The organism is Hydrogenophaga sp. SL48 (assembly GCF_021729865.1).
In the GTDB taxonomy this organism is placed as follows: Bacteria; Pseudomonadota; Gammaproteobacteria; order Burkholderiales; family Burkholderiaceae_C; genus Hydrogenophaga.
Genome location: NZ_CP063400.1, coordinates 730,413 through 842,599 on the forward strand (window position 1 = coordinate 730,413; position 112,187 = coordinate 842,599).

A 112,187-nucleotide genomic window follows, 5' to 3' on the forward strand; every position below is an offset into this window, starting at 1 on the left:
AAAAGCACATCACCCGCTGCAGTGACGATTCGACTCACGCCTACGGTCAACAGTGCTGCTTCCGTGCTCAGTTGGTTCGCCAGCAGACCCAGCAGCACCAATTCGCGTATGCCGATGCCTGCCGGCGCCCCGGGGACCACCAGACCCATCAGCCAGGCAATGACAAAGCAACTGGCCAGTGTTCCCCATGCGCCGATCCGGTCAACCGACACGGCGTTGGCCACACCGGCGAACACCAGTCCTGCCACGCAAAGGAACAACAGGTGCAGAAGGAAGGCCTGCATCAGTGGCGTGCCCCAGACCCGGCGAATCACCCATGCGAAAACCATCAGCAGAAGGGCAACGCCGGCAACAGCCGCGTCTTGCAGGCGCTCCAGCCTGAAATAGGCAGGCGCAACGAGCAGGAGAAAGGGTGATGCGGTCGTGCACATGAGCCCCAGCTCCCACACCGTGGACTTGATGAGCGTCCAGGAAGGGACGCCTTCGGCCATGCCCAGGCCCTGTCTTCCCGCCAGATGAAAGATGTTGCCCGGCAGGTACTTGCCGATCTGCGACAGACCATAAATGCGGATGGCAGATGAGGCCGGCATTCGAGTGCCAAGGTGCGCGAGGATCTTCTGCCACGCCATTGCCAGCAACCAGCCAGAGAGGCCATAGATCATGGCCAGACCGGCGATGGACAGATACTGCAGTTTGCTGAAATGGACCGCCTGCAGGGTATCGTGCTGGGCGTAGAGGCGTTGCACCACCAAGGCGAGCCCGGCGATGGCCAAAACACTGCCGGCCCGATGGAGGAACGTTTTGATGCTGGCCTTCATGGCGTTTCACGCTGCGTTGTGCTCGCCACAATGCGCATCCAATGGAACACGTCTCAGGTTTTCTTTCTCATGCAGGCGTAGTAGGACAGTCCGAACGGCCGCGATGTTCTTGGCGACGTCCCTCCGATTTCCCACATAAAGATAGACAGGAGCAGGCGACTCAGCATGCCCTTGCCTGGCACCGGCTGCTTGTTTTCGTCAGCAGGTGGGCGTAATCGATTCTTCAACACCCAGGCCACGCGCGCTGCAATGGCCAGGGGGAACAGTGTTGTGTTGAAGTGGCTGTCAGCCAACAACTCGAATTCCTCGGGGATGATGCTTCTGAAAGTCTTCTGTGTGTAGCGCCGATGATGGCCCAGTGCCACATCGTGCTGGGTGAAGAACCACTGATGCGCCGGCACTGTCGCCAGAAACAACCCGCCAGGCTTCAGGTTCTGGGCGATCCATTGAAGCGCTCCGCGGTCGTCTTCAATGTGCTCGATGACGTCGAAGGCACAGATGATGTCGTAGGTACGGGCCAGCGGGCAAGGAATACCCTGGTCGATCACCTCTCGCACGTCCCGGCGTTCCCGAAGGGCTGCCAACCCCTTTTCGTCGATCTCCAGCACATCAACGGTGCCAAACTTTCGAAGCGCCGGCACGTTCTGCCCCACACCGGCGCCGATTTCGAGGATATCGGGCGCAGGGCTCTTTGGCGTCATGAAAAACCCCAGAAGGCGTTCGACCAGCGCGCTGCGGCCAGCATGCAGCCAACCACTCGATTCGGTGATGTACCTGTTGTAGGCGTTTTCTTTCATGCTGACAGCGGCTTGTAGGGTGAGCGCAGGGGGTGTCGTGTCTGAGTCATGACGGTCCCACTTCCTTTGATGGTTCCGGACGTTTAGCGTCACCGCTGGAGCGAGCGGCAATGAAGGTGTTGAACTGCTTGGGCTGGTTGAACTTGATGAAGAACTCAGCGATGACACCCAGCGAAATCATCTGGAGCGAGACCAATGTGGTCAAGACACCAAAGGTCAGCAGTGGCCGGCCACCGATGGTTCCGAGCCCCAGAAGCCAGACCACAAACAGGTAGCCCAGCACACTGAAACCCATCAACCCGATCAACAGGCCGAGTCCACCAAAAAGGTGCCCGGGTTTGTGCAGCCACCGGGTGATGGCCAGGACCGTCAGCAGGTCGACCATGCCTCTCGCGTAGCGCTCCCATCCGTAATTCGACACCCCGTGCAGCCGGGGGTGGTGCTCCACCGGCAGTTCCCCAATCTTGAATCCGAGGTCGTGGGCGAGCACAGGTATGTATCGGTGAAGTTCGCCGTAGAGCACGATGCTGTCAATCACTTCCCGCCGGTAGCATTTGAACCCGCAGTTGAAGTCGTGCAGATCGATACCGGTCAATCGGGCCGTCACGCCGTTGAACAGTCGGGACGGTGCCGTTTTTGACAGCGGGTCGTTGCGGATTCTTTTCCACCCGGAAACGAGGTCGTAACCTTCGTCGATCTTCTCAATGAACCTCGGAATTTCCTTTGGATCATCCTGAAGATCTGCGTCCATGGTGACGATCAGATCACCCGCGCACTCCTTGAAACCCGCGGACAAGGCGGTGGCTTTGCCGAAATTGCGCCTCAGCCGGATGCCCTTGACGTCGCCTTCTGGTTGCGCTGACAGTCGCTGGATCACGGGCCAGGTACCGTCCATACTGCCATCGTCGACCAGGATGATTTCATGTGCGGCGACATGCGCCATGTCTGAGAATGTGGCCCGAATCAGCGTGACGAGCTGTTCAATCGAAGACTCTTCGTTGCGAGCCGGGATGACGATGCTGACGATCATGGTTTCCCTGTGGGCGTGGTCGAGTGGTTGGCCAACCTGATGCTGTGCAGTGCCATACCGAGTTTTCGCATGTCCTTGCCCAGGCCCAGATCGTGTGGAACCGCCGGGTTGAGGGGTTTGAAGCCCAGTCGGATGGCGTCCTTGGACGCCGCATTGTCCACGGTGAGCAGCAGGCGCTGCGGTTCCGGGCTGTCGAACTTCCAGTCTTGAAGGTGCTGTCCATCCACATAGACCTCAACCTGCTGTTGCGCATGTCCCGGTGCCAGAAAGGAATGCGCTTCCACGCTGACGTCCATCGCAGAACTCACTCCCGCTGGCACGGGTATGCGCAATTCGGCGTAAGGGCCGTCTGTCCATATCCATTGCGTCCATGCGGGGTCCTGGCTCCAACCGAACCGGGTTTCGATGCCTTGTGAAGAAAACGCTCCCGTTCCGATGTCGGTATCAAGCCGAGGAGCTCCCGACGGAAGCGGTCGACGAAAGTCGACCGTTGCAAAAGCGGAACTGGAATTCTCCGTCACAGCGTTCAGCGTCACACGCACCGTGCCCCAGCGGGTCATTTTTCCACTGAGCAGGTCAAACGCCTTGTGTCTCAGGTCGGTCGGGTGAAGCTCGATAAATGGATCCTCCGACTGGCCGACAGAGCCTTGCAGCGCATGGCGGTTGCCAATGTTCGCCGTCATGGTGGCTGGTATCGACGAGATCACCCGTATGGGAGGGATTCGTTTTTCTGTGTCGTGCAGAAACACGGTGAACGTCATGCCGATATGACCGTCTTTGTCTTTCGCTGTGCCATGCTCAAATCCCTCGGTCAGGAACAGGCTTGCTTCCTCTCCTTCCGATAGGAGGTTGAATTTGGGGCTGTAAACAGGGATGAACGGAAGCAGGGACTCTTCAAGCGGAAAGAGAATGCCTGGAAATGTGGTGAGGAAGGGTGTCGGGTTTTCGACGTTGACGCCATTGGGCGGAAAGCTTCGATGCTGAATCGCAATCGTCAACGCGATGGCGATCACCGCTGCCGAGGACCGGGCGCCCCTTCTCCATCGCGGCTTGGCAGACTCCGGTGGCCGCTGATCGACCGGGAGCAGGGCCAACACGATCAGGGGCAATGCCTGCATGAGGTAACGTGATCCATAGGTTTGGCCGCCACCAAAGCCATTGCTCGGAAAAGCGAGGGCGTTGAGCAGGAGATAGCCAGCGAGTCCAGCACATACCATCCATGAGAGCCGATTCCTTTTGGCCACCGCCGTGAACAGGAAGACAAGCGCCACCGGGAAATAAGGTATCAGGCCGGTTTGACGACCCAGCGCGAAGTCCCTCAGCTTCTGAGGTAACAGAGCCATGTTCTGCTGCAACGCCAACTGCAGATTTGCCGGTTCGAAAATGTGGGCTTGCTTCAGGGGTAGCGGGGGGATCCATCCCGCCTCGAAAGGGAATGGACCTCTCTGCAAGCCATATCGCACGCCTTGATAGGCCAGCATGTGGGCGTCTTGACTCAGGTTGATCGCCGTCGGCAGCAGCCAGCCGACAGACACCCCGAGGGCTGCCAGCACCATCTTCCGGAAGCTCAGAGATGGCATGGCCAAGAACAGAAGTGGCAAGATCACAGCAAAGGTCGGCTTCTCGTACAGCGCCATCCCCAGCAGGCCGCCGGCGGCCAGCAACGCGGTGCGTGTATGGCCTGTCAGGAGCAGGTAGCCTCCACCAAAGAGCAGGGCAGAGATCAGGATGTCGGGATGAATCACCATGGCCCAGGCCATGAAGGGGCCCAGGAGAAACAGCGCGGCCGTCATCCCGTGCGCCTGCCAGGCGCCGTACACCGGCGTGGCGATGCGGAAGGTGAGGCTGGCCATCAGGGCGATGGCCAGCAGGTTGAACAGGATGAACCCCGATGTTCCAAACACGCCGTAGAACGGCGCGGTCAGCAAGGCATAGAGCACCGGCTTTGCGTAGAAGAAATCACCGGAGGGGCTTTGCTTGAGAAATGTTCCCTTTGGCCCCCCCGCTGCCGGGAAACGGGCGTTGAACCGATCCAGATCGATCTTCTCGAACTTCAGGTCGCGGTCATGCCACACGCTCATGGCCGCCAGCAGATGGGAGGATTGATCGCTGAACGGCGTCCAATCGCGGTCCTGAACCTTGCCGTTGAGCGCTGAAAACAGAACAGCAGACGCTATCAGCAACCAGAGGACCTGCCAGGCACGCTCCAGTCCTGTGCGTCGTTCAAGCTGGATCGACGTTGATGACACGGACGGAGTCCAGCATGGAGCGCAATGTCTCTCGCAGGGGGTGGGCTTGCAATCCACCCACGCATTCAAGCAGCCGCCCCGGATCGCCACACAGACGGTGCACTTCATTGGGACGCACAAAGGCCGGGTTCACCCGGACCTGGATCCGGTGTCCGGTCAAGGCTTCCAGTGTGTCCAGCACGGTCTGCAGTGTGTGTGTCTGTCCGGTGCAGACGTTGTAGACCCGACCGGAAACCCCTTTGTCCAGGAGACCAAGGTAGGCGTCGCAGACCATGCGGACATCGTTGAACTCGCGCTCGACGTGCAGATTGCCCAGCTCGATCACTGGCGCCTTGCGCGCAAAGTGGTCGACCAGCTTCGGGATCAGAAAGTCGGCGCTCTGGTCTGGTCCGGTGTAGTTGAACGGCCGGGCGATGACCACATGCAACCGGTCGGTGAAGGTCTGGGCCATGTGTTCCATGGCGAGCTTGCTGGCGGCGTAGTGGTTGACCGGTGCCGCTGGCTGTGTTTCCCGGATCGGGGAGTGTTCGGCGTTCCCGTACACATTGGCACTGCTCGCCAGGAGCACTCGCACCGGTCTGTCCTGTCGGGCTTGCGTCGCCAAGCCGTCCAGCAGCACGGTCGTTCCCACCGTGTTGACCGCATAGAACGCGGTGTTGTCTGCGTGCCCCACGAACGCGATACCGGCCAGGTGCACGACCGCTTCAATGGGGCCGCAGCTGGTCAGAGCCTCTTTGACTGCCTTGGCGTCGGTCAGGTCCGCCCGAAGTTCGACCACGGTGTGGCCGAGCGCTGTTGCCCGGGCGGCAAAATGCCTTCCAGTGAACCCCAAGGCCCCAGTGAGCAGGATTCTCAAAACGAGAACCCCGCCTGATTGCGCCGCATGTCCGCCTCGACCATCATCTGGCACAGCTGCTCCAGCGTGGTTTGGGGTTCCCAGCCCAGCTGGGTTTTGGCTTTGGCCGGGTTGCCAATCAGCAGCTCCACTTCAGCCGGGCGGTAGAACTTCGGGTTCACGCGCATGACGGTCTTGCCGGTGGCGACGTCCACCGCGGTTTCGCCCTCGGCTTCGCCTTTGAATGCCACCTCGATGCCGGCTCCCTTGAAGGCCATGGCGACGAAGTCGCGCACGGTTTCCGTGCGGTTGGTGGCCAGCACGAAGGTGTCGGGCTGGTCGGCCTGCAGCATGCGCCACATGCCTTCAACGTATTCCTTGGCAAAGCCCCAGTCGCGTTTGGCATCGAGGTTCCCGAGCTCCAGCACGTCGAGTTTGCCCAGTTTGATCTTGGCGACGCTGTCGGTGATCTTGCGGGTCACGAACTCACGACCCCGCAACGGGCTTTCGTGGTTGAACAGGATGCCGCTGCTGCCGAAGATGTCGTAGCTCTCGCGGTAGTTGACCGTCATCCAGTGGGCATAGAGCTTGGCCACGCCGTAGGGGCTGCGCGGATAGAAGGGTGTGTCTTCCACCTGGGGGATGGCCTGCACCTTGCCGAACATCTCCGAGGTGCTGGCCTGGTAGAAGCGGATCTTGCGATTGATCAGGCGGATGGCTTCCAGCAGGTTGACGGCACCGATGCCCGTGATCTGGGCGGTGGTCGTGGGCTGGTCGAAGCTCACGCCGACAAAGCTCTGCGCGGCGAGGTTGTAGATCTCATCGGGTTGCACCTTCTGCACCAGCGCGATGCTGGTGCCGAGGTCGGTGAGGTCGTACTCGACCAGGTGCAGGTTCGGGTGGTTCTGGACGCCCAGTTCTTCGATGCGCCAGAAGTTGACCGAACTGGTGCGGCGGTAGGTGCCGTACACGGTGTATCCCTTGTCCAGCAGCAGTTCTGCAAGGTAGGCGCCGTCTTGTCCGGTGATGCCGGTGATGATTGCGGTTTTCAAGCTGTTCTCCGAATGACTTTGAATGAATGCGAGTGCGTTTGCCGCCAGCGGGGCGGTGCGTCAGGCCAGCGTGGACAGGCGCTCCAGCTCGGCACGGTACGACGCGACCAACCGTGGAGAGCAGAAGAACTCAAGGATGTGCCGCCGCGCCGCCTCGGTGCGCTGGCGCACTTCGTCGGGCCTGTCGAGGACGAGCCGGATATTGTCGGCGAGCGAAGCCACGTCGGGATCGGCCCAGACGAATCCCCGGGGGTAGGGGAAGTGGTCTTCGGCCAGTTCCACCAGGTCGTAGCGAATGGGGAAGGCGGTTTCGGGGCGGATGAAGCTGCTCAACCCACCGAAGGAAATCGTGATCACCGGAACGCCGGCGCCCATGGCCTCCACCACGGTCAGTCCCAGGCCCTCTGACCGGTGGGGTGACACGTAGGCGGTGGCGGTCCCGATCAGTTCGTGCAGCTCGGCATCGGAGAGCAGGTGGTCGATGATGCGGATGCGTGAATCGTTCTGTGCAGCCTCGTAGAGCCGCTTGACATCGGGGATGCTGTGGTCCGGGTAGGTGATTTTGAAGGTGAGCGTCACGTCGTCGTGACCGGCGTTGACCGGGCAAGCCTTCCAGAACGCATCCAGCAGCGCACCCGGGTTCTTTCGCTCCAAGATGCTGTTGGCATCAAAGCAGTAGACGAAATTGCGGGTGGCAGAACGATGGACGGTGTCGGGCTGGATGTCGTTCAGGTAGGCCAGGTAGGGCGGAAGCAGGGTGACGCGCTTGGCCGTGGACCTCTTGAGCGTTTCTTCGATGAACGGTGTGGGTGCCCAGAACTCGTTGAAGTACTTCATCGACACTTGCCACTCGGGACGCAGGGTGGGCAGCTCCCAGTACCAGACAGCGATGTTGTAGGCGTCCTTGAAAAGAGCCTCACCGCCGTGCTCCAGCATCATGGGCAAGGTATCGCCGTTCATGTGTATGACGTTGATCCTCGCGCCCTCGATGAACGCGGGCAAATCCAGCTGATCGCCCAGGCTGGTCTGCCTTGGAAACTCCAGCTGCCGGGCGATTGCTCCGACCCGCGGCGCACCGGCCAGGCGAAGACCTTCCAGATAGCCCCGCGCGCTGACGCCCAGGCCAGAGATCTTGTCCAGAGGACCGACCACGTTGATGCCATCATCGACGCGCATGCCTTCAGGAATCGCCAGCGTGGTCGTGGGCGGGACGGTCACACGCTGTTGCCGCGAGAGGCGGATGCGGTGGTGGAGCACGAGGCCAGCGGGTTTGCCCAGGTGCAGGAAGTGCGTCATGGGCCGGTCCAGCCAGGGCTGAAGTTCCGGGTTCGACGACAGGTAGCGCAGCGGATCAAAAGCGGTTGGCGACCCGAGCCCCAGATCCTCTCCGAGCGCAGCGTAGTGGTAGAGCGCACATACTTCGCCGAGGCCATCAGGGCCAAACTGGGCACGGTAGGTCAGTGGATTGAAATGGGCGTTGGGCCAGCGACCCTCCCGATCTCCATGTTCCACATAGTGCATCAGAGGGTCTGCACCGCAGGAGGCGATGTCGGGGTTGGCGCTCAGGTAGTGCTGTGGGTCGAAGAGGCCCAGCAAAAGCAATGTCAGCGCCTGCTTCGCCGTTCCGTGCGATTCCGGATGGGCGACCATGATGGTGTGCCAGTCCAAGCCCATCCTCGCTGCTTCCTGACGAGCATGATCCTCCAGCCGGTCAAGCAACTGGCTGTATGACGACTGATCGTATGGGTCGGCGTGCGCCGCAGGGGGGTCAGTGCGGGGAAGCGTCATGTTCTGGAGTGCTGTCGTTGTGCTGTTCCGCACAGATGGCGCGCAAGTGCAGACCACAGTACGGGTCCCTGTCCACGACACGCTGCCAGCGGGCCAGAAACTCTTGTCGTTCGGTGCTTTTGTCGTGCTTGCGTTTGAAGCTGGAGTTGTGGAAGTGATAGAGCGCGGCGTGCGGTGTGAAAACCACCCGGTACCCGGCCTTCACGCAGCGCAGGCAGAAGTCGATGTCGTTGTAGTCGACACGGAAGACCTCGTCGAAGCCCCCCATCTGGTCGAAGAAATCCTTGCGGTAGGCCATCACAGCGCCGGTGACTGCACCCCAGTTGCGATCGACGGAGGCGTAGCCGCCGTATTCCAGCTCGCGGGAGGGGCTGTTCATGAAAACATGTCCAGCCGACCCGTTGAGGCCGGTCGAGATGCCGGCGTGCTGGATCGTGTCGTTGGGGAACAGCAGCTTGCCCCCCACAACGCCCACGTCAGGACGAACCGCATGGCTGACCAGCGCTTCGATCCAGTCGCCGGCGATCACCTCGAGATCGTCGTTGAGCAGCAGGGCCACGCCAGACGAGACGAGCGAGGTCGCGAAGTTGGATTTTTCGGCGAACGAGAACTCACCATTCTTGGTGAATGTCCGGGTGGTGTGACCGTGCGCAGCGAGCAGGTCGCGCAGCTCGTCAGGCACATGGCCGTCGTCCACCACGATGATCCGGTAGCCCTTGAAGGTCGATTTGGCGATGATGGAGCGAACAAAGTTGGTGGCCAGCACCAGGTGTCCCCGGCCAGGCACCGTACGTTCCTGCATGGCCGTGAGAATGAGCAGCGTGACCTCCAACCCCTCAGGGATGGGCCACTTGACCTGGAGGCTGCCCGGATTCGGGTGGGCGACGACCTCCACATCGGGGCTTTCCTGGGCCAGGTGAGCCTGCAGGACATGGCGGGCAGGTTCGAGCCCTTCGGGGGAGAAGAAGCCCCCCACCGGGATGTCGATTTCGCGCTCGCGGACGTACAACACGTCTTCAATGTGCCCGATACCCCGTGCCACAGATGTGACAGCCAGCGCCAGCGCGTATTCGTCGGCCTCTCGTGACCCTGTGTGGGCGACAGGCAGGTTCAGCAGCAAGGCCTTGCGCACGGCGAGAAACCGTCCGACCAGATTGACGGAGTGCTGGTGTTCGGGGGACCAGTCGGGTTTGAAGAACGGCGAGGTGACCGATCCGTCCTTCATCAGGGCGGCTTCGTCGGTGTAGATCAGATCCAGTTCGGGATCGTCTGTCAGGGAATGGCTGATGCGCTTGACCAGATCGTCATCGACCACATCCCCTTGCGCGAGCAGGCCCAGAAAAAGACTGGTGGCCAGACCGGAGGCTCGCAGGATGTTCTGAACCTCGTTGGCATCGGCGCCAGGGGTGACACGGCGGATGCGCCAGTCAATGTCCAGCCACTCGGCGATGTGAGTTTGCATGGCCTCGCTGCCACACAGGAGAATTTCCCAAGTGGGGTCGGTCTGCCTCAGGACGGACTGCACACTGCGGCCCAAGGCCTCTGCGTCGTCCTGGTCAACGGTGATGACGAAACACACCGACGCGGCGCTGCGTCGCATTTGGCCCAGGGTCGTGACCGGTTCCAGTGCTTCGCTCTCCGACGCTGATCGTTGCTGGGACAGGTACTTGTCGAGCTCCAGCGGGCGCGCAAGTTGACCCAGCGCTGCATTGGCCAACGCCGCGCGCGGGCCGATTGGACCCGTGCGCGTGTGCAAACCCTTCGGGACTTCGATGGGCGTTGGATGGGCAGTTTCCTCACCAGTCGGTTCCTCTGACCCGACTGTCTCCGCAGGGTGATCCGTACCTGTGCCACGAGCCAGTCTCACCAGACGTTGGTGGACATGAGGCTGGTGGGTCGAGAGCCAGGCCCCTGCGTGCCGGCGCAGGGAGGGGAATGGTTTGAGCAGCGCGGTGCCGGCTGCCACAGCACCCGCCGCCAAGGGACGCGCCACACGGTACTTCAGGAGGCCGGTCAGCCCGGATTGCTCCACATGGGTCAACCGGTTGACCACGTTGGACATGCTGGCGGCGGTGGCGCCATGCCATTTTTCGGCTTGCTGCTGTAGAGCTTCGAGCGACTTCGTCCGGGCTTCCAGATGGAGCGCCAGTGCCTGAACCTGATGGGTCAGTACCTCCAGGCGCTGCAGGTCGACCTCCATGCGACGCATGTCGGTCTCGGCGCGACTGGCTTGGCGCATCGACTGTCTGGCCAAGTCAGCGGCGCTCGCCACGGCCCGCGAAGCGCTGCCGGCTTGGTCGACCAGCGACCGGGTTTGCTCCCTGACCGAGGCATCGTGCCGTGTGGCGAGTTCGTCGAGCGAAAGCCCGTAGTTGCGGGAAAAAGCGCCATCAAAGCTGGTGAGGATGGCGGCGGCTGCTGTTTTCTGGGCCACGACCGCGTAGTCCGGACTGGCTCCAACCAGCACATCGTGCAGGCCCGGAGCAGGGTTGTGAACCAGTGCTGCAGCCTCCTGAAGGCGAACGACCTTCGTTCGCTCGAAACCACAGTGCTCGGGCAAGAAAACCAGCAACTGGTGCGGTATGGGTTTCTGGTGTGTCGGATCCAGATAAAAATGGTTGGTACCGACAGCAATGTTTTCGGGGTTGGGTGTCTCAAGGATCAGCAACCCTCCAGGTCGGAGCACGCGCAAGCTTTCTTCGACCAGCCTCCTGACCGCATCGAACGGGATGTGCTCCACCAGATGGAAGGCAGATACCATGGCCTGGCTGTTGTCGGGCAAGCCGGCAAGGTACGCAAGGGCATCACCTTGCTGCACCGCAAGACCCAGCGCTTCGCATCGGGACAGCATGCCGGCATCGAGGTCAACGCCAAAAGGCCTCAACCCTTGATCTTGAACCAGTTGCAGCCACTCACCACGACCACAGCCCAGATCGACCGCTTCCGCGCCGGGGAATTCAGACGCAAGCGGTGCCACAAAAGGCAGGTACGCCTTGAGTCGCTCGTAGATCAGTTCCCTCGATCCCCGGTAGCGGTCTTCAAAGGCCACGTAGAACCGGTCGGTCATGTTCGGTATTCCACCTGCGGCGGCAGCCAGCAGGTACCCACAAAGTTGGACTTGTCCATGTTCATCACGTTGAACACCAGTGCCAGGTCTTTCCACTGGTAGTTCTTGCCGATGTGGTTGTCGGCAATGTGGAGTGACGTGGAAATCGAATAGGTGCCGGGCCCCAGATTGGCCGGGAACCGGAAGGTATAGGTGCCTTTCAGCCCGCCGGGCACGCTCTTGAGCTTCTGATCCAGGTGGTGGGTGTTGGTGCCGAACATGGGTTGCCCCAGCCGGTCCTTGATCATGTAGCCAAGCACCAGTTCGGGCAATTCGCTTTTGGTCTCGATGGCTATGCGCAGACCCACCGGCTGACCCACGTTGACCAGCTCGATCACCTCGTTCTTGTCGTTGAGCAAGTGAACCCCGGTGACCACCGCCTCGCCCGTGCCCGACACGGTCTGGACCCGGCCACCTTCACCGATGTGCTGGCGCACCGTCTGGTTCTCGCGTTCGGCGATCATGGCGTTGTAATAGTCCATCACCGCTTCAGGTTCGCCTTCCATCACCAGTTCGCCCGCGCTCAGCAGGATGGCCCGGTCGCAGATGGTCTGGATGGCGCCCTTGTCGTGGCTGACGATGAGCAGCGTGGTGCCTTCTTCGCGGAACTGCTTGATGCGGTCGAAGCTCTTGTGAACGAAGTAGGTGTCCCCCACCGACAGGGCTTCGTCCACGATCAGGATGTCGGGCCGTTGGGCGGTGGCCACGCTGAAGGCCAGTCTCATCTGCATACCGCTGCTGTAGACCCGGACCGGTTGGTCCATGTAGTCGCCGATTTCGGCAAACGCCTCGATCTCCGGCAGCAGTCGCGTGATGTCTTCGGCGCTGTAGCCGAGCAGTTGGCCCGCCATGTAGGCGTTCTGGCGGCCAGTGAAGTCGGGGTGGAAACCCATGCCCAGCTCCAGCATGGCCGCGACACGGCCCGTCATGTGGACGCTGCCGGTGGTGGGCTGGGTGGTGCCCGTGATCATCTTCAGCAGGGTGCTCTTGCCCGCCCCGTTGACGCCGATGATACCCACGGCTTCACCAGGGCTCACGGTGAACGTAACGCCCTTGAGCACCCATTTCTGCTTGAAACGGGGTTTGCTGAACGGGACCAGCCATTCCGCCAGCCGCGACCAGCGGGTGGGGTATTGCTTGTAGGCCTTGCCCAGATTCGTGATGGTGATGGTTCCCATGCCAGTCCTGATCAGAGTTCGTCGACCATCTCACCGATGTTCCGGTAGAAGAGGCGCAGGCCCGTCGCGCTGAGAATCACCGTCAGCACCGCCACAGGCCACAGGCTGTACCAGTCCGGCCAGTGGCCCATCACCACCACATCCTGAAAGGCCTTGACCAGCCTGGCCATGGGGTTGTAGTTCATCAGGTGCTGCACCGCTTCCGGCAGGATGTTTGCGGGGTACACGATGGGCGTGAACCAGAACCAGAACGACAGAAAGATGCCGAAGAACTGGCCCACGTCGCGGAAGAACACATTCAGCACACCCAGGTTGAGGCCGATCGCGATCGCCAATGCCGTCAGCAGCAGCAACAGGGGGCCCAGGGCGATGAACACCCAACCTGGAAAACTCCCGGACAGCACAAGAAACAGCACAAAGAGGCCGAACACGATGGTGAAGTTCAGCAAGGCGTTGCTGACCACGGTCACGGGGAGGCACAGGCGGGGGAAGCTGATCTTCTTCAGCAGGTTGGCGTGCTCCAGGAACATGCCGGTCGCCCGTGTCGAGATTTCCGCAAACAGGCCCCAGATCAGGATGCCGGTGCACAGGTAGATGCTGAACGCATAGGTGCCGTCCACCCCTGGCAGCCTGGACTTCATGAGCTGCGAAAAGATCACGGTGTAGACCACGATCATCGACAGGGGGTTGATGATGTTCCAGGCCGCACCCAGCAAGGAGTTGCGGTACTTGGTCTGAAATTCCCGCTTGACGTTGCCCAGGATGAAGCCGCGGTAGGCCCACAAGGCTCGAATGGCTCCCATCAGACCCGTCCGTAGGTGTCAGACAGTCGAACGATGTCGTCTTCGCCCAGGTAGTCGCCGCATTGCACTTCAATCAGCACCAGCTCGTCGTGGCCCGTGTTGGTCAGGCGGTGTTTCTCCTGCAGGGGAATGTGGCGGTATTCCCCGGGGCGCGTGGGGTACTCGACATCGCCAATCTGGACAACGCCCCGTCCGCGCACAACCACCCAGTGCTCGGCGCGCTGGTGGTGGTACTGGAGGCTCAGGCTTTGCCCCGGGTTGACGGTGATTCGCTTGACCTTGTAGCCGTCTTCCTCTTTCAGGGTCGCGTAGGTGCCCCAGGGGCGGTGCACGGCGGGAGGAAGCAGCGTGCTCTGGTGTTGCGGGCTGTTGATGTGGCGTTCTTTCAGGGCGTCCACCACGCGCTTGACGCTCTGGGCCTCCTGTTTGCTCGTGATCAGCAGGGCGTCTGGTGTGTCGACCACCACCAGGTCCTTGACGCCCACGGTAGCGACCACCTTGTGGCAGTGGCTGTCGACGTGGACGTGGGTGCCTGTCGTGTTCACAGCCACCCAGTCGGTGTTGTCAGCGGCGCCCAGCGTGTTGCCGCTGGCGTCGGGTGTGTGGGCCTGGGCGACGGCGGGCCAGGCACCGACATCGCTCCAGCCAAAGCGCGCGGGAACCAGCACCACATTGGTGGCTCGTTCCATGACCGCGTAGTCGATGCTGATGTCAGGCTGTTTGCCGAAAGTGTGCGCGTCGAAACGGGTGACCATCGGCGCGGCGGTCTGTTCAGGGAGCGGCAACGGTTTGGTGCTCGACTGCGCCATGGTCTGCTGAGCCGCACTCAGCACATCGGGCGCATGTTGAGCCATGGCCGCCAGCAGCGTGCCTGCTGTGAAGCAGAACATGCCACTGTTCCAGTAGAAGCGGCCCGTGGCCAGGTATTCCTGGGCTGTGAACAGATCGGGCTTCTCGACAAATTTCAGCACGGGTTGAACATCGCGTCCGACTTTGGGCACCTCGATGTACCCGAACCCGGTTTCGGGACCGGTGGGGTGGATGCCGAACACCACCAGCTGGCCTTTTTGGGCCTGGCGGATGGCCTCGATGGCGTTGGCAACGAAGCTCTCGGTGTCCGGGATGAGGTGATCAGCGGGCAACACCAGCATGACCGCGTCGTCCCCGTCTGAAGCCTGGCAGGCCAGCGCCGCCAAGGCAATGGCGGGCGCTGTGTTGCGGCCCTTGGGCTCGAGCAGGTACCGCGCCTTGGGCGGGTCCACCATTTCGGACATCAGGCCCTGTGTGAGGAACAGGTGGTCCTGGTTCGTGACGATCAGCAAGTCGTCGGTCCCACAGGCCTGGCCGCGTGTGATGGCCTGTTCCAGCAGGGCGCTGCCCCCCAGTTTCATGAAGGGTTTGGGGTAGGCCTGACGCGAGGCGGGCCACAGGCGTGTGCCCGCTCCGCCCGACAGAACAACGGAGATGAGTTTCATGGAGCGTGTCAGGCGAAGACCTCGGCCTGCTTGAAGGCGGCGCCGGCCTGGTCTTTCGCAGAGAGTAGGGGGGGCGTGGCGGTGTGCCAGTCGATGCCCAGATCGGCATCGTTCCAGACAATGCAGCGCTCGTGCGCCGGTGCGTAGTAGTCGGTGGTCTTGTAGAGGAACTCGGCGGTATCGCTGAGAACCACAAATCCGTGGGCGAAGCCCGCTGGCACCCAGAGTTGGTGTTTGTTGTCGGCGCTGAGCAGCGCGCCTACCCAGCGACCGAAGGTGGGTGAAGAGCGGCGGATGTCCACGGCCACGTCAAATACCTCTCCTTGCGCCACACGGACCAGCTTGCCCTGCGCCTGCTGGACCTGGTAGTGCAGCCCGCGCAGCACACCCTTGCTCGATTTGGAGTGGTTGTCCTGCACAAACTTCACTGCATGGCCGACAGCCTCTTCAAACCTTGCCTGATTGAAGCTCTCGTAGAAAAAGCCACGGTCGTCGCCGAATACCTTGGGCTCGAACAGGATGACTTCGGGGATGGCCAGGGGGGTTGCTTTCATGGCGTTCAGCGCAGGTCGTCTTTGATGATTTGTTGCAGGTACTGCCCGTAGCCGTTCTTGGCGAGCGGCTTGATCAGCCTTTGCACCTGTTCGATGTCGATCCAGCGGCTGCGGTAGGCAATCTCTTCCGGGCAGGCCACCTTGAGTCCCTGGCGTTTCTCCAGGGTGGCGATGAACTGCCCGGCTTCGAGCAGGCTGTCATGGGTGCCGGTGTCGAGCCAGGCGTAGCCTCGCCCCATCACTTCGACATGCAGTTGATTGGCGTCGAGGTAGAGACGGTTCAGGTCGGTGATCTCCAGCTCGCCGCGTGGCGAAGGCTGGAGGTTCTTGGCCATGTCCACGACCTGGTTGTCGTAGAAATACAGGCCGGTGACCGCGTAGTTGCTCTTGGGTTGTGCAGGCTTCTCTTCCAGGCTGAGCACCTTGCCCGAAGGGTCGAACTCGGCCACACCGTAGCGGTGCGGGTCGTTCACGTGATAGGCAAACACCGTGGCGCCATCGGGGCGCTTGGTGGCGTTGCCGAGCAGGGCTGCGAAGTCGTGGCCATAGAAGATGTTGTCGCCCAGCACCAGCGAAGAGGGGCTGTTGCCCAGGAAGTCTTCACCGATGATGAAGGCCTGTGCAAGACCGTCCGGGCTGGGTTGCACGGCGTATTGCAGGTTCAGGCCCCACTGGCTGCCGTCGCCCAGCAACTCGGTGAAGCGCGGGGTGTCCTGCGGCGTGGAAATGATCAGGATGTCGCGGATGCCCGCGAGCATCAGCGTGCTCAGCGGGTAGTAGATCATCGGCTTGTCGTACACCGGCATGAGTTGCTTGCTCACGGCCTGGGTGACGGGGTACAGACGGGTGCCCGAGCCGCCGGCGAGGATGATGCCTTTTCTGTGCATGGCGTTCATAGGATCTGTTGCAGGATGTGGTCGAGGCCTTGTTGCCAGTGCGGCAGTTGAAGGCCAAAGGTGTCGCGGAACCGGGTGGTGTCCAGACGGGAGTTCATTGGGCGCGCCGACGCGGTGGGGTAGGCGGCGGTCGGGATGGCGTGAATGTCCTCGACGGTCAGTTTGAGCGGCTTGCCCGCCCGTTGGGCCTGCCCGATCACGAAGCGGGCGTAATCGCACCAGCTGGTTTCGCCGCCGGCGGTCATGTGGTACATGCCGAAGGGGAATGCCTCAGCACCGCCGTTTTGAAGCCGTTTCACCAGATGGGCTGTCAGATCGGCGATGAGCGCGGCCGAGGTGGGGGCTCCGATCTGGTCATTGACCACCTTGAGTTCAGTGCGCTCGGTCGCCAGGCGCAACATGTTCTTGGCGAAGTTGGAACCATGGACCCCCACGACCCAGCTGGTGCGCAGGACCAGATGGCGCGGCGTGCTTTGCATCAGCGCCAGTTCCCCGTCACGTTTGCTGCGGCCGTAGGCGCCCAGCGGCTGGGTGGGGTCTTGCTCGTTGTAGGGAGTGGCCTTGCGACCGTCGAACACGTAGTCGGTGGAATAGTGGATCACGCTGGCACCCAGCGCGGCCGCTTCTTCCCCGATCACGCCGGGCGCCACCGCATTGACCGCGTGGGCCAGCGTGTCGTCCTGCTCGGCTCGGTCCACTGCTGTGTAGGCCGCCGGGTTGACGATGAGGTCCGGGCGCAGACGCCGGATCAGTGCTCGCAAGGCTTGCGCGTCGGCCAGATCACAGTCACCCGAATCCACCGCATGCACCTGCCCCAATGGGGCCAGGGCGCGTTGCAACTCAAAACCGACCTGCCCGTTTTTGCCGGTCAGGAGGATGTTCATGCAGTGGCCCCGTACTGCTGACCGATCCAGTGGCGATAGTCGCCGCTCTGCACATGGGCGACCCAGTCAGGGTGGTCCAGGTACCACTGCACCGTTTTGCGGATGCCGCTTTCGAAGGTTTCGGCGGGCTTCCAGCCGAGTTCACGGTGGATCTTGCTGGCGTCGATGGCGTAGCGGCGGTCGTGACCCGGACGGTCTTTCACGTAGGTGATCTGGCTGGTGTAGGGCAGGCCGTCAGCACGCGGGCGCATTTCACCGAGCAGGGCGCACACCGTCTTCACGATTTCGATGTTGGGTTTTTCGTTCCAGCCGCCGACGTTGTAGGTTTCGCCCACCCGGCCGGCCTCCAGCACGCGACGGATCGCGCTGCAGTGGTCCTTGACATAGAGCCAGTCACGCACCTGCATGCCGTCCCCATAGACCGGCAGCGGCTTGCCCGCCAAGGCGTTGACGATCATCAGCGGGATCAGCTTTTCGGGGAAGTGGTAGGGCCCGTAGTTGTTCGAGCAATTGGTGGTGAGCACCGGCATGCCGTAGGTGTGGTGGTAGGCACGCACCAGGTGGTCGCTGGCCGCCTTCGTGGCCGAGTAGGGGCTGTTGGGCGTGTAAGGCGTGGTTTCGGTGAATGGCGCGTCCTGCGACCCCAGGGTGCCGTAGACCTCGTCGGTCGACACGTGCAAGAACCGGAATCCGTCCTTCTCGGCCCCATCCAGCGAACCCCAGTGGGCGCGCACGGCTTCGAGCAGGTGGAACGTGCCAACCACATTGGTCTGAATAAAGTCCTCGGGGCCGTGGATCGATCGATCCACATGGCTCTCGGCCGCGAAATTCACCACCGCGCGCGGGCGGTGCTCGGCCAGCAGGCGATCCAGCAGTGCGCGGTCGCCAATGTCGCCTTGGACAAAAATGTGCTGGGGATTGCCCTGCAGGCTGGCGAGGTTTTCGGGGTTGCCGGCGTAGGTGAGCTTGTCCAGGTTCACCACCGCCTCCTCGGATTGCGCCACCCAGTCCAGCACAAAATTTGCGCCAATAAAGCCTGCGGCACCCGTGACCAGAATCATTTTCGCTCCTGCGTTGTGTCTTGCGTTTGCTGATTGAGCCGCCACCTCCATTCCAGGTTGGCAAGCGGTGAGGGGTCAGATCTATTGACCTGTGGTTGTGGAGCGCGCTGAAGGCAAACGACCCAGGTGTTTGAAGAAGTAGCGTGCCATGCTGGCGGCATGCCAACTCATGTACCGTGGGTTGTGCCGGCTGGCCCGTTGGGCTTCGTGCACCACGGTGACCCCGGGGTCGCACACCACTTTCCAGCCTGATTTCCACAAGCGGGCGCAGATGTCCACATCCTCGTAATAAAGATGGAATTTAGCATCAAAGCCTCCCACATCCCGAAAAGCCTCAGAGCGAAACAGCAGGAACATGCCCGCGACCCACTCCACCGGCTGGGGCGAGAGGGCCTTGCCGGGCTGCAGGTGGTATCGGCCGTCGTCTCCGCCCAGCAGCTTGCGCCCCAGGTTCCAGGGGGTCGGGAAGCGCCGTGCATTGTCTTCCGGGTGGCCCGCAGGAGAAAGTACCAAAGGCGCCACCAGGCCCACGCGCGGATCCTGCATGGCGGCCAGCAAGCCGGGGAACGGGTTGGACAACAGGCGTATGTCGGGATTGGCCACGCAGAAGAAGGGCGATTCGCATCCTTCGAACGCCTGGTTGTGGTTGCCGGCGAAGCCCATGGGCGACGGATTTTGGAGGTGGCGGACCGGCAGATGGGTCGGCATGACCAGCCCGGAGTCGGGGAGGTTCTCGGTCACCACCAGCTCGGCAACCTCGTGTGTCCGTTCCAGATCGCGCAGGAAGTGATTGGCCAGCGCCGCCTGGCCATGGCTCACCAGAGACAGAAGCATGCTCACAGCCTCCTCAGCACGCGGTAGAGCAGGCGTTGCAGCGGCGGCACGGGCAGGTCGAGGTGCGATGCCATCCACAAGGTGAACCGTTGGCGCGCCGTCAGCTCGGGTCGGAAGCGTTCCAGAAACGCCGCCGCCTGTCGCGCATTCAGGCGAAAAATATCGCCATGCCGGTCGTCGAACAGGCGGTGGATGATGCTCTTGAACACCACAGGTTGGTCTTGGGCCTTGGCGCCAATGGCATTGCTGGCGTGCTGGCGGTAGTCGATCAGCGGGATGTCCAGGTAGGTGCGGCAGCCCAGGGAACTGGCAACGAGCGACAACCACCAGTCGTGCATGATGGCCTCGGGCGGCACCGGAAGACCCTTGACCAGCAGGGCTCGGTTCATCAGGCTGGTGCAGCCGGTGAGTGTGTTGCTCAGCAGTTGTGCTGCAAAGCCGCTGCGCTGGGTCTGCAGGCCCTGGTAGCGCGCCATGGACGGTGCGATCTCGCGACCATCTTCGGCAATCACGCGCAGATCGCTGTGGACCAGCGCCGGTTGGCCCGGGTGTGCCTGTTCCAGGCGCCGGATCTCGGCCACGGCGGTGGCGAGTTTGTCGCTGTGCCACAGATCATCCTGGTCCGACAGCGCCACGTAGCAGGGCCGGTTCGCCCACGGTGCGGGCACCTCGAACGCCAGCGCTGCGTGCATCAAGCGCGAAAAATTGCCGCTCGCCCCGAGGTTCCCCATCGCGTCCTCGATCAGGTGCACATGGTCCGGCCAGCGCTGCTGGTGTGCCCGCAACACATCGGCCGACGCGTCGGTGGAGCCATCGTCGCGGCACATCAGAAAGACCTGAACGCCAGTCTGGTTCAGCACGGACTCGATCTGTTGCGCGAGAAAGCGGGCCCCGTTGTAGACCGGCAGCAGGACCAGCACGATGCAGGTGTCATGCGGCAGGCCGTGGGAGGGCGTTGGTGAATCCACAGGGGTGCTCATCATGTTTTGGAGGTAAGGGATCGGCCGGCTCAGATGCGATTCATTGCCAGCCCGAGCCACAACGAGGCGCGTCCGGACAGCGTCTGGCGCCACAGCCCGCTGCGTCGGCCCGCCTGGATCCGACCGATGGGGCCCGGTTGCCGGCGCATCACCTGGAAGTTGCGCAGCAGGCGCAGCGCTTCGGGTGTCAGCGCTGGCGCCAGGTCGTTCATCGCGGCTTCGGTCTGGTCGCCCCAGGTCCGGTATTGGCCTCGAAACAGCTTGCCGATCCGCTGAATCTTGTCCCAGGAGCGCCCTTGCGATCCGATCAGGTTGTCGGCGTGTTGCCGGTACAGCAGGCAGGGTTCGGGATCGAAGCTCATCAACCCGCCGCATCCGGTCACAGCCTGGTAGGCACACCAGTCGTGCAAGACCGCGTGCTCTGGCCTGATGAGGCGCAGGAGATGCAGCAGTGCGGTGTTGAACACCATGGTGTTTCCGCTGGCCACGTTCTGAAGCAAGGCGTTGCCAAAGCCCAGGCGGCGCATCGGTTGTCGGCTGATGCCCGTCGGCTGGAGGTGCTCATTCACCAGTCGGGTTCGCGCCGCATACAACGCGGCCTGGCCGGGCGCGGGTTGGAGCGCATGCAGGGTTGCCACGGCGCGGGACAGCTTGTCGGCCATCCAGACGTCGTCCTGGTCGCTGAAGGCGAACAGGTCGTCATCGCTGGCTGGCTGCACCGTGTTCAGCAGGTGAAAGAAGTTCGCGGTGGAGTGGCGCCTGGGACCCTGGATCACCCTGATCGAATGCTCGGGGTGTTGCGCCGCGAAGGCCTCACACAGGACCACGGTGTCGTCTCTGGACCCGTCGTCGCTGATGGTCAGGCTCCAGTCCGGGTGCGTCTGGTTCGCGATGGACGCCAGTTGCTCGCCGATGTAGCGCGCGCCCTGGTAGCTGGCCAGCAACACATGGACCCGGGGCGTGGGTCCCGCTGGCGTCGGCGCTCGCTGGGTCATTCGGCAGCGCGGCGCACGCCCAGCACTTCGTTCAGGATGGCCGTGAAACGTTGACCGAAGGTGGCGGTGGCGCACTGCTGTTGAAAGACCGCGTGGCCATTGGCGGCGATCTTGTGGCGCAAGGCCTCGTCGTTCTTCAAGCGCAGGATGGCGTCGGCCAGCGCCTGCGGGTCGGCCGGGTTCACGAGCAGCACGCTCTCTTCGTGCTGGAGCAGCTCCTGCACCGGAGCGTTGCGGCTGGTGATCAGCGGCTTGCCCACACCGATGGCCTCGACCACCTTGTTGGTCAACACCAGTTGGGCGCGGGCGTTGTCGCCAAAGATGCCCAGGCAGACATCGGCGCGGGCCATCAGCTCGGCCAGCTTCGCGTAGGGCACAGGCGCGAGGAACTTGACGTGGGGAAGACCGAGCTCGCGGGCCAGCTGCATGTCTTCGTCGTAGGTGAGCCCTTTGCCGACGATCTGGAACGTCACCCCGTGCGGCTCCAGCAGCTTGGCGGCTTTCAGGATGTGGCGCACACCGTGGAAAGGGATGTACTCGCCGTGGAAATGCACGAGAAACTCGCCGTCTGCGGGCCGCGTCGGGCCGGGCTTGATGACGCTGTCGTCCACCGCCAGAAAGAGGCGCCGGAATTTGCTGGTTTCGGTGTGGATCGTGCGGCCGAAGTGCGCGATCACGTGGTGGCTGTCGAGGATGGAGAGCTTGGACACCTTGTACGACAGCCAGTCGCTCAGGCCGTAGATGCGCGCCTTGAGCGAACCCGGTGTGGCTTTTTCACGGTCGAACACCATGGTGTCGTAAGTCGTGATGTACATGTCGAACAGGATGGGCTTCCAGGTCAGCAGGCGCACCAGCGGGGCCAGCAACTGGCCATAGAAACCAACCACCACCGCGTCGCAGCGGGGCGCGTTCAGCAAGGTCTTGAGCAGCAAACCGGGATAGTGCTTGAAGGCCTTGTCGGGAGGCAGGCATTCCACCACCTCAAAACCGTTTTGGCGCAAGGCATTGAGCACGATGCGGGTGCGCGAATAGGCGGCCTCCCGTCCGGCGACGTACAGAATCTTCATGAATCGCTGCGATCAATAACGGACATGGGCCTTCAGCATCAGGCTGGACGTGTTCTTGACGTCCTGGAGCTGGGTGCCATAGGTGGCTGTGAACTGCAGGTTCTTGGCCACGCTCAAGGCGGCCTGCAGACCCAGCTGGGTGCGTTCGATCTTGGCCAGCGGGAAGATCTCGCGCTGAACCACACCGGGCGAGCCGGATTCCTGCATGGACACCGTCACCGTGTCCCGAGACAGGCTGGACACGTGGTGCAGGCTGCCGCCGAACTGCAGTTGTTTCTGGCCACCCAGCGCGATGGGGTCGGCCTGCACATCCACGCCCACCCCGGTGAGCCACTCGTTGACCCGGTTGGAGCTGAACATCACGTCGGTGGTGTACAGCGTGGAGGTGAGTGTTGGGTCCAGCGTGTGCGACTGACTGGTCAGTGACATCCACGGGGTCACGTTGAACATGCCACTGCGCATCGGGTAGCGCAGCTTGTTCTCGAACGACCAGGTGTTGCCCTTGTTGTTGTTTTCCAGCGTGCGCTGGACCATCTCGTCCTGGGCGTTGCCGCTGAAATTCAGATCCAGGTGGGACAGCTGGCTGCTCAGCAGCCACCCAGACACCGGTTTGTTCCAGTACAGCGAAACCGCGTCGGAGGTGAATTGTTTGGAATTGCGCAGCGCGGAGGTGGACAGGTACCTGGCTTGGTCCTGCTGGAACACGGCGACGCCGAAGCGGCTGCTGTTGGCGTTGTGGTCGGAGCCAACGTTCATGTCCAGGGCGAGGCCGCTGGGCGCCGATGCAGTCCCTTGCCGGGTGTGCGCGAAAGGCTGGAACACCTTGCTGTTGCGGGGGGTGAAGCTGAAGGCTTGCTGGCTTTGCATGCCCAGCGGCAGCAGCCGGAAGCCGGGCTTGAGTGCTTTCTGCTCGGCCATGCCCAGCACCAGTGTGCCGTTGTCGATGTCCTGGTTGATGCGCCCGGCGGCGTCAGCGCCCGCACTGACGCTGTTGGCCCAGTCCCAGCCCCGGGTGAGGTAGTGCTGGTAGACGCGGGTGATGATCTCCTGGCCCCGATTGCCGAAGTGGGTGGCATCGTGGTACAGCGTGTCCACACCCGACCTGGATGCGTTGGCGGTGGTCACATTGGTGAAACCGAACTTGGCGGGATCGGCGAACACGCGCTCGAAGGCGGTGTACATGTCCACCGCGATGATGTTCGGGTTGCTGTTGGCGATGCCGGCCAGCATGTTGTTCCATGCCCGCACCTGCCCGCTCGTGCCATCCGACACGCCGGGGCCGCGACTCCAGTCGTGCAGCTGGGTCACGAACAGTCGGCGGTTGTCGTTGGCCGCACCGGCCTGCACCAGGCGGTTGACGCCGGCCTGATAGCCGGCCGCAGCCCTCTGCAGGTTGTCCGGGCTGCCGGTTCGTCCAATGTCGTTGTGCCCCAGGTAGACCACCGTCAGATCACCGTCGGCGATGGGTTTGTTGCTTGCCAGCGCCCGGTTGATTTGCTGATCGAACGCGCGCTGTTCACCCGGTGATGCACGTGCGCCACCGAGGGCAAAGATGTCGGATTTGGTCACCGTTCCCCGCGCCTGAAGCTGCGTGGCCCAGTTGTTGGTGCCGATGGATCCGGTGAACCTGGGGTCGGAGTAGCTGTCACCGAACACCCGCATGGTCTTCACATGAACCTCACCCAGCGCACTGCCGCCGCTGCTGCTGTAGGGGTTGGCCACGCTGGGGGTCGATCCTCCCGAGCTGGCGCAGCCGGTGATCAGCGCGCTGACGGCCAGGCCGATCAATGAGAGTGACGGGGTTGGTTTCATGGCTTTCCTCGACTCGGGAGATGGGTAAACGATCAGTCGCTGCCGAACAGGTCGCGCGTATAGACCTTGTCCTGCACGTCGGCCAGGGTGGGCGTCAGGCGGTTGGTGATGATGACGTCGGACTCTTTCTTGAACGCATCCAGGTCGTTCACCACGGGCGAATGGAAAAACTCCGCTTCATTCAGGGCCGGCTCGTAAATGATGACCCGAACGCCCTTGGCCTTGATGCGCTTCATGATCCCCTGGATGCTGGACGAGCGGAAGTTGTCCGAGCCCGCCTTCATGATCAGGCGGTACACGCCCACGGTCTTCGGGTTCTTGCGCAGGATGCTGTCGGCGATGAAGTCCTTGCGCGTGGTGTTGGACTGCACGATGGCCTGGATCAGGTTCTGCGGCACTTCCCGGTAGTTGGCCAGCATCTGCTTGGTGTCTTTGGGCAGGCAGTAGCCGCCGTAACCGAAAGAGGGGTTGTTGTAGTGCGAGCCGATGCGCGGGTCCAGGCCCACGCCCTGGATGATCTGGCGCGAGTCGAGGTTGTGCGCCGCCGCGTAGGTGTCCAGTTCGTTGAAGTAGGCCACCCGCATGGCCAGGTAGGTGTTGGAAAACAGCTTGACCGCTTCGGCTTCGGTGGAGTCCACGAACAGCACCTCGATGTCCTGCTTGCGTGCGCCTTCCTTCAGCAAACCGGCAAACACCTCGGCGCGTTCGGAGCGTTCGCCCACGATGATGCGTGAGGGGTAGAGGTTGTCGTGCAAGGCCTTGCCCTCGCGCAGGAATTCGGGCGAAAACAACAGGTTCTGGCAACCGGTCTGTGCCTTGATCTTGGCGGTGTAGCCCACCGGCACGGTGGACTTGATCACCATCACCGCGTCCGGGTTGATGCGCATGACGTCGTGGATCACCGCTTCCACCGACCGGGTGTTGAAGTAGTTGGTCTCGGCGTCGTAGTCGGTGGGCGTCGCGATGATGACGAAGCTCGCGCCTTCGTAGGCATCGTTCTTGTCCAGCGTGGCGCGCAGGTTCAGTGGCTGGTTCGCCAGGAAACTCTCGATGTCGGTGTCGCCGATGGGGCTCTTGCGTGCGTTGATCAGCGCCACTTTTTCAGGGACGATGTCCAGCGCCACCACTTCGTGGTGCTGCGACAACAGCACAGCGTTGGACAGACCGACATAGCCGGTGCCAGCAACCGCAATTTTCATGAGAAGCCTTCGATGGATGGAACTCGCGGGCGACTGCGCGGGCGGGTTCAGATGTGGGTTCGCTGTCGGCGCCTGCACGAACACCCTGGGTGTTCCACGAACCGTGAGCGTCGGAGTGCAGCGTTACCGAAAACCTACTAATTTTGCCACAAGGCTCCCCGCCGGCCGGTGCTGGCCGGTCAGTTGAGGACCCCCAGTGCGAAGGGCAGACTGACCATGCCCAGCAGGGTGGACAGTGTGACCAGGCCTGCCACATAGGGGCCGTTGTAGCCCATGCGCGCGGCCAGCACGTAGCAGCTGGAGGCGGTGGGCACGGCGGAAAACATGAGCAGCACCGTGGTCTGTGTCGGGTCCAGGTGGAACAGACGGGCCATTCCAAACGCCATCAGCGGCATGCCCAGGTGTTTGGCACCCAGCACCAGCACCCCCAGGGTTTTGGCCTGGGCCAGGGTGCCAAGCTGCATGCCGGCGCCCGCCGCCATGAGCCCCAGCGCCAGCGAGGCCTGTCCGATGCGGTTGACGGTGGGCTCCAGCCACACCGGCATCGACAGCCCCAGCAGGTTGGCGATCAGACCGCTGGCGGTGCCGATGATCAGCGGGTTGCGCAGCAGTTCGCGGGCGAAGCCCTTGTTGGCGTGGCGGGCCATGGGCCAGACCGCGCCCACATTGAACAGAGGCACGCACACGCCGATCAGCACCGCGATCATCAGCAGGCCCTGGGGCCCGGCCACTTTGTCGGCCAGGGCGAGCGCAATGAAGGAGTTGAAGCGGAAGCCCACCTGCGCACTGGCGGCGTGCAGCCGCGGGTCGATCCTGCGCCCGAGCCACGGCCAGTGCGGCAGAGAGTAGGACAGCGCGATGCCGGCGGCGCCCAAAGCCAGGCCGGCGCCCATGAGGCTGGACGCGGCGTCGAGGTCGAGCGGGCTTTTCACGATCGAGTGAAACAGCAGCACCGGGAACAGGAAGAAATACACCAGGCTCTCCACCTGTTCCCAGACCTTGCGGTTGAGCGCGGTGAAGCGGCAGACCAGGTAGCCGCAAAGGATCAGCGAAAAGTCGGGGAAGAGCAGTTGCGCGAAGTTCACCGGCTGAGCATAGCGCTGCGGAGGGGGCTCTTCCGGGGGTTTGTACTTATGTAGTCTCCCCATGGTCAAACGGTGGCCGGCTGTCTACAGTGCGGGGCAGCCGGCAGGGGTAATATGCCCGTTGCTATCGTTTTGTTTGCCTTTGTTCAAGGAGTGCTCGCCATGGTTTCGCGTCGTCAGCTGTTTGCTCTGGGTTGTTTCACCGCATCGTTGGCCGTGTCCGGCGCGACCTGGGCGCAGGCCTACCCGAGCAAGGTCATCCGCCTGCAGGTGCCGTTCGCGCCGGGTGGCACGACGGACATCATCGCGCGGGTGATGTCCGAGCCCCTGGGCAAGTCCATGGGCCAGAGCGTGATTGTTGAGAACAAGGCCGGTGGCGGCGGTGTGGTGGGTGCCACCGAGCTGGCGCGCAGCCCGGCCGACGGCTACATCCTGGGCATGGCCACAGTGTCCACCACCGCTGCCAACCCGGCGATCAACCCCAAGATCCCGTACAACACGCTCACCGATTTCACGCCCATCATCAACATCGCCGCCACGCCCAACGTGATCGCGGTGCACCCCAGTTTCCCGGCCAAGGATTACAAGGCCTTCATCGCCGAACTCAAGAAAAGCCCGGGCAAATACAGCTATGCCAGCTCGGGCACCGGTGGCATCGGTCACCTGCAGACCGAGCTGTTCAAGAACCTGACCAACACCTTCGTCACCCACATTCCCTACCGCGGCGCAGGCCCGGCGCTCAACGACACGGTGGGCGGCCAGGTGCCGATCATTTTTGACAACCTGCCGTCCGCCCTGCCGCACATCAAGGCCGGCCGCCTGATCGCCATCGTGGTGGCCGCGCCGCAGCGCCTGGCCTCGCTGCCGGACGTGCCGACCTTCAAGGAGGTGGGGCTCGAGCCGGTGAACCGCATGGCCTACTACGGCCTCATCGGCCCCAAGGGCATGCCCAAGGACGTGGTCGACAAGATCTACAACGCGACCAAGACGGCGCTGAACGATCCGGCCGTGAAGAAGCGCATTGAGGACACGGGCTCGCTGATCGTGGCCAACACGCCCGATCAGTTCAACGAGCAGATCAAGGCCGAGTTCGAGGTTTACAAAGGCGTGGTCACCAAGCAGAAGCTTTCGCTCGACTGATGGACGCTGCCGCGCTGGCGCGCAGTGAAGCGAGCGCCAGCGCCTTCATCGACGGCCTCTGGCTCGAAGAAGGTCTTGCGCGCAACACCCTCGACGCTTACCGGCGCGACCTCCGGCTCTTCGCCGAGTGGCTGGCCACGGCAGAGGGTGGTGCGCGAGCGCTGCCGGAGGCTGGTGAGGCGCAGATCAACGCCTACTTCGCGGCCCGCCATGCCCAGACGCGCGCGACCACGGCGAACCGGCGCCTTACAGTGTTCAAGCGTTACTTCCGATGGGCGCTGCGTGAGCGCGTCATCACCGCCGACCCGACCCTGCGCCTGAGCGCCGCGCGCCAGCCCATGCGCGTGCCCAAGACCTTGTCAGGGGCGCAGGTCGAGGCCCTGCTCAACGCGCCTGACACCGACACGCCGCTGGGTCAGCGCGACCGCGCCATGCTGGAGCTGATGTACGCCAGCGGCCTGCGCGTGAGCGAGCTGGTGACGCTCAAGACCTTTCACGTGGGGCACAACGAACAGGTGTTGCGCGTCACCGGCAAGGGCAACAAGGAGCGGCTCGTGCCGTTCGGGCAGATCGCGGGCCAGTGGCTGCAGCGCTACCTGGGCTCGGGCCGGCCCGAGATCCTGGCCGGTCAGCAGAGCGAAGACCTGTTCGTGACCTCGCGGGGCACCCGTGCGGGGGAGGCCATGAGCCGCGTCATGTTCTGGAACCTGGTGAAACGTTACGCGCAGCAGGCCGGTATCACCACACCGCTCTCGCCGCACACGCTGCGCCACGCTTTTGCGACCCACCTGCTCAACCACGGCGCCGACCTTCGCGCGGTGCAGATGCTGCTGGGGCATGCCGACATCTCCACCACCACCATCTACACCCACGTGGCACGTGAACGGCTGAAAAGCATCGTGGCCCAACACCATCCCAGGGGCTGACGCCCTCCTGCGGTGGTGTTTGCGGGGGTCATGGAGCCCCTTCTGCCACCCGCGCCACTCACTGCGCCAAACGCAGTCGCCTTGCGGCGTCTTCATCGCGCGCGTCGTCGATTTCGCGCATCACGCTGGCCAGGTCCACATCGGCATGGGTCGGCGTGTAGCGGCCGGTGAGCCGTGTGTCGTTGCTCAGCAACCCGCTCTGGTAAAGGCTCCAGATCTCGGGTCCGTACTGCGTGGCACGCAGCTCTGGCGCGAACTGGCCGAAGAAGTCGCGCAGGTTGGCCACGTCGCGCAGCAGCATGCGCGGCGCGTGGTTGTTGCCGGCGGCGTCCACCGCCTGCGGCAGGTCGATGATCACGGGGACGTCCGCGCCGTCCACCTCGCCATCGCCGTTGTCCGTGTGCGCCAGCAGGATGTTGAATTCCGACAGGTCGCCGTGCACCACGCCCGCGCACAACATGCGCACCACCTCAGCCACCAGGGTGGCATGGTGCTGGCGCGCCTGCTCCGGCGAGAAGCGCACATCGTTCAGGCGTGGGGCGGCATCGCCGTGGGTGTCGGTCACCAGTTCCATCAGCAGCACGCCGTCGCAGAAGTTGTAGGGCTGCGGCACGCGCACACCGGCGGCGGCCAGGCGGTAGAGCGCGTCCACCTCGGCGCTTTGCCATGCGGCCTCCTGCGCTTCGCGGCCAAACTTCGTGCCCTTGGCCATGGCACGGGCCTGGCGCGAGTTCTTGACCTTGCGGTTTTCGGTGTAGTCCACCGCCTGGCGAAAGCTGCGGTTGTTGGCCTCTTTGTAGATCTTGGCGCAGCGGGTTTCATCGCCACAGCGAACCACGAACACCATGGCCTCCTTGCCGCTCATGAGCTGGCGCACCACCGTGTCGATCAGGCCTTCTTCGATCAGTGCTTGCAGTCGGGGTGGTGCCTTCATGCGGTCAGCCGTGGGGCGTGAGGACCGCTCACTTCGGCGCCAGCGACCAGCCAGAGCGCTGGTCGGCCTTGTTGTTGGTGTAGTGCCAGTGGGCGCCGCAGCGGTCGCAGAAGTAGCCGGTGATCGTCACCTGCACCTCGCCGCGCAATTCCTTGCGGTGATTGCCTTGCTGCAACTCGGGGTGGCCGGGCGCACCGCGCCAGTTGCGCTGGATGCCCTGGCAGGGTTCGCACAGCGGCGAGGGCTCGGTGGGAGCGGTGGATTCTGGGGCTGCGTTCATGAGGGTGTGGGTTGTTCAGGTGAAGGTGGGTCGGGAGGGCATGGATGTCGTCGGTGGGTGTGATCTCAGGACCGGTCAGCACAGGCCGCCGGCGTGTCTGACCCAGGCCGACGCCTACAACGGTTGCGTGACCAGCTCGACGGCCAGGCCTTGCACGGTCACGGTGATGCGGCCTGGCCGCAAGCCCAGCAGATCGGCCATCGCCGTCTCCTTGGGTTGCAACTGGTAGAGCACCACTTCGCGCAAGGACTGCTCGGCTAGCGGCGGCGCGTAGGTGTTGAGCATCTCCACCGCCTCGGGTGCCAGATCGGGAAACCGGAAGCGGTAGACCTTGAGCTGGTGCGCGCGCAGGCTGCGGTCGGCGTGCTCGTAACGCAGCGCGAAATCGACGGTGAACGAACCTTGCTGGGTGCGCGGCAATGCGGCGCCCGCAGCGGTCACCGGCATCACGGCGCGCAGGCGGTTCTGCTCGGGCAGCAGGCTCAGGCGCGGGGCGTTCAGGTCCAGGTTCACCAGCCCGGCCACCGGGTAGCGCATCGGGTAGCGCTTGGCCACCTCGCTTTGCAACAGGTCCAGCGGCACGGTGAAGCGGGGTGGGGCCGTGGTGGGGCTGTCGCTGCCCGACGCCAGCGGTGGCAGGCTGGTCTGGGCAAGGCTCAGGCCCGAACCCAGCAGCAGACCGGTGGTGACGAGGCGTCGGCGTTGCATGGCGTGTGCGCCGTTATTTGTAGAACACCTCGACCCGGCCCTTGAGCTGGATCAGCAGCGGCTGACCCTTGCGGTCCAGGGTCTTGGCAGAGGGCACTTTCACCCAGCCTTCGCTGATGCAGTACTCGGCGACATCGAAACGCTCCTTGTCGTTGAAGCGGATGCCGATGTCGTGCTGGAACACGGCAGCCACGTGGTAAGGGCTGCGGGCGTCGATGGCGAGGCGGTCGGGGAGGGTGGGGCGGGAGGTGATGTCGTTCATGGCGTTATTTTCGGGCAGTTTCAACCTGGGACGACCGCGTTCTCCCCCGCGGCGCGATCAAGGGCGGTAGACCGCGCAGGCCTTGGGTGTTTTGGGGGTGGGGTCGCCGCCGAAGCTGCGCGCATCGCAGTTCACCCCGTCGCGGGCGTGCACGACCCGGTACAGGCCATTGGCACCGAAACGCACGTGGCCTTCGCCGCGGAAGCGGCAGGTCTGGCTCTCTTTGGCGCAGGCGACCCAGAAGCGGTCGTCCAGCGGCGGAATTTCGTCGGCATCGGGCCGCCGGGCCACGGTGCGGTCAACCGGCACGGTGTTGATGTCGCAGGTCTTCTGCACACCGGGCGCCGGGTCTCCGAAGCTTTTCGCGTCGCACCGGAAGGCGCCCGCCACCTGGCGGTAGTGGTATTGGCCGGGCACGCCGTAGCGCACCAGGGTGGGGGCCGATGGCGAGCAGCTGTTGCCCTCGTCGGCACAGAAGGCCCAGCGGTTGGCATCGCGCCGGTCCATGCCGGGGGCCACGGCCACCCCGCCGAAGTGGTCGTTGTCGCGCGAGCCCGGGTCACCCCGTTCCGGTTCGCCACGGCCCGCTGTGCGCGCCTGGCATTTCTTGCGTGCACCGTAGATGGGGTCGCCGAATTCTTCTACGCTGCACTCGATCTGGCCGGTCTCGCGGCGCAGGTTGTAGGCGCCGTCGGCACCAAAGCGCACCACGCGCTCACCTCGGAACCGGCAGACCTCGCCTTCCTGCGCGCAGTCTTCCCAGCCGCGTTCCCGAGCCTCGCGCTCGGGCCTTGGCAAGGCCCTGTCCCAGCCCAGGCGGTATTCGCACAGCTTGGGCACGCGCCGCGCCGGGTCGCCGAACTCGCTGATCTCACATTCGATGCGCCCATCCACGTTCTTCGCGACCGAAAAGCGCCCGGGCGCCCCGAACCGGACCTGGGCGAGGCCGGGCACAAAGCAGGTCTGCCCCTCGCGCGCGCAGGGCACCCAGTCACCCGGGTCGCTGGGCTGTGCGCTGGCTGGTGTCAGCACCAGGGCGCCGAGCAGCAGGGCGGCGATTCGGATCAAGGTTTTCATGGAAGCCTCCGTGGAGTCAGAAGAAATCGGTGGATGGTTTCGATGCGGCTCGACCGTTCAGTCGTTCAGCACACGCACCTTCACGCTCTTGCCTTTGATGCGCCCGTCGTTGAGCCGGCTCGCGACCTGCTCGGCGATGTCGCGGTCCACCGCCACGTAGGTGGACCAGTCGTTGACGTTGATCTTGCCCACCTGCTCGCGGGTGTAGCCCAAGTCGGCGGTGAGTGCGCCCAGCACGTCGCCGGGGCGGATTTTTTCCTTTCGCCCGCCCTGGATGTGCAGCGTGGCCATGGGTGGCACGAGCGGCTCCTGGCTGGTGGGCTGGAGTTCGCTTAAGGCGTGCCAGTCGGACTCGCGACCCTGCATCTGCTCGATCTTGCCGACGTACCCCATCTCGTTCAGGCTGGCCAGATTGAGCGCCAGGCCGCTCTCGCCGGCGCGCCCGGTGCGGCCGATGCGGTGCACGTGCACCTCGGCGTCGGGCGTCACGTCCACGTTGATCACGGCGGCGAGGCTGGCGATGTCGAGCCCGCGCGCGGCCACGTCGGTCGCGACCAGCACCGAACAGCTCTTGTTGGCAAAGCGCACCAGCACCTGGTCGCGCTCGCGCTGCTCCAGCTCGCCGAACAGGGCGAGCGCGCTGAAGCCCTGCGCCTGCAGCACGGCCACGAGGTCGCGGCACTGGGCTTTGGTGTTGCAGAAGGCCAGCGTGCTCGCCGGGCGGAAGTGCAGCAGCAACTGGCTCACCGCGTGCAGGCGCTCGGCGTCTTTCACTTCGTACCAGCGCTGCTCGATCTGGCCGCCGCTGTGTTGCGCCTCGACCTTGATGGTGAGCGGTTCGCGCATGAACTGGGCGCTGAGCTTGGCGATGCCCTCCGGGTAGGTGGCCGAAAACAGCAGGGTCTGGCGCTCTTTCGGGCACTGGCGCGCGACCTTCACGATGTCGTCGAAGAAGCCCATGTCGAGCATGCGGTCGGCCTCGTCGAGCACCAGGGTGTTGAGCGCGTCGAGCTGCAGGCTCTGGCGCTCCAGGTGGTCCATGATGCGGCCGGGCGTGCCGACCACGATGTGCGCGCCGTGCTCCAGCGTGGCCAGCTGGCCGCGCAGCGGCACACCGCCGCAGAGCGTGACGACCTTGATGTTGTCTTCGGCGCGCGCGAGGCGGCGGATCTCGGTGGTCACCTGGTCGGCGAGCTCGCGCGTGGGGCAGAGCACCAGCGTCTGCACGGCGAAACGGCGCGGGTTCAGGTTGGCCAGCAGGGTGAGGGCGAAGGCGGCGGTTTTGCCGCTGCCGGTCTTGGCCTGGGCGATCAGGTCTTTGCCCAGCAGCGCCTGGGGCAGGCAGGCCGCCTGGATCGGCGTCATGCTCAGGTAGCCGAGCTGTTTCAGGTTGTCCAGCGTGGCTGGCGTCAGGGGCAACTGGCTGAAATCGGTGGCGGATGCCGCGGTGGGGAAGGCGTTCGGAGAAACAGTGGTCATCCCCGATTATCGGCGGACCCCGCTGGCCAAGGTGTCCGTTCGTTACCTTGCCGGAGCTCCACCCGCTGCGCATGAAGCGATTCCCACCCAGGGCACCGCGGAACCGGCTTTGCCGGGCCGCCAGTGCCGCCCCCTGGAGGGGGTCGCGCGCAGCGCGGCGGGGGTGTTTCAGTTCAAGCGCTCAAGGTGAAGTGGAATGCCGCACCCTTGCCAGGCTCTGAATAGGCCCAGACCCGGCCGCCGTGGCGCATGACGATGCGTTGCACGATGGTCAGACCGATGCCGGTGCCGGCGTAGTCGTCTTCGCGGTGCAGGCGCTGAAACGGGCCGAACAGGCGGTTGGCCGACGCCATGTCGAAACCGCAGCCGTTGTCCCGCACGAAGAAGACGGTTTCGCCGTTGAGGGTCTTGGCGCCCACGTCGATCCGCGTGATGTCGCTGCGCGCGCAGAACTTCCAGGCATTGCTGATCAGGTTGTCGAGCAGGCTGTGCACAAGCGCCGGGTCTGCCATGGCCTCCAGGTTGGGCGAGACGTTCACCTGCGCCACCCTTTGAGGGGCGGCGTCCATCAGCTGGGCGGCGATGTCGGTCGCGAAGGCGCTGATGTTGACGACCCGCAGTTGCATCGGCACCTGGCTCAACCGCGACATGTGCAGCAGTGCATCGATCAGGGCGCCCATGCGCTGACCCGCGGTGGTGATCCTGGTGGCCAGGTCGAGGCCGTCGGACCCCAGCTCTGTTTCGTGCTGGCCGATCAGCTCACGGCTGAACCCCACGATGGCGCGAACGGGTGAACGCAGGTCGTGTGCCACCGAATAGCTGAAGGCCTCCAGCTCTTTGAGGCTGAGGTTCAGCTCAGAGGTGCGCTCCGCCACCAAGTGCTCCAGGCCTTCGTTGAGCATCTTGAGCCGGATCTCGTTGTTCTTGCGCTCCGAGATGTCCTGCACCACACCGGTCATGCGTTGGCCCGAAGCGTGGCCGGCATCGATCTTGACCCAGCGCGGCGGCAGGCCCTCGACCAGGACCCGGAACTCTTCGCTGAAGTGTTGGAGGGCGCTCAGGCTCTCTTGCAGTTTGCTGGTGATGGCGGCGCGGTCGCTCGCGTCCACCCGAGCAAGCAGGTCGGCCAGTGTGTGGGGCTGGTCTGGTGACCAGCCGATCAGATCGGCAGAGCGGGGCGATGTGGTGATGGCGGTGCTGGCCTTGTCGAGCTCCAGCACACCCAGGCTGGCGGCGTCCAGCGCCTGCTGCAGCTGACGCTGGCTGTCGATTAGCTCAATTTCCAGCTTGTGGCGCTCGAACGCCATCTGGATCGTGGCATGCAGCTCGCGCTCGGAAAACGGCTTGAGCAGGTAGCCATAGGGGCGGGTCTTTCGGGCGCGCTCCAGGGTCGAGTCTTCCGAATACGCGGTGAGGTAGATGACCGGGATCGCGTGGGTCTCACGCAGCCGGGCGGCCACATCGATGCCGTCCATGTCGCCCTGGATGTGGATGTCCATCAGCACCAGGTCGGGCAGTGTTTCTTCCACCAGATCAAAACTCTCCTGGCCGGAGACGGCGATGGCCGGCACGTCGTAGCCCAGCTTCGACAGGCGCTGCTGCAGATTGAAGGCGACGATGCTTTCGTCCTCCACAACAAGGATGCGGGCAGGATTGTTCATGCATGACGTCCTAGGGAAAATCGCAGGGTGAAGCAGGTCGGGTTGGCTCGCTGAATTTCCAGTGTGCCTTGCAGCTGGCGGGTCAGCAACTGCACCAGTTGCAGACCGAGAGAACCATTGCGTTCCAGGTTCTGGTCCGGTGGAATTTCGATCCCGTCGTTGCTGATCGACAGTTCGACGTCGCCATTGGTTTCCTGCTGGAGCCCCACCCGGATGGCGCCGCGCCGATGGCCCCGGAAGCCGTGTTTGAGCGCGTTGCTCACCAGTTCGTTGACGATCAGGCCGCAGGGAATGGCTTCGTTGATGGGCAACTTGACGTTGTTGGCCGACACTTCCATGGCCACATGCCCACTCACCATGCCGTAAGAGTCCATCAGGGTGGGCAACAACTCGCCCAGGAACTGTTGGAAGTCGACCTGCGCAAAGTCGTGCGACTGGTACAGCGTCTGGTGGATCATGGACATCGACCGGATGCGGTTCTGGCTGTCACGCAGCATCGTCACCAAATCCGGGTCGCTGATCTTGAGCACCTGCAGATCAAGCAGACTGTGGATCACTTGCATGTTGTTCTTGACGCGGTGGTGCACCTCTTCGAGCAACAACTCCTTCTCGCGCAGCGCCTCGTGGATGCGCCGCTCGCTCTGCTTGCGCTCGCTCAGATCCAGAATCACCGACAGGATCATCGGCCCCTCGCCGGTCTCGACCGGGTTGATGCCGATCTCCACCGGGAACTCGCTGCCGTCCTTGCGCAGGCCGCTCAAGTCGCGTCCTGCGCCCATCGGTCGCGCAGTGGCTTCGGCCTGGAACCCCTTGCGATAGCCCGGATGCGCATGGCGGTAGCGCTCGGGCACAAGCACTTCCACCGGTCGGCCCAGCAGCTCCTCGCTCAGGTAGCCGAAGGTGGTCTCGGCCAGCCGATTGAGGCGGGTGATCGTGCCTTGCAGGTTGACGACCACCATGGCGACAGGAATCCGGTCGAACGCTTGCCCCAGATACTCATCCAGCCGAATATGTTGTTGGGTCATGACCAAAATACTATGCGGGAATCGGGACGCGCGTTCGTGAAATACCCGTTGTTTTCACCAAAGGCGCCGAATCGGTAGTACCAATTGGTACGTTGTGGCGGCTCAGGCACCGAGCAGATCGTCGATCTCTTGCTGGGTGAAACCGGCCGAGCGCCTTGCGTCGAGATGGAAGGGGGGCTTCAGGCGGGGTGCGTTGTGCGTGCGCGCCAGCGCGCGGTAATGCGCCACTGGCTCCAGACCCTGCTGCCCGCACAGCCAGCCGTACCAGCGGTTGCCGATCGCCACGTGGCCGATCTCGTCGCGGAGGATCACATCGAGGATCTCCACGGTGCGCAGCGCGGCCGGGGTTCCCACCTTGCGCAACCGCGCCTGGATCAGCGGCGTGGCGTCCAGCCCACGCGCCTCCAGCGTGCGCGGCACCAGTGCCATGCGGGCGGTGACGTCGTGCTGCGTCTTCACGCACATCTCCCACAGGCCGTCGTGCGCGGGAAAGTCGCCGTAGTCAAAGCCCAGGCTCCGCAGGTGAGCAAGCAGCAGACCGAAATGCGTGGCTTCTTCGTCGGCCACGCGCAGCCAGTCGCTGTAGAAATCGGGCGGCATGCCGTGGAAGCGCCAGACCGCGTCCAGCGCGAGGTTGATCGCGTTGAACTCGATGTGGGAGATGGCGTGCAGCAGCGCGGCCAGGCCTTCGGTGGTGAAGGGCGACCGGTGCGGCACCGACATGGGCGGCACGAGCGCGGGGCTCGCCGGTCGGCCGGGCAGGGCCACACCCTCCGGCGGCGAGAGGGGCGCTTCGGGGGCGATGGCCCGGCAACGCGTCGCGTCGTCGGGCAGCTCGCTCCAGCGGGACCACAGCGCATGGGCCGCCTCGGCCTTGGCCACGGGGTCGCTCAGGCACAGCGCGGTCAGGGCCAGTTCGCGCAGCGTGGGCTGGGGTGGGGCGGTGGTGGGCATCCCTACAATTCTAGGTTTGCGATCCCGACGATCTGGAGACCCCCATGGCCCTTTACGCACTCGATGACCTGATCCCCCAAATCGCCCCTTCGGCCTGGGTAGCCGACAACGCGCAGGTGATCGGCGACGTGAGCGTGGGCGATGACGCGAGCGTGTGGTTCGGCGCCACGGTGCGCGGCGACTCGGCCCGCATCGTGATCGGCGCGGGCAGCAACATCCAGGACGGCAGCGTGCTGCACGCCGACGAGGGCCTGCCGCTGACCATCGGCGACAACGTGACCGTGGGCCACCAGGTGATGCTGCACGGCTGCACCGTGGGCGACGAATCGCTGATCGGCATCGGCGCCATCGTGCTCAACGGCGCGAAGATCGGAAAGAACTGCCTGGTGGGCGCCGGTTCGCTGGTGACCGAAGGCAAACAATTCCCCGATGGCTCCATGCTCATGGGCAGCCCGGCCAAGGTGGTGCGCCAGCTCACGCCCGAGCAGATCGAGGGCCTGCGCCAGAGCGCGAAGCACTACACCGAGAACGCCGCGCGCTACCGCCAGGGCTTGAAAAAACTCGCCTGACCCCGATCTTCCAGCGTTGATTTTCCGAAAGCACAGATTGTCCGAACTCCATAAATTCATGTTTGAAGGCCTGCCGGTGCGCGGCATGCTGGTGCGCCTGACCGACGCCTGGCAAGACATCCTGCGTCGGCGCGAGCAGACCGGGGGGTACCCTGCGGCGGTGACCGAGCTGCTGGGCGAGATGACGGCTGCGGCCACGCTGATGCAGGCCAACATCAAGTTCAACGGGGCGCTGATCGTGCAGATCATGGGCGACGGGCCGGTGAAGCTGGCCGTGGCCGAGGTGCAACCCGACCTGACGCTGCGCGCCACCGCGAACGTGCAGGGAGACGTGGCGGCCGATGCGCCGCTCTCGCACATGGTGAACGTCAACAACCAGGGCCGCTGCGCGATCACGCTCGACCCCAAAGACCGTCTGCCCGGCCAGCAGCCCTACCAGGGCGTGGTGCCGCTGTTTGGCGACCACCACGAAAAGCTGGAAAAGCTCAGCGAGGTGATCGAGCACTACATGCTGCAGAGCGAACAGCTCGACACCCGCCTGGTGCTGGCCGCCAACGACAAGGTGGCCGCCGGCCTGCTGATCCAGCGGCTGCCGCTGCAGGGCGACGGCAACCTTTCGGGTGCGGGCGCCATGGCGCGCGACGAAGACCAGATCGGCCGCAACGAGGACTACAACCGCATCGCGATTCTGGCCGCCAGCCTGAAGCGCGAAGAGCTGCTCACGCTGGACGCCGAGACCATCCTGCACCGCCTGTTCTGGGAAGAAGACGTGCGCCGCTTCGAGCCACTGGCCGGCGCCGAGGGGCCGCGCTTTGCGTGCACCTGCTCGCACGAACGCGTGAGCAACATGCTGCGCAGCCTGGGGCGCGACGAGATCGAATCCATCATCGAAGAGCAGGGCCAGGTGGAGGTGGGTTGCGACTTCTGCGGCGCGCAGTACCGGTTTGACCCGGTGGATGCGGCGCAGGTGTTTTTGCAACCGGCGATACAGCCGCCTGCTTCGGGCGGCATGCACTGAGTGGGCGGTCGGAGCGCGTGCACCGGCCCCAGGATGCCGTGGAACCGGCTTTGCCGGGCCACAGGCATCGTCCCCCTCAGGGGGAAGACGCGAAGCGGCGCAGGGGGGTTACCTCAATGCATCCAATACATCGTGGCACGCGCCCATGGTGTGGTAGTCCACCTTGCCCGCCGGGCTTTTTTCATCGCTGATCTTGCTGTTGTCCGCGCGCAGGATGCGCCACCAGGCGCCGTGCTGGTGGTCCACGAAATGTGCCCAGGCGTAGGCCCACAGCCGGTCGTAGTCGGCCCAGTAGCGCGCTTCGCCCGTCGCCACCGCCAGGCGCGCGGCGGCCGCGAACGACTCGGCCTGGACCCAGAAGTATTTGTCGCTGTCGCACACGCTGCCATCGGGCGCGAAGCCATAGAACAGGCCGCCGTGCTCGGCGTCCCATGAGGTCTTCATGGCGGTGTCAAAGAAGTGTTGCGCCCGTTGCAGCAGCCCGGCTTGCGGGCGGCGCTGGTTCAGCAAGAGCAGCAGCTTGGCCCACTCCGTCAGGTGACCCGGCTGGAAGCCCCAGGGGCGGAAGATGTTGGTCTTGTCGTCCTTGTTGTAGTCCCAGTCCACCGACCAGTCGGCGCGGTAGTGCTCCCACACCAGGCCAGCGGCCAGCGCGGCCTGGCGCACGGTGATGTGCTCGGCCAGCAGTGCGGCGCGGTCGAGGTAGCGCGCTTCCCCGGTGGCGTCGAACGCCGCGAGCAGCGCCTCGCACAAGTGCATGTTGGCGTTCTGGCCGCGGTAGGGCAGCAGTTGCCAGTCGGCGGTGGCTTCGTCGGCGTACAGGCCGTGTGCGGGCTCCCAGAAGCGCTGCTCCAGCAGCTCGAACGTTCGGGCAATGCCGGCGTGTGCGCCGCTCAGACCCGCCATGTGGGCGTGCGCGTGGGCCAGCAACACAAACGCCAGGCCGTAGGCGTGGTTGGTGCCGTCGAGCACGGTGGCCTGGCCGTCGCGCCAGTCCAGCAGCCAGGCGTGCCCGCCGGTGGCGGGATTGCGGTGGTGTGAGAGGAAATCAAAGGCCACTTGCAGGGCCTGCCGCGCGATGTCGCCGCCCAGGCCGCCCCGCACCGCCATCGAGAGCGTGACCACGTAGCGGGTGCTGCTCACGAGGTGGCGGGTGTGGGCGTCGTACACGCTGCCGTCGTCGCGCAGGAAGTGGAACAGGCCGCCTGCCGGGTCGAGGGCGCGCGGCAGGTAGAAGGCCAGCGTGTCACCCACATGGGCGCGCAGGAAGTCGGGGGAGCGGAAATCGGGCAGCGGTGTGGCGGGGATCATGGTGCGGTGTCGGTGGGGCGCTGGCTGAGCAGCTGGGTGAACAGTCGGTGTTCGCAGTCGGGGTCGCTGCATGTGTCGCAATTCCACGGCCGGCGACCCTGCGGCCAGACCGGGTCGCTGGGTGTCAGGGCTTGGCCCAGGGCTGCCCCGATCGCGCGCAGCGCCTGGCGCGACCGGGCTTCGCCCTGGCCGTACACGGTCTGGTAAGGCAACGATGCGACTTGCAACTGGTGCCGGATCGCGGCGTCTGTGGCTTCGCGCACCGCAGGGCTTTCGCGGAACAGGCCGTCGGGTACCCAGGGCAGGTCCAGGCCCATGAGCAGGGTGAGACCGACGTGGCGCTGCCAGGCGATGGCGCCGGCGTGGAGCGACAGGTCGTTGAAATACAGCTCGCTGTAGGCCGCGATCACCAGCGGTGCGGTGTCGGCAATGACCACCCGGGCGCCCGGCTGGGCGGCAGCGTTGTCGATGCGGCGGGCCTGTTCGCGGGCGAGTTCGGACTGTTCGTGGGAGCGCGGGGCGCGGCCATGAGCGGCGCACCAGTCGCGCAGGTGCTCGGGCACGAGGGTGGTGGCAATGCCTTGATCGGTCAGCTGGTGGTGCAGCGACTGGGCCAGCGTGGTTTTGCCGGTGGATTCGCCACCCAGCAGCGTGACAGTGAGCACCACGGCCGCGCTCAGGGCTTGCCGTGAGCGATCTGGACGAAAATTTCGTTGGGCCGGACCATGCCCAGATCCTGCCTGGCGAGTTCTTCGATCATGCCCAGGCCTTCCTGCAAGTCGCGTACCTCGTTGGCGAGGCGGTCGTTGCGCTGCTGCGCTTCGCGATTCACCAAGTTCAGTACCGACAGCTCGGTTTTCATGCGGTTCACCTTCGGCACGCTGCCCCGGCCAAACCACAGTTGCGCGTGGAGCACGAGCAGCAGCGTGATCAGCAGGCCGGGGATGAAGCGATTCGCCATGGTGAGGAATTATCGGCACAGCCACCCGCGCGGCTGCACCGGAATCACTTCAGGTTGTAAAAGGCGGCACGGCCTGGGTACACGGCCACATCGCCCAGGTCTTCTTCGATGCGCAGCAGCTGGTTGTACTTGGCCATGCGGTCCGAGCGCGACAGCGAACCGGTCTTGATCTGGCCGGCGTTGGTGCCCACGGCGATGTCGGAGATCGTGCTGTCTTCGGTCTCGCCCGAGCGGTGCGAGATCACGGCGGTGTAGCCGGCGCGCTTGGCCATTTCAATGGCGGCAAACGTTTCGGTCAGGGTGCCGATCTGGTTGATTTTGATCAGGATCGAGTTCGCGATGTCCTTGTCGATGCCTTCTTTCAGGATCTTGGTGTTGGTGACGAACAGGTCGTCGCCCACCAGCTGAACCTTTTTGCCCAGGCGTTCGGTGAGCACTTTCCAGCCGTCCCAGTCGCCTTCGGCCATGCCGTCTTCGATGGAGATGATGGGGTACTTGTCGACCCAGGTGGCCAGCATGTCGGTCCACTGCTCGGCGGAGAGGGCGATGCCACCTTCGCCTTCGAGCACGTACTTGCCGTCCTTGTAAAACTCGCTGGCGGCGCAGTCCAGGCCCAGGGCGATCTGTTCGCCGGCGGTGTAGCCGGCCTTGTCAATGGCCTGCAGGATCAGCTGCAGCGCGGCTTCGTGGTTCTCGACCGAGGGGGCGAAGCCGCCTTCGTCGCCCACGGCGGTGCTGATGTGTTTGTCGTGCAGGATGGCCTTCAGGGCGTGGAACACCTCGGCGCCCCAGCGCAGGGCTTCGCGGAAGCTCGGTGCGCCCACGGGGATGATCATCAGCTCTTGCAGGTCGAGCGAGTTGTTGGCGTGTGCGCCGCCGTTGATGATGTTCATCATCGGCACAGGCATCTGCACCGCGCTCATGCCACCGAAGTAGCGGTACAGCGGCAGGCCGGCTTCTTCGGCGGCGGCGCGGGCCACGGCCATCGACACGGCCAGCATGGCGTTGGCGCCCAGGCGGCCCTTGTTCTCGGTGCCGTCGAGGTCGATCAGGGTCTTGTCCAGAAAGGCCTGCTCGGAAGCGTCGAGGCCCAGCACGGCTTCGCTGATTTCGGTGTTGATGTTTTCCACGGCCTTGAGCACGCCCTTGCCCAGGTAACGGCTCTTGTCGCCGTCGCGCAGCTCGATGGCTTCGCGCGAGCCGGTGGAGGCGCCCGATGGCACGGCCGCGCGGCCCATGACGCCGCTCTCCAGCAGCACGTCGCATTCGACGGTGGGGTTGCCACGGCTGTCCAGCACTTCGCGGCCGACGATATCAACGATTGCACTCATGTTTTCAACCTTTGGATCAACAAAACAAAAAAGACAAGGACGCTCAGGCGCCCTCTACAGCAAACATGCGGATCGAACCCGCGCCCTCGCGCAGCTTGCGCGCATGGGAATACGTTTCGGAGCGGTAGTAGGCCTGTGCGGTGGCGATGTCCTTGAATTTCAACACCACCACCCGTTGCGGGTTCCAGTCACCTTCCAGTGGCTCCACACGGCCACCGCGCACCACGACCTCGGCGCCGAATTCCTGCATGGCGCGGGTGCTCCACTCGCGGTAGAGCTTCATCTGCTCTTCGTTGGTGACGGTGACGTCCGCAATGATGTACGCACTCATTGGAAGTTGTTCTCCAACAGAGGATTTGTTTTGGTGACGGAATCGAGCGCCACCAGCGTTTCCAGCAGCGCTTTCATGTGTTTGAGCGGCACGGCATTCGGGCCATCCGACCATGCCTCAGCAGGCTTTGGGTGCGTTTCCATGAACAGACCCGCGACCCCTGCGGCCACGCCTGCGCGGGCCAGCACCGGCACCATCTCGCGGGCACCGCCGCTGACGGCACCCAGGCCCCCCGGCTTCTGCACAGAGTGGGTCACGTCGAACACCACCGGTGCGCCGGAATTGCGCATCTCGGCCAGGCTGGTCATGTCGGCGACGAGGTTGTTGTAGCCAAAGCTCACGCCGCGTTCGCAGGCCAGGAACCGGTCTTCCGACAGCCCGGCGTCCTTCGCAGCCGCGCGGGCCTTGTCGATCACGTTCTTCATGTCCCAGGGCGCGAGGAACTGGCCCTTCTTGATGTTCACCGGCTTGCCCGACTGGGCCACGGCGCGGATGAAATCGGTCTGGCGGCACAGAAAGGCGGGGGTCTGCAGCACGTCGACCACGCTGGCAACCTCGGCCACGTGCGACGCGTCGTGCACATCGGTCAGGACGGGCAACTGAAGCTGGCGGCGCACCTCATCGAGGATCTTCAGACCGGCCTCGATGCCGACGCCGCGCTGGCTGGTGCCCGAGGACCGGTTGGCCTTGTCGAACGAGCCCTTGTAGATCAGCGGGATGCCCAACGCGGTGCAGGCTTCCTTGAGCTGGCCGGCGACGTCGAGGGACATTTGCAGCCCTTCGATCGAGCAGGTGCCGGCGATCAGGAAGAAACGCTGGTCCAGGCCGACGTCGAATCCGCAGAGTTTCATGGGCATGAGAGCTCAGCCTTTCAGGCCACGGCCTTGAGTTTCTGGCGGCCGTGTTGTTCCACCGCCGCCTTGATGAAGGCGTTGAACAGCGGGTGGCCGTTCCAGGGGGTGGACTTGAACTCGGGGTGGAACTGCACGCCGATGAACCAGGGGTGCACCGCCTTGGGCAGCTCGACGATTTCGGTCAGCTGCTCGCGTTGCGTCAGCGCCGAGATCACCAGGCCGGCCTTGCGCAGCTGGTCCAGGTAGTTGACGTTGGCTTCGTAGCGGTGCCGGTGGCGCTCGGTCACCACGTCGCCATAGATGCTGTGGGCCAGGGTGTCCTTGGCCACGTCGGAACTCTGTGCGCCCAGGCGCATGGTGCCGCCGAGGTCGGAGCTGGCATCGCGCGTCTGGATGCTGCCGTCGGCGTCTTTCCACTCGGTGATCAGCGCGATCACCGGGTGCGGCGTGGCCGGGTCGAACTCGGTGCTGTTGGCGTTTTTCAGGCCCGCCACGTGGCGCGCGTATTCGATGGTCGCGACCTGCATGCCCAGGCAGATGCCGAGGTAGGGCACCTTGTGTTCGCGGGCGAAGCGGGCGGTGTTGATCTTGCCTTCCACGCCCCGCTGGCCGAAGCCACCGGGCACCAGGATGGCGTCGTACTGGGCGAGCTTTTCAGCCGCGTCAGCGCCTTCCATGGTTTCGGAGTCCAGGTGGTCGATGGTCACGCGCACGTGGTTGCGCATGCCGGCGTGGCGCAGCGCTTCATTGACCGACTTGTAGCTGTCGGACAGGTCAACGTACTTGCCGACCATGGCGATCCTGACCTCGCCTTGCGGGTGTTCGGTCTCGTGCACCAGCTCGTCCCAGCGCTTGAGGCTGGTGGGCGGCGTGTTCAGGCGCAGCTTGTCGCAGATCAGGCCGTCCAGGCCCTGCTCGTGCAGCATGCGCGGCACCTTGTAGATGGTGTCCACGTCCCACATGCTGATCACGCCCCATTCGGGCACGTTGGTGAACAGCGAAATCTTGGCGCGCTCTTCTTCCGGGATGCGGCGGTCGGCGCGGCAGAGCAGGGCGTCGGCCTGGATGCCGATCTCGCGCAGCTTCTGCACCGTGTGCTGCGTCGGCTTGGTCTTCAGCTCACCGGCGGCGGCGATCCACGGCAGGTAGGTCAGGTGCACGAAGGCGGTGTTGTTCGGGCCCATGCGCAGGCTCATCTGGCGCACCGCTTCGAGGAAGGGCAGAGACTCGATGTCGCCCACCGTGCCACCGATTTCGACGATCGCCACGTCCACCGCGTCGGGTGTGCCGATGCCGGCGCCGCGCTTGATGAATTCCTGGATTTCGTTGGTGACGTGCGGGATGACCTGCACCGTCTTGCCGAGGTAGTCGCCGCGGCGCTCCTTCTCCAGCACCGACTGGTAGATCTTGCCGGTGGTGAAGTTGTTGGTCTTTTTCATGCGCGTTTCGATGAAACGCTCATAGTGACCGAGGTCCAGGTCGGTTTCGGCGCCGTCGTCGGTGACGAAGACTTCGCCGTGCTGGAAGGGCGACATGGTGCCCGGATCCACGTTGATGTACGGGTCGAGCTTGATGAGGGTGACGTTGAGGCCGCGCGATTCGAGGATCGCAGCCAGGGAAGCAGAAGCAATGCCCTTGCCCAGGGAGGACACCACACCGCCGGTGACGAACACAAATTTGGTCATGTCTCGGGCGAGCCGTTCGCTCGCAGGAGGTGGAAATGGCGATTATAAAGGGCGCTCTTTTTCGGCCCCACCCGGCGCGGCGCCGGGTGACCGGCACTCGGGCCGGTGCTCGCTCAGTTGTTGCGGCGAACGCGGAGCAGGAAATTGCGCACCAGCGGGCCGCCACCGTCCGCCTGGGCGGTCACGGTGACCAGAAAGTCCTCGTCGGCCGACGAGGTGTTGTCGTAACACTCGGGGAAGCCTTTGCACGACTGGGTGATCAGACCGGTGGCGGTGTTGATCTTCAGGTTGGCCGTGAGCGCCCTGGCCGCGCTCTCCGAGGCGTTCACGCCCTCGACCTTGAACGAGTAGCTCAGGGTCTTGCCCTCCGGTGGCACCGCCGAGGTGTCGATGGCCCAGCGCGACTGGGTGGCGGTGTTCGCCGCGTAGGCGGGGTTCTGTGCACCGAAGTCGGCTTCGGTGCCGGTGTAGAAAGAACCGTCCGGCTTGAGTTTGTCCAGCGGGTGGTAGCTGTCGCTGTCGGCAAACCAGAGATTGGCCAAGGCGCCCCCTGTGGGTGCCGGACCGGTGTCGGCCGCATCGTCCGATCCGCCCCCGCAACCCGCCAGGGCGGCCACCAGAGAGAGCGAGGCGAAAAGGTTCAGGTGGCCGGAGATGCGCATGGTGTGTGGGTGTGAAAAGAGGTGACCGGGCGATTATGGCTTCGCACCGAAAGGGATGAGGGATCAGGTTTCAAACTGCTACATTGCGCCCATGAACGACCTCGCCGGAAAACACATCGTCCTGGGCCTTTCGGGCGGCATCGCCTGCTACAAAGCGGCCGAATTCTGCCGCTCGCTGATCAAGGCCGGGGCCACCGTGCAGGTGGTCATGACCGACGCCGCCACCCAGTTCATCACCCCGGTGACCATGCAGGCCTTGTCGGGTCGCCCGGTGTTCACTTCCCAGTGGGACCAGCGCACTTCGGGTGGGGTGGACAACAACATGGCGCACATCAACCTCAGCCGGGAGGCCGACGCCATCGTCGTGGCGCCCGCCAGCGCCGACTTCATGGCCAAGCTGCTGCATGGCCGTGCGGACGAGCTGCTCAGCCTCATGTGCCTCGCGCGCCCGATCGACACGGTGCCGCTGATCCTGGCCCCGGCGATGAATCGCGAGATGTGGGCGCACCCGGCCACGGTGCGCAACGTGGCGCAGCTGCGCGAGGACGGCACGACGGTGCTGGACGTCGGCGCGGGCGACCAGGCCTGTGGTGAAACCGGTGACGGACGCATGCTCGAACCCGACGAGCTGCTGTACGAGGTCGTGCGCTTCTTCACCCCCAAGCTGCTGACCGGCCAGCAGGTGCTGGTGAGCGCCGGCCCGACCTTCGAGTCCATCGACCCGGTGCGTGGGCTCACCAACCTGTCGAGCGGGAAGATGGGCTTTGCCATCGCGCGTGCGGCGCATGAGGCCGGCGCCCACGTGACGCTGGTGGCCGGTCCCGTGAACCTGCCCACGCCGCGTGGCGTGGGGCGGATCAATGTGAAGTCGGCGCTGAACATGCAGAAGACGCTGAATGTGCTGAGCCAGACGGCCACCGTGTTCGTGTCGGCCGCCGCCGTCGCCGACTGGCGCCCGGCCGAGACGGCGGTGCAGAAAATCAAGAAGGACGGTTCGGGCCATGTGCCAACCCTGTCCTTCGTGGAGAACCCCGACATCCTCGCCGGTATCGCGAAGAGCCCGCGCGCGCTCAGCCAGACCCTGTACTGCGTGGGCTTTGCGGCCGAGAGCCAGGACCTGCTCGCCCACGCCCAGGCCAAGCGGCTGCGCAAGGGGGTGCCGCTGCTGGTGGGCAACATCGGCCCTGACACCTTCGGGCAGGACGACAACGCCTTGCTGCTGGTCGACGAACAGGGCCACACCGAGCTGCCCCGGGCGTCCAAGCTGTCGCTGGCACGGCAACTCGTGGCCGAGATCGCTCGGCGTCTGCCTGTTTCCACTGCTGCAGAGCCCGCCAAGGCGGTCTGACAGTGGGTCTCCCGGTGCCTTGTGCACCCCGGAAGGCGGTCGTATCATCCAACAATAATTGCATGCTTATTGTTGGATGACCGAGGAGACACCATGAAACGCCCCGCCATTGAACGTCCGGCCGCTGCCGGAGAAACAGCCCCGCTCGATTCCGCCTGGTCGCGCCGCCGCTGGCTGCGTGGGGCGGCGGGCCTGGGGGCAGGCGGTATCGGCCTGGCGCTGGTGCCCGAGGTGCGCTTGTTTGCCCAGCAGGTTCAGGAGTTCATCGAAGGGCCGCCGGTGCCGGACGTGAAGCCCGAACAACTCTCGCCCCACGTCTGGATGGTCTACGCGAAAGAAGGCTTTCCCACGCAGGAGAACCAGGGCCTGATGGCCAGCATCATTTTCGTGGTCACGAAAAAGGGTGTGGTGGTGCTGGACAGTGGCGCTTCGCTGCAGATCGGCCAGATGGCGATCCGCATGATCAAGACGGTGACGCCCCAGCCTGTGATCGCGGTCTTCAACAGCCACTACCACGGCGACCATTGGCTCGGCAACCAGGCCTTCGCCGATGCCTACGGCAAGGATCTGCCCATCCACTCGCTGGCGTTCACGCGCGAGCAGATCGCCGGCCATGAAGGCAACCTCTGGCGCAGCCTGATGGAGCGCTGGACCAACCAGGCCACGCTGGGCACCAAGGTGGTCGCGCCCAACCAGACGGTGGAACATGGGCAGGTGTTCGACTACGGCGATGTGCAGATCAAGCTGCACCACTACGGCAAGGCGCACACGCCGTCTGACCTGTGTTTCGAGGTCGTGCAGGACAAGCTCACCTACGTCGGCGACGTCGCGATGGAGAACCGCATCGCCAACATCGACGACGGCTCTTACCCTGGCACGTTCAGGTACTACGACGCGCTCAAGAAGGCGGCCGGCGATCAGCTCTGGTTGCCAGGCCATGGTCGCGGCAGCAAGGACTTGCTGGACACCTATGGCACGTTCATGAGGGGCATCTGGGAGCCCAGCGTGCAGGCGGTGAAAGACGGCATCCCGCTCGATGGTGCGAAGACGCTGGTGATGAAAGACCCCCGCGTTGCCAGCCGCGCCAAGGCCATGGCCGGGTTTGACAGCAACATTGGGAAGTACACCAGCCTGGCTTACTTGGAGGCGGAGAAGGAAGCCTTTTGAGTTGGTGGTTTTGTGGGGTGTTTGGAGCGTCGTTCTTCAGGTGCAGCGTGCAGCACCTCGCGGCTGCGGCAGGCGCTGCCCGGTGGGGGCTCATCCGGGGTGGTCGGCTGCGCCGACTTCGCTGTGTCCGCCCGTCTGGGGCCGGCGCGGCCAAACTCTCTGCGTTCGCTTCGCTCTCTCCGTTCAGACAGTGGCCGTGAGTCAGTCTTTGAGGCGCGCACTTGCGCGCCCGGCCCCAGACGGGCGGACACAGCCACCCCGGAAAATCGCCCCCACCGGGCAGCGCCTGCCGCAGCGACAAACGTTTGGGTATTCCAGCGGTGGTGCGTCAACCCCTTTTCTGCCAAGGTGTGTGCGCTCAGGCCGTAGCGCGCCATGTGAGGCGCCGAGAAGCGCAGGGGTCGTGGCCGCGCGCGCAGCGCGCTTCGTCATCTGACTCGTCGCCATGTCTGAGCGGAGAGAGCGAAGCGAACGCAGCGAGTTTGGCGACGGGCCACGGCCGCGAGCATCGCAGGGCAGTCGGCGCACCGCGCCGACCGCTTCACTCAAGCGCTGCGGCCTGAGCGCGCACACCTTGGCACGCGAGGTGCGTGATCGAACCTGTCCTGGCGGGTTCTACCGCCACCAAGGCAGCAGCCGCTTCATCGCAGCCACCTCCCCGCTGTGATCGGCGGCGTAGCCGGGCAGGTGGTTGAGGTGTGACTGCCAGCGCGCGCTGCGCAGCAAGGCCAGCAGCCGTTGCACGGCCGGTTGTTCCAGGGCGGACTTCAAGCACACCAGCAGGTAACGTTCTTCGGTCAAGGGCACGAAGCCCAGGCCCTGGCTGCGCGCGGCGTACTCGGTGCCCAGTCCCACGTCGGCGTCGCCGCTGGCCACCGCGTGCGCCACCGCGGCATGCGACGACTCCACGCGGTCAAAGCCCTGAATGGCCTTGGGGTCGAGACCGCGTTGGGTCAGCAACTCTTCCAGCAGCAGCCGCGTGCCTGTGCCGCGCGCCCGGTTGACGAAGCGCGCGCTGTGTTGCGCCACGTCTTCCATGTCGCGCAGCCGCAAAGGGTTGCCGGGCGCCACCATCAGCCCTTGCGAGCGCCGCGCGAACCCGATGATCTTGTGGGTGCCGGGCTTGAGCAGCGGACGGTAGGTGCGCGCGCTCAGGCTGCTCGCGTCGGCAAAGGGCTGGGTGTGAAAACCGGCCAGCAGGCAACGCCCTTCGTTGAGCGCACGGATCGCGTCCACGCTGCCGGTGAAACGGATGTCGAGGTGCAGGCGCTGGTCTTCGGTCGGGGTTGAGGGCAAAGCGGCAGCGAGTTCCTGCAGCTCGATCAGCGCGTGGTCGTGGCTGGCATAGAGCGTGAGCAGCTCGCTGGCCGGGCCGGGCGAGGTGGTCTCGAAGGCTCGTGAAAACGCGCGCTCCAGCTCGGCGCGCAAGGCCTCCACCTGCGGCCCCAGCCGCGCCTGCGCCAGACGCTCGGCCATCAGCAACCGTTGCCCAAAGGGCGACAGCTGCGCCGCCTGGCCCCGTTCCCACACGATCAGTTCGTGACCGAGCTGGGTCTCCCAGTCTTTGAGCTGACCCCACACGTGGCGGTACGACAGCCCCAGCTGGCGCGCCGCGGCCGAGATGGACCCGTGCGCGCGCACCGCCTGCAGCACGTCCATCATGGTGTTGCGCAGCAGGGCCGGGCCGTTGGGCCGTTCGGGTCGCTCGGCACTGAGCGAGTAGGACATCTCGATGCGTCTCATGGGCGGCAAGTGTGCCTCAGCCCCGCAAGGGCTGGGCTCTACCCCTATGCACGCCATTTCATACCGAGTTGCCACGTACTCTCAAAGGCCGTTTGTGCGCTTATGCTGCGGCGCAGCGTATGAACACCTTTTCCGATAGCGCTGCCACCGCGCTGCAACTCATTCTGGACGGCGACGCCGCGCTCTGGGCCATCGTCACGCGCTCGCTCGCGGTGAGCGCCACCGCCTGCCTGCTGGCCTGCAGCATCGGCCTGCTGCTCGGCGCCTGGCTCGCCGTGGCGCGTTTCCCCGGCCGCTCGGTCGTGTTGACCTTGCTCAACACCTTCCTCGCCATTCCCTCGGTGGTCGTGGGCCTGGTGATCTACCTGCTGCTGTCGCGCACGGGCCCCCTGGGTTTTCTGGGCTGGCTGTTCAGCTTTCAGGCCATGGTGCTGGCGCAGGCCATTCTGGTGTTGCCGCTGGTGACCGCGCTCACGCGCCAGGTGGTGGAAGACACCGACCGCGACCACGGCGAACAGCTCACCTCGCTCGGCGCGAGGCTGGGCATGCGCAGCCTGCTCATGGCCTGGGACGAGCGTTATGCGCTGCTCACGGTGCTGATCACCGCCTTCGGACGGGCCGTGTCCGAGGTGGGCGCGGTGATGATCGTCGGCGGCAACATCGACGGCTTCACCCGCGTCATGACGACCGCCATCGCGCTCGAAACCAGCAAGGGCGACCTGCCGCTCGCGCTCGGCCTGGGCCTCGTGCTGCTGGCCGTGGTGCTGCTGCTCAACAGCCTGGTGGCGCTGCTGCGCCGCTGGCGCGAACACCTCGACGGTGGCGATCTTCGGATGGCCACCACATGAGGATCGAGCAACCCGGCGTCGGTCCAACCGCCAGCGACATCGCCCACAAGCCAGTCGTGCTCGCGCTCAAAGCGGTGCACGTGAGCCTCGGCCCGGCCGCGCAGGTGGAGGCGCTGCGCAAGATCACGCTGTCCATCCAGGCTGGCGAGCGCGTCGCGCTGGTCGGCCCCAACGGCTGTGGCAAGAGCACCCTGCTGCGCGCGCTGCACGGCCTGCTGCCCATTGCCTCGGGCGAGCGGGAGGTGCCGCAGGCCTCGCGCATCGCCATGCTCTTTCAACGCCCGCACATGCTGCGCATGTCGGTGCGGCGCAACCTGCAACTCGGTCTGTGGCTCAGCGGCGTGCCCTGGGGGCAGACGCGCGAGCGGGCGCAGCGGGCGCTGGCCCGCGTGGACCTGCTCCATCTGGCGGAGCGCAACGGCCGCGCGCTCTCGGGCGGGCAGCAGCAGCGCGTGGCGCTGGCGCGCGCCTGGGCCCTGCAGCCCGACGTGTGGCTGCTCGACGAGCCCACCGCCAGCCTGGACCCGCACGCCAAGCGCGACGTGGAGGCGCTGATCGCCGACTTCAGCGACGAGGCGCCGCCCCCGCACCGCCTGCCGCCCACGCTGGTGTTCGCCAGCCACAACCTCGGCCAGGTCAAGCGCCTGGCCAGCCGCGTGATCTACCTGGAGCAGGGGCAACTGCTGGCCGACCTGCCCGTGAACGATTTTTTCAACCACGCCTTCCTGGAGGCGCACTGTCCCCAGGCCCACCTGTTCGTCAAAGGAGAAACACAATGAATTTGAATCACCCCCGCCGCGCTGCGCGCGACCCCCTCAAGGGGGCGGCACTGGCCGTCCGGCAAAGCCGGCCCGGCGGTGCCCTGGGCTGGGCTGCTTCGGGCCTGAAGGCCCTCATCGTGTCGGTCAGCCTGCTGGGCGTTGCCGCCGCGTCCGCTCAGAGCAGCATCGTCGTCGCCTCCACCACGTCCACCGAGCAGTCGGGCCTGTTTGGTTACTTGCTGCCCGAGTTCAAGAAGGCGACCAACATCGATGTGAAGGTGGTGGCGCTGGGCACCGGCCAGGCCATCGACATGGCGCGCCGTGGTGACGCCGACGTGCTGTTCGTGCACGACAAAGTGGCCGAAGAAAAATTTGTGGCCGACGGCTTTGCCGCGAAACGCCAGGAGGTCATGTACAACGACTTCGTGCTGATCGGCCCCAAGGCCGACCCGGCCGCCACCAAAGGCAACGACATCGTGGCCGCGCTCAAGAAAGTCGCCACCGCCAACGCGCCCTTCATCTCACGCGGCGACAAGAGCGGCACGCACGCGGCCGAGCTGCGCTTCTGGAAGATGACCGACGCGGACGCCAACAAGGGCAGCGGCTACAAAGAATGCGGCTGCGGCATGGGCCCCGCCCTCAACATCGGCGCCAGCAGCGGCGCGTATGTGCTGGCCGACCGCGGCACCTGGCTCAACTTCAAGAACCGCGCCGACATGGTGGTGCTGGTCGAAGGCGACAAGCGCCTGTTCAACCAGTACGGCGTGATGCTCGTGAGCGCCGCCAAGCACCCGCAGGTGAAAACCGCCGACGGCCAGAAGTTCGTCGACTGGGTCACCGGCGCCGCCGGCCAGAAGGTCATTGCCGACTACAAGATCGGCGGCGAGCAGCTGTTCTTCCCGAACGCCACCGCCGCGTCCCGCTGAATTTGCTTCAAGCCCTCATGCCCCGGTAAGCCGAGGGCGTGAGGCCAACTGACTTGCGGAACTGGCGTGTGAACGAGGCCTGGTCCGCGTAGCCACACGCCAGGGCAATCTCGCTGATCGGCTCACGCGAGTGGCGCAAGAGATCGCACGCCCGCTCGATGCGTGCCCGAAGCACGTACTGACCCGCCGTCACACCAAACAGGCCCCGGATGCGCTGGTCCAGCTGAAACACCGACAGGCCGGCCAGGGCGGCAAGTTCATCCAGCGGCAGGGGTGAATCCAGGTGCCGCGCGACGTGATCGATCACGCGCGACACCGCAGACGCCTCTTTCGTTGAGCCCATGTGCTGCTGGATGTCGCGCGACAGACCGGCCAGCCCGACGATGCGGCCTTGCGGGTCGGTGACCGCGACCTTCCAGGTGAGACACCAGCCCGGTTGCCGGTTGCCGTACAGGTGCAGCTCCAGCTGACCACTGATCGCAGGGCCGCCTTGCAGGATGCGCTGGTCCTGCTGCGAAAACCCCGACCCCAGCGGAAGCGGGAACACCTGCTCCGCCGTCTGGCCGATCAGCTCCGCCTTGTGCTCGAAGCCGCAGCGCTGGACCAGCGTGTGGTTGACCGCCGTGTAGCGCCCCTGCATGTCCTTCAGAAAGAACACGGTGTCGGGCACGTGGTCGAACAGCAGGTCGCCCCGGAACAACCCGTGGGCAATCAGGAGCCCTGGTGACAGGGGCGCTGGCAGTGAAACATCCATGGCATTCAGGCCCGACCGTTTGTGCAATTTCCCCAGTCGGCACCCCACTTTCCGACAAGACGTGGCGCGCCCAAACTGCGAGACTGCCGGCAGCTTAACAGTCACTTGAACGGAGCGCCCACCCATGAGCAGCAGCATTTTCAGCGGCACGATCCCCGCCTTGATGACCCCTTGCACGCCCGACCGGCAACCGGACTTCGATGCCCTGGTCCAGACCGGCCGCGACCTGATTGGCGCGGGCATGTCGGCCCTGGTGTACTGCGGCTCGATGGGCGACTGGCCCCTGCTGAGTGACGAGCAGCGCATGGACGGCGTCGAGCGCCTGACCCGCGCCGGCCTGCCCGTGATCGTGGGCACCGGGGCGCAGAACACCGCCCGCGCCAGCGCGCTGGCCGCCCACGCCAAGGCTTGCGGCGCCAAGGGGCTGATGATCATCCCCCGCGTGCTGTCGCGCGGCAACTCGGCGGCGGCCCAGCGCGCCCACTTCACCGACATCCTGACCGCCGCGGTCGACCTGCCCAGCGTGATCTACAACAGCCCCTACTACGGCTACGAAACCAAGGCCGACTTGTTCTTCGAGCTGCGCTCTCGCTTCCCCCACCTGATCGGCTTCAAGGAGTTCGGCGGCGCGGCGTCCTTGCGTTACGCGGCGGAGCACATCACCTCGCGCGATGCGGGCGTGACGCTGATGGTGGGCGTGGACACGCAGGTGTTCCACGGCTTCGTCAACTGCGGCGCCAAGGGCGCCATCACCGGCATCGGCAACGTGCTGCCCAAAGAGGTGCTGCAACTGGTGGCCCTGTGCGAGCAGGCGGCCAGCGGTGACGTGCTGGCCCGCCAGCGCGCGCCAGAGCTGGAAGCGGCGCTGGGGGTGCTGTCGTCGTTTGACGAAGGCGTGGACCTGGTGCTGTACTTCAAGCACCTCATGGTGCTGCAGGGCCACGCGGAATATGCCCTGCACTTCAACCCCACCGATGCGCTGTCCGACAGCCAGCGGAACTACGCCACGGCCCAGTTCGAGCTCTTCAAGCGCTGGTACGCCAGCTGGCCGGGAAAGGCCTGAACATGACACGCATTGAAATGCAGGTCATCGACTCCCACACCGAGGGCGAGCCCACGCGCCTGGTCGTGGCCGGTGGGCCAGCGCTGGGCAACGGCTCCTTGAGCGAACGCAAGGCCCTCTTTGCCCGCGACTTCGACCACTACCGCGTGCTGGCGGCGAACGAACCGCGCGGCTACGACGCGGTGGTCGGCGCCTTGTTGTGCGAACCGGTGGACACCAGCTGCGCCGCCGGCCTGATCTTCTTCAACAACACCGGCTACCTGGGCATGTGCGGCCACGGCACCATCGGCGCCGCCGTCACGCTCGCCCACATGGGACGCATCGCGCCCGGCGTGCACCGCTTCGAGACACCGGTCGGCGTGGTGAGCGTGGACCTCCGGTCCGCCAACGAAGTGACGATCCAGAACGTCGAGAGCCATGTGTTCCGGCGTGAGGTCGAGATCGACGTGCCCGGCCTGGGGCGCATCGTGGGCGACGTCGCCTGGGGCGGCAACTGGTTCTTCCTGTGCCACAGCACGCCCTGCGAGCTGACGCTGCAGCACATCGGCGAGCTCACCCGCCAGGCCGAGGCTGTGAAGATGACGCTGGTGCGCGACGGCATCACCGGGCGCAACGGTGCCGAGATCGACCACATCGAGTTCTTCGGCCCCGCGGTGGCCGCCGACGCACACAGCCGCAACTTCGTGCTGTGCCCCGGCGGTGCCTACGACCGCTCTCCTTGCGGCACCGGCACCAGCGCCAAGCTGGCCTGCCTGGCCGCGGCCGGCAAGCTCCAGCCGGGCGACACCTGGGTGCAGGAAAGCGTGATCGGCAGCCGCTTCGAGGCCAGCTACCTGCCCACGGAACACGGCGTCATCCCCAGCATCACCGGCCGCGCCTACGTCACGGCGGAAGCGCGGCTGATCGCCGACCCGGCCGATCCCCTGCTGCCGGCGGCGTTCCGCGCGGCGCTGGCCTGACGTCGCCTCGCGCATGACATTCTCCATCCACCCCGAGCCCGACAGCGCCGACGTGGCGGTGGTGGGCGCCGGCATCATCGGCCTCTCGGTGGCGATGCACCTGGTGGCCCAGGGCCGTTCGGTGCTGCTGATCGACCGCAAGGGCATTGCGCTGGAAACCAGCGCCCAGAACGCCGGCGCGCTGGCCTTTTCCGACATCCTTCCCCTGGCCTCGCCGCGCATCCTGCGGCAAGCGCCGCGCTGGCTGCTCGATCCGCTGGGGCCGCTGGCCATCCGTCCTGGTTACGCGCTCCAGATGGTGCCCTGGCTGCTGCGTTTTGGCCTGGCCAGCCGGCCTTCGGCCTACCGCGCGAGCCTGCAGGCGCAGACGCAGCTGATGCGGCTGGCCGCCCCCGCGTTTCACGCCATGCTGGCCCGCGCGAAGGCCTCGCACATGATCCGCCAGGACGGCTCCTTGCAGGTCTATGAAAGCGATGCCGAGTTCCGCTCCAGCCTCCCGGGCTGGCAGCTGCGCGCCGAGGCGGGCATCGCCTTCGAGCACGTGAAAGGCGAGCGGCTACGGGCGCTGCAACCGGGCCTCGCCAGTTCCATCATCGCGGGCACCTTCGTGCCGCACTGGGAGACCGTGAGCGACCCGTTTGAGGTGGCTTCGGCGCTGGGGCGCCATGTGATGCAGGCGGGCACCGCCTGGCGCCAGGCGGAGGTGCGGTCCATCGCTGTGGGCGATGGCGGTGTGGAGCTGCAGCTCGCGCAAGGCAGCGCCGTCCGCGCGAAGCAGGCCGTGATCGCCACCGGCGCGTGGTCGCGCCACCTCGCGGCCCAGCTGGGCGATGCCATCCCGCTGGAAACCGAGCGCGGCTACAACACCACGCTGCCGCCCGGGGCGTTCGACCTCCAGCGCCAGATCATCTTTGGCGCCCATGGTTTTGTGGTCACGCCGCTGTCGACCGGCATCCGGGTCGGTGGTGCGGTGGAGCTGGGCGGGCTCAAGCTGCCGCCCAACTTCAAGCGGTCGGCCCACATGCTGGAGAAGGCCGCGCGCCTGCTGCCGGGGCTGCGCACCGAGGGCGGCACGCAGTGGATGGGCTACCGCCCCTCGCTGCCCGACTCGCTGCCCGTCATCGGGCACGCCAGGGCCAGTCGGCAGGTGGTCTACGCCTTCGGGCACGGGCACCTGGGCCTGACGCAGAGCGGCGCCACCGGGCAACTGGTGGCCGAGTTGCTGGCGGGGCACGCTCCGTCGATTCCGCTCGAACCCTTCAGGCCCGACCGCTTCTAGCGCCTGGCGCTCAACGCACCATTGCCACGCCCTTGATCTGCACATACACCGGCAGTCCGGGCGCGATGCCCAGCCGCTCGCACGAGAGCCGGCTGATGCGCGAGAGCAGGCGCGTGCCTTGCCCCAGACGCAGACCCACCAGCACCTGGCCCGGGCCGTCTTCGCTCACCTCGCTCACCGTGGCGGGCAGGATGTTGAGCACGCTGGTCTGCTCCGGCTTGATCAGCGACAGGCTCACGTCCCGCGCCTGGATGCGCACGCGCACCGGCGTGCGCTCGGGCAGCGGCGTGGCCCGCGTCTGCGGCAGCAGCAGCGTGCCGCCGTCAAAGCGCAGCTCGCACAAACCGCTCTTGCTGTGCAGCCCGCAAGTCATGGCTTCCACCAGCGCGCCCGCGCTGTCGCCGTGCGCCAGCGGCAGGTCGGCGCGGGTCATGAGCTCGATCACCGGCCCCTGCGCCAGCATCTGGCCCTGCTCCAGCAACACCACGTGGTCGGCCAGCCGCGCCACCTCGTCCACCGAGTGCGTGACGTACACCACGGGCAGGTCCAGCGCCTCGTGCAGTTGCTCCAGCCACGGCAGTATCTCGGCCTTGCGCGCCGCGTCCAGCGCCGCCAGCGGCTCGTCCATCAGCAGCACGCGCGGGCTCGCGGCCAAGGCGCGGGCGATGGCCACGCGCTGGCGTTCGCCGCCCGAGAGCTCGTGGGGCCGGCGGCTCAGCAGGTGGCGGATGCCCAGCAGATCCAGGCCGTGGTCCCAGCCGTGACGGCGCTCGGCCGCGGGCGTGCGGTCAAAACCGAAACGCAGGTTGCCCTCCACCGTGAGGTGCCCAAACAGGCTGGCCTCCTGAAAGACATAACCCACGGCCCGGCGGTGCACCGGCACGAAGAGGCCGCGCTCGCTGTCTTGCCACACCTGGTCGCCCACCACCACGCGGGCGCGCGCCGCCGGCTCCAGCCCGGCAAGCACGCGCAGGCAACTCGTCTTGCCGCTGCCCGAGGGGCCGAAGAGCACGGTGATGCCATGGGCGGGCAGCTCCAGGCTCACGTTCAGCGTGAAGCCGGGGTGCTGCAAATGCGCCGTCAGTTGCAGGGCATCCCCGCTTACTGGACCACCTTCGCCCTGCGGGCTGCGGTGTGAGCTGGCTTGGGAACGGCCCGGCGCTGCGCTCATGCGCGCCCCCCGTTCGCAGACTCAGAGCGCCCGCGCCCGTTGTAGAGCTGCAGCGCCAGCAGCACCACAAAGGCAAAGCCCAGCATCACGGCGGCGAGGCGGTGCGCGTCGGCGTATTCGAGCGCCTCCACGTGGTCGTAGATCTGCACCGACACCACGCGCGTCACGCCCGGGATGTTGCCGCCCACCATCAGCACCACGCCAAACTCGCCCACCGTGTGGGCAAAGCTCATGATGGTTCCTGTGATCAGGCCGGGCTTGCACAGCGGCAGCACCACATTGAAAAACGTGTCCAGCGGTGAGGCGCGCAGGCTGGCCGCCGCCTCCAGCGGGCGCTCACCCAGCGCCTGCATGCTGCTCAGCACCGGCTGCACCATGAACGGCAGCGAATAGAACACCGAGCCCACCACCAGCCCGGCAAAGGTGAAGGGCAGGGTGGGCAGGCCCAGCGCCAGCATCGCCTGGCCCAGCGGCCCTTGCGGCCCCAGCGTGACCAGCAGATAGAAGCCCAGCACCGACGGCGGCAACACCAGCGGCAGCGCCACCAGCGCCCCCACCGGCTTCACCCACCAGCGCCGCAAACGCGCCAGCCACCAGGCCAGCGGCGTGCCCAGCAGCAACAGGATCAGCGTCGTCAGCCCGGCGACCTGAAGGGTCAGCCAGATCGCCTGAAGGTCGCTCGGGGTCAGCAGCACAGCCTCAAACCCCGTAGCCATAGGAGCGGATCAGGTCTTTGATGTTCGGGCTCTGCAGCAGCTTGATCAGTGCCTGCGCCGCCTCATTGCTTTCGCCGCGCTTGAGCACCACCGCGTCCTGCCGGATCGGGTCGTGCAGCGCCGGCGGCACCACCCACATCGAGCCCTCCTTCAACCTCCCGCCCAGCAGCACCTGCGACATCGCCACAAAGCCCACATCGGCGTTGCCGGTCTTCACGAAGCCGAAGGTCTGGCCGATGCTCTCGCCCTGCACCAGCTTCGGCGCGAGCGCCGTGCCCAGGCCCAGTCGCTCCATCACCTGCACGGCCGCCGCGCCGTAGGGGGCGGTCTTGGGGTTGGCGTAGGCCACCTTGCCCAGGTCGGCCGCCTTCAGCACCTCGCCCTTCGCGTCCACCCGGCCCGCCTTGGCCGACCACAACACCAGCTGGCCGGTGGCGTAGGTGAAGCGCGTGCCCGGCTGCGCCAGCCCGTCTTTCTCCAGGAGCTCGGGCCGCTGATGGTCGGCCGAGAGGAACACATCAAAGGGCGCCCCGTTGCGGATCTGCGTGTAGATCGCCCCCGAGGCGCCGGTCGAAACCTTCAGTGTGTGGCCGGTGGTTTTCTCCAACACGGCGGCGATGGCTTTGATGGGCTCGGCGAAGTTGGCGGCAACGGCGACCTGGGCTTCGGCGGCGTGGGTGGCGGTGTGGGCGAGTGCGGCGAAGAGCAGGACGGCGAGGGGGCGGAAGGGCAGGCGCATGGGTACCTCGGATCGGAGCGGGACACGACGGTGGAGATTCGCTATCCCAAAACGGAATAGCGAGTGTAGCCGGTGTAGTCGGTCTATCAACTACCATCGACAGACGCACCTAAATACCTTCCGAAAATTGGCCCTGCCCTTCCTTGCATGCACATTGGTGGCTTGCGCAAGCGATGTGGCCAATCGCTATTACTCGGCTGAAAAGTACCCGCCGAAGGAGCCCGACTCGGTCGTTGTCCTGTGGGCGCCGCCAACCAGAGCCTATCAAGTACTCGCTGATTTTCAGTCCCGTGGCGAAAGCCCGAAGGACATGCAAAAAAAAGCTGCTGCTATTGGGGCTGACGCCGTGATCGTGTCGCTACTTGGTGGCAACTACAGTCGAAGTGAGCAATGGGCGAGCGAAGACCGTTACTCGACGACCTACACTCGAATAGCCGCTACCGCCATCAAGTTTGATTAACTGAGGAACATAAATGAAACGACTGATCTCTCTGGCCTCCCTCTCATTTGCGCTTCTGATTGGAGCGTGTGCATCTGTTGATGTAACCAAGACAGGGAAAGGTGCATACGCGCCCACCGACCCGAACAGTGTTGAAATCCTCAAGACCCGTCCAACCCGCACCTATGAGGAGTTGGGTACTGTCACAGTTACCGGCTTTGACGCGACTGAATCTGCCAAGATGCACAACGCCATTCGCGCCAAGTCGGCTCCACTTGGTGCAACTGCAGTGATTCTTATGGAGGAAGGAATGATCCAAGTGCCATTCGGAATGAAGCGATGGGCGACTGGCGTTGCGATCCTCTACAAGTAGCCGTTCCATGAGGGTCAACTTCGTTTGAGTTGGCCCACTGCGGCAAGTCCGCGAAGTGACCTTGCCATCCCTCCACGCCGCCCTCTCCGAAGCCCTGGGCCACGCCACCAGCGACAAGCGCCTGGAGGTGTTGCGCCGCGTGGCCGAGACGGGCTCCATCTCGCAGGCTGCGCGCGATGCGGGCACCAGCCGCAAGGCGGCCTGGCAGGCGATGGACACGCTGAGCACCTGAGCGGTCAGACGCTGGTGGACCGCACGGTGGGTGGCGCGGGTCGGGCACCCCACCGCCAGCGCTGCGGCCACTGGCTAAATGGTTCGTCGAACCATCATCTCCTTGATCTTGCTGATGGCCCCTGCGGGCAGCAGGCCCTTGGGGCACACGTCCACGCAGTTCAGGATGGCGTAACAACGGAACAGGCGGTAGGGGTCGTTCAGGTTGTCCAGCCGCTCGGCGGTGGCCGTGTCGCGGCTGTCGACGAGAAAGCGGTAGGCCTGCAACAGGCCGGCCGGCCCGACGTATTTGTCCGGGTTCCACCAGAAGCTCGGGCACGCCGATGAGCAGCACGCACACAGGATGCATTCGTACAGCCCGTTGAGCTCTTCGCGCTGCTCGGTGGACTGCAGGCGCTCCCGCTCCGGGGCGGGCGCTTCGTTGATGAGGTAGGGCCTGATCGAGTGGTACTGCTTGAAGAACCCGGTCATGTCGACGATCAGGTCGCGGATCACCGGCAGGCCCGGCAAGGGTTTGAGCGTCACCACGCGCGGCAGGGACTTCATGTTGGTGATGCAGGCCAGGCCGTTCTTGCCGTTGATGTTCATGGCGTCGGAGCCGCAGATGCCTTCGCGGCAGGAGCGGCGAAACGACAGGCTCGGGTCCAGGGCCTTGAGTCGCATGAGCACGTCGAGCAGCATGCGATCGCCGGGGTGGACGTCGATCTCCAGCGTCTGCATGTACGGCTTGGTATCGAGGTCCGGGTCGTAGCGGTAGATCTTGAAGGTGTGCATGGGGGCTTTCAAAAAAAAGAAGGCTCATGACTTCACCAGCCGCTGCATCCAGTCGAGCAGCACGGTGGGCAACGAGGTTGGCGTCTGCAGCAAGGCGTGGTGCTGGGCACCAAACACGGCGGGCAGGTAGCTCGCGGCCTGCCGGTCCACGGCCAGGCAGAACGGCGAGATGCCCTGCAGCCGGGCTTCGGTCACGGCCTGGCGGGTGTCTTCGATGCCGTAGCGGCCTTCGTAGACATCGTTGTCGTTGGGTTTGCCGTCGGACAGGAGCAGCAGCAGCCGGTGCGTGGCGTCTTCGCGCATGAGCGTGGCGCTGGCGTGGCGCAGGGCGGCGCCGGTGCGCGTGTACTGATCGGGTTCGAGGGCCGCGATGCGCAGCGCCACGGCGGAGCTGTAGGGCTCGTCGAAGCGCTTGATGTCCCAGAGGCTCACCGAGGCGGGCCCGTTGCCCGAGAAGGCCTGCACCGCGAAGGGTTCGCCCATCGCCCCGAGGGCGATGCACACCAGCAGCAGGGCCTCGCGCTCGACGTCGATCACCCGGCGGTTGTTCGAGATCCAGCCGTCGGTGGAGCCGCTGACGTCGATGAGGATCAGGATGGCCATGTCGCGGCGCGTGCGCTGTTGCGAGCAATACAGGTCGTCGGCCATGGGCCAGCCGGCGCGCAGGTTGGCCAGGCCTTCCACGCAGGCTTCGAGGTCGATGTCGTCGCCGTCGGTCTGGCGGCGTCGCAGCATGCGTTGGGGGCGCAGGGCCGCGAAGCGCTGGCGGATGGCGCCGAGCAGCGCGCGGTGCGCGGCCAGGGTGTCGTCCACCCAGCGCTGTGCGCCGGCCGGTGCCTCACGCAGCCGCACCGTGGCGCCGGGGTGGCGGTAGGCCGCTGTCCGCCAGTCCCACTCGGGGTAGCAGAAGGTCTGCGGGGCGTCTGGCGCGGCGGCGCTGGTGTGTCGGGGGCGCACGGCCGGAGGGTCGTCGGAGAGCAGCACCTCCGGGGCCTGGCCCGGCGTCCAGACCAGCCGCGCCTGCGCCAGCTCCGAGACCAGGTCGGCGAACTCGTCGGCCCCCGCCGACTGGTCTCGATCGGTGGGCCGCTGCAAACCGAACGGGTCTTCGGCCTGTTCGTGCGGCGCGTCGGGCGGGATCATCCACGCGCCCGGCGTCTGGTCTTCTTCCTGCTCGGCGCCTTCGCGCACCTCGGGGCGGCGCGTGAGGCGCGCGCTGCGCGGCGCGCGGGTGGCGGCGTTGTCGGCCGCGTCATGGCCCGCCAGCGCCGAGCCCGTGGTTCCGCCGGGCGGGCGCAGATCGCCGGTCCAGCTGTCGCGGAACAGGGGCGATGGCCCCAGGCGCCCGGCGTTGGCGAGGTCGCGCGCCATGTCGACCGCCATGCGGTGAGCGGCGCGGCCCGAGCTGTCGGGCGGCGCGCCGAGGGGGGCGTGCGCGTTCGGCTGGTCGCAGGGCTGCGCCATCCAGGCGCGCGCCAAGGCCTCCAGCGGGCGGCGCGACGCGGGGAATTGCGCCAGCGGCGGGCGGGCCGCGAGCGCGCCGCTGCGCAGGTGGTTCAAGGACTTCGCCATGCCGGGCAACAGCCGCGCCAGCGCGGCGTCGGCCGCCACGGCCTCGATCAGCAGGTAGAGGTCGAGCACCAGCGGCGAGGCACCGGGACCCGGGCCGGTGGCGCTGCCCCGGCTCGCCCGCATGGCCTGCACCAGGGCCAGGGTGCGAAAGCGGTCCAGGGCCAGCGTGGCGTCCGCGAGGCCGGTGTCGGGTGGCAACCAGATGCACTCGCCATCGGTGGCGGGCAGCGCCGCGCGCGCGCGTGGGAAGGCTTCGCGCTGGAACGCCTGGGCGAGCAGGGTGGGGCGGGCCGGCGTTTGCGCCGTGCGCAAGCGGTAGGGGGTGCCGAACACCGCCTCGATCAGCAGGCCCAGCCGCGGCGCCACGTCCACCAGCAGGGTCATGGGTTTGGCGGGCGCGTTGGAGCGGTGCCGCCGCCACAGCGCCTGCGTGAAGACGGTGGCGTGCCGGGCCACGTCGGTGATCACGTCCTCGGCTTCGGCCATGGGGCGGTGCCTTGCTCAGACGAAGGTGGCGTCGACCAGATCGTGCATCGCGCCCACCAGCGCTTCGTCGTCCGACAGCGGCGACACCACCGCGCTGAGGCAGGCCTGCCGGATCGGGATGCCGCTGACCACCAGCGCGGCCGCCGCGATCAGCAGGCGGGTGCTCGGCACCTCGGCCAGGCCGCGGTCGCGCAGCGCGCGCAGCCGATGCCCGAGCGACACCAGCGCCATGGCCGTGGCGTGGTCGGCGCCGGCCTCGCTCTCGATGATCGCGGCCTCGCGCGGGGCCGGCGGAAAGTCGAAGTCCAGCGCCACGAAGCGCTGCCGCGTGCTGGGCTTGAGGTCTTTCAGCATGCGCTGGTAGCCCGGGTTGTAGGAGATGACCAGCTGGAAACCGGGCGCGGCCACCAGCGTTTCGCCCGTCTTGTCGATGGGCAGGATGCGGCGGTGGTCGGTCAGCGAATGCAACACCACCATGGTGTCCTGCCGCGCTTCGACCACCTCGTCGAGGTAGCAGATGGCGCCCTCGCGCACGGCGCGGGTGAGGGGGCCGTCCTGCCAGGCGGTGCCGTCGTGGCGGATCAGGAAACGGCCGATCAGGTCGCTGGCGCTCAGGTCGTCGTGGCACGAGATCGTGATCAGGGGGCGCTGCAGCTTCCAGGCCATGTGTTCGACAAACCTCGTCTTGCCGCAGCCGGTGGGGCCTTTGAGCATCACGGCCAGCCGCAGGGCGTGGCAGTGCTCGAAGACCGCCACTTCCGCGCCCGAGGGCAGGTAGTACGGCTCGCCGGCGGCCACGGGAACACTCACCGGGTGGACAGGACCGGCCCGGCGTTGGGAGCGGGGGGCGCGCTGGCGTCCGCCTCGACATCGAAGCGCGGTGCATGGCGGAAGAAGTCGTAGATGAACAGCCCGACGCCGATCGCGAACAGCGAGCCGGTGGCGATCAGCATCACGAAGTGCACCTGGATCTTCAGCTGCGCGTCGAGGTAGCCCATGCCCATGATGCGTTCCAGGTAGACCTGCGCGATGCCGGCGGTGGCGAACGACAGCGTCATGCCGAACATGCCGCCCAGCTGCATCCAGAACGCCCAGTAGCCGAGGCTGCTGCCCTGCTCGCTGCGCCCCGGCACCATGGCCGGCAGGGCGTAGGTGATCATCGCGAGCACGATCATGGCGTAGGCGCCGTAGAAGGCGGCGTGGCCGTGCATGGCGGTGATCAGCGTGCCGTGGGTCCACTTGTTGACGTCGGGGAAGGTGTGCGCCAGGCCCAGAAGACCGGCCCCGAACAGGGTGAACAGCGCGCTGCCGATGGTCCAGTGAAGGGCCAGCGTGTTGGGGTGCGAGAGGCCGGCGCGGCGCATGGCCGAATACGCGAACATCGCCATGCCCACCAGCGCGGCGGGCTCCAGCGCGCTGAAGACGCCACCGATGGGCAGCCAGTACGAGGGCACGCCCACCCAGTAGTAGTGGTGCGCCGTGCCCAGGATGCCGGCGATGAAAACCAGACCCACGATCACATAGAGCCACTTCTCCATCACCTCGCGGTCGGCGCCGGACAGGCGGATCAGCAGGTAGGCCAGGAAGCCGCCCTGGATCATCACCCACACGCCCTCGACCCAGAGGTGGATCGTCCACCAGCGGTAGTAGATGGAGACGGTGTAGTTTTCGTATTCCAGCAGCGCGGGCAGGTACAGCAGCGCCGCCAGGCCGAGGCCGAGCACCAGCACGCCCTCGGTGGTGGTGAAGCGTCTGGAGCGCCAGATCGTCATGCCGATGTTGTAGAGAAAGATCAACATGCAGATCACGATCACGATCTTGTGCGGCAGGGGCTGTTCCAGCAGCTTGTTGCCGGTGCCGTAGCGGAACAGGTAGCCCACCACGGCGGTCACGCCCATCAGGGTCCACAGGCCCAGCTGCACGTAGGCGAGCTTGACGCTGTAGAGCTCGGTGCGCGATTCGTCGGGCACCATCCAGTAGGTGGCGCCCATGAAGCCGGTCAGCACCCACACGATCAGCAGGTTGGTGTGGATCACCTTGGTCACGTCGAACGGCAGGATGTTCAGCAGCGGATCGGGTCCGAGGTACTTGGCGGCCGACAGCAGGCCAAACACCAGCTGCAGCCCGAACAGCACCATGGCCACGGCGAAATACCAGTAAGCGACGGATTGAGACCTGTAGCGCATGTCAAAACTCCTGCAGAAGTGGCGGCGGTGGACCGCGGCCTGTGTGGGCTGGACGGCTTCGAAGCCCGTTACTTGAAGGTCGACAGGTAGGCAGCGAGGTGCTCGACCTGCTCGGGTGTCAGGTCCTTGGCGTAGGTGTTGGGCATGAACGAGACCCCGTTGGCCGAGTACATGGCCCCCGCGACCAGGTGCGCGCTGGGCTGGGTGATCGATTCGCGGATGAAGCTCTCCAGGTCGGTGGCCGAGCCTTTGTAGTCGGGGGACGCGAGGGTCTGCTGTGTGCGTGTGGCGATGCCGGCCAGCGAGGGGCCGGCCATGTCGGCCCCGGGCGTGAGGGAGTGGCAGGCGGTGCAGGCAGGGGCGGCGCTCTGGAACACGCGCTCGCCCAGGGCCACCGGGTCTTGGCCGGACGCGCCCGCGGCGGCGGTCGGCTTTGCGGCGGCTGCGGGGCTGGCGGCGCTCCCTCCCGTGGCGCCCAGGCCGGTGACCATGATCGGCCGCGGTGGCCAGCCCTGGTTGTCCACCTGGCTCACCCACTCGAGAAACGCGATCAGGCCGTCGATGTCGGCATCGCTCAGGTTCTGCTGGGGCATCAGCCGGCGGTGACGCTGCTCGTCGTAGAACTTCGACGGGTCTTTCAGGAAGGCCCGCAGGTAGGGCGCACCGCGCTGCTGGGCGATCTTGGTGAGGTCGGGGGCGTAGTACGCCCCTTCACCGAAGATGGTGTGGCAGTTGATGCAGTTGTTCTTGTGCCAGACGTTCTTGCCCAGGGTGACCGCAGGCGTGATGTTCTGCGCGTTGGTCAGTTTCGGGAACTGGCGGTGGCTGTCGACGGTGAGGCCGAGAAAGATCAGCGTGGCGAGCAGCGTGGAGCCGATCGCGAAGTAGCGTGCCTGGCGTTTGTTCATGGGTCTGCTCCGGCGTCAGACGCTGATGCCCGTCCAGTAGATGACGCTGATGGCGCTCGCGTAGGCGATGCCTGTGGCCATCAAACCGAGCACGACATGGCTGAAGACCTTGAAACTTCGGTATGCGGTCATGGTGGGCACCTCGACGGTTGCGCCGCATTCCCTCAGGGTGAGGGAGGCCGGCAGACGAGGCATGTTGACCAGTCCATCCCTCCCCGTATGTGCGGTAGCGAACTTAGCCCCGGTCACTGGCCGGCCAGCGCGCCCGTGCCTGGAGCCGACATCGCATGAAACAATCCCGCCATGACCGCGCCACCCCTTCACGCCGCCCTCTCCGAAGCCCTGGGCCACGCCCCCAGCGACAAGCGCCTGGAAGTCCTGCGCCGCGTGGCCGAGACCGGCTCGATCTCGCAGGCCGCGCGCGATGCGGGCATCAGCTACAAGGCGGCCTGGCAGGCGATCGACACGCTGAGCAACCTGAGCGGGCAGACGCTGGTGGACCGCACGGTGGGCGGCTCGGGCGGTGGCGGTGCGCGCATCACGCCACAAGGGCTGCAACTGCTTTCTCTCGCGGACGAGCTGGCGCAGGCGCGTGAGGCGGTGCTGGCGCGTTTTGCCGGCGGGTCTTCGGGTCTGCGCTTTGGTCTGGGTTTGCGCACCAGCATGCGCAACCAGCTGCCTTGCCGGGTCGAGGCGGTGGAGCCGCTGGGGCCGGGCGATCCCACGGTGCTGGTGCGGCTGCGCACGCCGGGGCAGGCGCTGCTCACGTCCAGTGTGACCCGCGAGAGCGCCGATCTGCTGGGCCTGCGCGCGGGGCTGGAGGTCCTGGTGCTGTGCAAGGCCACGGCGGTGCGGGTCGGACGGGATGCGGTGGACGAAGCGCCGGGCCAGTGTGTGCTGCCCGGTCGCATTCAGCGGCTGGCGCGCGGGCAGGGACGCGACGAGGTGGTGCTCGCGCTGGACGGGGGCGGTCAGTGGGTGGGCTTTGCCGATCACCCGTTTGCGGCGCGCAAGGGGCAGCTGGCCTGGGCGTCGATGGGCGTCTCGGCGCTGGTGATCGGTTTGGCGGGGTAGCGGGCTGCCCACATGGGCACCCTCGGGCATATGAACAGGTGTGCCGTACCAGGCTGGCGCAGTGCGCTGTTGCATGGGCCTGAATGGCGCAACCTTTCAAAGTGTGTTGTCAAAAAAGAGAGCACTTGTCTCAGTTTGAGTCGCTTTCTGCGCGTGGCACGGTTGTTGAGGACAGGTGAAGCAGCCGATTCGGCTTTCTTCATTTCCACCCTCAGAGGACGACACACATGCAATACGCAGCTCCCGGCACCCCCGGCGCCAAGATCGCCTACAAATCGCAATACAACAACTTCATCGGCGGCAAGTGGGTTGCCCCGGTCAAGGGCCAGTACTTTGATGTGATCTCGCCGGTGAACGGCCAGGTCTACACGCAGGCCGCCCGCTCCACCGCCGAAGACATCGACCTCGCGCTGGACGCGGCCCACGCCGCAGCCGACGCCTGGGGCAAGACCTCGGCCACCGAGCGCTCCAACATCCTGCTGAAGATCGCCGACCGCCTGGAAGCCAACCTCGAGTTGCTGGCCTACGCCGAGACGGTGGACAACGGCAAGCCGATCCGCGAAACGCTGAACGCCGACATCCCTCTGGCCATCGACCACTTCCGCTACTTCGCCGGCTGCGTGCGCGCCGAAGAAGGCAACATGAGCGAGATCGACGGTGACACCGTGGCCTACCACTTCCAGGAACCCCTGGGCGTCGTCGGCCAGATCATTCCCTGGAACTTCCCGATCCTGATGGCCGCCTGGAAGATCCCGCCGGCACTCGGCGCTGGCAACTGCATCGTGATGAAGCCGGCTGAGTCCACCCCCATCAGCCTGTTGATCCTGATCGAGCTGATCGCCGACCTGCTGCCCCCGGGCGTGCTCAACATCGTCAACGGTTTCGGCCGCGAAGCCGGCATGCCGCTGGCGACTTCCAAGCGCATCGCCAAGATCGCGTTCACCGGCTCCACCACCACGGGCCGTGTGATTGCCCAGGCCGCCGCCAACAACCTGATCCCCGCCACGCTGGAACTGGGCGGCAAGTCGCCCAACATCTTCTTTGCCGACATCATGGACAAAGACGATGCCTTCCTCGACAAGGCGATCGAAGGCCTGGTGCTGTTCGCGTTCAACCAGGGTGAGGTCTGCACCTGCCCGAGCCGCGCGCTGATCCAGGAAAGCATCTACGACAAGTTCATGGAGCGCGTGTTGAAGCGCGTGGCCGCCATCAAGATGGGCAGCCCGCTGGACACCGACACCATGATGGGCGCGCAGGCTTCCAAAGAGCAGCTGACCAAGATCCTGAGCTACCTGGAGCTGGGCAAGGCCGAAGGCGCCGAGGTGCTGATCGGTGGCGAGCAGGCCAAGATCGGTGGTGATCTGGACGGCGGCTACTACGTGCAGCCCACGCTGTTCAAGGGCCACAACAAGATGCGCATCTTCCAGGAAGAAATCTTCGGCCCGGTGCTGGCCGTGACCACTTTCAAGGACGAAGCCGAAGCCCTGGCGATTGCCAACGACACGCTGTACGGCCTGGGTGCCGGCGTGTGGTGCCGCAACGGCAACCTGGCCTACCGCATGGGCCGCGCCATCAAGGCTGGCCGTGTGTGGACCAACTGCTACCACGCCTACCCCGCACACGCTGCGTTCGGCGGCTACAAGGAATCGGGCCTGGGCCGCGAAAACCACAAGGCGATGTTGGGCCACTACCAGCAGACCAAAAACCTGCTGGTCAGCTACAGCGAGAACAAGCTGGGCTTCTTCTGATCCGCCCGGATTGAGGTGAGGTTCAAGGGGAGCTGGCAACGGCTCCCCTTTTCGCTTTCAGAACAAGGAGACAGTCATGGTTGAAAAAGTCATTGCCACCCCGGCGGCGGTCGAGCTGATTCAGTTGCTCAAGAGCAAGCACGGCCCCGAGCTGATGTTTCACCAGAGTGGCGGCTGCTGCGACGGCAGCGCGGCCAACTGCTACCTGCCCGGCGAGATCACGATGGGCGCGGGCGACGTGTGGCTGGGCGAGATCGGGGGCTGCGGTTTCTACATCGGCAAGGCGCAGTACGCGCTATGGCGCCACACCCAGCTCATCATCGACGTGATCGATGGACAAGGGGGCACCTTCTCGATCGAAGGGCCGGAGGGCAAAGCGTTTCTCACGCGCTCGCGCGTGTTCACCGAGGTCGAGATGGCCGAGCTGGAGGCGCAGGAGCGGGCTGCCGGCGTGGCACCACACCGCTGATGGCACAGCGGGTGTTCCATTTCCGAACACCTTCACCCCCGGACAGCGTGGCACGGAACTTGTAGCCAGAATCGGCTGGAACAACCGCCACCGACCCGGGGCTCATGCACACGCCGGGCGATTTTGTTGGAGACACGACATGAACCCACGCCCCTGCTTTGCCCTTCGCCGCCTGAACGCCGCGCTGCTGATCGCCCTGACCAGCGCCAGCGCGGCCCACGCCCAGACCACCCTGCAGGAGGTCGTGGTCACCGCCAACCGGCAGGAACAGAAGAGCTTCGACGCGCCCGCGTCCATCCAGGCCGTGGGGCAGGACGTGATCGAGGCGGCGGGGCCGCGCGTGAACCTGTCCGAGGCCATGAACCGCATCCCCGGCATCACGGTGCTCAACCGCCAGAACTACGCGCAGGACCTGCAGCTGTCGATCCGTGGCTCGGGTTCGCGTTCGCCGTTTGGCATCCGCGGCGCGCGCCTGATCGTCGACGGCATCCCCGCCACCATGCCCGATGGCCAGGGCCAGGCTTCGACCATCAGCCTGCCCTCGGCGCAGCGCATCGAGGTGCTGCGCGGCCCGCTGGCCCAGCTCTACGGCAACTCGGCCGGGGGCGTGCTGCAGGTGTTCACCGCCGACGGACCCAAGACCCCCGAGGTGCGCTTCAGCGTGGACGCGGGTTCCGACAACCTGCGGCGCTACGGCCTGCAGGCGGCGGGGCAGAGCGGTTCGCTGAACTACGTGATCGACCACAGCGACTTCTCCACCGACGGCTGGCGCACCAACGGCGCGGCCAAGCGCCAACACACCAACGCCAAGCTGCGTTGGGCGGCCAGCGAACAGACGAAATTCACCCTGGTGGCCAACGCCTTCGACCAGCCCGAATCGGGCGACCCGCTGGGCCTGACGCGCGAGCAGTTCCAGGCCAACCCGCGCCAGGCGGTGGCGAACTCGACCCTGTACCACGCGGGCAAGGACGTGTCGCAGAACCAGGTCGGCCTGGTGGCCGAACACAAGATCGACGCCCGGAGCGACATCACGGCACGGGTCTACGCGGGCGAACGCGATCTGGACAATCGGCTCTCGATTCCGCTGGTGGCGCAGACCTCGCCCACGGCGGCGGGCGGCGTGGTGCAGCTGGACCGCAGCTACAGCGGCACCGGCCTGCGCTACGCACGCCGCATCGCGGCCGGTGAAGGCGAGGTTCGCCTGAGTGCGGGGCTCGATGTGGAGCGCATGAGCGAGCGCCGCCGTGGCTTCATCAACAACCTGGGCGAGCAGGGCGAGCTCAAACGCGACGAAGACGACAGCGTCGACAGCACGGGCGTCTACACCCAGGCCGACTGGGCGATCAACGAAGGCTGGAGCGCGGTGGCCGGCCTGCGCGCCAACCGGGTGAACTTCCGGGTGAAGGATTTCTTCGTGCGCCCCGGCAACCCCGACGACAGCGGCCGCACGCGCTTCAACGCCACCAACCCCGTGATCGGTCTCACGCGCCACCTGAGCCCCGACACCAACGTCTACGCCAACATCGGCAAGGGCTTCGAGACACCGACGCTGACCGAGATCGCCTACACCGCCGACGGCAGCGGCCCCAACCTCCACCTCAAGTCCGCGCGCAGCACGCACGTGGAGCTGGGCCTGAAGACCAAGCTGGGCGAAGGCCAGCGGCTGGACGCGGCCCTGTTCCACATCGGCACCACCGACGAGATCGTGGTCGCGTCCAGCAGCGGCGGGCGCACGGTCTACACCAACGCCGGCAAGACCAGTCGCTCGGGCATCGAGCTGGCCCACAGCGCGCAGTGGAGCCCCGAGTGGCGCACGCATCTGGCGTTCTCCACACTGAACGCGCGCTTCGACCAGGCCTTCACCAGCGGCAGCGGCGCCACCGTGGCCAAGGGCAACCGCATCCCCGGCACGATGAACCGCACGCTGTTCGGCGAACTGGCCTGGCAGCCGCGCGCCTGGCCCGGCTTCACCGCCGCGCTGGAGGCGGTGCACCGCGGATCGATGGTGGTCGACGATGTGAACAGCGACCGCACCGACGCGGCCACCCTGTTCAACCTGCGGCTGGGCTGGGAGCAGAAGCTGGGCGCGTGGAAGCTCAAGGAGTACCTGCGCGTGGACAACCTGGCCGACAAGGCCACCATCGGCTCGGTGATTGCCAACGACGGCAACCGGCGCTTCTTCGAGCCGGCACCAGGTCGGCAGTGGGGCGTTGGTGTGACGGTCGGCTACGCTTTTTAAGCCGGTCAGGGACGCAGAGCCTGAGAAGCATTTGACCGCATGGGCGCATGCTGGTCGAGCTGCAGAAGCCTTGCCCGAGCAGGCCCGGGAAGAGGTCTGGCAGGCAAAAAAACGATGTGATAGCCTGCACGGCAAAGAGCCGCCAAGGCTTGACCAGCGGCCGGAACATGCTGTCCAACACCAACCACGCCATCCTGCAGAGCATCATCGACAACCTGCCGAGCGGGGTCACGATGTTCGATGCAGACCAGCGTCTGGTGGCCTACAACCAGCAGGTGCGCACGCTGCTGGATTTTCCGGACGAGCTGTTCGCCCACGGCATGCCCACGTTGCACGACTTTGCCCTGTTCAACGCCAGACGCGGTGAGTATGGTCCGGGCGACCCGGAGAAACAGGCCCGCGCGGTGTGTGATCGAGCCCACAAGCAGCAGGCCCACGTGTTCGAGCGCCAGCGACCCGATGGCACGGTGCTCGAGATTCGCGGCACCCCCCTGCCCACCGGCGGGTTCGTTTCGATCTACACCGATGTCACAGAACGCAAGCGCACCGAGCGGGAGGCCCGCCGGCTGGCGGTCTATCTGGACGCCGTGATCAATGCGCTGCCGCAAGGGGTGACCGTGATCGACGAGCACCTGGTGATCCGGCTGTGGAACCGCAGCTTCGAGCAACTGCTTGATCTGCCCGAGGGACTGATGAAACCTGGTGTGACCTTCGAGGATGTGGCCCGCAGCAATGCCCTGCGTGGCGAGTATGGTGATGTGGACGTCGAAGCCAAGGTGTCCGAGGCGACCGCCCTGGCCCGCCAGTTTTTGCCGCACCGCCTGATCCGGCAGCGACCGAATGGGCGCACGCTGGAGATCGAGGGCAGCGCGCTGAGCATCGACGGGCAGATCCGCGGGTTCGTGACCACCTACACCGACATCACCGAACTGCGCGACACCCAGGGTGCCCTGGAGCGGCTGAACACGGAGCTGGACCAACGGGTGACCCAACGCACGCGCGCCCTGCAGGACCTCAACAAGGAGCTGGAGTCCTTCACCTATTCGGTGTCGCACGACCTGCGCACGCCGCTGCGCAGCATTCAGGGTTTCTCGACGCTGTTGCTGGAGACCGAGGCCGACAAGCTCAGCGAGCAGGGCCGCACGTCGCTGCAACGCATCCAGTCCAACGCGGGTCGGATGGGCTCGCTGATCACCGACCTGCTGTCCATGGCCCAGCACAGCCGCAAGGACCTGGACCTGCAGCGGGTCGACCTGAGCGAGGTGGCACAGGTTGTGGCCGCCGAGCTGCAGCGGGGCGACCCGGGCCGCCGGGCCGACTGGCGCATCGAGCCAGGGCTGTGGGTCCAGGCCGACCTCGGGCTGGTGCTGCTGGTGTTGCAGAACCTCCTGGGCAACGCCTGGAAGTACAGCGCGCAAAGGGACGTGGCGGTGATCGAACTGAGCCGCAGCGGCGGGACCGACGGCATGTGCTGGTTCGAGCTGCGAGACAACGGCGCCGGCTTCGACATGCAATACGCCGACCAGCTGTTCCAGCCCTTCAAGCGGCTGCACCGCCCGAACGAGTTTGAGGGCACGGGCATTGGCCTGGCCATCGTGCAGCGCATCCTGCATCGGCACGGCGGCTCCGTCACCGGTCAGGCCGAGGTCGGCCAGGGTGCCCTCTTCAGGTTCTGCCTGCCCTGCGCGCAGGCCGAGCTGCCCCAAGGACTCTGAGAGGCTGAGAGGACATCGACCCGGCCCGGGACTCAGAGCCCCGGCTTTTGCAACGCCTTCAATACCTCGGTCTGGAAGTCCGGGCCTTCGGCTGCGGCCATGAAGGCGTCGATGTTGCCATCGAAGCGCACCGTGCCCTGGTGCAGCAGCATCAGGCGGTCGGCGGTCTTCACCTCTTCGATCAGGTGCGTCGCCCAGAGCACGGCCATGCCGCGCTCTTTGCACAGGCCACGCACGGTGTCGAGCAGTTGCTGGCGCGAGGCCGGGTCCAGGCCCACGGTGGCTTCGTCCATCAGCAACACGCGTGGCTCGTGCAGCAGCGCGCGCACCAGTTCCACCTTGCGCCGCGTGCCGCCCGAGAGGCTGCGCACCACCGCCTTCGCCTGATCGGCCAGGCCCATGCGGGCGAGGCCCGCTTCGATGCGCTGCCTCGCCACCGAGCGCGGCAGGCCGTGCAGGTCGGTGTGGAACAGCAGGTTGGCCATCACCGGCAGGTCCATGTCGAGCGCGGTCTGCTGGAACACCACGCCCAGCGACGCCAGCGCGCGGCTGGGGTGGCGCTGCATGTCGTGTCCCATCACCACGATGCGGCCCTGGTCGGGGCTGAAGAGGCCGGTGAGCAGTTGCAGCAGGGTCGATTTGCCCGCGCCGTTGGGGCCGAGCAGGGCGACCATCTCGCCGCCTTTCAGGCTCACGCTCACGCCCTTGAGCGCGGGCTTGCTGCCGTAACTTTTGTGCAGGTTGTCCGCGTGCAGCGGCAGGGTGTCGGTCATGCGGGTGTCTGGGGTGGGGCGCCGTTCAGGCCGGCTTGGCGAGCAGGTTCATGCGCGCGAGCAGCTTCTTCTCGCGCTCCACCGTGGCCAGCACGGCCTGGCGGTAGTCGCGGGTGTTGAGGTAGTCCAGCGACTGATCGTACTTGGCGAGCGCGCTGGTGTGGCGCTCGCTGACCATGGCCCTGTGGAACACGTCGTGCAGCTTCTGGATCACGGCCGCCGGCGTGCCCGCAGGTGCGGCCAGGCCCCAGGGCGAGGTGTAGACCGCCTGCGGGTAACCGAGCTCGCGCATCGTGGGCGCGTCGGGCCAGCGCGGGTTGCGCGTGGCGTTGAAGGTGGCCAGCAGCCGTATCTGCCCCCGATCCACCCAGGGTGCGAAGCCGGTGGAATTGACGCCGGCCATGATCTGCGCGCCAGCGATCGCGAGCATCTGGTCGGCCGTGCCCTTGTAGGGCACGTGCACGTAGCTCACGTTGTGCTGCAGCAGGATGTCTTCCATCGCCAGGTGCGCGGTGGTGCCGATGCCGGTGGAGCCGAGGATGAGTTCACCCGGGTGCCTGATCGCCCAGTCGATCAGCTCGGCGGCGCTCTTGAACGGGCTGCTGGTGGGCACCAGCAGGCCGAAGCTCACCCCCGAGACCTGCACGATGGGCGCGAGGTCGGCCACCGGGTCCCAGGGCACGTGGTTCATCAGCGCGTGGCGGTACACGGTGATGGGCACCTGGCCGATGGTGTGGCCGTCGGGCTCGGCCGCCTTCAAGGCCGGCGCCACCAGCGTGCCGGCCGCGCCGGGCTTGTTGACCACCACGATGGGCTGGCCGAGCAGCGGCTCGGCCTCTTCGCAGAGGATGCGCAGGGTCAGGTCGGTCTGCCCGCCGGCGGGCCAGGGCACGATGAGCTGCACCGGCTTGCTGGGCCAGGCCACCGGCGTGTTTTGCGCCAAGGCCTGCAGCGGCAACAGGCCGCCGAGGCCCCAGGCCAGCAGCTCGCGGCGGCGCGGTGCAAGAGGTGTCTGAGGCGGGGGAGAGTCGGTGTGGTGGTTCATCGCGGGACAGGCAAAGAGCTCCGGGTTCAGAGGCACATGGCACGGTCAAAGGCAAGTTCTGTTCCCGTTTGGCTGGCATCATTTTTGCGGCAATCGGCTGCGCCGCAGAGGTGTCGCAACACAGCACAGGGTTTGTCCCTAGGCCGTGCGCGCCCCGGCCAGCGGTTCAATCACCTCAGTCCATACCAAGGAGACAGACACATGGCTTTTTCATCGCGCCCTTCTTCGTTCAACCCTCTGCGCTCGGCCCTGCTGGCCGCCGGCCTGTGCACCGCCCTCACCGCAGCCCACGCCCAGGGCGCGGGCAAGGTGTATGTGTCGAGCGAGAAGGACAACCAGATCCACGTGTTCAACGCGAGCGGCGAGCGCCAGGGCGCCATCGACGTGTGCAAGCGGCCGCGCGACATGTCGTTCAGCGCCGACGGCCAGCAGATCATGGTGATCTGCGGCGACAGCAACGCCATGGGGCTGGTGAATGTGGCCACCGGCAAACTGACTGGCACTGTTCCATTGGGGGACAGTCCCGAGATGTTCGACCTGAGTCCGGATGGCAAAACCGCCTATGTGTCGATCGAGGACGAGAACGTGATGGCGGCCTACGACATCGCGACGAAGAAGCCGGTGTTCGAGGTGAAGACCGGTGGCGAACCCGAAGGCGTGCTGGTCACGCCGGACGGCAAGACGGCCTACGTCACCTCCGAGGTGGCCAACGTGGTCCACGTGATCGACCTCGGCACGAAGAAGGTGACGAAGAACATCAAGGTCGGCAAGCGACCGCGCCGCTTTGTGATGTCGCCCGACGGCAGCGAACTCTGGGTCACCAACGAACTCGACGCCACCGTCAGCGTGGTGGACACCAAGACGCACACCGAAAAGCAGAAGATCAAGTTCGAGGTCAAGGGCATGCGCCAGGCCGACATCACGCCCGTGGGCATGACCCTCAGCCCGGATGGCAAGAGCATGTGGGTCGGGCTGGGCAAGGCCAACCACGTGGCCGAGGTCGATGTCGCCACCAAGGCGGTGAAGACCCAGGTGCTGGTGGGCAAGCGCGCCTGGGGCATGGGCTTCCACCCCGATGGCAAGACGCTGTATGTGGCCAACGGTCTGTCGGACGACATGACGCTGGTGGACACGGCGAGTGGCAAGGCGCTGAAGACGGTGCCGGCCGGGCGCGTGCCTCACTCGATTTTGGTGAGTAAATGACCCACCCCCGTCGCTTGTTCGCTTCGCGTAACCGCTCCTCCCCTCAAGGGGCAATGCCTGCGGCCCGTCCTGAGCTTGTCGAAGGGCAGTTCCGCGGCATTCTGGTTTGGGGTGCCCTGCGCGCCTGCGGGTTGGCGTTGTTTGGCTTGGCTGGTTTGTTCTCCCTGCCTGCTTTCGCGGCGACCAAGGTCACCATCGCCGTGGTGTCGCTGGACGGTGATCCGCGTTACGCGCCGCGCCGCATGGAGAAGGCCTACCCCGGTCACCCGACGGGTCGCGCCATCGACGGCGTGAAGCTGGCGGCGGAAGATTCGGCGTTCGAGCTGGACGCAGCGGGGCTGGAGCTGGTGGTGAAGGACGTGGTCTTGCCCAACGCGGCCGCGTTGCCCAAGGCGCTGGCCGAGCTGAAGGCCGCCAAGGTGCAGCACGTGGTGGCCGACCTGCCGTTGCCCGAGTTGCGCGCCCTGGTGCAGGCCGCGCCCACGGCGCTGGGTGGCGCCATCGTGTTCAACACCGCGCTGGACGACGACAGCCTGCGCGGGGTGCAGTGCGCCGCGCACCTGCTGCACACGGCGCCCAGCCGCGCCATGCTGAGCGACACGCTGGCGCAGTACCTGGCCGCGCGCAACTGGCGCAAGGCGCTGCTGCTGCAGGGCCCCTTGCCGGCCGACGTGCCGATGACCGAGGCCTTCAACCGCTCGGCCAAACGCTTTGGCATCAAGGTCGTGGCGCAGAAGCCGTTCAAGCTCACCGGCGATCCGCGCGAACGCGACCTCGGCAACACGCGCCTGCTCACCGGCGACCGCGAACACGAGGTGGTGGCGGTGATGGACAGCGACGGCGAGTTCGCGCGCCTGCTGCCCTACGCCACGCAATGGCCGCGCCCGGTGGTGGGCGCCAACGGCCTGGTGGCCACGGCCTGGCACCCGCAGTGGGAGCGCTACGGCGGCCCGCAACTCACGCGCCGCTTTGTCAAGCTCGCGCAGCGGCCCATGCAGGGCCCCGACTGGGCGGCCTGGGCCGCGGGCCGCGCGGTGGCCACGGTGCTCGCCGAGAACCCGAAGGCGCCGGTGGCTCAGCAGCTCAAGGCGCTGCGCGGCGGCAGCACCACGCTTGACGGTTTCAAGGGCCGCAACCTCTCGTTCCGTGCCTGGGACGGTCAACTGCGCCAGCCGCTGTTCCTGAGCCACGTGGACGGTGTGGTCGGCACCGCGCCACTCGACGGCGTGTTGCATCCCAAGGAAGTGCTCGACACGCTGGGTGTCGATGAACAGGAGAGCGCATGCAAAGCGCGGCCGTGAATCCCGCCGTGGCGCCCTCGCTGCCCCTGCACCTGCTGCGTGCGCTGCGCGCGGTGGTGGGTCGCGAGTTGAACCGCTTCTTGCGCCAGCCCACGCGCCTGGGCTCGGCGCTGGTGCGGCCGCTGCTGTGGTTCGTGGTGTTTTCGGCCGGCTTCAACAACGTGTTCGGCGTCGCCATCGTGCCGCCCTACGAGACCTACATCGAATACAAGGCCTACATGGTGCCCGGCCTGCTCGGCATGGTCGCCCTGTTCAACGGCATGCAGAGCTCGCTCTCGATGGTCTACGACCGCGAGATGGGCGTGATGCGCCTGCTGCTCACCGCGCCGCTGGCGCGCGGCTGGCTGCTGGCCTTCAAGCTGCTCGCGGGCACCTGCCTCTCGGTGCTGCAGATGGGGGTGTTCCTCGCGATCGCCTGGGCCTTTGGGGTGGAGGTGCCGCTGGCCCACCTGCCGGGCCTGCTGGTCGCCATGGCCTGTGGCGCCACCATGCTCGCCGCGTTGGGGCTGATGCTCTCGGTGTACGTGAAGCAGCTGGAGAACTTTGCCGGCACGATGAACTTCGTGATCTTCCCCATGTTCTTCATCAGCCCCGCGCTGTACCCGCTGTGGAAGCTCGAAGAATCGGGCGCGTGGTGGCTGCTGAAACTCGCCGAGTGGAACCCCTTCACCCACGCGGTCGAGGCGATGCGCTATGCGCTGGTGGGGCAGTTCACGGCGCTGTCGTGGGCAGTGGTGGTGGGCTGCGGTGTGGTGTTTTTTGTGGCGGCGCTCTGGGGGTACGACCCGCAAAGAGGCTGGGTCAAGAGCAAGGGAGGTGGCGGATGAGCCCGTTCATTCAACGCCGCCATCTGGTGGGCAGCGGCTTGATGGCTGCACTGCTGCCCGCTGCGCTGCGCGCGCAAGACGACCAGACCGGCGGCGATCCGCTCGGCTCCATGCAGTATCCCAGCCTTCGTGAGCAGACCATCGGCCAGGCCACGGCGAAGTTCTCCGACGCGGTGGTGATCAAAGGCCCGGCCTTTGCCGACGATGCGATGAACGTGCCGCTGCTGGTGGACGCGCGCGCGCTCGACAAGGTGGGCGGCGGTGTCGCGCGCATCCGCGTGGCGGTGGACCGCAACCCGGTGCGCCAGGTGCTGGACTTCGAACCCCTGCGTGCGCTGCCCATGCTGGCCTTTCGCATCCGAATGGAGCAGGCCTCGCCGGTCCGTGCGTTCGTGCAGACCCAAGACGGCCAGTGGCATGTGGGCAGCACCTGGGTGCAGGCGGCGGGCGGCGGCTGCACGGTGCCCGGCCTCACGCGCGCCGACGGTTCCTGGAGCAAGACCCTGGGCCAGGTGCAGGCGCGCTTCTTCAACAACGTGCTCGAAGGCAGCCGGCGCCTGCGCGTGCGCGTGATGCACCCCATGGACACCGGCCTGGTCGCGGGCATTCCGGCCTTCTACATCGAAGACCTGCAACTGGTGGACGGCGCTGGCCAGGCATGGTGGAAGCTGTCGCTGCACGAGCCGGTGTCGGAGAACCCGATCATCACCTTCGAGCTGCCGCCGCAGGCGGTTCCGGGCCTCCGGGTCGTCGGTCGCGACAACAATGGCAACCGCATCGACGCGGAGGTGGGCGCGTGAAGCGGCTGCTGTGTTGCATTGCGTTTGCGCTCGCAAGCGCCTCGCAGGCGCAGACCATCGCTGTGCCACCGATGGCCGCCAAGCCAGACGCGGCCACCTTCAACTACGACCTGAAGCCGCGCCAGATCGCCGACGGCACCTGGGTCATCGAAGGCGCGGTGCAGGACTTCAGCCGCGCCAACGGCTGCAACATCATCAACACCGCCTTCATTGCCACCGGCGCGGGCGTGGTCGTCATCAACACCGGGCCGTCGCGCGGGTATGGCGAGCAGCAGCGCCGCGCCATCGAGCGCATCACGCGCGAACCGGTGCAACGCGTGCTGGAACTCAACCTGCACCCCGACTACTTCTTCGGCAACCAGGCCTGGGCCGACCGGCCCACGCAGGCGCTGGCCGGCAGCATCGCCGGCATGCAGGCCGAAGGCACGGCCTACGCCGACAACCTCTACCGACTCTGCGGCGACTGGATGCGTGGCACCGAGTCCACGCCCGCGCGCGAGGCCGTCTTGCCGCAGACCCTGCAGGTCGGCATCCACAAGCTGGAACTGATGCGCCTGCACGGCCACACCGCCGACGATCTGGTGGTGCTTGACCGCCACACCGGCGTGCTGTTCGCGGGCGGGCTGGTGTTTGCCGAGCGCGTGCCGACCACGCCGCACGCCGACTTCGCGGCCTGGCTGGCCAGCCTGGATGCGCTGGAGCGGCTCATCACCAGTGGCCAGGTGAAGACCGTGGTGCCCAGCCACGGCCCGGTGCACAGCGGGCTGGCCGGCGTGCAGCAGACGCGCGACTGGCTGCAGTGGCTGACCACGCTCATGCAGTCCAGCGCCGAGCGCGGGCTCGATCTGGGCGAGGTGCTGCGCACGCCCGTGCCCGAGCGCTTCGCGCGCTGGGCCGCGCAACCCGCCGAGCTGCACCGCTCGCTCACGCAGTGGTACCCGCGCTACGAGCAGCGCGTGCTGGCTGCGCCAGCGAAGTGACCCATTTTTGAACAGTGTCACAAGGGTGTCTCGCTGAGCGGGGCGGCTTTGGCGCAGTTGGGCCCCGGTGCTCCGTTTGGAGGGTCGATCTTCTCGGTGAAAACCCTAGGGAATCGGCTGGCACAGAAGTTGCCATTTCCTGGTGGCGTGCATGTTCAAGACCGGAGGGCCGGAGCCAGAAAAAGAGCGGTCGGACAGCACCAACCACCGGAAAGCCATCAACCTCACGAACGAGCAGGAGACCCACAGTGAAACGCACCCTATTGAGCCTTTTGGTCATGGCCGCCACGGCCCACGTTGGCGCCCAGGGCGTCACCGACGCGATGATCGCCAACGACGCCGCCACGCCCGACAACGTCCTGAGCTGGGGCCTGGGCACCCAGGGCCAGCGTCACTCGCCGCTGACAGGCGTCAACGCCAAGAACATCAGCAAGCTGGTCCCCGTGTGGTCCATGTCGTTCGGTGGCGAGAAGCAGCGCGGCCAAGAGTCGCAGCCGCTGGTGAACAAGGGCAAGATGTTCGTCACCGCGTCCTACTCGCGCATCTTTGCGCTGGACTCCAAGACCGGCAAGAAGCTCTGGAAGTACGAGCACCGCCTGCCCGAGGGCATCATGCCCTGCTGCGACGTGATCAACCGCGGCGCCGCGCTGTACGACAACCTCGTCATCTTCGGCACGCTGGACGCCCAGCTCGTGGCCCTCGACCAGGACACCGGCAAGGTGGTGTGGCGCGAGAAGATCGACGACTACTCTGCCGGCTACAGCTACACCGCCGCCCCGCTGATCGCCGAAGGCCTGCTCATGACCGGCGTGTCCGGCGGTGAGTTCGGCGTGGTCGGCCGCGTGGAAGCGCGCGACCCCAAGACCGGCAAGATGGTCTGGACGCGTCCCGTGGTCGAAGGCCACATGGGCTACAAGGACGGCAAGGAAAACGGCATCACCGGCACCACCAACGCCACCTGGCCCGGGGACACCTGGAAAACCGGTGGCGCCGCCACCTGGCTGGGCGGCAGCTACGACGCCAAGACCGGCCTGGCCTATTTCGGCACCGGCAACCCCGGCCCCTGGAACAGCCATGTGCGCAAGGGCGACAACCTGTATTCCACCTCCACCGTCGCCATCGACGTGAAGACCGGCCAGATCAAGTGGCACTACCAGTCGACCCCGAACGACGGCTGGGACTACGACGGTGTGAACGAGTTCATCACCTTCGACATGGACGGCAAGCGCGTCGGCGCGAAGGCCGACCGCAACGGTTTCTTCTATGTGAACGACGCCGAAACCGGCAAGCTGCTGAACGCCTTCCCCTTCGTGAAGAAGGTGACCTGGGCCACCGGCATCGACCTGAAGACCGGCCGTCCGAACTTCGACCCGGCCAACCGCCCTGGCGACCCGACGGCCGCGGGTGGCGACGGCGCCAAAGGCAAGTCGGTGTTCTCGGCGCCCGGCTTCCTGGGCGGCAAGAACCAGATGCCCATGGCCTACAGCCCCAAGACCGGCCTGTTCTACGTGCCCACCAACGAATGGGGCATGGAGATCTGGAACGAACCCATCACCTACAAGAAGGGCGCCGCCTACCTGGGCGCGGGTTTCACCATCAAGCCGCTGTTCGACGACCACATCGGTTCGCTGCGCGCCATCAACCCCAAGACCGGCAAGGTCGAGTGGGAAGTCAAGAACGAGGCTCCGCTCTGGGGTGGCGTGCTGACGGCCGGCGACCTGGTGTTCTGGGGCACGCCTGAGGGCTACCTCAAGGCCGCCGACGCCAAGACCGGCAAGGTGGTGTGGCAGTTCCAGACCGGCTCCGGCGTGGTGGCCCCTCCCATCACCTGGACCGAAGGTGGCGAGCAGTACGTCTCGGTCGTGTCCGGCTGGGGTGGCGCGGTGCCGCTGTGGGGCGGTGAAGTGGCCAAGAAGGTCAACTTCCTGGAGCAGGGCGGCTCGGTCTGGACCTTCAAGATCGCTAAATAGGCTCCCCCCTGCGCCGCTGCGCGACTTCCCCCTTAGGGGGACCACACCTTGGACCGGCGGAGCCGGCTCCTTGGTGTGTGCTGGGTGGGACTCTTGGCATCCTCTGCCGCGTCTGAGTTCCACCCTTTTTGTTTTCTCTGTTTACTGATTTGTGAGTTGTGATCATGCGTACCCTTCTTCTCCTCACCTCCGGCCTCCTGCTCGCTTCGGGCGCTGCGCACGCGGTCGACGAGGCGGCCGCCATCGAGCTGGCCAAGAACAACGGTTGCCTGTCGTGCCATTCGGCCAAGGAAAAAATCGTCGGCCCCGCCTACAGCACCGTCGCCGACAAGTACCGGGACGACAAGGACGCCGTGGCGAACCTGGTCCAGTCCATCCAGTACGGCAGCAAGGGCAAGTGGGGCCGCATCCCCATGCCGCCACACCCGGGCATGAACGCCGCCGACATCAAGACCCTGGCCCAATGGGTGATGACCGCCAAACACTGAGGGCGCACCGCTCGCGAACCGCCACGGGGGCGGGCGCGATCCTGGTGCGAGCGCTGGTGGGTGCCGCGCTCTGCGGCGCGCTGCAGGGCGCTGCCCAGGCCTTTGAATTGAGCGGCGAGAAGGCCCTGGTGGCGCTCACCAAAGACGGCCAGCGAACCCGCATCGGCTCCGTGTTTTTCCAGCCCGCGGCCGCCGGCGCCGCAGGCTTCCGGGTGCAGATGGACCGCGCCGTGATGCAGGACCACTTCCTCTCCATGCGCGAGTTCAAGTGCCTGCCCGCCGCGCAGGAAATCACCTGCTTCGTGGCCTACCCCTATGCGCAGCCCGGCACCGTCTCACCCGGTCAGCTCGCGTGGCTGGAGCACAGCCTGCTGTTTTTCTACAAGCAGCCCGCCGACTTCGGCGCCAAGCTCTGGAACGGCATCATCTTCAAGTTCACGCAGACACCCACCGGCCTGGTGGGCCGGCCGCAGGCCGTCGACCTCAACCTGATCGGCGTGCCGCCCGACAAGCTCAACGAGCCCCCCTACGGCCCGTTTCAGCGCGACGACTTTGCGCCCGGGGCGCGCTGGGTGCAGGAACTGCGCATCGAATGACCTCCGGTGCCCGTCGGAGCGCGCAGGGGCTGCCCGCCGGCCGGTACATGTCGTCACACCTGGATGCACGGTGCGGTGAATTCTGTGGATAGCATCCGGTCCAGTCTTTCACAACAGGAGCACCCCATGACAACACCAAACCCCTTCAAGACCCTGAACCGCCTGGCACTGGCCCTCGGCTGCCTGGCCTCTGGCGCCGCCTGGGCCCAGGTCACCGTGGTGGTCACCCCGCCGGTGGTGGTCCAGCCGGTACCGACCCAGCCCGTGGCGTCTGCGCGGCAGCAGGAAATGGCCGTGCAACTGGCCCGGGCCAACCTTTCTCAGCAAGGCGTCACCGAACCCACCACCGCCCAGCTCGCGCTGGCCACGAGCGATGTGCAGGCGATGCGCGACACCGGCATGGGCTGGGGCCAGATCGCCAACAGCCTGGGCTTGCGCCTGGGCTCGGTTGTCAGCGCCGCGAACAAGGCGGACAAGGCCGACAAGGCGGATCTGCGGGCCGAAGCCGGGACCACCAGCAAGCGCCCGGCATCGGCCGGCAGCCAGGGGGCCAGCGGCAACAAGGGAACGGGTGGCAGCAGCAACGGCGGCGGTCAAGGTGCCGGCAGCGGCGGCAACAAGGGCGGCGGCGCCAGTGGCGGTGGCGGCGGTAGTGCCGGCAATGGTGGCGGCAACGGGGGTGGAAAGGGCGGTGGAAATGGAGGCGGAAACGGCGGCGGGGGCGGAAAAGGTGGCGGGAATGGCGGAGGCAATGGTGGTGGCAACGGCGGGGGCAAGCGCTGAGCCGGTCACCGTCCCATCACGCTGCGTGTCAGCCCGCGTGTTGACGGACGGCGGGTGGGGGTTGCAGCGCCCGCTGGCCTGAGCGCGGGCACCGCATGGCGGGTCTGGCGCACCCACCCCGAGGTGAGCACGCCCCCGGTCCGGACACCGGGTGGCGCCTGCGCCTCACGCTGTGGCGTCACCGGCGGTCGTCGTCCTTGTCGTCATCGTCCACACCGTCGTCTTCGCCATCCTCGTCATCGTCATCGTCATCGCTGCCGTCGTCAGGGCAGCTTGACTTGACGGCTGTGTCGCAACCGTCGTCGTCATCCTTCTCATCGCCTTTGTCGTCCTCGCCATCGTCGGCGTCCGATCCTTCGACCTTCACCTGGCTGGCCACCATCACACCGTTGTTGACGGTTCCGTGGACCTCCACATGCATGCCGACCGACAGCGTGGTTGGCGTGGCGCTGGCGTCGACCGGGATGCCATCGACGCTGAAGCTGGACGGGCTGGTGTACGACGTCACGCGGCCTTCCAGTTCGCTCGATTCGGTGCCGTTGTCATCCCCGTCATGGTCGTCGTCCAGCTCGACACGGCGGGCTTGCAGGACGCCATTGACCATGTCGCCTTGAACTTCGACCCGGCTTCCGGTGGCCAATCCCTGCGGTGCTGTGCTGGAGCCGCTGGCGTCCACCTGGATGCCGTCGACACTGAAGCTCTGGGGGTTGTCGTAGGCGGTCACGGTGCCTTTGAACGACTTGGCACTGGTGGTGGTGCTGCTGTCGCCACCACCGCCACCGCAGGCGGTCAGCCCGGCAACCAGCAGCGAGGCGGCCACCATCCGCACCGATGTCAAGGGGAAATGGGAGGCGGGGTCGTGGGGATTCTTCATGATGGGTTGTCTCTGGCTTGGATGTGAACGACGCAAGGGCTAAAACGCGTCGGCCAGCAACGAATCTGTGCCGACAACTTCATGTTCCAAATCACCGATTAAGACAAGCTTAAGGGCCGGTTTTGCTTGCGCGGTTTACGTTTTGCAACGCGAAGCCCAACGGGTTTTCCGACGGCCGTTGAAGCCGCCTTGCGGCGTTCCGCTGATCGCGTGAGACGCCGGGCACCTGCCTGAATGCGAAGCGCTGGGCGGTCAGCGCACCCACTCTGCCTGCAACAGGCCTCCGGTCAGAAACCCGCTCGGCACCCGCTCCTCTCGCTGCAACTTCAGCAGCCCTTCGCCCAGGCAATACCACTCGCGGCTGATCAGCGGGACGTCGGTGAAGCCGTTGACCGGGTCGGTGTAGAGGTTCAGGCGCGCCTGGCCGACCACGCGCAGGCAGGGCTGGTGTTCGCTGCCGTCGGCGAGCTTCACGCTGTCGTCCACCGCTTCGATGCGCCAGGTCATCTGTGCCTTGTGGGTGTACTTCAGGTCGCGCGGGTGTTCGTTCTTGCGCTGCAGCAGGTAGGGCACGGTGACGGTGGTCCACTCGGTGCCGACCTGGTAGGGTGCCTTGAGCACCCAGACGGGTTCGGCATCGGCCGTGGGCTGATTGTCGATGTCGGTGCGGGTGGCCACGCGGCGCACACCCTGCTCATCCACCTTGAGGTAGTAGCTCACGCCGGCCGAGTGGTGGCGCACGGCGACGGGCTGGTCCTGGAAGGTTTCGGGTGCGCTCACGCGCATCGTCCAAGTCTCGGGCTCGCGTGGCTCGTCCAAGGTGTAGGTGACGGCGAGGGTCTGCTCGCTGCCTTCGCGCAGGGGGAACCACTCATTGCCCATGTCGCGACCAGAGCACCCCGACAGCAAGGCCACCGCCAACCAGGCAACGGGCGCCATCCAAATGGCGGCACCGGAGCGCGTGTCCGAAACACAGTCGCACCGTGGAACCGGCTTCGCCGGGCCACAGGAGCGGTCCCCCTCCCGCCGCAGGCGAGAGAGGGGGAAGACGCGAAGCGGCGCAGGGGGTGTCATCACTTCTCCGGCAACTGCGCGCGTGGCAGATCGCGCAGCTTGATCTCGACCTTGTCGTTGCTGGCAGGTCTCAACCAGGCCAGGCCGCCCTGGCCCCGGCGCGGTTCGGTTTCGCCCAGCTGCGTGTTGCCGTCGCGCGCCTTCTTGACGCCGTCGCCGAGGATGCGGTGCAGGTCTTTTTCGTAGGGCAGCTTGAAGGCGCGGGGCATCTCCAGCGGCTGGTTGTCTTTCATGGGGTTGACCCAGAGGTAGATCGCGCCCTTGTGGCCGCGCCCGGGGCTGGGTTCGTCGAACACCGCCGAGAGCAGCACGAAGCGCTGGGGCAGTTGGTCTTCGGCCGGCCAGCCCGAGACGCCTGTGAAGGTCTGGTGCCCGAAAGCGTAGAAGCCGCTGACCAGCAGAACCATCGCGGCCTTCAGGCCCCAGTGCCAGCGCGTGCCCAGGCACAGGGCGAGCAGCAGAAAGGCCAGCAGCGCGTAGACGAGGGCGAGCAGCAAGAGCTGCGAGGAAACGGCAGGGATCATGGGTGCTTGTTCTTCTCGGTGAATCAGAGTCCCGTGCGCTGCACGATGGTTTTGGGCTGTGTGCTGAGGTCGGTCACAGTGCCGCTTTCGTCGAGCGTGAATCGAACCAGGGTGCGCTCGTCGCCCTTGCGCGGGATCTGCTGGGTGCCGGTGAACACGATCTCGGCCTGCGGGTTGACCTTCACCACCGCCACGCTCACGTCCACCGGCTGCTGGTCTTTGCTGTCGTAGTAGTGGGCGTTGACCACGTACTCGCCGGGCACGATGCCGCGCAGGGTGACGATCTCCTGCCGGATGGGGCTGCTGAACTCGCGGCCGTTCACCAGCACGCTGCTGTTCTTGGCGCCGCGGTCGTCGCGGTCGAGGTGCAGCAGACCGGCGTCGCGCTGGCGAAACCAGAGCGTCTTGCCGCCGGGCTCCATGACCCAGGCGTCCACGTCGTTGGGGTTGTTGTCGGGCCACGAGACGGTGACCATGAACTCGGCCTTGGCCGGCACGTCGCCGGCCTTGCGCGCGTTGGGGTTGAAGGCGAGGATGGCGATGACGAAACAGAAGACGAAGGCGATCAACATGTTGAACAACATGTCGTAGAACGGATCGGTCTCCGTGTCACGGACCGGTCGGCCGATCGCCATCGCTCGCTCCGTCGGACGTCAGGGAAAGCGCCAGCGCATCGGCCACCAGCGCGTCGGCAAAACGGTCCAGCCGCATGAGCTGCAGACCCAGCAGGATGTTGCCGGTGAGCCCGGTCACGGTGGTGAGCAGCGCGATGCCCAGGCCGCCGGTCAGGCTCTTGAGCAGCTGGGCCGACTGGCTGGGGTCGAAGCTCTCCAGCTGGCCGAGGTTGAGCGCGAGGATGGAAAAGCCGATCACCTTGCCCAGCAGACCCAGCTTGAGCTGGATGCCGTTGAGCCACCAGGCCATTTCGTGCGGGCCGTGCGCGCGCTCGCCCAGCACCAGCAGCCACGAGGCGCGGTCGGCGCCGGGCTGCGCCGTGCCCTGCAGGAATTCACCGCTCCAGCTGCCAGCGTGTTGCGCCTGATCGAGCGCCGTGCGTTGGCGGCCCAACACCCAGGCGCGCCGCCCGGCCCAGCCCGAGCAGCCGATGAACATCAGCACGATCACGATCGTGAGCCGTGTCGGGTCGGCCTCGATCAGCCGGTGCCAGGCGCCCGCCTGCCAGAGCAGCAGCGAAGCAAAGACCAGCAGCCCCATGAAGGCCAGCCAGAGCAGGAACAGGCCCTGGTCGGTGCGTTCGATGGAGAGCGGCGCGCGCCGGCTGCCCGGCAGGTGACGCACCACCAGTGCGCCGAACATGCGGTGGGCTGAGTGGGCCTGGGGTGCTGGAGGCGAACTCATCTCATGCCGCCGGATGCAGCAACCGCGACTCTGCGTCGCTGCGGAACACGATGGGGATGTTCCGGCGTTTGGGTGCGTCTCGAACCACCGCCACCACCTTCTCGTGGTGGGCCGACTTGCTGCACACCGGGTCGGTCTCGGCCGCGTCGCCGGTGAGCAGAAAGGCCTGGCAGCGGCAACCGCCGAAGTCCTTTTGGCGTTCGTCGCAGCTGCGGCAGGTGGGTTTCATCCACGCGTCGCCGCGGTAGGTGTTGAAGGCGTTGCTGCGCTGCCAGATGTCGGCGATGGACACATCTTTCACGTTGGGCAGCTGCAGGCCCGGCAGGTCGCGCGCGTTGTGGCAGGGCATGGCCAGGCCATCGGGCGCGATGGAGAGGAACACCGCGCCCCAGCCGTTCATGCAGGCCTTGGGTCGCTCTTCGAAGTAGTCGGGCACGACGAAGAGCACGCGGCATTTCTGGCCCGTGGTCTTCGCGTCCTGCTCGGCGCGGAAGGCGTTGACCTCGGCCTCGGCGACCTGCAGCTCTTCGCGCGTGGGCATGAGGTGGTCGCGGTTGATCCAGGCCCAGCCGTAGTACTGCGTGTTGGCCAGCTCCAGGTACTCGGCCTCCAGCGCCACGGCCATCTCGATGATCTTGCGCACGTGCGGCAGGTTGTGGCGGTGCAGCACGCAGTTCATCACCATGGGCCAGTCGTGCTGCTTGATCAGCTTCGCGACGCGCTGCTTGAGTTCGAAGGTCTTGGTGTGGCTCAGGAAGTCGTTCAGCTCCTTGGTGGAGTCCTGGAACGAGAGTTGCACGTGGTCGAGCCCCGCGTCTTTCAGCTTCTGCGCGCGGGTGGGGGTGAGGCCCACGCCGGAGGTGATGAGGTTGGTGTAGTAGCCCAGGCGGTGCGCTTCCTGCACCAGCTCTTCGAGGTCGTCTCGCAGCAGCGGCTCGCCGCCCGAGAAACCCAGTTGCGCCGCGCCGAGTTTTCGCGCCTGCGTCATCACGTCCACCCACTGCGCGGTGCTCAGCTCGTCGGTCACTTTCGCGTGCTGCGTGGGGTTGTAGCAAAACACGCAGTGCAGCGGGCACTTGTAGGTCAGCTCCGCCAGCAGCCACAGGGGTGGGCCAGCGGCGATGGGGGTGGTGCTCAGGAGGTCAGTCGATCCAGCCACGGCGTTGCCCCTCTTCCAAAAGCGACTGGACCTGAGGCATCAGGTCTTGTGCGCTGAACGCCTGCTCCAACTCGCTCACAATCTCGGTCAGGCTGCGCTGGCCATCGCATCGTTTCAAAATTTCGGCGGCGCTGTCGTTGAGCTGCACCATGCCCTCGGGATACAGCAGCACCCAGCGGCTCTGCGCCTCTTCGTACTGCAGGCGGAAGCGGCGCGAGAGCTTGGGTTGGTTCGGGAGCGTGCTCATTGACACGCTTTCTCGATGGCATCCAGCATGGTCCAGAGGATGTCCAGCTTGAACTGCAGGATGTCCAGCGCACGGTGCTGTTGTTCGCGGGTCTTGAAGTGGTCCAGCGTGACCTGCAGGCCGTGCTCCACGTCGCGGCTGGCGAGCGGGATGCGGCTGCGGAAATAGGCCAGGCCGCTGGCCTCGATCCATGGGTAGTGGCCGGGCCAGGTGGCGAGGCGGTCTTTGTGGATCTGCGGCGCGAACATCTCGGTGAGCGAGGAACACACGGCCTCCTGCCAGGGCGCCTTGGCCGCGAAGTTCACGTAGGCGTCGCAGGCGAAGCGCACCGCGGGCACCACGCCCTGCAGCGACCAGAGGTCCTCACGCGAAATGCCCACGGCCTCGCCCAGGCGCGTCCAGGCCTCGATGCCGCCGGCGGCCGAGCCCTCGAAGTCGCCATGGCCGTCGTGGTCGAGGATGCGCTCGATCCACAGGCGGCGGTGCGCTCGGTCGGGCATGTTGGCGAGGATGGCCGCGTCTTTGCGCGGGATGCAGATCTGGTAATAGAAGCGGTTGGCCACCCAGCAGCGCAGCTCGTCGGGCGTGCAGCCTCCCGCGTTCATGCGCACGTTGAACGGGTGGTGGATGTGGTAACTGCGGCCCTTCTCGCGCAGCTGCGCCTCGAACTCGGCGGGGCTCCAGGCGGGCAGGTGGCTGTCGGTGCGGATGGCTTGGGCGATTTCCAAGATCAGGTTCCTATGCAAACGGGTTGTTCAAGCAATGCCTTGCCCAGCGCACGCCGTGGAACCGGCTTTGCCGGGCCACTGGTGTGGTCCCCCTGTAGGGGGAAGGCGCGAAGCGGCGCAGGGGGTCATATCTCAATGCTCATACCGTCGTGGGCGACCTCGATGCCGTGCGCGGTGAGTTCTACGCGTTCATCGGAGTCTTCCACCAGCATGGGGTTGGTGTTGTTGATGTGGATGAGGATCTTGCGAACGCCTGCTGGCAACTTGTCGAGCTGTTCGATCATCCCGCCCGGGCCGCTTTGCGGCAGGTGACCCATGTCGAGCGCGGCCTTGGTCGAGAGGCCCAGGCGCTGCATTTCGTCGTGGGTCCAGAAGGTGCCATCGACCAGCACCACACTGCAGCCGCTCATGAGCTCGATGAGTTCGGGCGTGACCTCGGCCAGGCCGGGTGCGTAGAACGCCTTGCTCCCGGTGGTGGGGTGGGTGATCAGCAGGCCGATGTTGTCGCCCGGGCGCGGGTTGCCACGGAAGGGCGAGTAGGGCGGCGGCTTGGACGACAGCGAGACCGTGTGCAGCAGCAAACCGGGCAGGCTGGGCACCCGCACCGCGCTGCCGTCGATGGGCAGCTCCTGGCGGTCCACGCCGCAGTAGTGCGAGAGGATGCCGGTGATCGGGAAGCCGCTGGAAATGTCGGAAAACACCTCGGGCGTGGCCAGCAGCGGCAGCGGCGTCTTGCGCTCGCGCAGCATCAGCAGGCCGGTGACGTGGTCGATCTGCGCATCCATCAGCAGCACGGCGGCGATGCCGCTGTCGCGGATGGCGCGGGCGGGCTGCAGCTCCGGGTTCTCGCGGACCTGCTGGAGGATGTCGGGCGAGGCGTTGACCAGCAGCCAGTCAGTCCCGTCGGCGCTGACCGCGATGGACGATTGGGTTCGCGCGGTGGCGCGGACCGTGCCCTGGCGCAGGCCGTCACAGTTGGGGCAGTTGCAGTTCCATTGCGGAAAGCCACCGCCGGCCGAAGAACCCAGGACCCGGATGCGCATAGACTGAGCTGGAACGTTTCAGGCGTTCAGGAAAGTAGGGGAATGAAAAAAGCGCACGCGTTGTGCACCCGTGCGCTTTGAAATGGAACCGCCGGTGGTCAGCGGTTGGCGATGTACATCGTGATTTCAAAACCGAAACGCAGGTCGGTGAAAGCGGGGGTGGTCCACTGCATGAAAGTCTCCTGTATGGGTTGGCATGAAACATGTCTGCCGACTTGTCTGCACCACTGCACCTCAAGCCGCAACGATGAAAAGCAATAACGATGCCACGAATCAGCACGGGTCTGAGAGCCACGGCGACCGTGGGGCTCGGGCCGCGCTGCGCCCCTGGCACCAACCACTGTACCTGCCTCTGGAGGCGCCGCAACGCCTGGCGTACCGACTCAGGGGAAACCCCGAGGGCACAGCGTGGCTGCTGCTCCACGGAGGGCCGGGCGGCCGTTGCCAGCCGGGCATGCTGGCGCCGCTGAATCTGGCGCGGCACTGGGCCATCGCGCCTGATCAGCGCGGCTGCGGCGACAGCCGCCCGCAGGGCCGCACCGCGCGCAACCACACGCAGGCGCTGGTGGCCGACCTGGAGGCGCTGCGGGGGCATCTTGGGCTGGAGCGCTGGTCCATCCTCGCCGGCTCCTGGGGCACGGTGCTGGCGCTGGCGTATGCGCAATCCCATCCCGAGCGGGTGGAACGCCTGGTGTTGCGCGGCGCCTTCGCGCTGCGCCGCCGGGAGGTCGGCGGGCTGCTTCAACGCGTGCGTGGCTCAGGGAAAACCATGAGGCCGACGCCGGCCTCGTGGCCCACCGCGCCGGGCACTTCATTGCCTGCGCTGCTCAGCCGACTGCGCCAGTTGCTTCAAACTGGTACACCCGCTGTTGCATCGCTGCGCGCGGCGCGGCGATGGGCATGGCTCGAATCACTCGATGCCGAGCGGGGCCTGCGGCGCGCCCTGGTTCACGCGGCCGCGCGGCACCCCGAATCGGCGTCCGCGTTGCGCGGCGCCTGGGTCTCGCTCCGGCGCGGCGCCCGCCAGCGCGCAGCGGCCTTTCAGCGACCCGCCGGCCGCGACGATGAGGCTTTGCAGCGCAAATACCGCGTGCAGGCGCACTACCTGTTGCACCGGGGGTTCGTGCGCCCCGGCGAGCTGGACCGGGCCGTGCGCACGCTGGCCCAACGCGGGGTGCCCGTGGCCTGGGTGCACGGGCGCTGCGACGCCATCTGCCCGCCGGGCAACAGCCGCAGCTGGGCGGCGCTGGGGCAGCGACTCGCGCCGGGCTCGGCCTCGCTCACGATGCCGCTCAGCGGCCACCTGGGGCACGAGCCCCTGATGCTGGTGGCGCTGCGCCGCGAGGTGTGTGGCGCATGAGCGGGTCCTCGACCTGGTGGCGCGCCGCTGTTCGCAGCCTGGCGGTCTTGGTGATGGCTGGCTCGGGGGCGATGGCGCACGCGACCGCATCGACAGCCGCCGATTGCCGCGCGGCCGAGCCTGTGCCCTGGCAGGCGGTGGCGCCCGGTGTCTGGGTCTGGCTGCCGCCGGGCGCGGGCGACGTGTCCCCTGCGAACGCGGGCCATGTGGTGCCGACCAGCGTGGTGCTGGGCGGGCGGGATGCGCTGGTGATCGACCCCGGGCCGAGCCACCGCCACGGCCTGCGGCTGCGCCACTCCATCGAGTGCCGTTTCAAGGCTCGCGTGCGCTGGATCGTCAACACCCACGCCCACTCGGAAAACGTGCTCGCCAACTCGGCTTTCGCCGACCAGGCGGCCAACGGTCGCGTCGACATCCTGGCCACGGCCGCCACGCGCGAAGGCATGGCGCAGCGCTGCCCTGACTGCCTTGCCAGCCTCACCCAGCGCGTGGGCGAAGCGGCGATGGCGGGTACCCGCATCGTGCTGCCGAACCGGACCCTGGCCGAGGGCGATCAACTGCGCGTGGGCGCGTTGCGATTGCGCGTGATGCGCGTGGAGCAGGGCCACACCGAAGGCGACCTCGTGCTCTGGAACCCGCGCCACCGCCTGCTCTGGGCCGGCGGGCTGGTCTACCAGGGGCGCGTGCCCGAGCTGGCGCAGGGCAGGGTGGATCACTGGCTCGCGGCGCTGGCGCGGCTGGAGGCGTTGAAGCCGAGGCAGGTGCTGTCCACCGTGTGGTCAAAAGGGAGCCAGGGTGTTCCGCCCCCTGCAGTCGCGGCCACCCGCGACTACCTGCAATCGCTCCGCGAACGCACCCTGCAAGCCATGGACGAAGGCGCCCAGCCCCAGGAGATCGACCGCGTGAACCTGTCAGCGTTCCAGCACTGGGAAGGCTATGCCGCGAGACACGGCTTCAACGTGCAACGCGCCTGGCGCGAACTCGAACCGGTCTGGATGGACCGGGCGGCGCCGACGAAATAACAAATCCGAAGGACTCGCTATCACTCCGGAGCGATGTGACTTGAACCGAGGATGCGGCGGAACTGGCTTGGCCAGGCCGCTCGCATCGCCCCTTGAGGGGCAGAGCGGTTACGCGCAGCGAACAAGCGACGGGGGTGGTTCACAACAGCCCCGGGGGGAGCTGATCCTTCTTCCGGTAGATCGTGTTGCGCGACACCCCCAGCGCCTTCGCCGCTGCCGACACATTGCCCTTGTGCAGGCGCAGCATCTGCGCCATGGCGCTCAGCGCCACGTCCTGCAGGCGCTGGCCGTCCACCGCCGGTTCGGGCATGGGCGGTGCATTCGGCATCTCGGGCAGCGTGGTCGTCGCCGGGGTGATGGCGCCCATCAGGCGGTTCGGAATGGGGTTGGGCAGACCGTGCTCCAGCTCTTCGATGAAGTCGTCGGGCAGGTGCTCCATCTCGATCACGCCGTCGTTGCCCACCATGACCACCGCCGTGCGCAGCAGGTTGTGCAGCTGGCGGAAGTTGCCCGGCCAGTGGTAGCGCTTGAAGATGTCCATGACCCGCGCGGAGATGCCGATGTGCTGGCCGTTCTCGCAGAGCGCCTTCACGATCTTCTGCACCACGAGGTCGAAGTCGGTGCGCTCGCGCAGCGCCGGCAGCCGCACCACCAGGCCGTTGAGGCGGTAGTACAGGTCTTCGCGGAAGTCACCGCGCGCGATCATGTCTTTCAGGTTCTTGTGCGTGGCGCTGACCACTGCCACGTCCACGTCCACTTCCTTGCCCGCGCCGAGCGGGCTCACCTTGCGCTCCTGCAGGACGCGCAGCAACCGCGCCTGCAGGTGCTTGGGCATGTCACCGATTTCGTCGAGGAAGAGCGTGCCGCCGTTGGCCTGCAGGATCTTGCCGATCGAGCCCTTCTTGCGCGCGCCGGTGAAGGCCCCTTCCTCGTAGCCGAACAGCTCCGACTCGATCAGGTTGTCGGGAATCGAGGCGCAGTTGACCGAGACGAAGGGCTGACCGGAGCGCGTCGAGTCGCCGTGGATGGCCTGGGCCAGCAGGTCTTTGCCGGTGCCGGTTTCGCCCAGGATCATCACCGGGATGTCACGCCCCGACACCCGGCGCAGCTTGTGGATGACCGACGCCACCTGGGGGTCGCCGGTGTCCAGGTACTGCAGCGAGGACAGCTGCATCTTGCGCCCGGTCTGCTTCAGCAACGCGGGCACCGAGCTCGCAGACGCCGTGGGTGCCTGCTGCTCTTCGGCCTGCTGCGGGTTCGCCGCCATGGGCCGCCCGGCCGACCAGGGGTTGCTCGCCTTGACCTTCACCCGGCACCAGACCGACACGCCGTTGTGCAGCACCAGCTGCTTGGGGTTGGGCATGGCGCCGCTGAACAGCTCGAACAGCGAGGAGATCGGGATGCCGAACAGCGACGAGAAGGTGTGGGCCTTGAGCGCGGCGAAGGGCAGGCCGATCTGGAACTGCGCGCTGCGGTTGGCCGAGATGAAGCGCCCCTCGGGCGAGAACACCGCGATGCCTTCGACCAGCGTGCCGAGAAACTCGGAGCGGGTGTGGAAATGCACCCGGATCGCCTTCGGGAAGATGTCGGCGAACATGTGGTTCTCGATCATCTGCGCCGACATGCGCACCAGCGCCAGCGTGTGCTGGTGGAAGCTGCGGTGGTCACCCGTGACGTCGAGCGCGCCGATCACCTGGCCGTAGGGATCGAAGATGGGCGCGGCGGAGCAGGTGAGGAACTTGTTGGCGTTCAGGTAGTGCTGGTTGCCGTGCACGGTGAGCGCTTCTTCTTCGGTCAGCGCGGTGCCGATGGCGTTGGTGCCCTTGTTGCGCTCGGACCAGTCCATGCCGGGGGTGAGCGCCACACGCGAGGCTTTTTCGAGGAAGTCGGTGTCGCCCAGCGAGTGCAGCACCATGCCCTTGGCCGAGGTCAGCAGCACCATGCTGTGGGTGTTGACGATCTGGTCGTAGAGCGTTTCCATGACCGGTGCCGCGTGCTGGAACAGGAAGCGGTTTTCATCCAGGGCGTCGGTCAGGATGCCGCGCGAGGGGCTGGTGAAGTCGGGTTCGCTCTGTTCGGTGATGCCGTAGGCACGCGAACGCTGGTGAGACTGGCCGATCGGGTCGTGACCGGCGGGGGAGAGGGCCGGTGGCGGAGTGTCGGCTCGCTCACCGCCGGGGCGGGTGTACATGGCGGCACTCATGTTGTCTCCAGAGTCCGAGGGGAATCCCCCCCAGTAGTCCATGGTCCAGTTCGGATCTTGTGATTCGCCCTGGGGAGGAACGTCGTTGTGTGGTTCGTGAGTCATGTGATTTTCTTCATATCTGTGCCACGAATCAACACTGGGTATTCCCCGAGTGAAACAGTGTGTGGCAGTTGCCTCGATCTGGTACACAAGCAAATCGCCGGCCATGCGCAGAGGGGCCGATCTGGCCGGACAAAGCCACGTGGGCTGTCACAGTCGGTCCATGTGGCACAGCGGTGTGGTGCAAATTGGAACAGTCGAGGCGGGCGGTGGCGCCCTGGTGGCCGTGAGAGCGGGTGCCGGAAACCGGTGGCCTGCTTATTGCTTTTCAGGCTCCCGAGCCCCTTTTTTTGACCCCGGAGACAAGCCCCATGAAGACCCATTTTCTCAAGCCACCGGCGCGTTCGGCGCTGCGCCTGCTCGCTCTCGCCGCCTGCAGCCTGGCCGCTGCCGCCGTCATGGCGCACGGCGACGTGACGCCTCAAGCCGTCGACACCAAAACCTTGCCGCAGCTCGGCGAGAAATGGCGCGATGCCAACCCCTACAACGAACAGAGCCCGGCACGCGGCGAAGCCCTGCGCATCGGCACCTCGGCCTACAACCAGAACTGCGCGCGCTGCCACGGCCTGGAAGCCATTTCCGGCGGCATTTCGCCCGACCTGCGCAAGCTCGACGCCGATTGCACCGGCATGGCCGATGCGACCAAGAAGGCCGCGTGTTTCAAGGAAATGGACGACTACTTCATCGCCACCGTGCGGCGCGGGCGGGTGCGCGACGGCCGGGTGTACATGCCACCCTTCGAGGGCACGCTCTCGCAGGAAGCCATCTGGTCGATCCGCACCTACATCGAGACGCGCCGCGAGCCCTGATCGGGCCGTTTCCCCACGGCGCCGCGCAGTGAACACCACAACAACGAGACAAGCCCCATGAACCAGACCCCCAGGCCGCCACGTTCACACCCCATCCATGCCCTGCGCCGCCGCGCAGCGCTGGCCCTGTTGCTGCCGGTGCTCGCCGGGCACTGGCCGGCGCAGGCCCAGACCGAGCTGACCGACCTGGCCCGCATCAAGGCCAGCGGTGTGCTCAAGGTCGCGGTCTACAAAGACAACGCGCCCCTGTCGGACGGGCCCGTGACCGACATGAAGGGGCTGGACGTGTCGCTGGCCGAGGCCCTGGCGCGGCAGCTGAAGCTCAAGCTCTCGCTGCTGCCCTACGACGCGGGCGAGAACATGGGCGACGACTTGCGCAACATGGTCTGGCGCGGTCACTACCTGGGCTACGGCCCGGCCGACGTGATGCTGCAGGTGCCGGCCGACAAGTTCCTTGCGCAGGGCAACCCGCAGGTGATGATTTTTGCGCCCTACATGCGCCAGTCGGTGATGCTGATGCACGACACGCGCAAGCTGGCCGATGCGGCGGTGCCCGAAGACCTCAAGGGCGTGCCGCTTGCGGCCGAGCGCGGCGCGGGCGCCGCCAGCGTGCTCATGGGCCATGGTGGCGGCCTGCTGCGCAACCAGGTCACGATCTACAACACGGGTGTCGAAGCCGCCCAGGCGGCGGTGGACGGCAAGGCCGTCGCCGCTTTCGTGACGAGGGCTCAGGCCGAGTCGGTGCTGTTCCGCAACCCGGGCGCGGCGGCCCATTTCCGCCTCAGCAAGCTGAACTTCAACAACGGCATCGCCGACACCGGCTGGCCGGTGGGCATGGCGGTCAAGTCGGCGAACAAGGAACTGGCGCAGGCCCTCGAAGCCGCCATGAAATCCCTGCGCGACAGCGGCGAGATGTTGGCGATCTTCAAGCAGCACGGGTTGACGCTCACCGCGCCGTAGCTGTTGCCCCCTGGGGGGTGACGCCGCAGGCGGCGCGGGGGGTCACCGCCTATTCAGTTTGCGGTACACCGTGGCGCGGCTGATGCCGAGGGCTCTTGCAGCTTCCATCACGTTGCCGCGGGCTTCGTCCACGGCGCGGCGGATGAGGGCGGTCTCCACATCTCTCAGGGGCACGCTGTGGCTCACCGGGCGGGCGGCGCCGGTCAGGCTGACCGGGCCGGGGTTCTGTGCCAGCACCAGCAGGCGCAGGCCCGACCACAACGGCACCTCGGCCGCAGGCCGGTGGCTGCGCGCGGCGTCGAAGAGGCTGTCGGACGGCACGGCAAAGACCTCGCTGATGTGAAGGGACTGTCGCTGGGGAGAAAGGCCCAGCATGTCCGCCGCAGCGCGGTTGGCGCCGCCGATGCAACCGTCGTCGTCCACGCACACCAGTCCGTCGTTGTCGTCGCCCAGCACGCGGCCGGGCCAGTTCAGCCGCAGCAGCAGCCGGTGAGGGCGGGCGGTGGTGAGGGCGTTCTCGATGCTGCGCGCGGACTGGGTCACTAGGTGCTTGAGCGCCGGCTGCTCGGCCACATCGACACCGGTGAGGTCCAGCATGCCGACGCATTGACCATCGGGCCCCCAGATGGGCGCACCGGCGCAGCTGAATGCCCCGGTGTCCTTGAAGAAGTGCTCGCCCCGGTGCAGCCACACTGGCGCGTGGTCGGCCAGCGTGGTGCCGATGGCGGTGGTGCCCACGGCCAACTCCGACAGGTCCACGCCCACGCGCGCGATGGCCGAAGCGCGGGGGTCGTTGCGGTCCACCGGGCCATCGACGTCGATCACCGTGCCGCGCGCGTCGGTGAGGATGGCGAAATACCGGCTGTTCACCATGGCGCGCGAGAGCGAGCGGATGACCGGCGCTGCGGCCTGGATCAGGGGCTGGCTGACCTCCAGCGCGTGGCGCATGCTGCCCACCGACACCGGTTCGAAGCTCACGCGTTGCCGAGGTTCGTGTCCCAGTGCCAGGCAGCGCCGCCACGAGCGTTCGATGCTGGGCGAGACCCAGGGCGAGGGCCGGGCTTCGCGGGCGTCCAGCACCGCGTGGCGCGCCCGTTCGATGAGGGCCAGGCGCTGGTCGGTCGGTGGGGTGTGGGTGGCGGCTGGGATCACGTCTGCCTCTGCGGTCGGTGGGATCTGGGACACAAGTGTTGCAAATTGCGACAGTGGCGGATCAAGTCACCACGGTTCGCGCGTCTGCAGAGCATCCGCGCAAATCACGTGCCACGGTGCAGGGCTTACCCCGACGTATGAGGCGGCGCTGCACGATGCGCCCAGGGCACCGCCGGGCCTGCTCCGCCGGACGGCCAGTGCCGCCCCTTGGGGGGTAGCGCGAAGCGCTGCGGGGGGTTACCTCGCCCTCAGCAGGTCCTTGGCCGGCCCCACCTGGGTGTCGCGCGGCAGCGGCACCGCGTTCTTCACCGCCAGCACCTCGGCCATGATGCTGACCGCGATCTCGGACGGCATCTTGCTGCCGATGTAGATGCCGATCGGGCCGCGCAGCGGGGCCAGGCTGGCCTCGGTCTGATCGAAGTGCTCGATCATCCGGGCGCGGCGCGCCTCGTTGTTGCGCCGCGAGCCGATGGCGCCAACGTAGAACGCCTCGGTCTGCAGCGCTTCGAGCAGCGCGAGGTCGTCGAGCTTGGGGTCGTGGGTGAGCGCGATCACGCAGGTGCGGCGGTCCACCTGGAATTCACGCACCACGTCGTCGGGCATGCCGTGGGCCAGCGCCACACCGGCCACGGCCCAGCTGCCGCGGTACTCCTCGCGCGGGTCGCAGACCGTGACCGCGAAGCCGCAGAACAGGGCCATGGTCGATAGGTACTCGGTGAGCTGGCCGGCACCGATCAGCAGCATGCGGTACTCGGGACCGAAGGTGTTGCTCAGCGTCACACCGTCGTCGATGAGGCCCGCGGGTTTGTCGCAGGGCCGCAGGGTGACGGCGCCGGTGGCGAGCTCGGTGCAACGCTGCATCAACCGGCCTTCGCTCAGGGCCTGCACCAGCGCCGCGAGCGTGTCAGCATCGGGGTTGAATTCGAGCAGCAACTCCAGCGTGCCGCCGCAGGGCAGGCCGAAGCGATGCGCCTCGTCGGCGGTGACGCCGTAGGTCACGCGCTCGGGCGGGCCTTGCGGAATGTCGTGCGTGATGCCAGCGGCGGGCTGCGCGCCCGCGGTGGCGTTGGCCCGGCTGTAGCGGTAGATCAGGTCGTCTTCGATGCAGCCGCCCGAGACCGAGCCCACCACCGAGCCGGTTTCACACAGCGCCATGATCGAGCCGACCGGGCGCGGCGACGAGCCCCAGGTGCGGACCACCGTGGCCAGCAGCGCACGTTGCCCGTCGCGCCGCCATTGCAGCAGTTTGCGCAGCACCGTGATGTCGAGGTTTTCCATGGGTTGTCTCCAGACGGTGGAGTGTGCCGCCGCCGCGACTCAGCGGCTCAGCCACCAGATCACGCCGATGGTCACCGCGCCGGCCACCCACACCCAGGCGGGCACGCCGCCGCCGCTGGCGGCAGGAGCTGCCACCGGCGTGGCCACATCGCCAGCCGCTGCGGCGGCGGCCGCCGCGTCCCGCGCCGCATAGGCCTCGGGGTGGGCCTTCTGCATGGCTTCGTCGAAGCGTTTGAAGAAATCTTCCGACATGGCCTTGGCCGTGCCGTCGATCAGGCGCTGGCCCAGCTGCGCGATCTTGCCGCCCACGGTGGCGTGCACCGTGTAGTCCAGTTCGCAGCCGCTGCCGTTGGGGCTGAGCTTCACTTCGGCCGCGCCCTTGCCGAAGCCCGCGACGCCGCCCTGGCCCTCGAAATTGATCTTGTACGACGCGGGCGCCACGATGTCGCTGAGCAGGATCTTGCCGGCGAACTTGGCCGACACCGGCCCGATCTTGAGTGCCATGCCCACGGCGTACTGGTTCTCGCCGGTGGCCTCCACCTTGTCGCATCCCGGTATGCAGGCCTTGAGCACCTCGGGGTCGTTGAGCGCGTCCCAGGCCTGTTGCTGGGTGATGGCGAGGGATCGGTTGCCTTGCATGTCCATGGTGTGTTCCTTCTTTGTTTTGGTTGGATCGGGTCAGCGTTTGAGCAAAGCCGCCAGGCTGGCGGCCAGGTCGTCGAGCTTGCTGAGGTTGTGCACCGCCAGCATGCCGTGGGCGTGGCTGTGCAGTTCGGCGGCGCCGCGTGCCAGCGGTGCGTAGCCGTCAAAGCGCAGCAGCGGGTTGAGCCAGAGCAGGCGGCGACACCGCCGGCGCAGCCAGCCCAGCGCTTCGCCGAGTTCCTTCGGTTCGCCGGTGTCCAGCCCGTCGGTGACGATCAGCACCAGGGTGCGGCGGCCGACCAGGCGGCGCGCGTGTTCGTGGCGCAGGGTGTGCAGCGCTTCGCCCAGCTGGGTGCCACCCGCGAAGTCCTCGATGGCGGCGCTGGCGTGCGCCAGCATCTCGTCGGTGTCGGCGAGGCGGAAGGCGGGCGTGAGGTCGGTGAGCCGGGTGCCGAAGGCGAACACGTCGCGGCGACGGTGCTGGCGCGTGGCCGCGTGCAGAAAGGCCAGCAGCAGCCGCGTGTAGCGTTCCATGGAGCCCGACACATCCACCAGCACCAGCAGCGGCAGCGGCTGCTCGCGCCGCTCCAGGCGCGGCAGGTCCATCATCTCGCCGCCGTTGCGCACGGCACGCTGCATCAGGCCCGGCCAGTGCAGTTGCGCGCCGTGTGCGCCCGGCCGCGTGCGGCGCGAGGCGAAGCTGGGCAGTGGCAGCCGGATGTCGCGCGCGAGCCTTTCAACCAGCCGGTACTCGGTGCCCGAGAGCGCGTTGAAGTCGGCGTGTTTCAGGCGCTGCAGGTCGCTCGCGGTCATGGCCGCGTCGAACTCGACCTTCTGGTCTTCCTGTTTGGGCTTGGCCTGGTGGCCGAAGGTCTTTTGTGGCGACAGCGCCTCGCGCACGCGCGGACGCCGCTGGCTGGGCTCGGCCTTGCCCTCGGCGCTGGGCAGCAGTTGCGAGAGCAGCTTCTGCGCGATCTCGGGGTTGCGGAAATACACGTCGAACAGCTCGCGGAACACCATTCGGTCCTGCTCGCGGCTGACCATCACCGCCTCCATCGCCGCGCTCACGTCCTGCTTGCGGTCCAGCCCCACGGCCAGCGCCGCGTCGGCGGCCAGCGCGATGCGCGAGCTGTCCACCCGCACACCGGCGCGGCGCAGGGCGCGACCGAAGCCGGTGATGTTGTCGGCCAGTTTGCCGCTGCGGGCGTCACCCAGTTGCATCGCGTGGTCTCGATGGATTCGCGGCGTTCAGGCTTCGACGGGCTTGAGCAACTCCACCGCCATGTCGCGCGTGAGCGCGGCCACGTCTTCGCGCTGTTTGAACAGGATGCCCGCCGTGTCCGACAGCACCTCGGGGTCGATGGCCAGCGTGTCCAGCGCGACCAGGGCCTTGGCCCACTCCACGCTCTCGGCGATGCCGGGCGCGCGCTGGAAGGCGTTGGCAAAGGGCTGGCTGCGCAGCCGGCCCACCACCTCGGCGACCTGGGCAGAGAGTTCGGCCGAGGCCTGCGGCACCTGGGCGCGCACGATGTCCAGCTCGCGCTCGCGCTCGGGGTAGTCGAGCCAGTGGTAGAGGCAGCGGCGCTTGACCGCGTCGTTCAGCTCGCGGGTGCGGTTGCTGGTGAGGATGGTGACTGGCGCAATCAGCGCGCGCACCGTGCCCAGCTCGGGGATGCTGACCTGGTACTCGCCCAGGTACTCCAGCAGAAAGGCCTCGAACGGCTCATCGGCGCGGTCCACCTCGTCGATCAGCAGCAGCGCGCCCGGCGCTGGCGCCTGCAGCGCCTGCAGCAGCGGGCGGCGGATCAGGTAGCGCTCCTGGTAGACCTCGCGTTCGATGTCGATCTCTCGTGCCTGACCGCCACCGCCGGGCCGCCCCAAGGTGGCGGGCGCCCCCTCGGGGGGCAGAGAGGACACGTCAGTGCCGAACGTGGGGGCCCTCAGTTCTACCGCGCGCATGTGGAGCAGCTGAGCCGCGTAGTTCCATTCGTACAGCGCCTCGCGCTGCTCCAGCCCGTCGTAACACTGCAGGCGCAGCAGCTCGCGCTGCAACACCTTGGCCAGCGCCTTGGCCAGCTCGGTCTTGCCCACGCCGGGCTCGCCTTCCAGCAGCAGCGGGCGCTGCAGCTTGAGCGCGAGAAACACCGCCGTGGCCAGGCGCCGGTCGGCGTGGTAGCCGGCGGTCTGCAGCGCCTGGATGAGCGCGTCGATGGAGCTGAAAGCGGTCATGAAAAGAAGGGCTGGTGGAGTCACGGGAAAAAGGCCCCGGGTCTGGCAGCGCGGGGCCTGTTGCGACGGGCCGCCGGGGCTTCAGCTCAACTGGGTGACCGCCCTTTGTGTGAGCACACTGATGAGGTTGGCGCGGTAGTTCGCGGTGGCGTGCAGGTCGGCGTTCAGGTCGCTCGAATCCACCTTCACGGCCGCAGCGGCCTGCGGCGTGAAGCTCTTGTTGAGCGCGTCCTCCAGCCCCGTGTGGCGGAACACGCCGCCGCTGCCCGCGCCGGTCACAGCCACGCGCACGCCGCCGTCGGTCACGGCCAGGTACACGCCGGTCATGGCGAAGCGCGAAGCCGGCTGGTTGAACTTCATGTAGACCGACTTCTTCGGGATCGGGAAGCTGATCGCCGTGATCAGCTCACCCTCGTTCAAGGCGGTGGTGAACATGCCCTGGAAGAAGTCGTCGGCGGCGATCTGGCGCTGCGTGGTGTGCACCGTGGCGCCCAGGCCGAGCACCGCGCTGGGGTAGCAGGCGGCGGGGTCGTTGTTGGCGACCGAGCCGCCCAGCGTGCCCATGGCGCGCACCTGTTTGTCGCCAATGTGGGCGGCCAGATCGGCCAGGCCGGGAATCGTGGCCTTGACCTCCGCGCTGTTGGCGACGTCGATGTGGCGCGTCATCGCGCCGATCACCAGGGCGTTGCCCTCGCGCTGGATGCCCGCGAGTTCCTTGATGCCGCCCAGGTCCACCAGCGAGCCGGGTTCGGACAGGCGCAGCTTCATCGAAGCGAGCAGGGTCTGGCCGCCGGCCAGGGGCTTGGCGCCGCCGGCGGCGGCCTTGCTGGCGTCGGCCAGGGTCGAGGGTTTGTCGAATGTGAACGCGTACATGTTGAGTCACTCCTTTGAGGAAAAGTGGCCGCCCAGGGGCACCGCCGGACCGGCTTTGCCGGACGGCTGGTGCCGCCCCCTGGAGGGGGTGACGCCGGAGGCGGCGCAGGGGTGGATCATTTTTTTGCAGATTGAACCGCTTCCCACACGCGACCGGGCGAGGCAGGCATGTCGAACTCCGTGACGCCCAGCGGCTTCAAGGCGTCGAGCACGGCATTGATCACCGCCGGCGGCGAGCCGATGGCGCCGGCTTCACCGCAGCCCTTGGTGCCCAGCGGGTTGTGGGTGCAGGGCGTGCAGATGGTGCCGATCTTGAACTCGGGGAAATCGTCGGCGCGCGGCATGGCGTAGTCCATGAACGAGCCGGTGAGCAGCTGGCCGGTTTCCTTGTCGTAGACGCAGTTCTCCAGCAGCGCCTGGCCAATGCCCTGCACGATGCCGCCGTGCACCTGGCCTTCGACGATCATGGGGTTGATGATGGTCCCGAAGTCGTCCACCGCGCTGAACTTGTCCACGCGCGTGAAGCCGGTGGCCGGGTCCACCTCCACCTCGCAGATGTAGGTGCCCGCGGGGAAGGTGAAGTTGGTCGGGTCGTAGAACGCGGTTTCGTTCAGGCCCGGTTCCAGCTTGTCCAGCGGGTAGTTGTGCGGCACGTAGGCGGTGAGCGCGACCTGACCGAAGGTGACCTTCTTGTCGGTGCCTTTCACCGTGAACTCGCCGTTGGCGAACTCCACGTCGGCGTCGCTGGCTTCCATCAGGTGCGCCGCGATCTTCTTGGCCTTGGTCTCGATCTTGTCGAGCGCTTTCATGATGGCCGCGCCGCCGACCGAAATGGAGCGCGAGCCGTAGGTGCCCATGCCGAAGGGCACGCGGCCGGTGTCGCCGTGCACCACGTCGACCGCGTCCACCGACAGCCCCAAGCGCGCCGCGACGACCTGCGCGAAGGTGGTCTCGTGGCCCTGGCCGTGGCTGTGCGAGCCGGTGAAGATGGTCACGCTGCCGGTGGGGTGCACGCGCACCTCGCCGCACTCGAACAGGCCGGCGCGCGCCCCGAGCGCGCCCGCGATGTTCGAGGGCGCGATGCCGCAGGCTTCGATGTAGCTGCTGTAGCCGATGCCGCGCAGCAGGCCCTTGGCGGCGCTGGCCGCCTTGCGCTGCTCGAAGCCGGCCACGTCGGCCAGATCCTGCGCCTTGTTCATGCAGCCCAGGTAGTCGCCCACGTCGTACTGCAGGGCCACGGGCGTCTGGTAGGGCCAGCTGTCGATGAAGTTGCGCTTGCGGATCTCGTCCTGCCCGATGCCCAGTTCCCAGCCGCAGCGGCTCACCAGGCGCTCCAGCAGGTAGGTCGCTTCGGGGCGGCCGGCGCCGCGGTAGGCGTCCACCGGCGCGGTGTTGGTGAACCAGGCGTCCACCTCCACGTACACCTGTGGCGTCTTGTACTGGCCCGCCAGCAGCGTGGCGTACAGGATGGTCGGCACGGCCGAGGCGAAGGTGGACAGGTACGCGCCCATGTTGGCGTCGGTGTGCACGCGCATCGCCAGGAACTTGCCGTTGGCGTCCATCGCCATCTCGGCGTGGCTGATGTGGTCGCGGCCGTGCGCGTCGGTCAGGAAAGACTCGCTGCGTTCGCAGGTCCACTTGATGTTGCGGTTGATCTGCTTGGCCGCCCAGGTGAGTGCCACGTCTTCGGCGTAGAGAAAGATCTTGGAACCGAAGCCGCCGCCCACGTCGGGCGCGATCACGCGCACCTTGTGCTCGGGCAGCCCGAGCACGAACGCCGTCATCAGCAGGCGCTCGACGTGCGGGTTCTGGTTCGACACGTAGAGCGTGTATTCCTCGGTCGCCCGGTTGTACATGCCGATGGCCGCGCGCGGCTCCATGGCGTTGGGCACGAGGCGGTTGTTGATCAGGTCCAGTTTGGTGACGTGCGCGGCGCCGGCAAAGGCCGCGTCCACCGCGCCCTTGTCGCCGATGGCCCACTTGTAGCAGTGGTTGTCGGGCGCGGCCTCGTGCAGGGCCGGGCCCTGGGCGGCGGTGCGCATGTCCACGACGGCGTCGAGCACGTCGTAGTCCACGTCCACCGCCTCGGCGGCGTTCTTGGCCTGCTCCAGCGTCTCGGCGATCACCATCGCCACCTGGTCACCCACGTACCGCGCCTTGCCGATGGCCAGGATCGGGTGGGGCGGCTCCTTCATGGGCGTGCCGTCGGTGCTGGTGATCAGCCAGCCGCAGGGCAGGCCGCCCATCTTGCCGTCGATGTCCTTGCCCGTGAAGATCTCGACCACGCCGGGCATGGCCTTGGCGCGGGTCAGGTCGATGCTTTTGATGTTGGCGTGCGCGTGCGGGCTGCGCACGAACACCGCGCAGGTCTGGTTGGCCTGCGTGATGTCGTCGGTGTAGTTGCCCGCGCCCGTGAGGAAGCGGTAGTCCTCCTTGCGGCGGACGGCCTCGCCGATGTGCGGCAGCTTGGCGAAATCGGATGCACCCATGTCTGTTTCTCCTCAGGACGAAGCCATGTCGGCCTGGCCCTTGACCACGGCCTTGACGATGTTCTGGTAACCGGTGCAGCGGCACAGGTTGCCTTCGAGCAGCTCGCGGATTTCGCTTGAGCTGGCCTTGGGGTGGTGCGTGCAGAGGTCCACCGCGCTCATCACCATGCCCGGGGTGCAGTAGCCGCACTGCAGGCCGTGGCACTCCTTGAAGGCCGCCTGCATCGGGTGCATGGTGCCGTCGGGCTGGGCCAGGCCTTCGATGGTGGTGATCTCCGAGCCGCTGACCTGCACGGCCAGCACGTTGCACGACTTGATGGCCCGGCCGTCCCGGATGACGGTGCAGGCGCCGCACTGGGCGGTGTCGCATCCGACGTGGGTGCCGGTGAGCTTGAGGTGCTCGCGCAGCACCTGAACCAGCAATGTGTGGGGGGCGACGTCCACCGAGGTGGGCTTGCCATTGACCTTGAGCTGAACCTGCATCTGTGTCTCCTGTTGGTGGGGTCCCCAAACAGTGAAACATGGCTCAAAAAGAGCGAATTGCGTGTTAACCCTCAGATCGAAATGGCGCGCTGAAACATTCTCAATTTGCGACAGCTCTTGATGGCATTGAGGTGGCGAATAAATGTTGATTTCAAAGCATTTATTCAATCTTCTATTGCATTCATATGCATATGAAGCAGTTGCCATACCAGAGGTATTTCTCCGGCCTTCCGGACGCCGTTTGATTGAAGGAAATACCACGCAATTCAAAGGCGAGTACCGTCTGCCAAGAGCCTGTCTCAAACTGAGATTTTGTGGCCTCCCAACGGTGGTTTGAGGGTTATCCCTGAGCTATGGGCCTACCTTCAGGTCAACAATCGTATGAACACATGGGCATACCTCCAGAGACCGTGTGTGACCCACAACCGGAGACCCACGAATGCAAAAAATCCTCCACATCAACCCGGACAAGTGCACCGGCTGTCTGCAGTGCGAAATGGCCTGCTCGTTCGAGAACTACGGCACTTACGCCACGTCGAAGTCGCGCATCAAGGTCTTCGACTTCCACCACACCGGCAAGAAGGTGCCCTACACCTGCACGCAGTGCGACGAGGCCTGGTGCCTGCACGCCTGCCCGGTCGAAGCGATCACGGTCGACAAGGTCACCGGCGCCAAGGTGGTGAACGAGACGACGTGCGTGGGCTGCAAGGTGTGCACGATCGCCTGCCCCTTCGGCACCATCAACTACGTGCAGGAAACCGGCAAGGTCCAGAAGTGCGACCTCTGCGGTGGCGAGCCGGCCTGCGCCGACGCCTGCCCGACCGCAGCGATCACCTTTGTGGATGCCAACTGGACCGGCATCGACAAGATGAAGCAGTGGGCCGACAAGCTGGGCAACCAGCCGTCCGCCGCCTGATCCCCCAACCCATTCAAGGAGCTTCAACATGTCTTGGGCTGGAAAAATCCTCCGCGTCAATCTGACCGCGGGCACCGTCAAATCCGAACCGCTGAACATGGAGTGGGCGCGCGCCTACCTCGGTTCGCGCGGCCTCGGCAGCAAGTACCTGATCAGCGAGATCGATCCGAAAGTCGACCCGCTGTCGCCGGAGAACAAGATCATCTGGGCCACCGGCCCGCTGACCGGCACCATGGCCTCCACCGGCGGCCGCTACACCGTGATCACCAAAGGCCCGCTGACCGGCGCCATCGCCTGCTCCAACTCGGGTGGCTACTGGGGTGCCGAACTCAAGATGGCCGGCTGGGACATGGTCATTTTTGAAGGCAAGTCGGCCACGCCGGTCTACCTCTACATCAACGACGACGTGGCCGAGCTGCGCGACGCTTCGCACCTCTGGGGCCAGAGCGTGTGGAAGACCGAAGAAATGCTCAAGACCGGCCTGCAAGACCCGCTGGTGCGCGTGTCGAGCATCGGCAAGTCGGGAGAAAACGGCGTGTTGTACGCGGCCGTGGTCAATGACCTGCACCGCGCCGCCGGCCGCTCGGGCGTGGGCGCCGTGATGGGCAGCAAGAACCTTAAGGCGATTGCCGTGCGTGGCACCAAGGGCGTGGGCAACATCCGCGACCCCAAGGCCTTCATGCAGGTCACCAAAGAGAAGAAGAAGATCCTGGCCGACAACGCGGTCACGGGCCAGGGCCTGCCGGCCTACGGCACCCAGGTGCTGATGAACGTGATCAACGAGATGGGCGCGCTGCCCACGCGCAACCACCGCGACGTGCAGTTCGAAGGCGCGAAAGACATCTCGGCCGAAGCCATGGTCACGCCGCGCGCCACCGACGGCAAGAAGCACCTGGTGACCAACCAGGCCTGCTTCGGCTGCACCATCGCCTGCGGTCGCATCAGCAAGATCGACGAGGGCCACTTCACGGTGGCCAACAAGCCGCAGTACTGGGGCGCCAACGGCGGCCTGGAATACGAAGCGGCCTGGGCGCTGGGCGCGGCCAACGGCGTGAACGACCTGGAAGCGCTGCAATATGCCAACCTGCTGTGCAACGAAGAGGGCTTCGACCCGATCAGCTTCGGTGCCACCGTGGGCGCCGTGATGGAGCTGTACGAGATGGGCGTGCTCACCGCCGAGCAACTCGGCATCGACGCCAAGTTCGGCTCGGCGCAGGCGCTGGCCCACTTCGCCGAGATCACCGCCAAGGGCGAAGGCTTCGGCAAAGAGATTGGCCAGGGCTCCAAGCGCCTGACTGAAAAGTACGGTCACCCCGACCTGTCCATGAGCGTGAAAGGCCAGGAATTCCCGGCCTACGACGGCCGCGCCATCCAGGGCATCGGCCTGGCCTACGCCACCTCCAACCGCGGCGCCTGCCACCTGCGCGGTTACACCATCGCTTCCGAAGTGCTGGGCATCCCGGTCAAGACCGACCCGGTCGAGAGCGAAGGCAAGCCGGAACTGGTGAAGGCGTTCCAGGACGCGACCGCCGCGTTCGACTCGTCGGGCCTGTGCGTGTTCACCACCTTCGCCTGGGGTGTGGCCGATCTGGCACCGCAGCTGCAGGCCGCGTGCAACGAAGAATTCACCACCGAAGAGCTGGAGAAGATCGGTGAGCGCATCTGGAACATGGAGCGCGAGTTCAACAACGCCGCCGGCTTCACCGCCAAGGACGACAGCCTGCCCAAGCGCCTGCTCACCGAAGCGGCCAAGACCGGTGCTTCCAAGGGCATGGTCAGCAAGCTGCCCGAGATGCTGCCCAAGTACTACGCGGTGCGTGGCTGGGATCCGGAAGGCCGCCCGACCGCCGAGACCAAGACGCGCCTGAGCCTTTGATTCCGATTGGATAGAGCGGAGAAGCGGTCCCCTGCGGCCGCTTCTTCTTTTTGGAGAACACGTTCATGACCCACCACGTCATCCTCGGCGCCGGCCCGGCCGGTGTCATCGCAGCAGAGACCATTCGCAAGCACGCGCCCAACGACCGCATCACCGTCATCGGCGACGAAAACGAAGCGCCGTATTCGCGCATGGCGATCCCCTACCTGCTGATCGGCAAGGTGGGTGAAGAGGGCACCCACCTGCGCCACACGGCGGGGCATTTCGAGACGCTGAACGTCAAGGTCTTGCGTGGCGTGCGTGCCAAGCTGCTGGACTCGGCCAAGCGCAGCATCGAGCTGAGCGACGGCAACACGCTGCACTTCGACACGCTGCTGATTGCCACCGGATCTTCGCCCGCGACCCCGCCGATTCCCGGCATCAACGGCCCCGGCGTGCACAGCTGCTGGACGCTGGCCGACGCGCGCGCCATCGCCAACCTGGCCAAGCCCGGCGCCAAGGTGCTGCAGATGGGCGCCGGCTTCATCGGCTGCATCATCATGGAATCGCTGCAGCAGCGCGGTGTGGAACTCTCCGTCGTCGAGATGGGCGACCGCATGGTGCCGCGCATGATGGGTCCCACGGCCGGCGGCATGATCAAGGACTGGTGCGAGAAGAAGGGCGTCAAGGTCTACACCGGCGCCAGGGTCGAGGCCATCGAGCGCGGCGATGGTGCCGAGCCCGGCTTGCTGGGCAAGATCGCGCAGGCGGTGGGCATCGGCTCCCCGGCCGTGCCCGACGGCCAGATGCGGGTGCGCCTGTCCACGGGCGAGCGGCTGGAGGCCGATCTGGTCATCAGCGCCACCGGTGTCAAGCCCAACATCGGCTTCCTGGAAAACAGCGGCGTGCGCTGCCTGGTGGGCGTGCTGACCGACGAACACCTGCAGACCAACGTGCCCGGCATCTACGCGGCCGGCGACTGTGCCGAAGCCTTCGACAAGGTCTCGGGCAGAACCATCGTCAGCGCGATCCAGCCCAACGCCGCCGAGCAGGCACGCGTGGCCGCGCTCAACATGGTGGGCCAGAAGGCCGAGCTGATGGGCGTGACCCAGATCAACGTGCTCGACACGCTGGGCCTGATCTCCACCAGCTTCGGCAACTGGGAAGGCCTGCCCGGCGGGCAGCACGTGGAGCTGACCGATGAGAAGGCCGGCCGCCACCTGAGCCTGCAGTTCAAGGACGACCGGCTGGTGGGCTGCAACAGCGTGGGCTGGACCGAGCACGTGGGCGTGATGCGCGGCCTGGTCGAGGGGCAGGTGAAGCTGGGCGAGTGGAAAGACCGGCTCATGGACGACCCGACGAAGCTGATGGACGCTTACCTGTCGGCGGCGCAGGGGCAAGGCCACTGGAGCGGCGCGGCCGACGACCGCCGGCGTGCATGATCTGCGCATGAAGATCACTTTCAAACTCTTCGCCACGCTCACCGACTATCTGCCGCCCGAGGCGCGGCGCAGCAACGTTCTGGAGCTGGACGTGAGCCCGGACGCGCCGATCAGCCAGATCATCGAGCCCTTCGGCCTGCCGCCGAAGCTGGTGCACCTGGTGCTGGTGAACGGCAAGTACATCGAGCCGGACAAGCGCATGAGCACCACGCTGAGCGAGGGCGATGCGCTGGCCATCTGGCCGCCCATCGCGGGCGGGTGACAGTGGAACACCCCCGCCGCGCTGCGCGCGACCCCCTCAAGGGGGCGGCACTGGCCGTCTGGCGGAGCCAGCCCGGCGGTGCCTCTGGGTTGGGTCACTTTCTCCGGTTCGGGTTTTGGTCCGCTTCGCGGTTTCTCTGACATGCAGTCGAGCTATGCGGATCGCTTCGAGCGCGACATGGGCTGTACCGAGACCGAGTGGCTGGGCTGGCTGCCCGCTGCGGTGGGCGACGGTCGTCCGTGGCGCGTGGAGGGCAGCTCGGCGTTGGTTCAGATTCCGCCCGGCTCGCTGCAGTTGCGCTGGCAGGTGATGCCGCCGCGCGTGATCGCGCTCATGCGCATGCCGGTGCTGCGTGTGGGTTTCGTGTTCGAGGGGCTGGACGCGGCGCAGCGGTATGCCTTCATGAAGCGCTTCGATCTCTACATGCAACGCGGCGGCGGTTGAATCGGAATACCCCCCTGACCACCCCATGAACCTCACCTCCCTGCGCTACCTGGTCGCGCTGCACGACCACCGCCATTTCGAACGCGCGGCCCGGGCTTGCCACATCACGCAGCCGGCGCTGTCGAACGCGTTGCGCTCGCTGGAGCGCGAGATGGGCACGCCCATCGTGCGGCGTGGCCGCACCTATTCCGGCCTCACGCCCGAGGGCGAGCAGGTGCTCGCGAGCGCGAGGCGCATGCTGCACGAACATCAGATGCTGCAGCAGTCGCTGGCGAGCCAGGCCGACCAGCCGGTGGGGCGCTTGCGGCTGGGTGTGGTGCCCTCGGCGGTGCCGGTCGCCACACGCTTTTGTGCGCTGCTGCAGGCGCGCCACCCGGGTGTCTCACCGGTGCTGCTGTCGCTGCCGTCGGGCGAGATCGAGGCCGGTCTGAAGGCGATGTCGCTGGATCTGGGCCTGGGTTTTCTGGAGCGCGTGAACCCGCGCACCAGCGGCTTTCAGGTGTTGGCCCAGTACCAGGAGCACCACTACCTCGTGACC

Annotated in this window: 109 protein-coding genes (2 of these 109 cut by a window edge); 39 read left to right on the plus strand and 70 right to left on the minus strand. The window is 66.1% G+C overall.

Going from position 1 to position 112,187, the window contains the following annotated elements; genetic code table 11:
• The 22 genes from IM738_RS03520 to IM738_RS03625 all read right to left on the minus strand — a co-directional run.
• Window positions 1-818, minus strand: the 5' portion of a protein-coding gene (locus IM738_RS03520) for a hypothetical protein (protein WP_236964517.1). Its footprint begins 64 nt before the window's first position; only the first 818 of its 882 coding nucleotides appear in the window; its start codon is at window positions 816-818; its stop codon lies off the left edge, out of view.
• Between the two features lie 53 nt (window positions 819-871).
• Window positions 872-1,615, minus strand: a complete 744-nt coding sequence (locus IM738_RS03525; protein WP_236964518.1) for a class I SAM-dependent methyltransferase — start codon at window positions 1,613-1,615, stop codon at window positions 872-874.
• A gap of 46 nt (window positions 1,616-1,661) precedes the next feature.
• Window positions 1,662-2,645: a glycosyltransferase family 2 protein gene (locus tag IM738_RS03530; protein WP_236964519.1), complete on the minus strand. Its 984-nt coding sequence runs from the start codon at window positions 2,643-2,645 to the stop codon at window positions 1,662-1,664.
• Window positions 2,642-4,894, minus strand: coding sequence for a hypothetical protein (locus IM738_RS03535; RefSeq protein WP_236964520.1), 2,253 nt, complete (start codon window positions 4,892-4,894; stop codon window positions 2,642-2,644). Before IM738_RS03535 ends, IM738_RS03530 begins: the two co-directional genes overlap by 4 nt.
• The gene (locus IM738_RS03540; protein ID WP_236964521.1) at window positions 4,869-5,750 is read right to left on the minus strand and encodes a GDP-mannose 4,6-dehydratase; all 882 of its coding nucleotides are present in this window, start codon (window positions 5,748-5,750) and stop codon (window positions 4,869-4,871) included. Before IM738_RS03540 ends, IM738_RS03535 begins: the two co-directional genes overlap by 26 nt.
• On the minus strand, window positions 5,747-6,781 hold the full coding sequence (gene gmd, locus IM738_RS03545) for a GDP-mannose 4,6-dehydratase (protein WP_236964522.1): 1,035 nt from the start codon (window positions 6,779-6,781) through the stop codon (window positions 5,747-5,749). The genes IM738_RS03540 and gmd overlap by 4 nt, the downstream gene beginning before the upstream one ends.
• 60 nt (window positions 6,782-6,841) lie before the next feature.
• The gene (locus IM738_RS03550) at window positions 6,842-8,569 is read right to left on the minus strand and encodes a glycosyltransferase family 4 protein (RefSeq protein WP_236964523.1); all 1,728 of its coding nucleotides are present in this window, start codon (window positions 8,567-8,569) and stop codon (window positions 6,842-6,844) included.
• Window positions 8,550-11,636 (minus strand): methyltransferase domain-containing protein, encoded by a 3,087-nt coding sequence (locus IM738_RS03555; RefSeq protein WP_236964524.1) that lies wholly within the window; start codon window positions 11,634-11,636, stop codon window positions 8,550-8,552. Before IM738_RS03555 ends, IM738_RS03550 begins: the two co-directional genes overlap by 20 nt.
• Complete coding sequence (locus IM738_RS03560; RefSeq protein WP_236964525.1) at window positions 11,633-12,853, minus strand: ABC transporter ATP-binding protein; 1,221 nt, start codon at window positions 12,851-12,853, stop codon at window positions 11,633-11,635. The genes IM738_RS03555 and IM738_RS03560 overlap by 4 nt, the downstream gene beginning before the upstream one ends.
• Before the next feature lie 11 nt (window positions 12,854-12,864).
• The gene (locus tag IM738_RS03565) at window positions 12,865-13,656 is read right to left on the minus strand and encodes an ABC transporter permease (RefSeq protein WP_236964526.1); all 792 of its coding nucleotides are present in this window, start codon (window positions 13,654-13,656) and stop codon (window positions 12,865-12,867) included.
• Window positions 13,656-15,131 carry a mannose-1-phosphate guanylyltransferase/mannose-6-phosphate isomerase gene (locus tag IM738_RS03570; protein WP_236964527.1) on the minus strand — a complete coding sequence of 492 codons (1,476 nt, stop codon included), beginning with the start codon at window positions 15,129-15,131 and terminating at the stop codon, window positions 13,656-13,658. Before IM738_RS03570 ends, IM738_RS03565 begins: the two co-directional genes overlap by 1 nt.
• 8 nt (window positions 15,132-15,139) lie before the next feature.
• Window positions 15,140-15,685 (minus strand): dTDP-4-dehydrorhamnose 3,5-epimerase, encoded by a 546-nt coding sequence (gene rfbC, locus IM738_RS03575; RefSeq protein WP_236964528.1) that lies wholly within the window; start codon window positions 15,683-15,685, stop codon window positions 15,140-15,142.
• Window positions 15,686-15,690: 5 nt separating this feature from the next.
• A complete protein-coding gene (rfbA, locus tag IM738_RS03580) occupies window positions 15,691-16,581 on the minus strand; it encodes a glucose-1-phosphate thymidylyltransferase RfbA (RefSeq protein ID WP_442908483.1) in 891 nt (296 codons plus the stop codon).
• Window positions 16,578-17,465 (minus strand): dTDP-4-dehydrorhamnose reductase, encoded by an 888-nt coding sequence (gene rfbD, locus IM738_RS03585; protein WP_236964529.1) that lies wholly within the window; start codon window positions 17,463-17,465, stop codon window positions 16,578-16,580. The genes rfbA and rfbD overlap by 4 nt, the downstream gene beginning before the upstream one ends.
• A complete protein-coding gene (gene rfbB / locus IM738_RS03590; protein WP_236964530.1) occupies window positions 17,462-18,526 on the minus strand; it encodes a dTDP-glucose 4,6-dehydratase in 1,065 nt (354 codons plus the stop codon). Before rfbB ends, rfbD begins: the two co-directional genes overlap by 4 nt.
• Before the next feature lie 81 nt (window positions 18,527-18,607).
• Complete coding sequence (locus IM738_RS03595) at window positions 18,608-19,360, minus strand: glycosyltransferase family 2 protein (protein ID WP_236964531.1); 753 nt, start codon at window positions 19,358-19,360, stop codon at window positions 18,608-18,610.
• Window positions 19,361-19,362: 2 nt separating this feature from the next.
• Window positions 19,363-20,343: a glycosyltransferase family 2 protein gene (locus IM738_RS03600; RefSeq protein ID WP_236964532.1), complete on the minus strand. Its 981-nt coding sequence runs from the start codon at window positions 20,341-20,343 to the stop codon at window positions 19,363-19,365.
• A gap of 26 nt (window positions 20,344-20,369) precedes the next feature.
• Complete coding sequence (locus tag IM738_RS03605; protein WP_236964533.1) at window positions 20,370-21,335, minus strand: glycosyltransferase family 2 protein; 966 nt, start codon at window positions 21,333-21,335, stop codon at window positions 20,370-20,372.
• Window positions 21,332-22,402, minus strand: coding sequence for a glycosyltransferase (locus IM738_RS03610; protein WP_236964534.1), 1,071 nt, complete (start codon window positions 22,400-22,402; stop codon window positions 21,332-21,334). Before IM738_RS03610 ends, IM738_RS03605 begins: the two co-directional genes overlap by 4 nt.
• Window positions 22,403-22,414: 12 nt before the next feature.
• Complete coding sequence (locus tag IM738_RS03615; protein ID WP_236964535.1) at window positions 22,415-24,214, minus strand: GDSL-type esterase/lipase family protein; 1,800 nt, start codon at window positions 24,212-24,214, stop codon at window positions 22,415-22,417.
• A gap of 32 nt (window positions 24,215-24,246) precedes the next feature.
• Entirely contained in the window at window positions 24,247-25,413 is a 1,167-nt protein-coding gene (locus IM738_RS03620; RefSeq protein WP_236964536.1) for a nucleotide sugar dehydrogenase, read from the minus strand.
• A 179-nt stretch (window positions 25,414-25,592) separates the two neighbouring features.
• Entirely contained in the window at window positions 25,593-26,498 is a 906-nt protein-coding gene (locus tag IM738_RS03625) for an AEC family transporter (RefSeq protein ID WP_236964537.1), read from the minus strand.
• 162 nt (window positions 26,499-26,660) lie between these two features.
• Between IM738_RS03625 and IM738_RS03630 the strand changes: the two genes are divergently transcribed.
• Together IM738_RS03630 and xerD are read left to right on the plus strand one after the other, a co-directional pair.
• Window positions 26,661-27,638 carry a tripartite tricarboxylate transporter substrate binding protein BugE gene (locus IM738_RS03630; protein ID WP_236964538.1) on the plus strand — a complete coding sequence of 326 codons (978 nt, stop codon included), beginning with the start codon at window positions 26,661-26,663 and terminating at the stop codon, window positions 27,636-27,638.
• Window positions 27,638-28,564: a site-specific tyrosine recombinase XerD gene (gene xerD, locus IM738_RS03635; RefSeq protein WP_236964539.1), complete on the plus strand. Its 927-nt coding sequence runs from the start codon at window positions 27,638-27,640 to the stop codon at window positions 28,562-28,564. The genes IM738_RS03630 and xerD overlap by 1 nt, the downstream gene beginning before the upstream one ends.
• A gap of 58 nt (window positions 28,565-28,622) precedes the next feature.
• Here the strand turns inward: xerD and IM738_RS03640 are convergent, their stop codons facing one another.
• The 9 genes from IM738_RS03640 to IM738_RS03680 all read right to left on the minus strand — a co-directional run bounded on the left by IM738_RS03640 (window position 28,623) and on the right by IM738_RS03680 (window position 36,944).
• Complete coding sequence (locus IM738_RS03640) at window positions 28,623-29,498, minus strand: PA4780 family RIO1-like protein kinase (protein WP_236964540.1); 876 nt, start codon at window positions 29,496-29,498, stop codon at window positions 28,623-28,625.
• 28 nt (window positions 29,499-29,526) lie between these two features.
• Window positions 29,527-29,778, minus strand: coding sequence for a hypothetical protein (locus IM738_RS03645; RefSeq protein ID WP_236964541.1), 252 nt, complete (start codon window positions 29,776-29,778; stop codon window positions 29,527-29,529).
• Window positions 29,779-29,892: 114 nt separating this feature from the next.
• Complete coding sequence (locus tag IM738_RS03650; protein WP_236964542.1) at window positions 29,893-30,486, minus strand: DUF1439 domain-containing protein; 594 nt, start codon at window positions 30,484-30,486, stop codon at window positions 29,893-29,895.
• A gap of 13 nt (window positions 30,487-30,499) precedes the next feature.
• A complete protein-coding gene (locus tag IM738_RS03655; protein ID WP_236964543.1) occupies window positions 30,500-30,748 on the minus strand; it encodes a DUF3297 family protein in 249 nt (82 codons plus the stop codon).
• A gap of 57 nt (window positions 30,749-30,805) precedes the next feature.
• Window positions 30,806-31,825 (minus strand): hypothetical protein, encoded by a 1,020-nt coding sequence (locus IM738_RS03660; protein ID WP_236964544.1) that lies wholly within the window; start codon window positions 31,823-31,825, stop codon window positions 30,806-30,808.
• Window positions 31,826-31,882: 57 nt separating this feature from the next.
• Window positions 31,883-33,304 (minus strand): ATP-dependent RNA helicase DbpA, encoded by a 1,422-nt coding sequence (gene dbpA / locus IM738_RS03665; RefSeq protein WP_236964545.1) that lies wholly within the window; start codon window positions 33,302-33,304, stop codon window positions 31,883-31,885.
• A gap of 173 nt (window positions 33,305-33,477) precedes the next feature.
• The gene (locus tag IM738_RS03670; RefSeq protein ID WP_236964546.1) at window positions 33,478-34,965 is read right to left on the minus strand and encodes a sensor histidine kinase; all 1,488 of its coding nucleotides are present in this window, start codon (window positions 34,963-34,965) and stop codon (window positions 33,478-33,480) included.
• Window positions 34,962-35,990 (minus strand): sensor histidine kinase, encoded by a 1,029-nt coding sequence (locus tag IM738_RS03675; RefSeq protein WP_236964547.1) that lies wholly within the window; start codon window positions 35,988-35,990, stop codon window positions 34,962-34,964. Before IM738_RS03675 ends, IM738_RS03670 begins: the two co-directional genes overlap by 4 nt.
• 102 nt (window positions 35,991-36,092) lie before the next feature.
• Window positions 36,093-36,944, minus strand: a complete 852-nt coding sequence (locus IM738_RS03680; protein WP_236964548.1) for a ferritin-like domain-containing protein — start codon at window positions 36,942-36,944, stop codon at window positions 36,093-36,095.
• Window positions 36,945-36,988: 44 nt separating this feature from the next.
• On the opposite strand from IM738_RS03680, the gene IM738_RS03685 reads away from it, so the two are divergent.
• Together IM738_RS03685 and hslO are read left to right on the plus strand one after the other, a co-directional pair.
• On the plus strand, window positions 36,989-37,513 hold the full coding sequence (locus IM738_RS03685) for a gamma carbonic anhydrase family protein (RefSeq protein WP_236964549.1): 525 nt from the start codon (window positions 36,989-36,991) through the stop codon (window positions 37,511-37,513).
• 37 nt (window positions 37,514-37,550) lie between these two features.
• On the plus strand, window positions 37,551-38,531 hold the full coding sequence (gene hslO / locus IM738_RS03690; RefSeq protein WP_236964550.1) for an Hsp33 family molecular chaperone HslO: 981 nt from the start codon (window positions 37,551-37,553) through the stop codon (window positions 38,529-38,531).
• A 108-nt stretch (window positions 38,532-38,639) separates the two neighbouring features.
• Here hslO and IM738_RS03695 read toward each other — a convergent pair whose 3' ends face one another.
• From IM738_RS03695 to IM738_RS03730, 8 genes are all read right to left on the minus strand, one after another.
• Window positions 38,640-39,842 (minus strand): AGE family epimerase/isomerase, encoded by a 1,203-nt coding sequence (locus tag IM738_RS03695; protein ID WP_236964551.1) that lies wholly within the window; start codon window positions 39,840-39,842, stop codon window positions 38,640-38,642.
• Window positions 39,839-40,510 carry an AAA family ATPase gene (locus tag IM738_RS03700; RefSeq protein ID WP_236964552.1) on the minus strand — a complete coding sequence of 224 codons (672 nt, stop codon included), beginning with the start codon at window positions 40,508-40,510 and terminating at the stop codon, window positions 39,839-39,841. The genes IM738_RS03695 and IM738_RS03700 overlap by 4 nt, the downstream gene beginning before the upstream one ends.
• Before the next feature lie 8 nt (window positions 40,511-40,518).
• Complete coding sequence (locus tag IM738_RS03705) at window positions 40,519-40,803, minus strand: septum formation initiator family protein (RefSeq protein ID WP_236964553.1); 285 nt, start codon at window positions 40,801-40,803, stop codon at window positions 40,519-40,521.
• A 44-nt stretch (window positions 40,804-40,847) separates the two neighbouring features.
• On the minus strand, window positions 40,848-42,134 hold the full coding sequence (gene eno / locus IM738_RS03710) for a phosphopyruvate hydratase (protein ID WP_236964554.1): 1,287 nt from the start codon (window positions 42,132-42,134) through the stop codon (window positions 40,848-40,850).
• Between the two features lie 43 nt (window positions 42,135-42,177).
• Window positions 42,178-42,465, minus strand: coding sequence for a DUF1330 domain-containing protein (locus tag IM738_RS03715; RefSeq protein ID WP_236964555.1), 288 nt, complete (start codon window positions 42,463-42,465; stop codon window positions 42,178-42,180).
• Complete coding sequence (gene kdsA / locus IM738_RS03720; protein ID WP_236966454.1) at window positions 42,462-43,316, minus strand: 3-deoxy-8-phosphooctulonate synthase; 855 nt, start codon at window positions 43,314-43,316, stop codon at window positions 42,462-42,464. Before kdsA ends, IM738_RS03715 begins: the two co-directional genes overlap by 4 nt.
• Window positions 43,317-43,336: 20 nt before the next feature.
• Window positions 43,337-45,004 carry a CTP synthase gene (locus tag IM738_RS03725; protein ID WP_236964556.1) on the minus strand — a complete coding sequence of 556 codons (1,668 nt, stop codon included), beginning with the start codon at window positions 45,002-45,004 and terminating at the stop codon, window positions 43,337-43,339.
• A 113-nt stretch (window positions 45,005-45,117) separates the two neighbouring features.
• Complete coding sequence (locus IM738_RS03730) at window positions 45,118-45,666, minus strand: hypothetical protein (RefSeq protein ID WP_236964557.1); 549 nt, start codon at window positions 45,664-45,666, stop codon at window positions 45,118-45,120.
• 91 nt (window positions 45,667-45,757) lie between these two features.
• Between IM738_RS03730 and coaBC the strand changes: the two genes are divergently transcribed.
• Window positions 45,758-47,014, plus strand: coding sequence for a bifunctional phosphopantothenoylcysteine decarboxylase/phosphopantothenate--cysteine ligase CoaBC (coaBC, locus tag IM738_RS03735; protein ID WP_236964558.1), 1,257 nt, complete (start codon window positions 45,758-45,760; stop codon window positions 47,012-47,014).
• Window positions 47,015-47,107: 93 nt separating this feature from the next.
• A complete protein-coding gene (locus tag IM738_RS03740) occupies window positions 47,108-48,181 on the plus strand; it encodes an MBL fold metallo-hydrolase (RefSeq protein ID WP_236964559.1) in 1,074 nt (357 codons plus the stop codon).
• A 615-nt stretch (window positions 48,182-48,796) separates the two neighbouring features.
• On the opposite strand, the gene IM738_RS03745 is transcribed toward IM738_RS03740, so the two are convergent.
• Window positions 48,797-49,924 (minus strand): substrate-binding domain-containing protein, encoded by a 1,128-nt coding sequence (locus tag IM738_RS03745; RefSeq protein ID WP_236964560.1) that lies wholly within the window; start codon window positions 49,922-49,924, stop codon window positions 48,797-48,799.
• 119 nt (window positions 49,925-50,043) lie between these two features.
• Between IM738_RS03745 and IM738_RS03750 the strand changes: the two genes are divergently transcribed.
• The 3 genes from IM738_RS03750 to IM738_RS03760 are packed head-to-tail and all read left to right on the plus strand — an operon-like array spanning window position 50,044 to window position 52,459.
• The gene (locus IM738_RS03750; RefSeq protein WP_236964561.1) at window positions 50,044-50,772 is read left to right on the plus strand and encodes an ABC transporter permease; all 729 of its coding nucleotides are present in this window, start codon (window positions 50,044-50,046) and stop codon (window positions 50,770-50,772) included.
• Entirely contained in the window at window positions 50,769-51,551 is a 783-nt protein-coding gene (locus tag IM738_RS03755; protein WP_236964562.1) for an ABC transporter ATP-binding protein, read from the plus strand. Before IM738_RS03750 ends, IM738_RS03755 begins: the two co-directional genes overlap by 4 nt.
• Window positions 51,548-52,459, plus strand: a complete 912-nt coding sequence (locus IM738_RS03760) for an extracellular solute-binding protein (protein WP_236964563.1) — start codon at window positions 51,548-51,550, stop codon at window positions 52,457-52,459. Before IM738_RS03755 ends, IM738_RS03760 begins: the two co-directional genes overlap by 4 nt.
• A gap of 7 nt (window positions 52,460-52,466) precedes the next feature.
• On the opposite strand, the gene IM738_RS03765 is transcribed toward IM738_RS03760, so the two are convergent.
• Window positions 52,467-53,213, minus strand: coding sequence for an AraC family transcriptional regulator (locus IM738_RS03765; protein ID WP_236964564.1), 747 nt, complete (start codon window positions 53,211-53,213; stop codon window positions 52,467-52,469).
• Window positions 53,214-53,337: 124 nt separating this feature from the next.
• Between IM738_RS03765 and IM738_RS03770 the strand changes: the two genes are divergently transcribed.
• The 3 genes from IM738_RS03770 to IM738_RS03780 are packed head-to-tail and all read left to right on the plus strand — an operon-like array spanning window position 53,338 to window position 56,514.
• Entirely contained in the window at window positions 53,338-54,276 is a 939-nt protein-coding gene (locus IM738_RS03770; protein ID WP_236964565.1) for a dihydrodipicolinate synthase family protein, read from the plus strand.
• Window positions 54,277-54,278: 2 nt separating this feature from the next.
• A complete protein-coding gene (locus tag IM738_RS03775) occupies window positions 54,279-55,235 on the plus strand; it encodes a 4-hydroxyproline epimerase (RefSeq protein ID WP_272907776.1) in 957 nt (318 codons plus the stop codon).
• A 13-nt stretch (window positions 55,236-55,248) separates the two neighbouring features.
• Complete coding sequence (locus IM738_RS03780) at window positions 55,249-56,514, plus strand: NAD(P)/FAD-dependent oxidoreductase (protein ID WP_236964566.1); 1,266 nt, start codon at window positions 55,249-55,251, stop codon at window positions 56,512-56,514.
• Window positions 56,515-56,524: 10 nt separating this feature from the next.
• Here IM738_RS03780 and modC read toward each other — a convergent pair whose 3' ends face one another.
• From modC to modA, 3 genes are read right to left on the minus strand one after another with little or no spacing between them, the layout of a single operon-like run.
• Window positions 56,525-57,685, minus strand: coding sequence for a molybdenum ABC transporter ATP-binding protein (modC, locus tag IM738_RS03785; RefSeq protein WP_236964567.1), 1,161 nt, complete (start codon window positions 57,683-57,685; stop codon window positions 56,525-56,527).
• Window positions 57,682-58,401 carry a molybdate ABC transporter permease subunit gene (gene modB / locus IM738_RS03790; RefSeq protein WP_442908484.1) on the minus strand — a complete coding sequence of 240 codons (720 nt, stop codon included), beginning with the start codon at window positions 58,399-58,401 and terminating at the stop codon, window positions 57,682-57,684. The genes modC and modB overlap by 4 nt, the downstream gene beginning before the upstream one ends.
• Window positions 58,385-59,140: a molybdate ABC transporter substrate-binding protein gene (gene modA / locus IM738_RS03795; RefSeq protein WP_236964569.1), complete on the minus strand. Its 756-nt coding sequence runs from the start codon at window positions 59,138-59,140 to the stop codon at window positions 58,385-58,387. The genes modB and modA overlap by 17 nt, the downstream gene beginning before the upstream one ends.
• Before the next feature lie 127 nt (window positions 59,141-59,267).
• Between modA and IM738_RS03800 the strand changes: the two genes are divergently transcribed.
• The 3 genes from IM738_RS03800 (at window position 59,268) to IM738_RS03810 (ending at window position 60,184) form a co-directional block, all read left to right on the plus strand.
• The gene (locus tag IM738_RS03800; RefSeq protein WP_236964570.1) at window positions 59,268-59,600 is read left to right on the plus strand and encodes a hypothetical protein; all 333 of its coding nucleotides are present in this window, start codon (window positions 59,268-59,270) and stop codon (window positions 59,598-59,600) included.
• Between the two features lie 13 nt (window positions 59,601-59,613).
• The gene (locus IM738_RS03805) at window positions 59,614-59,952 is read left to right on the plus strand and encodes a hypothetical protein (RefSeq protein ID WP_236964571.1); all 339 of its coding nucleotides are present in this window, start codon (window positions 59,614-59,616) and stop codon (window positions 59,950-59,952) included.
• 61 nt (window positions 59,953-60,013) lie between these two features.
• Window positions 60,014-60,184 (plus strand): LysR family transcriptional regulator, encoded by a 171-nt coding sequence (locus IM738_RS03810; protein ID WP_236964572.1) that lies wholly within the window; start codon window positions 60,014-60,016, stop codon window positions 60,182-60,184.
• A 74-nt stretch (window positions 60,185-60,258) separates the two neighbouring features.
• On the opposite strand, the gene IM738_RS03815 is transcribed toward IM738_RS03810, so the two are convergent.
• From IM738_RS03815 to IM738_RS03835, 5 genes are all read right to left on the minus strand, one after another.
• On the minus strand, window positions 60,259-60,957 hold the full coding sequence (locus tag IM738_RS03815; RefSeq protein WP_236964573.1) for a succinate dehydrogenase iron-sulfur subunit: 699 nt from the start codon (window positions 60,955-60,957) through the stop codon (window positions 60,259-60,261).
• Window positions 60,958-60,981: 24 nt separating this feature from the next.
• Window positions 60,982-63,015, minus strand: a complete 2,034-nt coding sequence (locus IM738_RS03820) for a nitric oxide reductase activation protein NorD (protein ID WP_236964574.1) — start codon at window positions 63,013-63,015, stop codon at window positions 60,982-60,984.
• Between the two features lie 15 nt (window positions 63,016-63,030).
• Window positions 63,031-63,825 (minus strand): CbbQ/NirQ/NorQ/GpvN family protein, encoded by a 795-nt coding sequence (locus IM738_RS03825; protein WP_236964575.1) that lies wholly within the window; start codon window positions 63,823-63,825, stop codon window positions 63,031-63,033.
• Window positions 63,822-65,201 (minus strand): cbb3-type cytochrome c oxidase subunit I, encoded by a 1,380-nt coding sequence (locus IM738_RS03830; RefSeq protein ID WP_236964576.1) that lies wholly within the window; start codon window positions 65,199-65,201, stop codon window positions 63,822-63,824. Before IM738_RS03830 ends, IM738_RS03825 begins: the two co-directional genes overlap by 4 nt.
• A 68-nt stretch (window positions 65,202-65,269) precedes the next feature.
• The gene (locus IM738_RS03835; RefSeq protein WP_236964577.1) at window positions 65,270-66,109 is read right to left on the minus strand and encodes a c-type cytochrome; all 840 of its coding nucleotides are present in this window, start codon (window positions 66,107-66,109) and stop codon (window positions 65,270-65,272) included.
• Between the two features lie 303 nt (window positions 66,110-66,412).
• Here IM738_RS03835 and IM738_RS03840 point away from each other — a divergent pair, with 303 nt between their 5' ends.
• The 5 genes from IM738_RS03840 (at window position 66,413) to IM738_RS03860 (ending at window position 73,354) form a co-directional block, all read left to right on the plus strand.
• The gene (locus IM738_RS03840; RefSeq protein ID WP_236964578.1) at window positions 66,413-67,183 is read left to right on the plus strand and encodes a TOBE domain-containing protein; all 771 of its coding nucleotides are present in this window, start codon (window positions 66,413-66,415) and stop codon (window positions 67,181-67,183) included.
• Between the two features lie 227 nt (window positions 67,184-67,410).
• On the plus strand, window positions 67,411-68,931 hold the full coding sequence (gene exaC / locus IM738_RS03845; RefSeq protein ID WP_236964579.1) for an acetaldehyde dehydrogenase ExaC: 1,521 nt from the start codon (window positions 67,411-67,413) through the stop codon (window positions 68,929-68,931).
• 76 nt (window positions 68,932-69,007) lie between these two features.
• Complete coding sequence (locus tag IM738_RS03850; protein WP_236964580.1) at window positions 69,008-69,400, plus strand: DUF779 domain-containing protein; 393 nt, start codon at window positions 69,008-69,010, stop codon at window positions 69,398-69,400.
• A 139-nt stretch (window positions 69,401-69,539) separates the two neighbouring features.
• A complete protein-coding gene (locus tag IM738_RS03855) occupies window positions 69,540-71,639 on the plus strand; it encodes a TonB-dependent receptor family protein (protein ID WP_236964581.1) in 2,100 nt (699 codons plus the stop codon).
• 167 nt (window positions 71,640-71,806) lie between these two features.
• A complete protein-coding gene (locus tag IM738_RS03860) occupies window positions 71,807-73,354 on the plus strand; it encodes a sensor histidine kinase (RefSeq protein WP_236964582.1) in 1,548 nt (515 codons plus the stop codon).
• Between the two features lie 32 nt (window positions 73,355-73,386).
• Here IM738_RS03860 and IM738_RS03865 read toward each other — a convergent pair whose 3' ends face one another.
• Window positions 73,387-74,127: an ABC transporter ATP-binding protein gene (locus IM738_RS03865; RefSeq protein ID WP_236964583.1), complete on the minus strand. Its 741-nt coding sequence runs from the start codon at window positions 74,125-74,127 to the stop codon at window positions 73,387-73,389.
• A 25-nt stretch (window positions 74,128-74,152) separates the two neighbouring features.
• Complete coding sequence (locus IM738_RS03870; protein ID WP_236964584.1) at window positions 74,153-75,172, minus strand: tripartite tricarboxylate transporter substrate binding protein; 1,020 nt, start codon at window positions 75,170-75,172, stop codon at window positions 74,153-74,155.
• 201 nt (window positions 75,173-75,373) lie between these two features.
• Between IM738_RS03870 and IM738_RS03875 the strand changes: the two genes are divergently transcribed.
• The 9 genes from IM738_RS03875 to IM738_RS03915 all read left to right on the plus strand — a co-directional run bounded on the left by IM738_RS03875 (window position 75,374) and on the right by IM738_RS03915 (window position 84,120).
• Window positions 75,374-76,375, plus strand: coding sequence for a PQQ-dependent catabolism-associated beta-propeller protein (locus IM738_RS03875; protein WP_236964585.1), 1,002 nt, complete (start codon window positions 75,374-75,376; stop codon window positions 76,373-76,375).
• 155 nt (window positions 76,376-76,530) lie between these two features.
• Window positions 76,531-77,676 carry a branched-chain amino acid ABC transporter substrate-binding protein gene (locus IM738_RS03880; RefSeq protein ID WP_236964586.1) on the plus strand — a complete coding sequence of 382 codons (1,146 nt, stop codon included), beginning with the start codon at window positions 76,531-76,533 and terminating at the stop codon, window positions 77,674-77,676.
• Window positions 77,658-78,503 (plus strand): ABC transporter permease, encoded by an 846-nt coding sequence (locus tag IM738_RS03885; RefSeq protein WP_236964587.1) that lies wholly within the window; start codon window positions 77,658-77,660, stop codon window positions 78,501-78,503. The genes IM738_RS03880 and IM738_RS03885 overlap by 19 nt, the downstream gene beginning before the upstream one ends.
• Window positions 78,500-79,303 (plus strand): quinoprotein dehydrogenase-associated SoxYZ-like carrier, encoded by an 804-nt coding sequence (locus IM738_RS03890; protein ID WP_236964588.1) that lies wholly within the window; start codon window positions 78,500-78,502, stop codon window positions 79,301-79,303. Before IM738_RS03885 ends, IM738_RS03890 begins: the two co-directional genes overlap by 4 nt.
• Complete coding sequence (locus tag IM738_RS03895; RefSeq protein ID WP_236964589.1) at window positions 79,300-80,283, plus strand: quinoprotein relay system zinc metallohydrolase 1; 984 nt, start codon at window positions 79,300-79,302, stop codon at window positions 80,281-80,283. Before IM738_RS03890 ends, IM738_RS03895 begins: the two co-directional genes overlap by 4 nt.
• Before the next feature lie 278 nt (window positions 80,284-80,561).
• Window positions 80,562-82,253 carry a PQQ-dependent methanol/ethanol family dehydrogenase gene (locus IM738_RS03900; RefSeq protein ID WP_236966456.1) on the plus strand — a complete coding sequence of 564 codons (1,692 nt, stop codon included), beginning with the start codon at window positions 80,562-80,564 and terminating at the stop codon, window positions 82,251-82,253.
• Between the two features lie 164 nt (window positions 82,254-82,417).
• On the plus strand, window positions 82,418-82,741 hold the full coding sequence (locus IM738_RS03905; RefSeq protein ID WP_236964590.1) for a c-type cytochrome: 324 nt from the start codon (window positions 82,418-82,420) through the stop codon (window positions 82,739-82,741).
• Complete coding sequence (locus IM738_RS03910; protein WP_236964591.1) at window positions 82,717-83,337, plus strand: hypothetical protein; 621 nt, start codon at window positions 82,717-82,719, stop codon at window positions 83,335-83,337. The genes IM738_RS03905 and IM738_RS03910 overlap by 25 nt, the downstream gene beginning before the upstream one ends.
• Before the next feature lie 126 nt (window positions 83,338-83,463).
• Window positions 83,464-84,120, plus strand: coding sequence for a hypothetical protein (locus IM738_RS03915; protein ID WP_236964592.1), 657 nt, complete (start codon window positions 83,464-83,466; stop codon window positions 84,118-84,120).
• Between the two features lie 178 nt (window positions 84,121-84,298).
• On the opposite strand, the gene IM738_RS03920 is transcribed toward IM738_RS03915, so the two are convergent.
• From IM738_RS03920 to pqqA, 10 genes are all read right to left on the minus strand, one after another.
• Window positions 84,299-84,994, minus strand: coding sequence for a DUF5666 domain-containing protein (locus IM738_RS03920; RefSeq protein WP_236964593.1), 696 nt, complete (start codon window positions 84,992-84,994; stop codon window positions 84,299-84,301).
• Between the two features lie 252 nt (window positions 84,995-85,246).
• A complete protein-coding gene (locus IM738_RS03925; RefSeq protein ID WP_236964594.1) occupies window positions 85,247-85,933 on the minus strand; it encodes a hypothetical protein in 687 nt (228 codons plus the stop codon).
• Between the two features lie 134 nt (window positions 85,934-86,067).
• Entirely contained in the window at window positions 86,068-86,592 is a 525-nt protein-coding gene (locus IM738_RS03930; RefSeq protein ID WP_236964595.1) for a hypothetical protein, read from the minus strand.
• Window positions 86,593-86,615: 23 nt separating this feature from the next.
• Window positions 86,616-87,227, minus strand: coding sequence for a hypothetical protein (locus IM738_RS03935; protein WP_236964596.1), 612 nt, complete (start codon window positions 87,225-87,227; stop codon window positions 86,616-86,618).
• A complete protein-coding gene (locus tag IM738_RS03940; RefSeq protein WP_236964597.1) occupies window positions 87,202-87,909 on the minus strand; it encodes a hypothetical protein in 708 nt (235 codons plus the stop codon). The genes IM738_RS03935 and IM738_RS03940 overlap by 26 nt, the downstream gene beginning before the upstream one ends.
• A 43-nt stretch (window positions 87,910-87,952) precedes the next feature.
• Window positions 87,953-89,110 (minus strand): pyrroloquinoline quinone biosynthesis protein PqqE, encoded by a 1,158-nt coding sequence (pqqE, locus tag IM738_RS03945; RefSeq protein WP_236964598.1) that lies wholly within the window; start codon window positions 89,108-89,110, stop codon window positions 87,953-87,955.
• A complete protein-coding gene (pqqD, locus tag IM738_RS03950) occupies window positions 89,094-89,357 on the minus strand; it encodes a pyrroloquinoline quinone biosynthesis peptide chaperone PqqD (RefSeq protein ID WP_236964599.1) in 264 nt (87 codons plus the stop codon). The genes pqqE and pqqD overlap by 17 nt, the downstream gene beginning before the upstream one ends.
• Window positions 89,354-90,085: a pyrroloquinoline-quinone synthase PqqC gene (gene pqqC, locus IM738_RS03955; protein ID WP_236964600.1), complete on the minus strand. Its 732-nt coding sequence runs from the start codon at window positions 90,083-90,085 to the stop codon at window positions 89,354-89,356. The genes pqqD and pqqC overlap by 4 nt, the downstream gene beginning before the upstream one ends.
• Before the next feature lie 125 nt (window positions 90,086-90,210).
• Window positions 90,211-91,128, minus strand: coding sequence for a pyrroloquinoline quinone biosynthesis protein PqqB (gene pqqB, locus IM738_RS03960; RefSeq protein WP_236964601.1), 918 nt, complete (start codon window positions 91,126-91,128; stop codon window positions 90,211-90,213).
• Between the two features lie 98 nt (window positions 91,129-91,226).
• Entirely contained in the window at window positions 91,227-91,301 is a 75-nt protein-coding gene (gene pqqA / locus IM738_RS03965; RefSeq protein ID WP_068167214.1) for a pyrroloquinoline quinone precursor peptide PqqA, read from the minus strand.
• 74 nt (window positions 91,302-91,375) lie between these two features.
• Here pqqA and IM738_RS03970 point away from each other — a divergent pair, with 74 nt between their 5' ends.
• Together IM738_RS03970 and IM738_RS03975 are read left to right on the plus strand one after the other, a co-directional pair.
• A complete protein-coding gene (locus IM738_RS03970) occupies window positions 91,376-92,488 on the plus strand; it encodes an alpha/beta fold hydrolase (RefSeq protein WP_272907777.1) in 1,113 nt (370 codons plus the stop codon).
• Window positions 92,485-93,510 carry an MBL fold metallo-hydrolase gene (locus IM738_RS03975; RefSeq protein ID WP_236964603.1) on the plus strand — a complete coding sequence of 342 codons (1,026 nt, stop codon included), beginning with the start codon at window positions 92,485-92,487 and terminating at the stop codon, window positions 93,508-93,510. The genes IM738_RS03970 and IM738_RS03975 overlap by 4 nt, the downstream gene beginning before the upstream one ends.
• Before the next feature lie 139 nt (window positions 93,511-93,649).
• Here the strand turns inward: IM738_RS03975 and IM738_RS03980 are convergent, their stop codons facing one another.
• A complete protein-coding gene (locus IM738_RS03980) occupies window positions 93,650-95,713 on the minus strand; it encodes a sigma-54-dependent Fis family transcriptional regulator (protein ID WP_236964604.1) in 2,064 nt (687 codons plus the stop codon).
• Between the two features lie 413 nt (window positions 95,714-96,126).
• On the opposite strand from IM738_RS03980, the gene pedF reads away from it, so the two are divergent.
• Window positions 96,127-96,624, plus strand: coding sequence for a cytochrome c-550 PedF (gene pedF / locus IM738_RS03985; protein WP_236964605.1), 498 nt, complete (start codon window positions 96,127-96,129; stop codon window positions 96,622-96,624).
• Window positions 96,625-96,681: 57 nt separating this feature from the next.
• Window positions 96,682-97,584 (plus strand): substrate-binding periplasmic protein, encoded by a 903-nt coding sequence (locus tag IM738_RS03990; RefSeq protein ID WP_236964606.1) that lies wholly within the window; start codon window positions 96,682-96,684, stop codon window positions 97,582-97,584.
• A 42-nt stretch (window positions 97,585-97,626) separates the two neighbouring features.
• Here IM738_RS03990 and IM738_RS03995 read toward each other — a convergent pair whose 3' ends face one another.
• From IM738_RS03995 to IM738_RS04030, 8 genes are all read right to left on the minus strand, one after another.
• Complete coding sequence (locus tag IM738_RS03995) at window positions 97,627-98,736, minus strand: helix-turn-helix domain-containing protein (RefSeq protein ID WP_236964607.1); 1,110 nt, start codon at window positions 98,734-98,736, stop codon at window positions 97,627-97,629.
• Window positions 98,737-98,973: 237 nt separating this feature from the next.
• A complete protein-coding gene (locus IM738_RS04000; protein WP_236964608.1) occupies window positions 98,974-100,014 on the minus strand; it encodes an XdhC family protein in 1,041 nt (346 codons plus the stop codon).
• A gap of 39 nt (window positions 100,015-100,053) precedes the next feature.
• The gene (locus tag IM738_RS04005) at window positions 100,054-100,659 is read right to left on the minus strand and encodes a CoxG family protein (protein ID WP_236964609.1); all 606 of its coding nucleotides are present in this window, start codon (window positions 100,657-100,659) and stop codon (window positions 100,054-100,056) included.
• A gap of 33 nt (window positions 100,660-100,692) precedes the next feature.
• Entirely contained in the window at window positions 100,693-101,877 is a 1,185-nt protein-coding gene (locus tag IM738_RS04010) for a vWA domain-containing protein (RefSeq protein ID WP_236964610.1), read from the minus strand.
• Window positions 101,878-101,904: 27 nt separating this feature from the next.
• The gene (locus tag IM738_RS04015; RefSeq protein WP_236964611.1) at window positions 101,905-102,885 is read right to left on the minus strand and encodes an AAA family ATPase; all 981 of its coding nucleotides are present in this window, start codon (window positions 102,883-102,885) and stop codon (window positions 101,905-101,907) included.
• Between the two features lie 81 nt (window positions 102,886-102,966).
• Window positions 102,967-103,758, minus strand: a complete 792-nt coding sequence (locus tag IM738_RS04020) for an FAD binding domain-containing protein (protein WP_236964612.1) — start codon at window positions 103,756-103,758, stop codon at window positions 102,967-102,969.
• Between the two features lie 116 nt (window positions 103,759-103,874).
• Window positions 103,875-106,247 carry a xanthine dehydrogenase family protein molybdopterin-binding subunit gene (locus IM738_RS04025; protein ID WP_236964613.1) on the minus strand — a complete coding sequence of 791 codons (2,373 nt, stop codon included), beginning with the start codon at window positions 106,245-106,247 and terminating at the stop codon, window positions 103,875-103,877.
• A 12-nt stretch (window positions 106,248-106,259) separates the two neighbouring features.
• On the minus strand, window positions 106,260-106,730 hold the full coding sequence (locus IM738_RS04030) for a (2Fe-2S)-binding protein (protein WP_236964614.1): 471 nt from the start codon (window positions 106,728-106,730) through the stop codon (window positions 106,260-106,262).
• A 439-nt stretch (window positions 106,731-107,169) separates the two neighbouring features.
• Between IM738_RS04030 and IM738_RS04035 the strand changes: the two genes are divergently transcribed.
• The 6 genes from IM738_RS04035 to IM738_RS04060 all read left to right on the plus strand — a co-directional run.
• A complete protein-coding gene (locus IM738_RS04035) occupies window positions 107,170-107,646 on the plus strand; it encodes a 4Fe-4S dicluster domain-containing protein (protein ID WP_077328101.1) in 477 nt (158 codons plus the stop codon).
• Between the two features lie 28 nt (window positions 107,647-107,674).
• Window positions 107,675-109,522: an aldehyde ferredoxin oxidoreductase family protein gene (locus tag IM738_RS04040; RefSeq protein ID WP_236964615.1), complete on the plus strand. Its 1,848-nt coding sequence runs from the start codon at window positions 107,675-107,677 to the stop codon at window positions 109,520-109,522.
• A 65-nt stretch (window positions 109,523-109,587) separates the two neighbouring features.
• Complete coding sequence (locus tag IM738_RS04045) at window positions 109,588-110,943, plus strand: NAD(P)/FAD-dependent oxidoreductase (protein ID WP_236964616.1); 1,356 nt, start codon at window positions 109,588-109,590, stop codon at window positions 110,941-110,943.
• Window positions 110,944-110,950: 7 nt separating this feature from the next.
• Window positions 110,951-111,205 (plus strand): MoaD/ThiS family protein, encoded by a 255-nt coding sequence (locus IM738_RS04050; RefSeq protein ID WP_236964617.1) that lies wholly within the window; start codon window positions 110,951-110,953, stop codon window positions 111,203-111,205.
• A 141-nt stretch (window positions 111,206-111,346) separates the two neighbouring features.
• Window positions 111,347-111,649: a hypothetical protein gene (locus IM738_RS04055; RefSeq protein WP_236964618.1), complete on the plus strand. Its 303-nt coding sequence runs from the start codon at window positions 111,347-111,349 to the stop codon at window positions 111,647-111,649.
• 25 nt (window positions 111,650-111,674) lie between these two features.
• On the plus strand, window positions 111,675-112,187 hold the 5' portion of the coding sequence (locus IM738_RS04060) for a LysR substrate-binding domain-containing protein (RefSeq protein WP_236964619.1). The gene runs 438 nt beyond the window's last position; the window shows 513 of its 951 coding nt (coding positions 1-513); it begins with the start codon at window positions 111,675-111,677; the stop codon falls past the right edge of the window.

Bases quoted from the DNA above. Each gene is read 5' to 3' on its own strand.
- IM738_RS03660 (WP_236964544.1), bottom strand. From the start codon at position 31,825: ATGAAAACCTTGATCCGAATCGCCGCCCTGCTGCTCGGCGCCCTGGTG.
- IM738_RS03530 (WP_236964519.1), bottom strand. From the start codon at position 2,645: ATGATCGTCAGCATCGTCATCCCGGCTCGCAACGAAGAGTCTTCGATT.
- IM738_RS03765 (WP_236964564.1), bottom strand. From the start codon at position 53,213: ATGGATGTTTCACTGCCAGCGCCCCTGTCACCAGGGCTCCTGATTGCC.
- IM738_RS04000 (WP_236964608.1), bottom strand. From the start codon at position 100,014: ATGGAAAACCTCGACATCACGGTGCTGCGCAAACTGCTGCAATGGCGG.
- IM738_RS03900 (WP_236966456.1), top strand. From the start codon at position 80,562: ATGGCCGCCACGGCCCACGTTGGCGCCCAGGGCGTCACCGACGCGATG.
- modC (WP_236964567.1), bottom strand. From the start codon at position 57,685: ATGAGCGCAGCGCCGGGCCGTTCCCAAGCCAGCTCACACCGCAGCCCG.
- IM738_RS03920 (WP_236964593.1), bottom strand. From the start codon at position 84,994: ATGAAGAATCCCCACGACCCCGCCTCCCATTTCCCCTTGACATCGGTG.
- IM738_RS03830 (WP_236964576.1), bottom strand. From the start codon at position 65,201: ATGCGCTACAGGTCTCAATCCGTCGCTTACTGGTATTTCGCCGTGGCC.
- IM738_RS03820 (WP_236964574.1), bottom strand. From the start codon at position 63,015: ATGGCCGAAGCCGAGGACGTGATCACCGACGTGGCCCGGCACGCCACC.
- IM738_RS03850 (WP_236964580.1), top strand. From the start codon at position 69,008: ATGGTTGAAAAAGTCATTGCCACCCCGGCGGCGGTCGAGCTGATTCAG.
- IM738_RS03975 (WP_236964603.1), top strand. From the start codon at position 92,485: ATGAGCGGGTCCTCGACCTGGTGGCGCGCCGCTGTTCGCAGCCTGGCG.
- IM738_RS04005 (WP_236964609.1), bottom strand. From the start codon at position 100,659: ATGGACATGCAAGGCAACCGATCCCTCGCCATCACCCAGCAACAGGCC.
- IM738_RS03885 (WP_236964587.1), top strand. From the start codon at position 77,658: ATGCAAAGCGCGGCCGTGAATCCCGCCGTGGCGCCCTCGCTGCCCCTG.
- kdsA (WP_236966454.1), bottom strand. From the start codon at position 43,316: ATGAAACTCTGCGGATTCGACGTCGGCCTGGACCAGCGTTTCTTCCTG.
- IM738_RS04015 (WP_236964611.1), bottom strand. From the start codon at position 102,885: ATGACCGCTTTCAGCTCCATCGACGCGCTCATCCAGGCGCTGCAGACC.
- IM738_RS03525 (WP_236964518.1), bottom strand. From the start codon at position 1,615: ATGAAAGAAAACGCCTACAACAGGTACATCACCGAATCGAGTGGTTGG.
- IM738_RS03925 (WP_236964594.1), bottom strand. From the start codon at position 85,933: ATGGCGCCCGTTGCCTGGTTGGCGGTGGCCTTGCTGTCGGGGTGCTCT.
- IM738_RS03550 (WP_236964523.1), bottom strand. From the start codon at position 8,569: ATGACGCTTCCCCGCACTGACCCCCCTGCGGCGCACGCCGACCCATAC.
- IM738_RS03835 (WP_236964577.1), bottom strand. From the start codon at position 66,109: ATGAACAAACGCCAGGCACGCTACTTCGCGATCGGCTCCACGCTGCTC.
- IM738_RS03890 (WP_236964588.1), top strand. From the start codon at position 78,500: ATGAGCCCGTTCATTCAACGCCGCCATCTGGTGGGCAGCGGCTTGATG.
- IM738_RS03570 (WP_236964527.1), bottom strand. From the start codon at position 15,131: ATGAAACTCATCTCCGTTGTTCTGTCGGGCGGAGCGGGCACACGCCTG.
- IM738_RS03980 (WP_236964604.1), bottom strand. From the start codon at position 95,713: ATGAGTGCCGCCATGTACACCCGCCCCGGCGGTGAGCGAGCCGACACT.
- IM738_RS03615 (WP_236964535.1), bottom strand. From the start codon at position 24,214: ATGAAACCAACCCCGTCACTCTCATTGATCGGCCTGGCCGTCAGCGCG.
- IM738_RS04045 (WP_236964616.1), top strand. From the start codon at position 109,588: ATGACCCACCACGTCATCCTCGGCGCCGGCCCGGCCGGTGTCATCGCA.
- coaBC (WP_236964558.1), top strand. From the start codon at position 45,758: ATGAACGACCTCGCCGGAAAACACATCGTCCTGGGCCTTTCGGGCGGC.
- IM738_RS04010 (WP_236964610.1), bottom strand. From the start codon at position 101,877: ATGCAACTGGGTGACGCCCGCAGCGGCAAACTGGCCGACAACATCACC.
- IM738_RS03940 (WP_236964597.1), bottom strand. From the start codon at position 87,909: ATGTTCGGCGCACTGGTGGTGCGTCACCTGCCGGGCAGCCGGCGCGCG.
- rfbB (WP_236964530.1), bottom strand. From the start codon at position 18,526: ATGATTCTGGTCACGGGTGCCGCAGGCTTTATTGGCGCAAATTTTGTG.
- eno (WP_236964554.1), bottom strand. From the start codon at position 42,134: ATGAGTGCAATCGTTGATATCGTCGGCCGCGAAGTGCTGGACAGCCGT.
- IM738_RS03860 (WP_236964582.1), top strand. From the start codon at position 71,807: ATGCTGTCCAACACCAACCACGCCATCCTGCAGAGCATCATCGACAAC.
- IM738_RS03905 (WP_236964590.1), top strand. From the start codon at position 82,418: ATGCGTACCCTTCTTCTCCTCACCTCCGGCCTCCTGCTCGCTTCGGGC.
- IM738_RS03650 (WP_236964542.1), bottom strand. From the start codon at position 30,486: ATGCAACGCCGACGCCTCGTCACCACCGGTCTGCTGCTGGGTTCGGGC.
- pedF (WP_236964605.1), top strand. From the start codon at position 96,127: ATGAAGACCCATTTTCTCAAGCCACCGGCGCGTTCGGCGCTGCGCCTG.
- IM738_RS03655 (WP_236964543.1), bottom strand. From the start codon at position 30,748: ATGAACGACATCACCTCCCGCCCCACCCTCCCCGACCGCCTCGCCATC.
- IM738_RS03910 (WP_236964591.1), top strand. From the start codon at position 82,717: ATGGGTGATGACCGCCAAACACTGAGGGCGCACCGCTCGCGAACCGCC.
- IM738_RS03555 (WP_236964524.1), bottom strand. From the start codon at position 11,636: ATGACCGACCGGTTCTACGTGGCCTTTGAAGACCGCTACCGGGGATCG.
- IM738_RS03805 (WP_236964571.1), top strand. From the start codon at position 59,614: ATGAAACGACTGATCTCTCTGGCCTCCCTCTCATTTGCGCTTCTGATT.
- rfbD (WP_236964529.1), bottom strand. From the start codon at position 17,465: ATGAACATCCTCCTGACCGGCAAAAACGGGCAGGTCGGTTTTGAGTTG.
- modB (WP_442908484.1), bottom strand. From the start codon at position 58,401: ATGGCTACGGGGTTTGAGGCTGTGCTGCTGACCCCGAGCGACCTTCAG.
- IM738_RS04040 (WP_236964615.1), top strand. From the start codon at position 107,675: ATGTCTTGGGCTGGAAAAATCCTCCGCGTCAATCTGACCGCGGGCACC.
- pqqD (WP_236964599.1), bottom strand. From the start codon at position 89,357: ATGAGCACGCTCCCGAACCAACCCAAGCTCTCGCGCCGCTTCCGCCTG.
- IM738_RS03780 (WP_236964566.1), top strand. From the start codon at position 55,249: ATGACATTCTCCATCCACCCCGAGCCCGACAGCGCCGACGTGGCGGTG.
- IM738_RS03640 (WP_236964540.1), bottom strand. From the start codon at position 29,498: ATGAAGGCACCACCCCGACTGCAAGCACTGATCGAAGAAGGCCTGATC.
- IM738_RS03775 (WP_272907776.1), top strand. From the start codon at position 54,279: ATGACACGCATTGAAATGCAGGTCATCGACTCCCACACCGAGGGCGAG.
- IM738_RS04030 (WP_236964614.1), bottom strand. From the start codon at position 106,730: ATGCAGGTTCAGCTCAAGGTCAATGGCAAGCCCACCTCGGTGGACGTC.
- IM738_RS03605 (WP_236964533.1), bottom strand. From the start codon at position 21,335: ATGACCCAGCGAGCGCCGACGCCAGCGGGACCCACGCCCCGGGTCCAT.
- IM738_RS03610 (WP_236964534.1), bottom strand. From the start codon at position 22,402: ATGAAGATTCTGTACGTCGCCGGACGGGAGGCCGCCTATTCGCGCACC.
- IM738_RS03855 (WP_236964581.1), top strand. From the start codon at position 69,540: ATGAACCCACGCCCCTGCTTTGCCCTTCGCCGCCTGAACGCCGCGCTG.
- IM738_RS03970 (WP_272907777.1), top strand. From the start codon at position 91,376: ATGAAAAGCAATAACGATGCCACGAATCAGCACGGGTCTGAGAGCCAC.
- IM738_RS04025 (WP_236964613.1), bottom strand. From the start codon at position 106,247: ATGGGTGCATCCGATTTCGCCAAGCTGCCGCACATCGGCGAGGCCGTC.
- IM738_RS03990 (WP_236964606.1), top strand. From the start codon at position 96,682: ATGAACCAGACCCCCAGGCCGCCACGTTCACACCCCATCCATGCCCTG.
- IM738_RS03935 (WP_236964596.1), bottom strand. From the start codon at position 87,227: ATGGCGATCGGCCGACCGGTCCGTGACACGGAGACCGATCCGTTCTAC.
- IM738_RS03725 (WP_236964556.1), bottom strand. From the start codon at position 45,004: ATGACCAAATTTGTGTTCGTCACCGGCGGTGTGGTGTCCTCCCTGGGC.
- IM738_RS03755 (WP_236964562.1), top strand. From the start codon at position 50,769: ATGAGGATCGAGCAACCCGGCGTCGGTCCAACCGCCAGCGACATCGCC.
- pqqB (WP_236964601.1), bottom strand. From the start codon at position 91,128: ATGCGCATCCGGGTCCTGGGTTCTTCGGCCGGCGGTGGCTTTCCGCAA.
- IM738_RS03870 (WP_236964584.1), bottom strand. From the start codon at position 75,172: ATGAACCACCACACCGACTCTCCCCCGCCTCAGACACCTCTTGCACCG.
- IM738_RS04035 (WP_077328101.1), top strand. From the start codon at position 107,170: ATGCAAAAAATCCTCCACATCAACCCGGACAAGTGCACCGGCTGTCTG.
- dbpA (WP_236964545.1), bottom strand. From the start codon at position 33,304: ATGACCACTGTTTCTCCGAACGCCTTCCCCACCGCGGCATCCGCCACC.
- exaC (WP_236964579.1), top strand. From the start codon at position 67,411: ATGCAATACGCAGCTCCCGGCACCCCCGGCGCCAAGATCGCCTACAAA.
- IM738_RS03565 (WP_236964526.1), bottom strand. From the start codon at position 13,656: ATGGGAGCCATTCGAGCCTTGTGGGCCTACCGCGGCTTCATCCTGGGC.
- IM738_RS03620 (WP_236964536.1), bottom strand. From the start codon at position 25,413: ATGAAAATTGCGGTTGCTGGCACCGGCTATGTCGGTCTGTCCAACGCT.
- rfbA (WP_442908483.1), bottom strand. From the start codon at position 16,581: ATGAACGCCATGCACAGAAAAGGCATCATCCTCGCCGGCGGCTCGGGC.
- IM738_RS03840 (WP_236964578.1), top strand. From the start codon at position 66,413: ATGACCGCGCCACCCCTTCACGCCGCCCTCTCCGAAGCCCTGGGCCAC.
- IM738_RS03630 (WP_236964538.1), top strand. From the start codon at position 26,661: ATGGTTTCGCGTCGTCAGCTGTTTGCTCTGGGTTGTTTCACCGCATCG.
- IM738_RS03705 (WP_236964553.1), bottom strand. From the start codon at position 40,803: ATGGCGAATCGCTTCATCCCCGGCCTGCTGATCACGCTGCTGCTCGTG.
- IM738_RS03695 (WP_236964551.1), bottom strand. From the start codon at position 39,842: ATGATCCCCGCCACACCGCTGCCCGATTTCCGCTCCCCCGACTTCCTG.
- IM738_RS03680 (WP_236964548.1), bottom strand. From the start codon at position 36,944: ATGCCCACCACCGCCCCACCCCAGCCCACGCTGCGCGAACTGGCCCTG.
- IM738_RS03595 (WP_236964531.1), bottom strand. From the start codon at position 19,360: ATGCTTCTGTCTCTGGTGAGCCATGGCCAGGCGGCGCTGGCCAATCAC.
- IM738_RS03930 (WP_236964595.1), bottom strand. From the start codon at position 86,592: ATGATCCCTGCCGTTTCCTCGCAGCTCTTGCTGCTCGCCCTCGTCTAC.
- xerD (WP_236964539.1), top strand. From the start codon at position 27,638: ATGGACGCTGCCGCGCTGGCGCGCAGTGAAGCGAGCGCCAGCGCCTTC.
- rfbC (WP_236964528.1), bottom strand. From the start codon at position 15,685: ATGAAAGCAACCCCCCTGGCCATCCCCGAAGTCATCCTGTTCGAGCCC.
- IM738_RS03875 (WP_236964585.1), top strand. From the start codon at position 75,374: ATGGCTTTTTCATCGCGCCCTTCTTCGTTCAACCCTCTGCGCTCGGCC.
- IM738_RS03675 (WP_236964547.1), bottom strand. From the start codon at position 35,990: ATGACCCAACAACATATTCGGCTGGATGAGTATCTGGGGCAAGCGTTC.
- IM738_RS03670 (WP_236964546.1), bottom strand. From the start codon at position 34,965: ATGAACAATCCTGCCCGCATCCTTGTTGTGGAGGACGAAAGCATCGTC.
- modA (WP_236964569.1), bottom strand. From the start codon at position 59,140: ATGCGCCTGCCCTTCCGCCCCCTCGCCGTCCTGCTCTTCGCCGCACTC.
- IM738_RS03770 (WP_236964565.1), top strand. From the start codon at position 53,338: ATGAGCAGCAGCATTTTCAGCGGCACGATCCCCGCCTTGATGACCCCT.
- IM738_RS03760 (WP_236964563.1), top strand. From the start codon at position 51,548: ATGAATTTGAATCACCCCCGCCGCGCTGCGCGCGACCCCCTCAAGGGG.
- IM738_RS03745 (WP_236964560.1), bottom strand. From the start codon at position 49,924: ATGAGACGCATCGAGATGTCCTACTCGCTCAGTGCCGAGCGACCCGAA.
- IM738_RS04050 (WP_236964617.1), top strand. From the start codon at position 110,951: ATGAAGATCACTTTCAAACTCTTCGCCACGCTCACCGACTATCTGCCG.
- IM738_RS03560 (WP_236964525.1), bottom strand. From the start codon at position 12,853: ATGGGAACCATCACCATCACGAATCTGGGCAAGGCCTACAAGCAATAC.
- IM738_RS03865 (WP_236964583.1), bottom strand. From the start codon at position 74,127: ATGACCGACACCCTGCCGCTGCACGCGGACAACCTGCACAAAAGTTAC.
- IM738_RS03685 (WP_236964549.1), top strand. From the start codon at position 36,989: ATGGCCCTTTACGCACTCGATGACCTGATCCCCCAAATCGCCCCTTCG.
- IM738_RS03645 (WP_236964541.1), bottom strand. From the start codon at position 29,778: ATGAACGCAGCCCCAGAATCCACCGCTCCCACCGAGCCCTCGCCGCTG.
- IM738_RS03750 (WP_236964561.1), top strand. From the start codon at position 50,044: ATGAACACCTTTTCCGATAGCGCTGCCACCGCGCTGCAACTCATTCTG.
- IM738_RS04055 (WP_236964618.1), top strand. From the start codon at position 111,347: ATGCAGTCGAGCTATGCGGATCGCTTCGAGCGCGACATGGGCTGTACC.
- IM738_RS04020 (WP_236964612.1), bottom strand. From the start codon at position 103,758: ATGTACGCGTTCACATTCGACAAACCCTCGACCCTGGCCGACGCCAGC.
- IM738_RS03915 (WP_236964592.1), top strand. From the start codon at position 83,464: ATGACAACACCAAACCCCTTCAAGACCCTGAACCGCCTGGCACTGGCC.
- IM738_RS03600 (WP_236964532.1), bottom strand. From the start codon at position 20,343: ATGATGAGCACCCCTGTGGATTCACCAACGCCCTCCCACGGCCTGCCG.
- IM738_RS03730 (WP_236964557.1), bottom strand. From the start codon at position 45,666: ATGCGCATCTCCGGCCACCTGAACCTTTTCGCCTCGCTCTCTCTGGTG.
- IM738_RS03815 (WP_236964573.1), bottom strand. From the start codon at position 60,957: ATGCACACCTTCAAGATCTACCGCTACGACCCGGACCTCGATACCAAG.
- IM738_RS03715 (WP_236964555.1), bottom strand. From the start codon at position 42,465: ATGAGTGCGTACATCATTGCGGACGTCACCGTCACCAACGAAGAGCAG.
- IM738_RS03740 (WP_236964559.1), top strand. From the start codon at position 47,108: ATGAAACGCCCCGCCATTGAACGTCCGGCCGCTGCCGGAGAAACAGCC.